This is a genomic window from uncultured Desulfosarcina sp. (assembly GCF_963664155.2).
GTDB lineage: Bacteria > Desulfobacterota > Desulfobacteria > Desulfobacterales > Desulfosarcinaceae > Desulfosarcina.
On the sequence record NZ_CAXXXH010000002.1, the window covers coordinates 171,914 to 287,256 of the forward strand.

General features: G+C 55.5%; 107 protein-coding genes and 3 pseudogenes (1 of these 110 cut by a window edge). 68 read left to right on the forward strand and 42 right to left on the reverse strand.

Features of this window, described 5'->3' with window-relative positions; all coding sequences use genetic code 11:
- The first annotated feature begins 164 nt into the window (after positions 1-164).
- Positions 165-530, forward strand: a complete 366-nt coding sequence (locus tag ACHZBS_RS24995) for a TetR/AcrR family transcriptional regulator (RefSeq protein ID WP_319409263.1) — start codon at positions 165-167, stop codon at positions 528-530.
- A 544-nt stretch (positions 531-1,074) separates the two neighbouring features.
- Here ACHZBS_RS24995 and ACHZBS_RS25000 read toward each other — a convergent pair.
- Complete coding sequence (locus ACHZBS_RS25000; RefSeq protein ID WP_319409264.1) at positions 1,075-2,013, reverse strand: hydroxymethylglutaryl-CoA lyase; 939 nt, start codon at positions 2,011-2,013, stop codon at positions 1,075-1,077.
- Between the two features lie 315 nt (positions 2,014-2,328).
- Here ACHZBS_RS25000 and ACHZBS_RS25005 point away from each other — a divergent pair, with 315 nt between their 5' ends.
- From ACHZBS_RS25005 to ACHZBS_RS25035, 7 genes and pseudogenes are all read left to right on the forward strand, one after another.
- The gene (locus ACHZBS_RS25005; protein WP_319409265.1) at positions 2,329-2,538 is read left to right on the forward strand and encodes a hypothetical protein; all 210 of its coding nucleotides are present in this window, start codon (positions 2,329-2,331) and stop codon (positions 2,536-2,538) included.
- 1 nt (position 2,539) lies between these two features.
- Positions 2,540-4,426, forward strand: coding sequence for a lytic transglycosylase domain-containing protein (locus tag ACHZBS_RS25010; protein ID WP_319409266.1), 1,887 nt, complete (start codon positions 2,540-2,542; stop codon positions 4,424-4,426).
- 170 nt (positions 4,427-4,596) lie between these two features.
- Complete coding sequence (locus ACHZBS_RS25015; RefSeq protein ID WP_319409267.1) at positions 4,597-4,899, forward strand: hypothetical protein; 303 nt, start codon at positions 4,597-4,599, stop codon at positions 4,897-4,899.
- A 192-nt stretch (positions 4,900-5,091) separates the two neighbouring features.
- Positions 5,092-6,645, forward strand: a complete 1,554-nt coding sequence (locus tag ACHZBS_RS25020; RefSeq protein ID WP_319409268.1) for an acyl-CoA carboxylase subunit beta — start codon at positions 5,092-5,094, stop codon at positions 6,643-6,645.
- Between the two features lie 8 nt (positions 6,646-6,653).
- A complete protein-coding gene (locus tag ACHZBS_RS25025; protein WP_319409269.1) occupies positions 6,654-8,660 on the forward strand; it encodes an acetyl-CoA carboxylase biotin carboxylase subunit in 2,007 nt (668 codons plus the stop codon).
- Positions 8,661-9,498: 838 nt separating this feature from the next.
- Positions 9,499-9,654: pseudogene (locus ACHZBS_RS25030) on the forward strand (ketopantoate reductase family protein); the annotation flags it as partial.
- Between the two features lie 33 nt (positions 9,655-9,687).
- On the forward strand, positions 9,688-9,870 hold the full coding sequence (locus ACHZBS_RS25035) for a hypothetical protein (protein ID WP_319409270.1): 183 nt from the start codon (positions 9,688-9,690) through the stop codon (positions 9,868-9,870).
- Here the strand turns inward: ACHZBS_RS25035 and ilvD are convergent.
- From ilvD to ACHZBS_RS25095, 12 genes are all read right to left on the reverse strand, one after another.
- The gene (ilvD, locus tag ACHZBS_RS25040) at positions 9,865-11,697 is read right to left on the reverse strand and encodes a dihydroxy-acid dehydratase (protein WP_319409271.1); all 1,833 of its coding nucleotides are present in this window, start codon (positions 11,695-11,697) and stop codon (positions 9,865-9,867) included. The genes ACHZBS_RS25035 and ilvD overlap by 6 nt on opposite strands.
- Before the next feature lie 41 nt (positions 11,698-11,738).
- On the reverse strand, positions 11,739-12,308 hold the full coding sequence (locus tag ACHZBS_RS25045) for an XRE family transcriptional regulator (protein ID WP_319409272.1): 570 nt from the start codon (positions 12,306-12,308) through the stop codon (positions 11,739-11,741).
- A gap of 34 nt (positions 12,309-12,342) precedes the next feature.
- The gene (locus ACHZBS_RS25050) at positions 12,343-13,620 is read right to left on the reverse strand and encodes a TRAP transporter large permease (protein WP_319409273.1); all 1,278 of its coding nucleotides are present in this window, start codon (positions 13,618-13,620) and stop codon (positions 12,343-12,345) included.
- Positions 13,617-14,108, reverse strand: a complete 492-nt coding sequence (locus ACHZBS_RS25055; RefSeq protein ID WP_319409274.1) for a TRAP transporter small permease — start codon at positions 14,106-14,108, stop codon at positions 13,617-13,619. The genes ACHZBS_RS25050 and ACHZBS_RS25055 overlap by 4 nt, the downstream gene beginning before the upstream one ends.
- 41 nt (positions 14,109-14,149) lie before the next feature.
- Positions 14,150-15,160, reverse strand: a complete 1,011-nt coding sequence (locus tag ACHZBS_RS25060) for a TRAP transporter substrate-binding protein (protein WP_319409275.1) — start codon at positions 15,158-15,160, stop codon at positions 14,150-14,152.
- Positions 15,161-15,369: 209 nt separating this feature from the next.
- The gene (locus ACHZBS_RS25065; RefSeq protein WP_319409276.1) at positions 15,370-16,185 is read right to left on the reverse strand and encodes a carbohydrate ABC transporter permease; all 816 of its coding nucleotides are present in this window, start codon (positions 16,183-16,185) and stop codon (positions 15,370-15,372) included.
- A 16-nt stretch (positions 16,186-16,201) separates the two neighbouring features.
- Positions 16,202-17,080, reverse strand: coding sequence for a sugar ABC transporter permease (locus ACHZBS_RS25070; RefSeq protein WP_319409277.1), 879 nt, complete (start codon positions 17,078-17,080; stop codon positions 16,202-16,204).
- 66 nt (positions 17,081-17,146) lie between these two features.
- Positions 17,147-18,436: an ABC transporter substrate-binding protein gene (locus ACHZBS_RS25075; RefSeq protein WP_319409278.1), complete on the reverse strand. Its 1,290-nt coding sequence runs from the start codon at positions 18,434-18,436 to the stop codon at positions 17,147-17,149.
- A 60-nt stretch (positions 18,437-18,496) separates the two neighbouring features.
- Positions 18,497-19,564 (reverse strand): ABC transporter ATP-binding protein, encoded by a 1,068-nt coding sequence (locus ACHZBS_RS25080; protein ID WP_319409279.1) that lies wholly within the window; start codon positions 19,562-19,564, stop codon positions 18,497-18,499.
- Positions 19,565-19,951: 387 nt separating this feature from the next.
- Complete coding sequence (locus tag ACHZBS_RS25085; protein ID WP_319409280.1) at positions 19,952-21,037, reverse strand: response regulator; 1,086 nt, start codon at positions 21,035-21,037, stop codon at positions 19,952-19,954.
- Positions 21,030-21,491, reverse strand: a complete 462-nt coding sequence (locus tag ACHZBS_RS25090; RefSeq protein WP_319409281.1) for a response regulator — start codon at positions 21,489-21,491, stop codon at positions 21,030-21,032. Before ACHZBS_RS25090 ends, ACHZBS_RS25085 begins: the two co-directional genes overlap by 8 nt.
- On the reverse strand, positions 21,488-22,741 hold the full coding sequence (locus ACHZBS_RS25095; RefSeq protein ID WP_319409282.1) for an ATP-binding protein: 1,254 nt from the start codon (positions 22,739-22,741) through the stop codon (positions 21,488-21,490). The genes ACHZBS_RS25090 and ACHZBS_RS25095 overlap by 4 nt, the downstream gene beginning before the upstream one ends.
- 184 nt (positions 22,742-22,925) lie before the next feature.
- Here ACHZBS_RS25095 and ACHZBS_RS25100 point away from each other — a divergent pair, with 184 nt between their 5' ends.
- Together ACHZBS_RS25100 and ACHZBS_RS25105 are read left to right on the forward strand one after the other, a co-directional pair.
- Positions 22,926-23,153, forward strand: coding sequence for a hypothetical protein (locus tag ACHZBS_RS25100; RefSeq protein ID WP_319409283.1), 228 nt, complete (start codon positions 22,926-22,928; stop codon positions 23,151-23,153).
- Positions 23,084-23,827: a hypothetical protein gene (locus tag ACHZBS_RS25105; protein WP_319409284.1), complete on the forward strand. Its 744-nt coding sequence runs from the start codon at positions 23,084-23,086 to the stop codon at positions 23,825-23,827. Before ACHZBS_RS25100 ends, ACHZBS_RS25105 begins: the two co-directional genes overlap by 70 nt.
- A 282-nt stretch (positions 23,828-24,109) precedes the next feature.
- Here the strand turns inward: ACHZBS_RS25105 and ACHZBS_RS25110 are convergent, their stop codons facing one another.
- Positions 24,110-25,084 carry a pyridoxal-phosphate dependent enzyme gene (locus ACHZBS_RS25110; protein ID WP_319409285.1) on the reverse strand — a complete coding sequence of 325 codons (975 nt, stop codon included), beginning with the start codon at positions 25,082-25,084 and terminating at the stop codon, positions 24,110-24,112.
- Between the two features lie 327 nt (positions 25,085-25,411).
- Here ACHZBS_RS25110 and ACHZBS_RS25115 point away from each other — a divergent pair, with 327 nt between their 5' ends.
- The 10 genes from ACHZBS_RS25115 (at position 25,412) to ACHZBS_RS25160 (ending at position 35,981) form a co-directional block, all read left to right on the forward strand.
- On the forward strand, positions 25,412-25,972 hold the full coding sequence (locus tag ACHZBS_RS25115) for a TetR/AcrR family transcriptional regulator (protein ID WP_319409286.1): 561 nt from the start codon (positions 25,412-25,414) through the stop codon (positions 25,970-25,972).
- Positions 25,973-26,073: 101 nt separating this feature from the next.
- Positions 26,074-27,111 carry a TRAP transporter substrate-binding protein DctP gene (gene dctP / locus ACHZBS_RS25120; protein WP_319409287.1) on the forward strand — a complete coding sequence of 346 codons (1,038 nt, stop codon included), beginning with the start codon at positions 26,074-26,076 and terminating at the stop codon, positions 27,109-27,111.
- Between the two features lie 100 nt (positions 27,112-27,211).
- The gene (locus ACHZBS_RS25125) at positions 27,212-27,748 is read left to right on the forward strand and encodes a TRAP transporter small permease subunit (protein ID WP_319409288.1); all 537 of its coding nucleotides are present in this window, start codon (positions 27,212-27,214) and stop codon (positions 27,746-27,748) included.
- Positions 27,745-29,046, forward strand: coding sequence for a TRAP transporter large permease (locus tag ACHZBS_RS25130; protein WP_319409289.1), 1,302 nt, complete (start codon positions 27,745-27,747; stop codon positions 29,044-29,046). Before ACHZBS_RS25125 ends, ACHZBS_RS25130 begins: the two co-directional genes overlap by 4 nt.
- A 24-nt stretch (positions 29,047-29,070) precedes the next feature.
- A complete protein-coding gene (locus ACHZBS_RS25135; protein ID WP_319409290.1) occupies positions 29,071-29,850 on the forward strand; it encodes an enoyl-CoA hydratase/isomerase family protein in 780 nt (259 codons plus the stop codon).
- Between the two features lie 22 nt (positions 29,851-29,872).
- On the forward strand, positions 29,873-31,486 hold the full coding sequence (locus tag ACHZBS_RS25140; protein WP_319409291.1) for an AMP-binding protein: 1,614 nt from the start codon (positions 29,873-29,875) through the stop codon (positions 31,484-31,486).
- 9 nt (positions 31,487-31,495) lie between these two features.
- Positions 31,496-32,293, forward strand: coding sequence for a TIGR03084 family metal-binding protein (locus tag ACHZBS_RS25145; protein WP_319409292.1), 798 nt, complete (start codon positions 31,496-31,498; stop codon positions 32,291-32,293).
- Between the two features lie 94 nt (positions 32,294-32,387).
- Positions 32,388-33,866 (forward strand): biotin carboxylase N-terminal domain-containing protein, encoded by a 1,479-nt coding sequence (locus tag ACHZBS_RS25150; RefSeq protein ID WP_319409293.1) that lies wholly within the window; start codon positions 32,388-32,390, stop codon positions 33,864-33,866.
- Between the two features lies 1 nt (position 33,867).
- Entirely contained in the window at positions 33,868-34,368 is a 501-nt protein-coding gene (locus ACHZBS_RS25155; protein ID WP_319409294.1) for a biotin/lipoyl-containing protein, read from the forward strand.
- 5 nt (positions 34,369-34,373) lie between these two features.
- The gene (locus tag ACHZBS_RS25160; RefSeq protein WP_319409295.1) at positions 34,374-35,981 is read left to right on the forward strand and encodes a carboxyl transferase domain-containing protein; all 1,608 of its coding nucleotides are present in this window, start codon (positions 34,374-34,376) and stop codon (positions 35,979-35,981) included.
- 67 nt (positions 35,982-36,048) lie between these two features.
- On the opposite strand, the gene ACHZBS_RS25165 is transcribed toward ACHZBS_RS25160, so the two are convergent.
- The 3 genes and pseudogenes from ACHZBS_RS25165 to ACHZBS_RS25175 form a co-directional block, all read right to left on the reverse strand.
- Positions 36,049-36,435 carry a hypothetical protein gene (locus ACHZBS_RS25165; protein WP_319410207.1) on the reverse strand — a complete coding sequence of 129 codons (387 nt, stop codon included), beginning with the start codon at positions 36,433-36,435 and terminating at the stop codon, positions 36,049-36,051.
- Between the two features lie 57 nt (positions 36,436-36,492).
- Positions 36,493-36,705 (reverse strand): annotated as a pseudogene (locus ACHZBS_RS25170) (GIY-YIG nuclease family protein); the annotation flags it as partial.
- Positions 36,702-36,977, reverse strand: coding sequence for an HU family DNA-binding protein (locus ACHZBS_RS25175; protein WP_319410197.1), 276 nt, complete (start codon positions 36,975-36,977; stop codon positions 36,702-36,704). The pseudogene ACHZBS_RS25170 and the gene ACHZBS_RS25175, both read right to left, overlap by 4 nt.
- 427 nt (positions 36,978-37,404) lie before the next feature.
- Between ACHZBS_RS25175 and ACHZBS_RS25180 the strand changes: the two genes are divergently transcribed.
- Positions 37,405-38,196 (forward strand): SDR family oxidoreductase, encoded by a 792-nt coding sequence (locus ACHZBS_RS25180; RefSeq protein ID WP_319409296.1) that lies wholly within the window; start codon positions 37,405-37,407, stop codon positions 38,194-38,196.
- 120 nt (positions 38,197-38,316) lie between these two features.
- Here ACHZBS_RS25180 and ACHZBS_RS25185 read toward each other — a convergent pair whose 3' ends face one another.
- Positions 38,317-38,598: a hypothetical protein gene (locus ACHZBS_RS25185; protein ID WP_319409297.1), complete on the reverse strand. Its 282-nt coding sequence runs from the start codon at positions 38,596-38,598 to the stop codon at positions 38,317-38,319.
- Between the two features lie 1,041 nt (positions 38,599-39,639).
- On the reverse strand, positions 39,640-39,996 hold the full coding sequence (locus ACHZBS_RS25190) for a hypothetical protein (RefSeq protein ID WP_319409299.1): 357 nt from the start codon (positions 39,994-39,996) through the stop codon (positions 39,640-39,642).
- 78 nt (positions 39,997-40,074) lie between these two features.
- Between ACHZBS_RS25190 and ACHZBS_RS25195 the strand changes: the two genes are divergently transcribed.
- The 3 genes from ACHZBS_RS25195 (at position 40,075) to ACHZBS_RS25205 (ending at position 41,748) form a co-directional block, all read left to right on the forward strand.
- Positions 40,075-40,404: a hypothetical protein gene (locus tag ACHZBS_RS25195; protein WP_319409300.1), complete on the forward strand. Its 330-nt coding sequence runs from the start codon at positions 40,075-40,077 to the stop codon at positions 40,402-40,404.
- Positions 40,405-40,477: 73 nt separating this feature from the next.
- Complete coding sequence (locus tag ACHZBS_RS25200; protein WP_319409301.1) at positions 40,478-40,657, forward strand: hypothetical protein; 180 nt, start codon at positions 40,478-40,480, stop codon at positions 40,655-40,657.
- Positions 40,658-40,848: 191 nt separating this feature from the next.
- Positions 40,849-41,748, forward strand: a complete 900-nt coding sequence (locus ACHZBS_RS25205) for a dihydrodipicolinate synthase family protein (RefSeq protein WP_319409302.1) — start codon at positions 40,849-40,851, stop codon at positions 41,746-41,748.
- A gap of 148 nt (positions 41,749-41,896) precedes the next feature.
- Here ACHZBS_RS25205 and ACHZBS_RS25210 read toward each other — a convergent pair whose 3' ends face one another.
- Together ACHZBS_RS25210 and ACHZBS_RS25215 are read right to left on the reverse strand one after the other, a co-directional pair.
- Positions 41,897-42,625 (reverse strand): DUF4197 domain-containing protein, encoded by a 729-nt coding sequence (locus ACHZBS_RS25210; RefSeq protein ID WP_319409303.1) that lies wholly within the window; start codon positions 42,623-42,625, stop codon positions 41,897-41,899.
- Positions 42,626-42,885: 260 nt separating this feature from the next.
- Complete coding sequence (locus ACHZBS_RS25215) at positions 42,886-44,076, reverse strand: histone H1-like repetitive region-containing protein (protein ID WP_319409304.1); 1,191 nt, start codon at positions 44,074-44,076, stop codon at positions 42,886-42,888.
- Positions 44,077-44,143: 67 nt separating this feature from the next.
- Between ACHZBS_RS25215 and ACHZBS_RS25220 the strand changes: the two genes are divergently transcribed.
- The 10 genes from ACHZBS_RS25220 (at position 44,144) to ACHZBS_RS25265 (ending at position 53,811) form a co-directional block, all read left to right on the forward strand.
- The gene (locus tag ACHZBS_RS25220; protein WP_319409305.1) at positions 44,144-44,377 is read left to right on the forward strand and encodes a hypothetical protein; all 234 of its coding nucleotides are present in this window, start codon (positions 44,144-44,146) and stop codon (positions 44,375-44,377) included.
- Positions 44,378-44,475: 98 nt separating this feature from the next.
- Complete coding sequence (larE, locus tag ACHZBS_RS25225; protein WP_319409306.1) at positions 44,476-45,321, forward strand: ATP-dependent sacrificial sulfur transferase LarE; 846 nt, start codon at positions 44,476-44,478, stop codon at positions 45,319-45,321.
- A gap of 79 nt (positions 45,322-45,400) precedes the next feature.
- Positions 45,401-45,877 carry a GNAT family N-acetyltransferase gene (locus ACHZBS_RS25230; RefSeq protein WP_319409307.1) on the forward strand — a complete coding sequence of 159 codons (477 nt, stop codon included), beginning with the start codon at positions 45,401-45,403 and terminating at the stop codon, positions 45,875-45,877.
- 44 nt (positions 45,878-45,921) lie between these two features.
- Positions 45,922-47,157 (forward strand): lipoprotein-releasing ABC transporter permease subunit, encoded by a 1,236-nt coding sequence (locus ACHZBS_RS25235; RefSeq protein ID WP_319409308.1) that lies wholly within the window; start codon positions 45,922-45,924, stop codon positions 47,155-47,157.
- Between the two features lie 95 nt (positions 47,158-47,252).
- The gene (locus ACHZBS_RS25240) at positions 47,253-47,957 is read left to right on the forward strand and encodes a DUF6901 family protein (RefSeq protein ID WP_319409309.1); all 705 of its coding nucleotides are present in this window, start codon (positions 47,253-47,255) and stop codon (positions 47,955-47,957) included.
- On the forward strand, positions 47,950-48,474 hold the full coding sequence (locus tag ACHZBS_RS25245; protein ID WP_319409310.1) for an NlpC/P60 family protein: 525 nt from the start codon (positions 47,950-47,952) through the stop codon (positions 48,472-48,474). The genes ACHZBS_RS25240 and ACHZBS_RS25245 overlap by 8 nt, the downstream gene beginning before the upstream one ends.
- Before the next feature lie 406 nt (positions 48,475-48,880).
- A complete protein-coding gene (locus ACHZBS_RS25250; RefSeq protein ID WP_319409311.1) occupies positions 48,881-50,239 on the forward strand; it encodes a DEAD/DEAH box helicase in 1,359 nt (452 codons plus the stop codon).
- Positions 50,236-50,535, forward strand: a complete 300-nt coding sequence (locus ACHZBS_RS25255; RefSeq protein ID WP_319409312.1) for a hypothetical protein — start codon at positions 50,236-50,238, stop codon at positions 50,533-50,535. Before ACHZBS_RS25250 ends, ACHZBS_RS25255 begins: the two co-directional genes overlap by 4 nt.
- A 58-nt stretch (positions 50,536-50,593) precedes the next feature.
- The gene (locus ACHZBS_RS25260) at positions 50,594-51,742 is read left to right on the forward strand and encodes a THUMP domain-containing protein (RefSeq protein ID WP_319409313.1); all 1,149 of its coding nucleotides are present in this window, start codon (positions 50,594-50,596) and stop codon (positions 51,740-51,742) included.
- Positions 51,743-51,903: 161 nt separating this feature from the next.
- On the forward strand, positions 51,904-53,811 hold the full coding sequence (locus ACHZBS_RS25265; protein WP_319409314.1) for an ATP-binding cassette domain-containing protein: 1,908 nt from the start codon (positions 51,904-51,906) through the stop codon (positions 53,809-53,811).
- Here the strand turns inward: ACHZBS_RS25265 and thiL are convergent.
- The gene (gene thiL, locus ACHZBS_RS25270) at positions 53,799-54,776 is read right to left on the reverse strand and encodes a thiamine-phosphate kinase (protein ID WP_319409315.1); all 978 of its coding nucleotides are present in this window, start codon (positions 54,774-54,776) and stop codon (positions 53,799-53,801) included. The two genes, ACHZBS_RS25265 and thiL, sit on opposite strands and share 13 nt — an antisense overlap.
- Positions 54,763-56,793: a PAS domain S-box protein gene (locus tag ACHZBS_RS25275; protein ID WP_319409316.1), complete on the reverse strand. Its 2,031-nt coding sequence runs from the start codon at positions 56,791-56,793 to the stop codon at positions 54,763-54,765. Before ACHZBS_RS25275 ends, thiL begins: the two co-directional genes overlap by 14 nt.
- A gap of 433 nt (positions 56,794-57,226) precedes the next feature.
- On the opposite strand from ACHZBS_RS25275, the gene ACHZBS_RS25280 reads away from it, so the two are divergent.
- The 3 genes from ACHZBS_RS25280 (at position 57,227) to ACHZBS_RS25290 (ending at position 60,097) form a co-directional block, all read left to right on the forward strand.
- Positions 57,227-57,859 (forward strand): hypothetical protein, encoded by a 633-nt coding sequence (locus tag ACHZBS_RS25280; protein ID WP_319409317.1) that lies wholly within the window; start codon positions 57,227-57,229, stop codon positions 57,857-57,859.
- Positions 57,860-58,239: 380 nt separating this feature from the next.
- Positions 58,240-58,560, forward strand: a complete 321-nt coding sequence (locus ACHZBS_RS25285; RefSeq protein ID WP_319409318.1) for a hypothetical protein — start codon at positions 58,240-58,242, stop codon at positions 58,558-58,560.
- 88 nt (positions 58,561-58,648) lie between these two features.
- Positions 58,649-60,097 (forward strand): radical SAM/SPASM domain-containing protein, encoded by a 1,449-nt coding sequence (locus ACHZBS_RS25290; RefSeq protein WP_319409319.1) that lies wholly within the window; start codon positions 58,649-58,651, stop codon positions 60,095-60,097.
- 410 nt (positions 60,098-60,507) lie between these two features.
- On the opposite strand, the gene ACHZBS_RS25295 is transcribed toward ACHZBS_RS25290, so the two are convergent.
- Entirely contained in the window at positions 60,508-61,023 is a 516-nt protein-coding gene (locus ACHZBS_RS25295; RefSeq protein WP_319409320.1) for a transposase, read from the reverse strand.
- Between the two features lie 3 nt (positions 61,024-61,026).
- Positions 61,027-61,344: pseudogene (locus ACHZBS_RS25300) on the reverse strand (transposase); the annotation flags it as partial.
- A gap of 385 nt (positions 61,345-61,729) precedes the next feature.
- On the opposite strand from ACHZBS_RS25300, the gene ACHZBS_RS25305 reads away from it, so the two are divergent.
- From ACHZBS_RS25305 to ACHZBS_RS25340, 8 genes are all read left to right on the forward strand, one after another.
- A complete protein-coding gene (locus ACHZBS_RS25305; RefSeq protein ID WP_319409322.1) occupies positions 61,730-62,851 on the forward strand; it encodes a hypothetical protein in 1,122 nt (373 codons plus the stop codon).
- Positions 62,852-62,943: 92 nt separating this feature from the next.
- The gene (locus ACHZBS_RS25310) at positions 62,944-63,339 is read left to right on the forward strand and encodes a hypothetical protein (RefSeq protein ID WP_319409323.1); all 396 of its coding nucleotides are present in this window, start codon (positions 62,944-62,946) and stop codon (positions 63,337-63,339) included.
- Positions 63,340-63,394: 55 nt separating this feature from the next.
- Positions 63,395-63,997 carry a YiiX/YebB-like N1pC/P60 family cysteine hydrolase gene (locus tag ACHZBS_RS25315; RefSeq protein WP_319409324.1) on the forward strand — a complete coding sequence of 201 codons (603 nt, stop codon included), beginning with the start codon at positions 63,395-63,397 and terminating at the stop codon, positions 63,995-63,997.
- 305 nt (positions 63,998-64,302) lie between these two features.
- On the forward strand, positions 64,303-65,007 hold the full coding sequence (locus ACHZBS_RS25320) for an FCD domain-containing protein (RefSeq protein ID WP_319409325.1): 705 nt from the start codon (positions 64,303-64,305) through the stop codon (positions 65,005-65,007).
- Between the two features lie 321 nt (positions 65,008-65,328).
- Entirely contained in the window at positions 65,329-65,847 is a 519-nt protein-coding gene (locus ACHZBS_RS25325; RefSeq protein ID WP_319409326.1) for a gamma carbonic anhydrase family protein, read from the forward strand.
- Between the two features lie 107 nt (positions 65,848-65,954).
- On the forward strand, positions 65,955-67,727 hold the full coding sequence (locus tag ACHZBS_RS25330; protein WP_319409327.1) for a PAS domain S-box protein: 1,773 nt from the start codon (positions 65,955-65,957) through the stop codon (positions 67,725-67,727).
- A 219-nt stretch (positions 67,728-67,946) separates the two neighbouring features.
- Positions 67,947-71,231: an MMPL family transporter gene (locus ACHZBS_RS25335; RefSeq protein ID WP_319409328.1), complete on the forward strand. Its 3,285-nt coding sequence runs from the start codon at positions 67,947-67,949 to the stop codon at positions 71,229-71,231.
- A gap of 420 nt (positions 71,232-71,651) precedes the next feature.
- Positions 71,652-71,840 carry a hypothetical protein gene (locus ACHZBS_RS25340; RefSeq protein WP_319409329.1) on the forward strand — a complete coding sequence of 63 codons (189 nt, stop codon included), beginning with the start codon at positions 71,652-71,654 and terminating at the stop codon, positions 71,838-71,840.
- A 93-nt stretch (positions 71,841-71,933) separates the two neighbouring features.
- Here ACHZBS_RS25340 and ACHZBS_RS25345 read toward each other — a convergent pair whose 3' ends face one another.
- Positions 71,934-72,734 carry an alpha/beta fold hydrolase gene (locus tag ACHZBS_RS25345; RefSeq protein WP_319409330.1) on the reverse strand — a complete coding sequence of 267 codons (801 nt, stop codon included), beginning with the start codon at positions 72,732-72,734 and terminating at the stop codon, positions 71,934-71,936.
- A gap of 107 nt (positions 72,735-72,841) precedes the next feature.
- On the opposite strand from ACHZBS_RS25345, the gene ACHZBS_RS25350 reads away from it, so the two are divergent.
- The 18 genes from ACHZBS_RS25350 (at position 72,842) to ACHZBS_RS25435 (ending at position 94,114) form a co-directional block, all read left to right on the forward strand.
- Positions 72,842-73,447 (forward strand): metallophosphoesterase, encoded by a 606-nt coding sequence (locus ACHZBS_RS25350; protein WP_319409331.1) that lies wholly within the window; start codon positions 72,842-72,844, stop codon positions 73,445-73,447.
- Positions 73,440-74,513, forward strand: coding sequence for an Lrp/AsnC ligand binding domain-containing protein (locus tag ACHZBS_RS25355; protein WP_319409332.1), 1,074 nt, complete (start codon positions 73,440-73,442; stop codon positions 74,511-74,513). Before ACHZBS_RS25350 ends, ACHZBS_RS25355 begins: the two co-directional genes overlap by 8 nt.
- A gap of 438 nt (positions 74,514-74,951) precedes the next feature.
- On the forward strand, positions 74,952-75,728 hold the full coding sequence (locus ACHZBS_RS25360) for an IclR family transcriptional regulator (protein WP_319409333.1): 777 nt from the start codon (positions 74,952-74,954) through the stop codon (positions 75,726-75,728).
- A gap of 51 nt (positions 75,729-75,779) precedes the next feature.
- Positions 75,780-76,631: a 3-methyl-2-oxobutanoate hydroxymethyltransferase gene (panB, locus tag ACHZBS_RS25365; RefSeq protein WP_319409334.1), complete on the forward strand. Its 852-nt coding sequence runs from the start codon at positions 75,780-75,782 to the stop codon at positions 76,629-76,631.
- A gap of 51 nt (positions 76,632-76,682) precedes the next feature.
- Entirely contained in the window at positions 76,683-77,633 is a 951-nt protein-coding gene (locus ACHZBS_RS25370) for a hypothetical protein (protein WP_319409335.1), read from the forward strand.
- A 48-nt stretch (positions 77,634-77,681) separates the two neighbouring features.
- Positions 77,682-78,854 (forward strand): pyridoxal phosphate-dependent aminotransferase, encoded by a 1,173-nt coding sequence (locus tag ACHZBS_RS25375; RefSeq protein ID WP_319409336.1) that lies wholly within the window; start codon positions 77,682-77,684, stop codon positions 78,852-78,854.
- 160 nt (positions 78,855-79,014) lie between these two features.
- Positions 79,015-80,190 (forward strand): M24 family metallopeptidase, encoded by a 1,176-nt coding sequence (locus ACHZBS_RS25380; RefSeq protein WP_319409337.1) that lies wholly within the window; start codon positions 79,015-79,017, stop codon positions 80,188-80,190.
- 8 nt (positions 80,191-80,198) lie between these two features.
- Positions 80,199-80,930 carry an aspartate/glutamate racemase family protein gene (locus tag ACHZBS_RS25385; RefSeq protein WP_319409338.1) on the forward strand — a complete coding sequence of 244 codons (732 nt, stop codon included), beginning with the start codon at positions 80,199-80,201 and terminating at the stop codon, positions 80,928-80,930.
- 45 nt (positions 80,931-80,975) lie between these two features.
- Positions 80,976-82,196 (forward strand): amidohydrolase, encoded by a 1,221-nt coding sequence (locus ACHZBS_RS25390; protein WP_319409339.1) that lies wholly within the window; start codon positions 80,976-80,978, stop codon positions 82,194-82,196.
- A gap of 60 nt (positions 82,197-82,256) precedes the next feature.
- Positions 82,257-83,306, forward strand: a complete 1,050-nt coding sequence (gene dctP / locus ACHZBS_RS25395; RefSeq protein WP_319409340.1) for a TRAP transporter substrate-binding protein DctP — start codon at positions 82,257-82,259, stop codon at positions 83,304-83,306.
- A gap of 76 nt (positions 83,307-83,382) precedes the next feature.
- A complete protein-coding gene (locus tag ACHZBS_RS25400) occupies positions 83,383-83,967 on the forward strand; it encodes a TRAP transporter small permease (protein ID WP_319409341.1) in 585 nt (194 codons plus the stop codon).
- The gene (locus tag ACHZBS_RS25405) at positions 83,964-85,253 is read left to right on the forward strand and encodes a TRAP transporter large permease (protein WP_319409342.1); all 1,290 of its coding nucleotides are present in this window, start codon (positions 83,964-83,966) and stop codon (positions 85,251-85,253) included. The genes ACHZBS_RS25400 and ACHZBS_RS25405 overlap by 4 nt, the downstream gene beginning before the upstream one ends.
- Positions 85,254-85,295: 42 nt before the next feature.
- On the forward strand, positions 85,296-86,291 hold the full coding sequence (locus ACHZBS_RS25410; RefSeq protein ID WP_319409343.1) for a threonine/serine dehydratase: 996 nt from the start codon (positions 85,296-85,298) through the stop codon (positions 86,289-86,291).
- Entirely contained in the window at positions 86,288-87,274 is a 987-nt protein-coding gene (locus tag ACHZBS_RS25415) for a cyclodeaminase (RefSeq protein ID WP_319409344.1), read from the forward strand. The genes ACHZBS_RS25410 and ACHZBS_RS25415 overlap by 4 nt, the downstream gene beginning before the upstream one ends.
- 14 nt (positions 87,275-87,288) lie before the next feature.
- Complete coding sequence (locus ACHZBS_RS25420) at positions 87,289-88,476, forward strand: Xaa-Pro peptidase family protein (protein ID WP_319409345.1); 1,188 nt, start codon at positions 87,289-87,291, stop codon at positions 88,474-88,476.
- Positions 88,477-88,879: 403 nt separating this feature from the next.
- The gene (locus tag ACHZBS_RS25425; protein ID WP_319409346.1) at positions 88,880-92,278 is read left to right on the forward strand and encodes an AAA family ATPase; all 3,399 of its coding nucleotides are present in this window, start codon (positions 88,880-88,882) and stop codon (positions 92,276-92,278) included.
- An 84-nt stretch (positions 92,279-92,362) separates the two neighbouring features.
- Positions 92,363-93,475, forward strand: a complete 1,113-nt coding sequence (locus ACHZBS_RS25430; RefSeq protein WP_319409347.1) for an alanine--glyoxylate aminotransferase family protein — start codon at positions 92,363-92,365, stop codon at positions 93,473-93,475.
- A gap of 120 nt (positions 93,476-93,595) precedes the next feature.
- On the forward strand, positions 93,596-94,114 hold the full coding sequence (locus ACHZBS_RS25435; RefSeq protein WP_319409348.1) for a PaaI family thioesterase: 519 nt from the start codon (positions 93,596-93,598) through the stop codon (positions 94,112-94,114).
- Here the strand turns inward: ACHZBS_RS25435 and ACHZBS_RS25440 are convergent.
- From ACHZBS_RS25440 to ACHZBS_RS25475, 8 genes are all read right to left on the reverse strand, one after another.
- Entirely contained in the window at positions 94,096-95,196 is a 1,101-nt protein-coding gene (locus tag ACHZBS_RS25440; protein WP_319409349.1) for a patatin-like phospholipase family protein, read from the reverse strand. The genes ACHZBS_RS25435 and ACHZBS_RS25440 overlap by 19 nt on opposite strands.
- Entirely contained in the window at positions 95,193-95,453 is a 261-nt protein-coding gene (locus tag ACHZBS_RS25445) for a hypothetical protein (RefSeq protein WP_319409350.1), read from the reverse strand. The genes ACHZBS_RS25440 and ACHZBS_RS25445 overlap by 4 nt, the downstream gene beginning before the upstream one ends.
- 11 nt (positions 95,454-95,464) lie before the next feature.
- The gene (locus ACHZBS_RS25450) at positions 95,465-95,824 is read right to left on the reverse strand and encodes a Dabb family protein (protein WP_319409351.1); all 360 of its coding nucleotides are present in this window, start codon (positions 95,822-95,824) and stop codon (positions 95,465-95,467) included.
- A gap of 371 nt (positions 95,825-96,195) precedes the next feature.
- Positions 96,196-98,448: a GNAT family N-acetyltransferase gene (locus ACHZBS_RS25455; protein ID WP_319409352.1), complete on the reverse strand. Its 2,253-nt coding sequence runs from the start codon at positions 98,446-98,448 to the stop codon at positions 96,196-96,198.
- A gap of 38 nt (positions 98,449-98,486) precedes the next feature.
- Positions 98,487-99,506, reverse strand: a complete 1,020-nt coding sequence (locus ACHZBS_RS25460; RefSeq protein WP_319409353.1) for a D-alanine--D-alanine ligase — start codon at positions 99,504-99,506, stop codon at positions 98,487-98,489.
- Entirely contained in the window at positions 99,506-100,522 is a 1,017-nt protein-coding gene (locus ACHZBS_RS25465) for a D-alanine--D-alanine ligase (RefSeq protein WP_319409354.1), read from the reverse strand. Before ACHZBS_RS25465 ends, ACHZBS_RS25460 begins: the two co-directional genes overlap by 1 nt.
- Positions 100,482-101,003, reverse strand: a complete 522-nt coding sequence (locus ACHZBS_RS25470; RefSeq protein WP_319409355.1) for a YkgJ family cysteine cluster protein — start codon at positions 101,001-101,003, stop codon at positions 100,482-100,484. Before ACHZBS_RS25470 ends, ACHZBS_RS25465 begins: the two co-directional genes overlap by 41 nt.
- A gap of 91 nt (positions 101,004-101,094) precedes the next feature.
- Entirely contained in the window at positions 101,095-102,405 is a 1,311-nt protein-coding gene (locus tag ACHZBS_RS25475) for a KamA family radical SAM protein (protein ID WP_319409356.1), read from the reverse strand.
- A 513-nt stretch (positions 102,406-102,918) separates the two neighbouring features.
- Here ACHZBS_RS25475 and ACHZBS_RS25480 point away from each other — a divergent pair.
- On the forward strand, positions 102,919-103,737 hold the full coding sequence (locus tag ACHZBS_RS25480; RefSeq protein WP_394708058.1) for an NTP transferase domain-containing protein: 819 nt from the start codon (positions 102,919-102,921) through the stop codon (positions 103,735-103,737).
- Between the two features lie 105 nt (positions 103,738-103,842).
- Here the strand turns inward: ACHZBS_RS25480 and ACHZBS_RS25485 are convergent, their stop codons facing one another.
- From ACHZBS_RS25485 to ACHZBS_RS25500, 4 genes are all read right to left on the reverse strand, one after another.
- Complete coding sequence (locus tag ACHZBS_RS25485) at positions 103,843-104,388, reverse strand: hypothetical protein (RefSeq protein WP_319409357.1); 546 nt, start codon at positions 104,386-104,388, stop codon at positions 103,843-103,845.
- The gene (locus ACHZBS_RS25490; RefSeq protein WP_319409358.1) at positions 104,385-104,945 is read right to left on the reverse strand and encodes a PspA/IM30 family protein; all 561 of its coding nucleotides are present in this window, start codon (positions 104,943-104,945) and stop codon (positions 104,385-104,387) included. The genes ACHZBS_RS25485 and ACHZBS_RS25490 overlap by 4 nt, the downstream gene beginning before the upstream one ends.
- Before the next feature lie 73 nt (positions 104,946-105,018).
- Positions 105,019-105,153, reverse strand: coding sequence for a hypothetical protein (locus tag ACHZBS_RS25495; RefSeq protein WP_319409359.1), 135 nt, complete (start codon positions 105,151-105,153; stop codon positions 105,019-105,021).
- A 94-nt stretch (positions 105,154-105,247) separates the two neighbouring features.
- Positions 105,248-106,672, reverse strand: coding sequence for a VWA domain-containing protein (locus ACHZBS_RS25500; protein WP_319409360.1), 1,425 nt, complete (start codon positions 106,670-106,672; stop codon positions 105,248-105,250).
- A 209-nt stretch (positions 106,673-106,881) separates the two neighbouring features.
- Here ACHZBS_RS25500 and ACHZBS_RS25505 point away from each other — a divergent pair, with 209 nt between their 5' ends.
- From ACHZBS_RS25505 to ACHZBS_RS25515, 3 genes are all read left to right on the forward strand, one after another.
- Positions 106,882-107,580 (forward strand): response regulator transcription factor, encoded by a 699-nt coding sequence (locus tag ACHZBS_RS25505; protein ID WP_319409361.1) that lies wholly within the window; start codon positions 106,882-106,884, stop codon positions 107,578-107,580.
- Complete coding sequence (locus ACHZBS_RS25510) at positions 107,577-109,490, forward strand: HAMP domain-containing sensor histidine kinase (protein WP_319409362.1); 1,914 nt, start codon at positions 107,577-107,579, stop codon at positions 109,488-109,490. The genes ACHZBS_RS25505 and ACHZBS_RS25510 overlap by 4 nt, the downstream gene beginning before the upstream one ends.
- A 172-nt stretch (positions 109,491-109,662) precedes the next feature.
- Positions 109,663-110,262, forward strand: a complete 600-nt coding sequence (locus tag ACHZBS_RS25515; protein ID WP_319409363.1) for a YkgJ family cysteine cluster protein — start codon at positions 109,663-109,665, stop codon at positions 110,260-110,262.
- 109 nt (positions 110,263-110,371) lie between these two features.
- Here the strand turns inward: ACHZBS_RS25515 and ACHZBS_RS25520 are convergent, their stop codons facing one another.
- Genes ACHZBS_RS25520 through ACHZBS_RS25530 form a run of 3 tightly spaced genes read right to left on the reverse strand, consistent with a single transcriptional unit; the run spans position 110,372 to position 113,036 of the window.
- Complete coding sequence (locus tag ACHZBS_RS25520) at positions 110,372-111,583, reverse strand: MFS transporter (RefSeq protein ID WP_319409364.1); 1,212 nt, start codon at positions 111,581-111,583, stop codon at positions 110,372-110,374.
- 46 nt (positions 111,584-111,629) lie between these two features.
- A complete protein-coding gene (locus tag ACHZBS_RS25525) occupies positions 111,630-112,748 on the reverse strand; it encodes an aminotransferase class I/II-fold pyridoxal phosphate-dependent enzyme (RefSeq protein WP_319409365.1) in 1,119 nt (372 codons plus the stop codon).
- A gap of 60 nt (positions 112,749-112,808) precedes the next feature.
- Positions 112,809-113,036 carry a hypothetical protein gene (locus ACHZBS_RS25530; protein WP_319409366.1) on the reverse strand — a complete coding sequence of 76 codons (228 nt, stop codon included), beginning with the start codon at positions 113,034-113,036 and terminating at the stop codon, positions 112,809-112,811.
- Between the two features lie 70 nt (positions 113,037-113,106).
- Between ACHZBS_RS25530 and ACHZBS_RS25535 the strand changes: the two genes are divergently transcribed.
- Positions 113,107-114,549 carry a trimethylamine methyltransferase family protein gene (locus ACHZBS_RS25535; RefSeq protein WP_319409367.1) on the forward strand — a complete coding sequence of 481 codons (1,443 nt, stop codon included), beginning with the start codon at positions 113,107-113,109 and terminating at the stop codon, positions 114,547-114,549.
- Positions 114,550-114,767: 218 nt separating this feature from the next.
- Here ACHZBS_RS25535 and ACHZBS_RS25540 read toward each other — a convergent pair whose 3' ends face one another.
- A protein-coding gene (locus ACHZBS_RS25540) for a hypothetical protein (RefSeq protein ID WP_319409368.1) crosses the window boundary here: on the reverse strand, positions 114,768-115,343 show its 3' portion. It continues 99 nt past the right edge of the window; 576 of the gene's 675 nt are visible here — the last part of the coding sequence; the start codon falls outside the window, past its right edge; it ends in the stop codon at positions 114,768-114,770.

Here is a 115,343-nt window from a genome sequence, read left to right on the forward strand (position 1 = left end):
TCCTTGTGTTCCGTGGTTAAAAAGATAAAGGGTCTGAGTTGGATGGATTGACGTGGTTTGATCCGCAATCCCCTGTTGAAACCTTTTAGTGCGTCCACTAAGTTGATTTTCACCAATGATCATTCCGACGGAAACTGCCTGGATCACATAGCCCGGGGTTAAGGGTGAACAATAAAGTTTTAATTCTTGCGACGGGTATCCGCCCGTTTGCTGGGCAAAGCCATGAGGCGACCACGGCCCTCCATTTCGCCAGAGATGACGGTGTAACCGCCCCCGCCGTTTTTTATCATTCCAAGAACAAGCAAACGGTGTATTCCACCATTCTCGAGGATGCGGCGGACAGGTATCTTAAACGCGCATTGGTGTTAAGCCATGGAACCACGGAATACACTGAATACACAGAAAATTTTTCAATCTCTTCTTCCGTGTCCTCCGCGTGTTCCGTGGTTGAAAAGGATATGGTAAAGGGATGCCCGCAAGAAAGCAAAGTCATGTGCTTAGTTTTTTCTTCAGCGGAATCAGTCCCTTGAAAAATGAAACCACGGAACACACAAAATACACAGAAAGACTTCGTGTCGCAAAAATAAAGCTGCGACAGGTTCGAGGTTGTCGGCAAGGTACCCAATACTAAAGGGTTCATTTCCGAGGTCCAAAAATAGCAATCAGGTGGAAAGGGATTTGTTATCGATATGATTCTCCGCTACCAAAAAACGAATTGAATACTCCCGTGGTTTCAATTATTGTCACTTCCCGCGGTTCGGCGCCAGGTTGTGCCATCGACTTGCCTCTTTTTCCTGATCTCCACTTTTCAAACGATGCTTGTGCGTGGCGGCCGATTCCGATCCTATTTAGCCGAGTTGATGATCGAATACAATGTCGGTGTTGTCGAAGGTTAAGGGGTCAAGTCTGCTTATGACTCTTGCTTGACATCATGTTAACTTCTCCTTTATGTCCTGTCCATTAAGAATCGAATACCCGGACGCCTATAATCATGGGAGGACTCGGGTACGGGGATGATTTTATGCGTTTCAACGTGAAAACACTGCCGGACGGGATGGATTCGTTAATAGCGTATCAAGCCTGCCGCTGGTAGCGTTCACAGCAGACTTCGCCGGTGGAGAACTGACAGGCGGCGCAGGGGTGAGCGTCCGCATCGGGCATGGAACGCCGGGTGTCGATAAGGTAGGGCGTCAGCAACCCTGCCGCCCGGAACAGCTTTTCGAGATCGACACCCACATCCGCGCCTTTTTCCTCCAGGGCGGTCACCACGTCCTCGGTGGCCACATTGCCCGAAGCCCCGGGTGCATAGGGGCAGCCACCCAATCCGCCGGCGCTGGCATCGAAGATGCCGATGCCATAGGACCAGGCCGCCAGCACATTGGCAACGCCCCGGCCGTAGGTATCGTGGAAATGCATGGCAATGTGTTCAACCGGCAGGCGGGGGAGCAGAAGATCGAGAAGCCGCCTGACTTCATCCGGGGTGGCCTTGCCGACGGTATCGGAAATTGATACTTCACTGACGCCCATGTCCATGAGTTCGTCGACGACATTGATGACGGTTTCGGGGGCGATGCGCCCTTCGAAGGCGCACCAGAAGGCGGTGGAAACGTAGCCCCGCACCGGCATCCGCTCACGATGGGCGCCGGCCACCACCGGTGCAAAACGTCTCAGCGAGCCGGCAAGGGAGGTGTTGATGTTTTTTCGGTTGAAGGTCTCGCTTGCCGCCGTGAAGAGGGACACTTTATCGACCCGGGCTTTGATGGCCCGCGCAAGGCCCTGTTCGTTTGGGACCAAGGCCGAATAGACGACTCCTTTCCTGCGGGTGATGCCGTCGAAGACCGCTGCCGCATCGCCCAGTTGGGGAACCCAGCGGGGTGAGACGAAGGCGCTTGCCTCGATTTCACCCACCCCGGTCTCGGAGAGGGCATCGATATAGGCGATCTTCACTCCCGTGGGGATCTGGGCGGTTTCGTTCTGCAGTCCGTCGCGGGGGCCGACTTCTACGATTTTCACGGGCGGACCCTCCTTTTTTGCGTTGAGGCGGCTATTTCCTGGTCGTTTGCTGAAGCACCACGACCAATCCGGGACCCTGCGTTGATTATCTGCGGAATACTCGACCATTTCCAAGGTAGGTCATATTAAGATGAATGTCTACTTCATGTTTAGGGGGCAAGTCTGCTTTACGATCTGGGGGTCGGACCAAACCGGATGAACTGTTATCAAGGACCCGGTCAAGATAACCATTCAAAAAAACCGCAGATGTTGAAAAAATGAAACCACAGAATACACAAAATACACAAAATACACAAAAAAACTTCGTGTCGCAAAATGAAAGTTGCAGCAGGTTCGGGGCCGTCTACCTCCTCCTTCAGTGCCGATGCAGAAAATTATGTAAAAAAGCTTGATTCCAAAATCATCCTCATCTATGGCCGGCAGTCAGCCGAGTTGATGATTGAATACAATGCCGGTGTTGTCGAAGTTGCCGCTGAAATGAGAAATGGTTGGACGTTGAATCGATTTCGTTCAGGAGATGACTGACTTGGTTAAATATATCTGCATCTGGATCCTGGGTATTCTCCTTCCGGCCCTTTTTCCCGGTTCAGGCTACGGCCGACCGATTGAGATGCCGATTACCATCGATTACCCTTTCCTCCGCTCCCTCGTGATCTCCACGGCTTTTACCGACCCCCAGAATACGGCGCTGCTCGTCGATCGGGCCGAGGGATGCCGCAGGGTGGTGGTATCGGAGCCGCAATTTTTCCCGGAGGGCGACTTTGTCCGCCTGGAGACCAAGGTCGACATCCGGCTGGGCGCGCGTTTGGGCAAAAAATGCCGCTTCAGAATCCAATGGGACGGCTATGTCAGCCTTGTGCTGAATCCACGGATCGATCCGGCCCTCTGGCGCCTGGGCTTCTCCGTGGTCGATTCCCAGGTCTATGACAGCCAGCACAAGCCGGCATGGATCGTCGGGCTGATCTGGAAAATGATCCGGGGGAAGGTCTTCGACTACCTGAGCGCGATCACGGTAGATCTGGGGCCCCCGGTCCAGGAATTGAAGGCCCTGCTGTCCGACGTGTTACCGACGCACACATCGGAAACGGTCAAACGCTTCGTCGACGGCCTGCATCCGGGCAGGATCCGGGTGGACCATGACGCCATCCGGATTCCCCTCCTGGCCGAGCTGGAAGAGATCCCGCCGAGCAAGGCCGCCGTCCCCGAGGTGCTGGACCAAGCGGCGCTGAACCGCCTGACCCGCCAGTGGGAGGATTGGGATATCTTCCTGGTCTATCTGCTGACCTCCCTGCGAAGCGCGCCGCTCTCTGCCGAAGACAGAGCCATCCTCTTCACCGCCCTCCTGGAGGCGCGCTACGGCTTCGTCAGGGAACTTGATCCCGATACCCTTACCGATCAATTCGTCCAGGATCAGTTCATCGCCACCTGGACCGCCGTTGCACCCGTCTTCCGGAGCCAGCGGGAACGTGAAACCACCACCGGCAAGCTCCTCGGCTATCTGTCGTTCTTCACGGCCACGGACGCCCTGAAAAGTCTGCAGGCCATCGGCTCCTCCCTGGGACTGGAGATCAGTCGCAACGGACTGATCCGGCTGGCCGGGCTCATGGCCGACGAGCGAACCTTCACGTGGGCCTACGGCGCCGAAGTCGATGCGGACCTGAGAAAGACCTTTGACCTCGGGAATGCGCCGGAGATCCAGGCCGAACCCGCGGAGGAGGCACCATCGGTGGACGGCCTGATCGTTGCGCAGTTCGAGCGTCTGCTTAAGCGCCTGTTGTCAGATATTGTCCCCGTCTGCTGGGCCTCCGGCGAACCATCCGAAGCATCCCTCGAAACGTGGCTCGTTTCCCGGGAGAACGTCGACGCCTACATCCCGGCCGTTCAGAAAATACTGGCCGACGCCGCCCAAAAGGCGTTGCAGCGATCCGATGCCGAGGAACATCAGAGGTTCTTCCGCACGGCCGTTATGGCCACGGCATGGCAGGAGAGCTGCTGGCGCCAGTTCCATGCGCCAAATGGGCAGCTCACCTATCTTCGCTCCTACAACGGCACTTCGGTAGGCCTCATGCAGATCAACGAGCGGGTCTGGCGCGGACTCTACAAGATAGATGCCCTTCGCTGGAACATCCACTACAACGTCGCGGCCGGGTGCGACATCATGAACCTTTATCACACCCGGTATATCCTCAAAAAGCAGGCCATGTTCCTGCGGGACGGCCATCCCGATCCCGAATTGGTTTCGCGGGTCCTCTACGCCATGTACAACGGCGGCCCGGGCGAGCTGAGAAAGTTCCTGGCGCGGCACGGCCAGGGAAATGACTACACCAGCGACGATCTTTTCTGGAAAAAGTACCAGTGGGTCGAGGCCCATGACTGGGACAAGGTTAAGATCTGCCTGTTCGGCGAGGAATAGGCGGTGGGTGGCTTGGTGACTTGGGGTCGCCAAATCGGATGATTGATTGTCATTGAAAGAAACCGGCTGCCGGTCCAGGCCAAAAGACACGCGGAGTGGCTGGTTTGCAGGCTGTGGTCGGCCATGGATGAGAATACGCCGAACCGACGGATGCCTACGAATTGTTTTCGATGATCGAGTCGGTCACCGTGATGGGCGTGTCGCTGTGCATGGATATACCGTCGACCACCGGGTACCAGGAACCACCGATATTGTTCGTTATTGTGGAATCGTCGATGACGATATCGCCCGTGTGGTCATTGGAAACAAAGAAGATGGCCGATCCGTGCCGTGCTTCTCCGGGACATCTGCCCGCCCCGCATTTGCCCGATTGTCTGGTAAATGATGCGGAAGCGCTTGAAAATCAATTGCCGGCCGATCAGGGTGTTCGATGCTCCACCTTCGGGTGGGACGATTCCCAAAAAACGAATTGAAAAGCCCCGTGGTTTCAACTAATGTGGGTGCCCGCGGTTCGGCGCCGATCTGTCCAATCAACTTAGTTCTTCCTTGTGTTTTAGTGGCGGCCGAATCCGATCCGATTACCGGATGGATTGACAGCGATACCCGGGAAATAAAATGCCGATCCGAGCGACGGTGTTTCAACGATCCGGCAGAAAGGAACGCTCATGGTCGAGATCATGCACAGCAACATTCTGGAACTGGCCGAAATGCGCCAGCAGGCCGCCCTGGGGGGCGGCGAGCAGCGCAACGACGATCAGCACCGGCGGGGAAAGCTCACCGCCCGGGAGCGCATCGACCTGTTGCTGGACGACGGCAGCTTCGAGGAACTGGACATGCTCAAGGTGGGGCGCAGCGGCCTGTCCGGCAAAAATGCCGATACCCCCGGAGACGGCGTCATCACCGGCCACGGCCGTATCAACGGCCGTGAAGTCTTCGTTTTCAGCCAGGACTTCACGGTGATCGGCGGCTCCCTGGGCGAAGGCCATTCCCAGAAGATCTGCAAGGTGATGGACCTGGCCGGCCGGGTCGGCTCGCCCATCATCGGCCTCAACGATTCGGGCGGGGCGCGCATCCAGGAGGGGGTCGACGCCCTGGCGGCCTACGGCGAGATCTTCCACCGCAACGTGAACGCCAGCGGCGTGATCCCGCAGATCTCCTGCATCATGGGGCCCTGCGCCGGCGGGGCGGTGTACAGTCCGTCCATCACCGACTTCGTCTTCATGGTGGACGGCACCTCCAACATGTTCGTCACCGGTCCCAACGTGGTCAGGACCGTCATCCACAAGGACATCACCTCCGATGAACTGGGCGGCGCCGGCGTCCACGCCGAGAAAAGCGGCGTGGCCCATTTCGTCTACCCCAACGACATCCTGTGCCTGCGCGGCGTGCGCCAGCTGATCAACTACCTGCCGTCCAACAACCGGCAGAAAGCGCCTTTCCTCGATCTGAACGACCCGCCCGAGCGGACCGATCCGGCCCTGGACTACCTGGTGCCGCCGAATCGCAACCAGGGCTATGACATGAACGTGCTGATCACAAGCATCCTGGATGGCGCGGAGTTTTTTGCCGTGCAGCCCGATTTCGCGCGCAACATCATCTGCGGGTTCGGGCGTCTGGGCGGGCAGACCATCGGGCTGGTGGCCAACCAGCCGGCCGTGCTGGCCGGGGTGCTGGACAACAACGCCTCTTTCAAGGCGGCGCGGTTCGTGCGCTTTTGCGACGCCTTCAATATCCCGCTGATCTGCCTGGTGGATGTTCCCGGCTTCATGCCCGGGCCGGACCAGGAGCACGGCGGCATCATCCGTCACGGCGCCAAGCTGCTGTATGCCTTCACCGAGGCCACCGTGCCGCGCATCACCGTGATCGTGCGCAAGGCTTACGGCGGCGCCTACCTGGTGATGAACTCCAAGCACATCCACTGCGACATCAACTATGCCTGGCCCACTGCGGAAATCGCCGTTCTGGGGCCGCGGGGCGCCTCGGAGGTGATCTACCGCAAGGAGATCGCCTCCGCCGCCGATCCCGAGGCCGTGCTCGGCGAAAAAATGGAGAGCTACCGCAAGCACTACGTGAACCCGTTTCTGGCGGCCAAGCGCGGCTACATCGACGATGTCATCTTCCCCAGCGACACCCGGCACCGGCTGATCCGCACCCTCCAGTTTCTGGAGGGCAAGAAGGGCGACCGGCCCGATCGCAAACACGGCAACATCCCTTTGTGAGGCACCCTATGTTCACGAAAATCCTGATCGCCAATCGCGGCGAAATCGCGGTCCGCATCATGAAAACCTGCCGGCGCATGGGCATCCAGACGGTGGCCGTCTATTCGGAAGCCGATTTCCGCAGCCTGCATGTGGTCAAGGCCGACGAAGCGGTGCCGCTGGGCGGCGCGCGTCCGGCCGAGTCCTATCTGAACAAGGAAAAAATCCTGCAGGTGGCCCTTGATACGGGGTGCCAGGCCATCCACCCGGGGTACGGCTTTTTGTCCGAGAACGCCGATTTCGCCGACATGGTCACGGCGGCCGGCATCGTCTTCATCGGTCCCGCCGGTCCGGTCATCGCCCGCCTGGGCGACAAGATCGCCTCCAAGAAGCTGGCCATCCAAGCGGGCATCCCCACCGTGCCGGGCCATGTCAAGGCCCTGTCGAGCGAGGCCGAGGCCGGAGCGGTGGCGGCCGAGGTCGGGTATCCGATCCTGCTCAAACCGGCGGCCGGCGGCGGCGGCAAGGGCATGCGCACCGTGACCCGCCCCGAGGACCTGGCATCGGCGCTCAGGCTCTGCCGGCAGGAAACCCGCAAGGCCTTCGGCGACGACGCCATCTTCATCGAACGTTATATCGAGGCGCCGCGGCATATCGAGATCCAGGTGATGGCCGACGCCCACGGTCATGCGATCTACCTGGGCGAGCGCGAATGCTCGATCCAGCGCCGCTACCAGAAGATCATCGAGGAATCGCCCTCCGTGGCCCTGGATACCGAGGCCCGGGAGCGCATGGGCCAGATGGCCTGCCGCCTGGCCCTCGAGGCCGGCTATGTCAACGCCGGCACGGTGGAATTCATCTTCGATGCGGACAAGCAGTTCTATTTTCTGGAGATGAACACGCGTCTGCAGGTGGAGCATCCGGTAACGGAAATGGTCACGGGGCTGGACCTGGTGGAACTGCAACTGCGCGTGGCCAACGGCGAGCGCCTGCCACTGAAGCAGGAGGATGTGCGGCTGAAGGGCTGGGCCTTCGAGGCGCGCGTCTGTGCGGAGGACACGGAGCGAAACTTCGTGCCCTCGGTCGGCCTGATCACCCGCTATGCCGAGCCTGCCGGCAACCGCATCCGGGTGGACAGCGGGGTGCGCGCCGGCAGCAGCGTGCAAGTTTTCTACGATTCCATGCTGGCCAAGGTGATCACCTGGGGCGGCGACCGCGAACAGGCGCGCCTGAAAATGGTTGACGCCCTCAACGGGTATCACATCGAAGGCATCAAGACCAATGTGGATTTCGCCAATCGGGTGATCTGCCACCCATCCTTTATCAAAGGCGATCTGTCCACCGGATTCATCGCCCGGCACCTTGCCGATGCGCGCCCCGCGCCGCTGATGCCCGATGCGGACATTCACTTCATGGCCATCGCCGCCACCTTGATCTATCACCTGCGCGAGAACCTGATCCATCACAGCCTGTTGCCCCTGCAGGCCCGGGTGGGCGGCGCGATTCCCGCCAGACGCCGGTTCACCTACGTGACCAAGAGCAACGGCGTGGTGCTCGACATCGAGATTGAGCCCCAGGCCAGCCAAGACCAGTGGCGCGTGCGGGTCAACGATGCCGTATATGATACGATTACGCCCCCCATGGAGTACTATCGCCGCCGCCTGAAGCTGACCATCGGCAATGCCACGCATTATTTCCGTCTGCATTACAGCGGCAATTTCATCGAAGTGGCCTTTTGCGGCATGGTCAAGCCTTTCGAAATCTACACCCCCAAGGAGTGGCACCTGGCGCGGTTCATGCCCCAGCCGGCCATCAAGGCCATGGACAACGTGCTGCGCTGCCCCATGCCCGGGCTGATGGTGGCGATCAATGTCCAGGCCGGCGATCGGGTGTTCAAGGGGCAGGAACTGCTTAGCATCGAGTCCATGAAAATGGAAACAGCGGTGGCTTCGCCGGTGGACGGGGAGGTGGCCGCCGTCCACGTGACCCCCGGTGAAACCGTGGATACGGGATCGGTGCTGGTTTCCTTTAAATAACCAATGAAACCAACCAACCGATTGCATGTCCATCCGTTTTCCGGACGTACGGGGAGGCAGCGGAACGGTGCCGGAAGATCCCGACCGCACCCCCTATATCCGTCAGGCGTGGAATCGCCGGCCGTCAGGATGCCAAGGCGCATAACAAAATCATTTGTTTTTCGGCAGGCCCATGCCGCAAGGGGAAAAAACAGATTGTTATTTTGGTGGGTTACAAGCGTTATCAATCAGAACATAACATACAGTACACTTGAAAACACGTGAATTTCGAAAACAGTATTTGCAACATGTCGACGGAAAAGGACGTGTCCAAGTGTTTTTAGATGCAAATAATACCAGGGAACGCTGTCAATAATGGATAAAAACATTTGCAAAAGTTCCTAAGGTCGCGCGTGATTGCGGGACTATCGATTAACCCTCAAGTAATAAAAAAACCGCTTTCCATCCATCCGAATTCCTTGCTAAAAACTGAGCAAATCCCACCAGCGGGCTTTGCTCAGAAGAAGTGAACGAGCGCGTCAAATCAATTCAATGGGTGCCGATCATCCTGGAGGCCGCTAACATGGTGGCACCGGTTCCACTCAGTCCAGAGGGGGTTTCCCTTTGCTTTGAAAATTTAATCAGCATACGCCGTGCCATGTGCCTCAATTGCACCTATATCGGGGTCTTGTTTCTGCTTTTTGGTCATCCGAGCGTGGTTTTGTGGCCATTTTTATAATGATTCCGTATACAGATTGTCACAGTTGGAATCGAGCGTTGAACAGATAGGGGGAATTACTGCACGCTCCTGGGCGAAGGGATGTAGGCCAATATCAAACGGCATCTCACCATCCACAGGATCAATTTCAAGCGCCGCAGAATCCAATCGTCGAGCCTACAGTCCATTGAAAGAGGCCGTCGGACGGAAATCGATTTTCTCAACGGCTATATCTGCGACCACGGCAAAAAACACCGTGTGCCGACGCCGGTCAATGACGCCGTCAGAAAAATGGTGCACGAGATCGAAGCCGGCAGTAGAAAAATGTCCATGGGCAATCTCGATGCGCTGATGGCTGTAAACGGGCAGTCATCCGCTGAAGGCGGAAAAACGTTCAGACCCGGCTATAAAAACGATCCCGCTCTTTCAAAAACAGGCGCAAAGATATGGCGGCCAGCCAACTTTCCAGATTCATTACGAAAACGTCCCGAATCCGCAGCCAGGCCGTCATGAGGAGGGAATGATCCTCACGGCACCTGTATCCGCCGACCCCGCAAAATAGGCATAGGCTTTCAGGGCGGTTGAAACCGGGCGTTCTCTTTTCGGGATAAAGGCGTTCTTTCCCCGAGACGCTTCACGCTTGCGCCGCTGGCTGAGCGTTTCATCCGATATGCAGAGATGAATACGTCTCTCGGGGATGCTTATTTCGATTTCATCCCCGTTTTGAATCAGGGCGATGGCACCCCCGGAGGCGGCTTCAGGTGAAATGTGGCCCACAGAAAGGCCGGAGGTGCCGCCGGAAAACCGGCCGTCTGTGATGAGTGCGCATTGGACGTCCAGATGCATGGATTTGATATACGAGGTGGGATAGAGCATTTCCTGCATGCCTGGGCCACCCTTGGGCCCTTCATACCGGATCACCACCACGTCACCGGCTTGGATCTGGCCGCCCAGAATGCCGTTGCAGGCGGCATCCTGGGAATCATAAACCCTGGCCGTTCCCTTGAAATTGAAAATGGATGAATCCACGCCGGCCGTTTTGACGATACAGCCCTTTTCAGCAATATTACCATAAAGGACGGCCAATCCCCCGTCGGCATGATATGCATTTTCCACACGCCGGATGCATCCGGAAACCCGGTCCCGATCCAAGGTTTCGTAGGTGTTGTTCTGGGATCCCATAACCAGATTCCGATAACCGCCGGGCGCGGCAGCATAACGGGCCAGAGCCGTTTCTGTGACCGTGTCAGCCATGATGTCGAAATCGTTCAGGACCGCCTTAAGGGAAGGGCCATCAACCCTTTTGACCGTCTTGTCCAGCAGATCGGCGCGATCCAGTTCTCCTAAGATTCCCATGATGCCGCCGGCCCGGTTGACATCTTCCATGTGATAGGAAGAACTCGGGGACACTTTGACCAGACAAGGCACTTTCCGTGACAGGGCATCGATGTCCGCCATGCTGAAATCCACCTGGGCGGCATGGGCCACGGCCAGCAGATGCAATACCGTATTGGTTGAGCCTCCCATGGCGATGTCCAGGGTCATGGCATTGATAAATGCCGGACGGGTGGCAATCGAACGGGGTAAAACAGAGTCATCCCCGTCATCATAGTATTGACGGGTCATTTCCACGATGCGCCGGGCCGCTTCCGTGAAAAGCGCCGTTCGTTGTGCATGCGTCGCCACCACCGTGCCCTGTCCGGGAAGGGCCAGACCCAGGGCCTCGGTGAGACAATTCATGGAATTGGCCGTAAACATGCCGGAACAGCAGCCGCAGGTGGGACACGCAAACTGCTCCACCTCGGAAACGGCATCATCGGTCACGGCGGGGTCCCCGGCCATCACCATGGTGTCGATCAAATCATATTTCCGATCCACCCCGTTGCCCGCTTCCATGGGACCGCCGGAAACAAAAATCGTGGGGATGTTCAAGCGCATCGCCCCCATGAGCATGCCGGGAACGATCTTGTCACAATTCGGGATGCATACGAGCGCGTCCACTTTATGGGCATTGCACATATATTCCACGCTGTCTGCGATGACTTCCCGGGACGGCAGGGAGTAGAGCATGCCGTCATGGCCCATGGCAATGCCGTCATCAATGGCGATGGTATTGAATTCCGCCGCAAAGCATCCGCGTTTTTCGATCTCCTTTTTTACCTGCTGACCCGTTTCATGCAGATGCACATGGCCGGGTACCAGTTGGGTAAAAGAATTGGCAACGGCGATGATGGGTTTGCCGAATTGGGATTCTTTCATGCCGTTGGCGCGCCATAAACTTCTGGCACCGGCCATGCGTCTACCTTGTGTGGTTTGGTTGCTTCGCAGTGATATTGCCATGGGAGACTCTCCTTACCTGCTTTTAAATAGATTTCTTTTTGTTAGCCGATTTCACCGACCACGATGACGAGGCACTCACTTTCTTCTGTGCCGATATTTTGTCCCCGGTGAGGAACCGTTGCGTCAAAATGGATGGTATCTCCTGATTTTAAAATGATAATTTCTTTGCCGTACACGAATTCGACCTCTCCTTTCAAAACCATAAAGAACTCTTCTCCGGGATGGTCGAAAAGATGGGTCACCTTCTTTTTGGCAACCGGGTATTTTACAATAAAGGGATTGATCAGATGCGTTGACTTCAGTTGTGTCAACGAATAGTAGGCAAACCCGATTTTCGATCCTCTCCGGATGATTTGACGACGTTGGTCCTTCAATGTCACGGCATAGTTTCGGGTCTCTTCATCCAGGTCTTCGAAAAAAAGACCGATGGATACGTCCAATCCTTTGGCAATCTTGGAGAGGGTGGCGATAGGGGGAGAGACCTGGCAGTTTTCAATGCGAGACAACAGGCCTTTGGATAGATTAACCTTTTCCCCCAACGCTTCAAGGGTCAGGTTCTTGCTTTTCCGGACCTGTTTGATTTTGTCTGCGATCTGTTTTTCGATCATCATCGTATTTTTCCGATATCAAGCAATGAAAACGATTTCATTTCAGGAAAAGACCGGGGATGAAGGTCGTCACCAATGGGACAAAAGAGACCACCAGAAGATCCAGTATCATGACGAGAACAAAGGGCAGAACGGCTCGGCTCACTTTCTCCATGCTTATTTCGGCAATGGTACAGGAGACGATGAGGCAAATGCCCATGGGCGGGGTCAGCATGCCGATGGCCAGATTCAATACCATCAGTACGCCGAATTGTATCGGGTCGATGCCCAGATGCGGAATCAAAGGCACCAACAGGGGAACGAAAATGATCAGGGCGCTGGCGGTCTCGATGAAGGTTCCGATAATCAGCAGCAAAAGATTGATGATCAGCAGCAGCACCACCGGGTTGTCGGTCAAGGCGACGAAAAAGTGGGTGATCTCCTGGGGTATCTGTTCGAAAGCAAGCACCCAGCCGAAGACCGAGGCATTGGCAATGATGAACATCACCAGGGCGCTGGTCACGGCAGCCTTTTCGAAAATAGACGGAAAATCCTTGATCTTCAATTCCTTATAAATAAAAAACCCCACCAGGACGGCATAGTCGGTGGCGACCACGGCGCTTTCCGTCGCGGTAAAAATACCGCTCATGATGCCGCCGACGATGATGAAGGGCATACCCAGCGCCCATAACGCTTCCTTAAAGGTGTTGATTACCAAGACGGCAGAAAATCCGGCCGCAGGAAGGTATCCCCTTTTACGGGAAATGACGTAGGCCACCCCCATAATGGACAAACCCACCAACAGCCCCACACCGATGCCGCCGAGAAACAGGGCGCCGATGGATGTTGAGGACATGACCCCATAGATGACCATGGGAATGGAGGGGGGGATAATGACGCCGATGGAACCTGAAGCCGCCTGAACGGCAGATGCGAAACCCGGATCATATCCTCTTTTTTTCATTTCCGGAATCATGAGGGTTCCCACGGCAGCGGTATCGGCTGCGGCGGCACCGGAGATGCCCGCAAAGAACATGGAAGCCAGCACCGTGACGTGAGCCAGCCCTCCATGGATGAATCCGACCGACGCACTGGCAAAATTCACCAGCCGGCGGCTGATGCCGCCGTACTCCATGAAGGCCCCCGCCAGCATGAAAAAGGGGACCGCCAACAGCGGAAATGAATCATTGGAAGTAAACATCAATTGAACGATGACCGTCAAGGGCACATGGTAAAAGAAGAACATGGCCAGTGCCGCCGAAACCCCCATGGCAAATGCGATGGGCATGCGCAGAATAAAAAAGAAGAACAGCAGCGCAAAAAACAGGACAGTCATGACGGCTCCTTGGGTTGACCGGCGCCGGCCAGGAGGTGAACCAGCATATAAAAAATAATCAGGGCGGCCGAGACAGGCATCACGAAATAGGGGACATTCATGTGAAACGGCAAGGTGGCAGCGACCCGGACATGGACAAAGGGAAGCATTTTTATGCCGCCTGCCAGCACAGCGACCATATAGCAAATGACCATGCCGTCAACGATACGACCGACCCATAACTGGGTCCTGGCGGGCATCCGGTCAAAGACCACCGCGATACCGATATGACTCCCTCGGTAAGTGGCCATGGCGGCCCCTAAAAAAGAGACCCACACCAATAAAAACCGGGACAGCTCTTCGGACCAACTCAAGGCGCTGTTGAATCCATATCGCCACAAGACGCCGGCCGAGGTCGTGATGATCATTCCGATAAGCAGCGCCATCACAACCCCTGAAACCAGACGGTCCAACCCTTTTGCCACCGTCACCCAAGAAACCGATTTCATTTGACTTGACCCCGAAAAATCGAAAGGTGCATCCGTCGGTATTATTGCACTGCCTGAATTTCCTCTACGATTCCCTTCCATTCGGGATTTTTTTGGTAGGCTTCCGCATAAACCGATTTGATCATCTTCTGGAAAGGCGCCCGGTCCAGGTCGTTGATCTGCATTCCCTTGCTTTTGAGTCGGTCCAGCACCTCGGTAACACCGTCATTGTTGACCTTTCGTTCATAAGCGGACGCCTCGCGGGCAGCCTCCACTAAAATCTGTTGGACGTCCGGAGAAAAGCCTTTCATGAGCGCTTCGTTCATCATAATAACATTCCCGGCATAAGAATGGCCGGTCAGGGAATAATACTTCTGGACCTCATAGATTTTAAAGGCATCGATCACCCAGGGCGGGTTTTCCTGTGCATCAATGGTTCCCTGCTGCAATGCCGTGTAGACATCTCCCCACCCCATTGGAATAGGATTGGCGCCCAACGCCTTGAAGGTTTCAATATAGACCGGGCTCTGCATGACCCGAATCTTGATGCCTTTCAGATCCGATGGCGTGACAATGGGACGCAGGTTATTCGATACGTTCCTGAAGCCCCGCTCACCAAAGGCCAGCCCGGCGATGTTTACGTTGGCCAAGGACTGTAAAAAACGATCGCCGATGGGACCGTCCAGGACGTGATACGCATGTTCTTTGCTCTTGAAAAGAAAAGGCATATCCAAAATACCGAACATGGGGACAAAGGTTGAAATGGGGCCGCAGGTAATCGTGGCAAGGCCGATGGTGCCCATCTGGACCATGTTGATCAAGTCCGATTCTTTACCGCCGAGTTGTTTGTTCGGGTAAATCCGTATCTCAACGGCGCCGTCGGTCCTTTTTTCAACCAATTCCTTAAACTTTACCGATTGAATCTGGAAAATATCCGACTCTGCACAAACATGGGCCAGTTTGATGGTGGTTTTCGCTTGAGCAAAACCCGGCAGACTCACCATAACGATAAACAATAGAACACTCACGGATACTGCGATGCCTGAAAAATCGAACATTCTGAATCTCGCCATGATTTCTCCTTTTCCTTCACAGTTGCCAATCAGTAAACATCATTGCCGACCAATCCATAACTTACGGGCTTGCGCCCGTTCAAAACGAATTTTTATAACTACGAAGCCAGAAAAATGTCAATAAATAAGTTGCATATCACGAAACACAATCACCAACCACCGGCTATGCGGGTGGTCGGTGATTTATTCAGGGAGTACTGGCAGACGTATCATTTGATACCGGCACGCATGAAGCTTTCGACAAACTGGCGTTGGAACAGCAGAAAGCCGACCAGAAGGGGGGCGACTGACATCAGGGTGCCGGCGGAGACGATGGCGAAGTTGACGCCGTTTTCCGGCGAGCCGAAGATGGAAAGGCCCACGGTGATGGGCCGGGTGTTCAGGGAGTTGGTAATCACCAGGGGCCACAAAAAGTTGTTCCAGTGCCAGCTGACCGACACCAGGCCGTAGGCCAGGTAGACCGACTTGGACAGCGGCACGTAGACCTTCATCAGGATGGTCAGCGGACCGGCCCCCTCCACCCGGGCGGCCTCGGCCAGGGCGATGGGTACCTGCTTGAAGTTCTGGCGCAGCAAAAACACCCCGAACGCCGAGGCGATATAGGGCAGAGAAATGGCCGGGATGGTGTCCACCAGATTCAACGCCGTCATGGTCTGGTAGTTGACCACCAGGAGTTGGTCGGGCATGACCATGAGCTGCACCAGGATCAGGGAGAAAGCGATGTCACGGCCCTTCCACTCGTAGCAGGCAAAGGAATAGGCGGCCAGGGTGCACAGCACGAATTGCAGCACCGTGGTCATGGTTGTGTAGATGATGGTGTTGAGAAAATAGCGCGCAAAGGGCGCCGTGTGCCAGGCCTCGGTAAAGTTGGCCAGGGTCAGCGGAGCGGTCAGGTCGAAGCGTACGGCGAAATGCGGGGGGTGAAAGGCGGCCCAGAAGGCGTAGAGCAGGGGTGCGGCCCAGATCAGGCCCAGCAGCCAGGCGGCAGCGGTTTCCAAGCGGCGTCCGAAAGAGGAAGAGTCCATAGGTTATGATCCGCGCCTACTGGTAGTGGGTCCGGCGTTCCAGCACCTTGAACTGGACCAGCGCCAGCGTCATTAGAATGGCCATGATCACCACCGTGAGTACCGCTGCATAGGATGTGTCCCAGAATTCGAAGGCGGTCTGGAACAGGTAGTAGAGCAGCAGTTCGGTGGCGTTATTCGGCCCGCCCTTGGTTAGAATAAAGATATGGTCGATGATGCGAAAGGTGTTGATCAGGGCGTTGAAGACCACGAATACCGTCGTGGGCATCAGGAGCGGGAAGGTCACGCGCCGGAAAAAGTAAAAACGCCCCGCCCCCTCGATGCGGCCGGCCTCGATGACATCCTTGGGCAGGCCCTGAAGAGCCGCCAGATAGAAGATCATGAAAAAGCCGGCATCCTTCCACACGGCGATGACCATCAGGCAGATAAGGGCCGTATTCGGGTCGCCCAGCCAGTTGTGCCCCGAATACCCTAATGCTTTCAAAATGTTGTCAAACAGACCGATTCCCGGCGTGTAGAAGAAAAGCCAGATGTTGGCGATGGCGATCATGGGCAGGATTGTGGGGGTAAAGTAGGCTACTCTGACAAAGGCCCGGCCGAGCATCTGACGGTTGACCCAGACGGCCATGACCATGGCCAGGGATATGGTCACCGGGATCGTGCCAAAGGCGTAGATCAGGTTGTTCTTCAACGCCTGCCAGAAAATCGGGTCATCTACAAGGTAGCGGTAGTTTTCCAGGCCGACGAATGTGGCGGCCTGGTTGCCGCGCGGCGTGTTAAAAAGGCTCAGAAAGCACGAACGCACGATAGGATAGTGCGTAAAGAGGATGAAGAAGAGTGCCGCTGGCGTAAACAGCAGCCACCCATACACCTGCCGGGCGATTTTAGGGTTCATGGCGATCGTCGGGCCGGCGGGGCCACGGGTAACGGTAGCCCCGTGGCCTCGTCCGGCGGCAAAAGATTATCGATAGCGTCCAAGGATGCGATCGGCGCCCTTCTGGGCCTGGTCCAGTGCATCCTTCGGGGTGGCATCGCCGGAAAGCACTGACTGAATGGCGTCATCCAGGAATTTTTTCACCCGGGCGGTCTCGTGGGTGGAAAATTCGGCCACCGCATATTGGAACTGGTCGCGGGCCACCGTGGCGGCTGGAAAGTCGGACACGTATTTTTTGAGCAGCTCGGTTTCATAGGCTGCCGGGCTGGTGGCGACATAGCCGGTCCCGATGGACCACTTGGCGGTGTTGATCGGTGCGGTCATGAACCTGACGAATTTCAGCACGGCGGCCTGCTCTTCGGGGGTGGTGTTCTTGAAAATGTAGAAATTGCCGCCACCCGTGGGGCTGCCGGGGCGTTTTTTAGCCGGCAGCATGGCCACGCCAAAGTCGAACGTCGCGTTGTCGCGTACCGGTGTGAGGTTGCCGGTGGTGTGCCACATCATGGCGGTGCTGCCTCCCAGGAACTGTTGGCGCAGAGTGCCCCAGTCGGTGCTGCCCTTGGCCATGATTTCGTGCTTGTAGGCCATGTCGTGCCAGAACTGCAGCCCGGCGACCACGTCCGGATGATTGAAGTAGACCTCGTTGCCAGCCTTGTTCATCAGTTCCATGCCGTTTTCAATGGCCAGGCACTGGAACATCCAATAGGGATAACCGGTGGATGGGATGCTCAGGCCCCAGCGGGTGACCTGGCCGTTGGCGTCGCGTTTAACAAGCTTTTTACCCATGGATACCAGCTCATCCCAGGTGGCCGGCGGTTTGTCCGGATCGAGGCCCGCCTCACGGAAGGCGTCCTTGTTGTAGTACATCACAATAGTCGAGCGCTGAAAGGGAATGCCATACGTCTTGCCTCCGGACATGCTGTTGGCCATCAGCGCCGGATAGAAGCTTTTGATCCAGGCGCGTTCTTCGTCGGTCTTGACCACATCCTCCCAGGGCATGATCACGTCGGCGTCGAGCAGATCGAAGATGTCGATGGAAAAAAGCACTGACATCTGGACCTTTTCACCGGCCTTGATGGCCGCCATGCATTTGGTGCGCGTGTCATCGTAATTACCGTAATAGACCGCCTTGACCTTGATGTCTGGGTTTTGCGCTTCGAATTCGGATATCAACCCGTTGATCAGTTCATACGGTTTGCCCCCCACGGCAATGGGGTAGTACATGGTCATGTCGATCTGGCCGGCCACGGCCACGCCAAAGGTCAGCATCACTATTGCTGCGGCTGTCATTGCCATACCACATTTGAATTTGTTCACGGCCCACCTCCTTATGCGTAAGTCATCCGTTGGTGCCAAAAAACCTGCCGGCAGGGCAGGTCAGAATACCGGGTTGGCAGCCGGCGCGTCGGCCAGCCGTGTTTCAGTCCGGGCATCGAACAGACACAGGGATTTCGGATCCCAATTCAAAAAGACCCTTGCACCGGCGGCCATTTCGCTCAGGCCGCGCGTCCGTACGATGAGTTCATGGCCGTTGATTTCACACGAGATAAAGGTGTCCGATCCAAGATACTCCTTGCCGGTGACCACAGCCGGGTGGCCTTTGTCTGAAAGGCGTGCATTTTCCGGGCGAATGCCCATCTTGAAACGGCTGCCGTCCAGTTCCGGGTAGAGCACCGGTCCCTCCGGTACCAGGGCGGCGCCGTGGGCCGTGGAGCACATGGGCAGGATGTTCATCGGCGGCGTGCCGATAAAGCGGGCGACGAAAATGTTGACCGGCCTTTCGTAAAAGCTTTCGGGGATATCGTCCTGGACGATCCGGCCTTCGCACATGAGTACGATGCGGTCGGCCATGGTCATGGCTTCCACCTGGTCATGGGTAACGTAAACCATGCTGATGCCCAGACGACGCTGCAGGCGGCAAATCTCCCGCCGCATTGAATTGCGCAGCTTTGCGTCTAGGTTCGACAACGGTTCGTCCATCAGGGTGACCGGTTTTTCGGCAATAATGGCCCGGCCCAAGGCCACGCGCTGCTGCATGCCGCCGGACAGTTCGCCGGGCTTGGCGTCGAGGCGGTTGGCCAGCCCCAGCAGATCGATGACCTTAGCCAGCCGTTTGTCGATTTCCGCGGAGGGGACTTTGCGCACCTTGAGTCCGAAGATAATGTTCTCCCTCACCGACAGGTGGGGAAACAGGGCGTAGGACTGAAATACCATGGAGATGTTGCGCTGATCGGGCGGCAGGTGCGTGACCTCGGCCCCGGCGATACGGATTGAACCGGACATCACCGGCTCCAGACCGGCTATCATGCGCAACAGCGTCGTTTTGCCGCACCCCGAAGGGCCCAGGATTACCAGCAGTTGTCCTTCAGCCACATCGAAAGTGGCATCCTTAACCGCCTGAACCTTTCCGTAGCGCTTGCAAACGTTTTGAACTTCTATCTGCATCGTTCCCACCCAGTCCAAACTTGCTGCTGCATACCCGATTTCTCTTGCGACGATGCCGCCAGTTGCAGACAGGAACTTCAACCGCCACCATGTAAAATACTCAAGGTAGTAAAAATTAACATGAGGTTATTCGGATTGCAACTGAGAATAGGTCAATAAAATTTGCCTGCGGCAGTCATACATAAGTGATACCATCCTTTATGCCGACCTTCCTGATTGCCAAATTATTTCCTTACGGGCAACCACTCTTCGAGAAATCAAGAAATTCGGAATGCAAACGGCATCAACGCAGCGTTTCCTTCCGAAAAAGGTGTACAGGCGGATTTTTGAGTCTTTAAACGATGTTTTGAGGTCGAAAAGGGCGGTTTATGGAATATTGAATGTCCCCTAACTACCGGAGTGTGTCCCTTTTGGTGGTCCCGGTTTAACAAAATCGCCATAAAGTTTTTGAGCACATTGCGGACAAATGCCGTGGGTGAACTGGGCGTCCGAATGGTCGCGGATATAGGTTTCGATTTGATTCCAATACCCCTTATCGTCGCGGATTTTTTTGCAGGACGCGCAGATGGGGATCAGGCCGCTCAGGATTTTGACATCCGCCAGCGCCTTTTTCAGTTCCTTGAGCAGTTTTTCCTGTTCCGCTTCCGCGCGTTTCCGTTCCGTGATGTCCTTGGCAATGCCCTGGGTACCGATAAAGGTCCTGACGTTCGTTGGCTTGTTGCTATAGAGTCGATAGATTCCCTGGGCGCGGACCAGGAATATGCGTTCGAGTTCGGATGAGATGGGGCCGTTGCCGCCTGTCAGGAAGCGAATTTCCAGATCGTCGGCGTCACGATTGACCCGTCTTTTATCATTGATGCGCTGCGCGGCCTTGGCCCGGTCATCCGGATGAACCAGTTCCAGTATGTTCCGGGATAACAAATCGCCGGGCCAGTATCCGTAAGGGATGACGGCATCGCTGATGAAAGTGATGCGGCCTTGAGCATCCAGCCGGTAAATGATATCCGGAACGCTCTTTAGGATGGAGTCGAGCCGTTCCTCCGACTCCTTCAGGGCTGCTTCTGCCTGTCGTTTCTCTTCCAACAGCTGCTGCTGTTGAAGCACCCGCCGGACGACGGTGGGCAGCAATTCAAGAAAGCCCCCGCTGACATCCTTGACGATATAGTCCCTGGCACCGAGTTTCATGGCTTCAACGGCAAGGCGTTCGTCGCCGTGTCCGGTGATCATGACCACCGGTGCCGTCGATTGCCGTGCGGCCAGCTTCCGCAGAACATCGAGACCTTCAAGGACGGGCATGGACTGATCCACCATCAGCAATGCATAAGCGCCGGCGTCATACATGTCCAATCCTTTTTGGCCGTCATGAGCGATGTTCACGGCATAGCCGGCACGATTCAGGGTCTTTTGAATCAGGCGGGCGGCACCGGGATCGTCCTCCATACACAGAATGCGGATCGCTTCGGATTTATTCATGGCTGTACGACCCTTCCCTGGGAATGACCACCACCGAAAGAAACAACCCAAGCTTGCGGATCGCTTCGCTGAATTCATTGTAATCAACGGGTTTGGTGATATATACATTGCACCCCAGGTCGTAGCATCGGCTGATCTCCCGCGGATCGTCGGTGGTGGTGAGAATGATGACCGGGATCCGTCTCGTGGACTCCTCTGCCTTCATGCGGCGAAGGACCTGATACCCGTCCATCACCGGCAGGTTGAGATCCAGCAGCACCAGCAGATTTTCTGGTATCGGGTTCCCGGAATAGGTGCCCTCGCCAAAAAGATAGTCCATCGCCTGACTGCCATCTTCAAACTTGACGATGGGATTGTGGATGTTGGCGCGGCGCAGGTTTTTTTCGACCAGGCGCGCATGCCCCGGGTCGTCCTCCACCAGCAGGATGGTAACGCTTTTTGTGATACTGTTCATTGCTGGACCTCGTCGGTTGAAAGAGGAATGGGGATGGTAAAGGAGAACGTGCTTCCTTCATCGAGTTTGGAACGACATTGGATGTGGCCGCCATGGCGGTTGACCAGGGCCTGGGTGTAGGCCAGGCCCATGCCTTCGCCTGGAATATCCGTCCTGCCGACCCGTCGAAAGGGCATGAAAACCTTGTCCATATCTTCCGGGGCGATACCTCGGCCGTTGTCCCTGACGTGAAAAGTAACCTGATCCAGTCCATTTTCGCTGGTGATTTCGATTCTGCCTTCACGGCCGGGAACCGAGTACAAGACGGCATTGTTGAGCAGATTGCCCAGGATTTGCTGCATGGCTATCCGGTCGGCTTCGATGACGGGCAGCGGGCCGATGTCGATTTTAATCTTTTTCTCGGCAAGCTGATGCGCCAGGGTGTTCAGGGTTTCCTTCACTTTCTTTCTCATGTCGATGGATTCCGGTTTGAGTTCGGTGCGGCCCAGCCGCGAAAGGTGCAGAAGGGCGTTGATCAGACTGTCCATGCGGTTGGTGGAGGAGCCAATAAAGTCGAGCGCTTCGGTTATGTCCAGGCGGGCATTGGAGACAGCGGCCTGCAACGGGCCGTCCAGATTGGGGATATGGGCCTGCAAAACGGGCTGGATGACTTCCAACGCGCTGTGCAGTTCAGCGGAAAAGCCTTTCAGGTTGATCAGCGGGGCGCGCAGATCATGGGAAACGATATAGGCGAAATTTTTGATCTCCTCGTTGCGCTGTTCCAACCTTTTGGCATTCAACGCCAGGCGCTCCTCGGTCCGCCTGTGCTGCTCGATTTCCAGTTCCAGTTCGCGGTTGGCATTCGCCAGCTGCGCGGTTCGCTTCACCACCCGAATTTCCATTTGATCATGCGCACTTTTCAACTGGCGTTGGGTTGCGGCGATCCGTTGGCTCAGTTCCGCCACGACGATGGCGATGACCATCAGCATTAAGAACCGAATATAATCATTAGCGGTGGTTGCCTGGGGGCGCAGAAGCTGATGGCTGGTCAGGAGAAAGGCAACCAGAAAAACGGCAACCCAGAGTCCTTTTCTTTGCCACCAGATGCATGCGAGGATGATAGGCATGTAGTAAAAGTGGGATATGATCGTGCCGATGCCAAGAACCGCATGGAAATAGTAGGTCAGGACACAGGCAACGAGAGTGCAAAAAGCGATCAGTACCAGTTTGAAGGTGTCGGTGGAATATTTCTGGAAAGGAAATTGAAACATGGGGATCGCTTTGGAAACCCGCTGCTGGTGAAAGATGTTTTTGAATACTAAATTGAGAGATATTAGGCAACCTGTGGCCAGCAGATTTGTGAAAAATAGGCACTTTTGCCTATAAAAGAATAAGAGAAGAACGCCCCTAACATATAAATTTTAAAAGTTTTAACCGATTTGCTATGTCATTTCCATGCCCAGACAATCGCGCATAGATGCTCCCGGAGCCCTGCACCATATTATTGTGCGTGGCATCGAACGCCGGAAGATATTCCTGGATGGTCAGGATCGGCACAATTTTCTCGATCGGCTGGGTGCCACGGTTGAAGGCATCGAAACCATCTGTTACACATGGGCCCTGATTCCCAACCATTTTCATCTGTTGCTGCGCGGACCGGCATCGTCCCCATCGCCACCTTGATGCGGCGGCTTCTGACCGGCCATGCCGTCAGCTTCAACCGCCGTCACAAGCGTCATGGCCATCTTTTCCAGAATCGGTACAAATCGATTCTGTGCCAGGAAGACCCCTATAGGCTCGAACTGGTGCGTTACATCCGCTTGAATCCGCTGAGAGCCAAACGGGTTGCGGATATAGGGGCGCTGGAAAAATACCCGTTTTGCGGGCATAGAGTATTTATGGGCAAACAAGCCCGGCAGTGGCAGGATATCGCAACGGTGCTGGCCTGTTTCGGTAAAACGGTTGGATCGGCACGGAGAAGTTTTCGCTCCTTTGTCAGCAAAGGCGTTGACGAGGGCCGGCGCTGGAATCCGATCGGTGGGGGATTGATTCGCAGTGCGGGCGGATGTGCTGATGTCAACGCGCTGAAAAAGGCAAACGTCCACGTTAAAAGCGATGAGCGCATTTTAGGCGATGGGGCTTTCGTGGAAACGATCCTGGCCGAAAGCCGGGAACACTATGAACGTCAATACGCCCTGAAAGCTAAGGGAATTGATTGGGCGATGTGGCTACCCGCGTGGCCACGTTGCGTGGCATGGACGTCGAGCAGATTTGGCAGCCCGGGAAATCCAGATCCCAGGTGGAGACGCGGTGCCTGCTGTGTTTTTGGGCATTCCGGGAGTTCGGAAAATGCCTGACGGCCATCTCCCGGAGACTTGGCGTTTCAACGCCGGCGGTGAGCAAAGCGGTTGCCCGCGGGGCTGGAATCGCTGAGCGAAATGGGTATAATCTATTACGAAGTTAATAAGTAAAGGGCGTGCCTGATAATTCCCTACCGTTTTTTTGAACCCCTGGGGGACCTTTTCATCGCCGGCCCCACCCGGACCAACGTGATGGATTTTCCGGTATTGCTGATTGAAAAATGATGTTTTCATAGGATGATCCGCAGGAACGCCTCGTAAGAGTCGCTCTGTACCGAGCTAATAGAACAAACCGGCATTTCCGCCAGTATGGATGAACAAGACGCTACCGCCCTCAAGCGTCCCATGGGTTGCAAAATGGAGTAATGCAGCGGCAGCTTTTCCGGTGTACACCTGGTCCAGAAGAATGCCCTCCATGGCCGCAAACCGTTTTACCGCCGTCCTGCCTTCTTCGGAGGGGGTTGCATACCCCGGGCCGACGAATTTATCATCGACTACAATTTTTGTCTCGTCGAATTGAATGCCGAGCATACGAGCAGTGGATCGGGCAAGTTCCCGGACCCGTTCAGACTGGGCATCGGCTTTCAAAGATGCCCCCACACCTATAATGCAGGTATCGTAGGTGCTGATACATTGCCCCAATACCAGTCCCGCCTGTGTACCTGCCGAGCTGGTGGAATGGATGATGTGAGAAAAATGAACGCCTGAACGATATGAAAAGTCGAGGATTTCATGAAACGCGCGGACATATCCCAGCGCTCCAATGGCATCGCTTCCTCCCGGATGCAGTTCATACACGGATTTTCCTTGTTTTTTCAGCGAGTCCACCAGATGGCTGCAGGCATCTGCCAATACGCTTTCCCCTTGAGGCTCGTAATGAAGTGTGGTGCCGCATTGGTTGAAAAAGGCCTGGCTTGCAGGATTCTGTTCGGATTCGGTGCCGGCTATAACGACATGGAGAGCAAGTCCGCAGGCACTTGCTGCTGCGGCAGCATTTCTGCTGAAACTGGTGGCTTTCATCGTGACGAGGGTGTCTGCTTTGTGAACAAGCGCATCTCCAATGAGATAGTCGAGTTTCCGGGTCTTGTTTCCTCCCAGTGCAAATCCTGTCAGATCGTCCCTCAAAATAAAAATGTTGAGTCCCAGATGGGATGAAAGCCGGGGGAGCTTATGGATTATCACAGGTGTCTGGAGGAGATCCGCCCGGGGGTATTTATCCAGCAGGTTGGTTGTTGAATCGTTGTATTTATGCATTCATATCCTTTCGGCGCTTACAGCGCCAGTATGTCATGAATGGTTATCCCTTCATGCGCCGGCTTAATCCCACTTGCCAAAATATGTGGTTCTTTGCAAGCAAGGATTCCCTTGGCAGGGCCTGCTTCAAGGGCGAACCTACAATTATCACCGGATCCGTCTGTTATCCTGAGGAATAAACGCGGTTCGGTAAATCTTACCCATTCAATAATTAAAAATAATTCTTGACACCCGATCATACATCTGCCTATCAATGTGTACTACCGACCGACCGGTAGGGTAATGTAATTTAACGAACCTAAATATTTAAAAAAAATAATAAAAAATATGAAAGAAAAAATAAAAAAGTCCGCGATTAAGCTGTTCTATAAAAAAGGCTATTTTGCCACCAGCATGAGCACCATCGCCAGGGCCACGGGAATTCGAAAGTCCAGCATTTATCATCACTACTCCACGAAGGAGGATATCCTGCTGGATATTTTCAGAACGTCCATGAATGATCTTCAGGATGCGCTGCGAAACCGTCTGGACGCGGCGACGGGAGCACGGGAAAGAATGCAGGCAGCCATATACTGCCATATCATTTTTCACATTGAACGACAGAAGGAGGCGATTATCGCCGATAGTGAACTGAGAGGATTGACAGCTAGAAATTACAAGGAAATCATTCAGATGCGTGATGATTATGAAAAGAGGATCCAGCGGGTGCTTGAAGAAGGGGTCGCCGAAGGTATTTTCGTCGACCTGGATATAAAAGTTATTTCGTACGCCATTCTATCGATGTGCACAGCGGTCTGTACCTGGTTCAACAAGTCAGGGCGCCTTTCCAAAGAAGAGGTCGCCGACATTTTTTCCGTTTTTATTCTGAAGGGATTAGCCAGGTCCTGAAAATTAGCCATTCCAGGAGAGAAAACCCTGAGAGGAGGTGAAGGCGAGAGGAATATGGATTGACATTCATAACCAACCACAAGACGCATAAGGAGAGAAAAATGGCAAAACTGTTGGGGTATAAAAAAACGATCGCTTTTGTATCCATTGTGGGGTGTATGTTCGTTTTGACCTTTATGGCAGGCGAGGCCCAGTGTAAATCCTACAAATGGAAAATCAGCCAGGGCATTGCCGAAGACCATCCTGCTTCTGCCCGGTGTAAGCAGTTTGCCCAACTTGTTGGTGAGAAATCGGGAGGAAAGATCAACCTGTCCTACTTCCCATCCGGAGCTCTGGGCGACTGGATGGAGCAAATCGAAGCCAATCGAATGGGTACCCTGGAGATCGGACTCAACGCCGGTTCCACCTCCTATGATCCACGAACCAACCTGATGTTCATGCCTTATCTCTTCTCCACCTGGGACGAAGCACGCGCCGCGATCGGTTCCAAAGGGTGGCTCACCCCCATTTTTGATGATCTCTATTCCCAGATCGGCCTCAAAGTGTTGGGCATCTATTTGAATGCCTGGGACGGGATGGCCTACACCAAACGCGTTGACAAGGTTGCCAAGGTGCCCGAAGACTATTCCGGTATAAAAATGCGGGTGCCGCCAATCCGGATTTTTGAAGTCTATATCCCAACGCTGGGTTTCATTTCAACGCCTATCGCTTACTCCGAGACATTTACCGCGCTTCAGACCGGCATCGTCGATGCCCGCTCCGCATGCCCGGCGGTCGAGGCGTATGTCATGCGCGATGCGCTTTCCTACTGGGTGGCGACCCGGGACTGCTTCGAGTATTGGTTTTTGACGATGAACAAAAAACTCTGGGACTCTCTATCCGATGAAGACAAGGCGATACTCAGCAGTGCGGCAGACAAGGTCATGAGCGACCAGGCGCTTGCCGCTGAAAAAGATGAAAATGAGTTCAAGCAGAAACTGGTTGATGCGGGTGTCAAGGTATATGAGGTGAATGATCAGGAATGGCAAGCGGGTGCAAAAATGGTTCGCGCCAAGGCGTGGCCGGTCATTCAGGAAGAACTTTTAGGGTCCGTGCTGATGGAAAAAGTCAAGGCCCATGCTACCAAAATTCCCGAATAATGGAAATCCGCGAGAATAAGGTGAAATCTGCAGTCAGGGTTTAAATCCAGAGGGTCGGGGAATACCGGCCCTCGCTTTCGGATAAAGATTGGAACCCATCATGTCATTGAAGACGATCAATCGGGTTTTTACAGTCACCGACCATTTTATCGATAAGGGTGCTTCTGCACTGATCATCATTGGCGGCGTATTGGTTGCACTGACGGTCGTTTTGCAAGTTGTCCTGCGTTATATCTTTAAGGTCCCGCTTTTCGGCTTGGAGGAATTCTCACGACTGATCGCCGTGTGGGTATACTTTCTGGGTGCGATTTTTGGAACGAAGTGGGACTCCCATGTACAGGGCGACGTGGCCGGACGGCTATTCAGAACGGGTCGTTCAAGGGCGGTAATTAAGGCCCTCGCCTGGATAATAAGCCTTTTGGTCTGTTTTCTGTTTCTTTATCACTCCGCCACCTACAGCATATGGCTCTATGGAACCGGAGAAAGGACAACCGGTTTGTGGTGGCCGAGAATATACAGCGTCGGCAGCATGCTCTTCGGCGCTTTCTTTATGACCATCTATAGCATTGCCAATGTGATCAAATATTCCGGCGCAGCCATCAGCGGACAAAAGTCCACTCCGGGAGGTACACCATGACAGTTGTCGTCGCCGTAATGGCTCTGGTCGTCGTGATCATGCTGTTGGGAGTTCCGGTGGGCTTTTCATTCGGTCTGGGGGGATTTATCATTCTGGCGATCACCGGGCTTGACCCGCGGTTCGCCATCCCGGCGGCTTTTCGCAACCTGGAATCCTATACGCTGCTTGCCCTTCCGCTTTTCATCATGGCAGGAGGGCTGATGCGGGATGCCGATATATCCAGGCGCCTTATTGCCTTTACCATGTCTTTTCTGGGGAGGATCAAGGGGGGGTTGGGAATGGTGTGCGTGGTGTCGTGTACCATCTTCGGCGCCATCTCGGGATCGGCTTCAGCCGCTATCGCCGCCATCGGATCGGTGATGATACCGGAAATGGTGGAGCAGGGATACTCACGTGGCTACGCTACCGGGCTGGTTGCCGCCTCTTCCATGCTGGCCCTGCTCATTCCGCCGAGCATTCCCATGATTGTTTTTGCCATGACGGCTCAGATATCCATTCTCGCCGCCTTCTTAAGCACATTGATACCGGGTGTTTTAATGATGACGGCCTATTGCATCATCAACCTGATTATGAGCCGGCACATGAAATCATTGAAGGTCGCCCCGAAAAAAGCCTTTCCTGAAGTGGTAGGGGAGATCGGGCGCTCCACCCGACATGCCAGTTTCGCCCTCTTCATGCCGGTGCTTGTCCTGGGGGGGATTTACGGCGGTGTCTTTACTCCTACCGAAGCGGCCGGAATGTCGGCGGTTTATGCGGTGTTTGTGGGCTTTTTCATATACAAGAAGATGACCCTTGCCGGGATGACCAACAATATCAAAAACTCCATGGTGACATCCGGTGTGGTGATGATCCTGCTGTTTTTCATCCTGATGGTGAGCAGGATCATGGTGACCTATCAGGTCCCGCAGCAGCTTACTCAATTCATTTTCAGTTTTACGACCAACAAGTGGCTGGTTCTGCTGATGCTTAACGTCATCCTCCTCTTGATGGGCATGCTGGTGGACGATGTGTCCGGAAACATTCTGTCCGCCGCCATTTTACTTCCCATTGCAACATCGGTAGGAATCGATCCGATTCATTTTGCAGCCATATCCGTGACCAACCTGTCCCTGGGGAACATCACGCCTCCCTGTGCGCCCATGCTGTATCTGGCAGGTTTGATAGGCGGAAATCTGCCGTTGAATGAATATGTGAAACCGGCCTCCTATTTTATGATCTTCGGAGCGGTGCCCGTCATCCTGGCAGTCACCTATGTTCCTGAATTTGCATTGGTTCTGGTAAATATTTTCTTAAGATAAGAGAAAATGGAAAGGAATCGTTCCTTGGAAGAAAATGCCGTCATTTATGAAAAAAGAGAAAAAGTGGGGGTCATCACATTTAATCGACCCCACCGCCTCAATGCGATCAATGAAGCCCTCTTGAAAGGATTTATCCACCAGCTGCTGACCGCTCAGAAAGATCCCGGGGTTCAATCGGTGATAGTGACCGGTGCCGGCCGGGCATTTTGCGCGGGTGAAGATCTGAAGGAAACGTCGTCGGGTAAGAGCTTCAAACAGTGGACGATAGAAGTGGACGCGTTGCAGGATGTTCAGCGGGTTATCCTCGGACTGGGGAAGCCTTTGATCGCTGCCATTAATGGGTATGCCGTCGGTGGGGGCCTGGAGTTTGCGCTGAGTTGCGACATACGGATCGCCGCCGAAGGTGCCACGTTTGGTTTTCCCGAAACAAGCGTCGGACTTACGGTCACTACGGCCGGAACCAAACTGATCACCCAAATCGTGGGTCTTGGGAAAGCCAAGGAATTGATTCTCACCGGCCGATTCGTGGACGCCAAGGAGGCGCTTGATATCGGGTTGGTGAACCAGGTGGTGACTGCCGAAGCGCTCCTCGATCAGGCGATGGATATGTGCCGGTCCATAAATAAACGTTCGTCGTTGGCGGTAAAATTGTCACGCATTGCCATTGACCAGGGCATGCACGCCAGTTTCGAACAGATACTGGAACTTGAAGCCTCTCATCTGCTGACCTGCATCAATTCAAATGAACAGCAGGCGCTGGTGGAAAAAAAATTGAAAACCATGCAAGCGGGAAAAGTTGAATAAAGATCCCGGCGAGGTGATATCGATGCTCAAAGGCCAAACATACGAAGAGGTCTGCCAGAATTTCAGGTGGAATCTACCTGAAACCTACAATATCGGTGTGGACGTTTGCGATAAATGGGCCAACGGCAGCAAACGATTGGCCCTGATATACGTCGGCCCGGATGATAAAGAGCAACGGTTTTCTTTTCAGGACCTCAAGGCCCTGTCAAACAAGCTGGCGAACGCCTTGAGGACCAATGGGACCGAAGCAGGTGACCGTGTGGGGATTTTGCTCCCCCAATGTCCGGAAACGCTGATTTCTCATATCGCCGTGTACAAGCTGGGCTGTATCGCCTTGCCCTTGTTGACGCTGTTTGGACCCATGGCCATCGAGTACCGGCTTCAGGACAGCGCCGCCAGGGTGGTGATTACGAACAGCGAGAATCTATCAAAAATAATGGAGATTCGAGATCGGCTGCCCGATCTGAAGCTGATTATGGTTGTAGGCGATGACACGGGCGACGGCACAATGAACTTCTGGAAAGGCCTGTCGCATGGTAAGGACGATTTCGATCCGGTGGTTACCCGGCCCGATGATCCGGCCTTGATCATATACACCTCAGGCACCACTGGACAACCAAAAGGGACGCTGCATGCCCATCGGCTGCTTCTTGGGATCATGCCGGGGTTTGAATTTTACCACAACCTTTTTCCCCAACCTGGAGACCTGATGTATACGCCGCTGGATTGGGCGTATATCGGCGGATCCTACGATGCCCTGTTCCCCACCTTGCACCACGGTGTACCTGTGCTGGCCTTCAGGCCTCCCAAGTTCGATCCTGAAAAAGCCTTCGCCATGATGGAAAAATATGCGGTACGCAATCTCATGGTCGTACCCACGGTCCTGAGAATCATGATGAACAGTGTCAAGAATGTCAAGGATCGATACCAGGTCGGCCTGCGATCGATCACCGCCGGTGGTGAAACCCTGGGAGAAGAGCTATACCAGTGGAGCAGGGAAGAGTTGGGCGTGGAACTCAACGAGCAATATGGCCAGACCGAGTGCGATCTGGTGATCGGGTTTTGTTGCCGGGTGATGCCGATTGTTCATGGAGCAATCGGAAAAGCGGTTCCCGGCCATCATGTGGAAATCCTCAATCCTGCGGGTGAGATCTCCGCCACCAATGAAGTGGGAGAAATCTGTGTAAAACGACCAGACCCGGTTATGTTTCTTAATTATTGGAACAATCCGGAAGGCACGGCAGAAAAATTTTCAGGCCAGTGGATGAAAACCGGAGACCTCGGCCGCAAAGATGAGAACGGTTACTTCTGGTTTACCGGCAGAGCCGACGATCTCATTGAAAGCGGTGGCTATAGAATCGGTCCGGGAGAGATCGAGGAGTGTCTAATGAAACATGAGGCCGTGGCCCTGGTCTGTGTGTTGGGCGTGCCGGACCCGGTTAGAGGACAGATCGTTAAGGCCTTCATTGTTCCCAAGGCGGGATTCACTCCTGACGAGGCGCTGGAGGAAAGCATCCGCAACCATGTTAAGGGAAAGCTCGAGGCACATGCCTATCCCCGGGCCATACAATTTCTCGAAGAGATGCCCATGACCAAGACCGGAAAAATCCTCAAAAACAAACTCAAAGCGATGTAGTGGGTTCCGATGGAAAAGATCTGTACCGACCTGAAAGCCCAGTACCAGGAACTCGATGATGCCGTCTCGGATTTGAATAAGGAAAAATGGTATCTTCAGACCCCATTTTACCATTGGACCATTTTTGACCAGGTCGCCCATATTGCCTTTTTCGACCGTGAGGCGCTGCTCGCCATTGAAAGTCCCGGCCGTTTTAAGCAGAGTGCCCACCAGGTGATGCAAATTCTGTTATCCGATGGGGATTGGCCGCCCAAGACCAACCCCTTGTTGGGAGCCGAGCATCCAAAGGGGCTGATATCCCTCTGGCGAAAGACGCGATCGGATTTGCTGGACCGGCTGCGACGGATGAACGCCAAAGACCGAATCATCTGGTATGGACCGGATATGAGCGCCCGGTCTTTTGCCACCGCCCGGCTCATGGAAACCTGGGCGCATACCCAGGATATCTGCGACACCCTCCGGCTGATAAGGAAAAATACCGACAGGCTGCGCCATGTCGCCCATATCGGCGTTACCACGTTTTCCTGGAGTTTTAAAATCAGGAAGCTGTCTCCTCCTTCGATCAAGCCCCGCGTAGAACTGACCGGGCCTTCAGGAGAACTCTGGGTGTGGGGTGAATCGCATGCATCGGAGAAGGTTCGCGGCAGTGCGGAAGAATTCTGTCTGGTGGTGACCCAAAGGCGCAACCTGGCGGATACCCGTCTTCAATGCGAGGGGGACCATGTCAAACAATGGCTTGCGTTGGCTCAGGCGTTTGCCGGCATTCCGCAGGATCCACCTGCTCCGGGAGAACGGGTACCGTGTTGACAACCTGCCGGCAAAGCATTTTGGCCCAATGGACAAGGTTGTGGAAGTATAAAGCCAATCATTGCCTGCGTTTGTTTCACCCAATGGATTTTTCATGAATATGATCAAGAAAGTGATGATTGCCAATCGTGGAGAGATCGCCTGCAGGATCCTGCGAACCCTGGATCGCATGGGCATCGCTTCGGTGATGGTCTACCACGCGCTGGATGCGGGGTCGCCTGCCGTTGCGGCGGCCTCCGAGATTGTGGAAATAGACGGCTCCACGCCTGTAGCCGCTTATCTGGACATGGATCAGATTATCGCCGCCTGCAAAGCGACCAGTGCCGATGCCGTTCATCCCGGCTATGGTTTCCTGGCGGAAAATGCCCAATTCGCCAAACGGCTGGCGCACGAAGGGATTAAATTTATCGGCCCTTCTCCGGAAAACCTCCAACTGATGGGAAACAAGGTCAAGGCGCGATCTTTTTGTGTTGACAACGGTTTTCCGCTGGCGCCCTCGGTGGCCGGGGTGAGCCCTGGCGAAGATTTTGCCGAACAGGTCAGAAAAATCGGCTTTCCGCTGTTGATCAAAGCGGCTGCCGGAGGCGGGGGGAAGGGGATGCAGATTGTGCGGGATCCCGGCGATCTCGGATCGGCCATTCAGATGGCAAAGACGGCGGCCCGGCGCGCCTTCGGTGATGATTCGGTATATGCGGAACGTTATGAGGAAAAACCGCGCCATATCGAGGTGCAGGTGCTGGCCGATGCGTTCGGCAAGGTCGTTCACCTGGGTGAGCGGGAGTGTTCCGTGCAACGACGATTTCAAAAGATTATCGAAGAAAGCCCTGCACCGCTGCTGGAACCCGATTTGCGTGAGCGCATCTGCGCCACGGCCGTCGAAATCGCTATCCGGGCGGGTTATCGCAATGCGGGCACGGTTGAATTTCTTCTGGCGCCGGACGGCGACTTCTTCTTTCTGGAAATGAACACCCGGATCCAGGTGGAACACCCGGTGACCGAAATGGTGACGGGTATGGATCTGGTGGAGATGCAGATCCGCATGGCCCAAGGCGAACCGTTGCCGTTCAATCAGGATCAAATCCAGACGAGCGGACATGCCATTGAATTGCGAATTTATGCCGAAGACCCGCAAAATGATTTTTTGCCCACTACCGGGCAGTTGCTGTCCTATTCCCTGCCGGTCGGAAGCAAGGTAAGGGTGGATGATGGATTTATCCAGGGAATGAAGGTAACGTCGGCTTTCGATCCCATGCTGGCCAAATTGATCGTTCATGACAGAACACGAAATGAAGCCATCGACCGGGCCTGCAAGGCAATCGCCGACACCCTGATCCTGGGCATTACCACCAATGTTGATTTCCTTGCCAGAATCATCGCCCATCCCGCTTTTGCCGCCGGTCAGATTCATACCGGCTTCATCACCCAACACAGAGACGATCTGAACCCCCCGGCATTGACAAAGGAGCAACGCAACCTTCTGTTGGCTGCAACCGCCCTTGGCAGTCGCGAGTTTATGAACCCTGAATTCGATGTGATGGAACCCTATGCCAGCATTGGGAATTGGAGGAATTGACATGCACCGCATCATCGAACTGATAGATGAAGCCGATGACGTCACCGTTTACGGACGTTCCTCCAGGCATCTGGTTCAGATCAATGATGCCGACCCCCAGCCCGCCGTTTTGGCTGTCACGGATTCAGGCGATCATATTATCCAGCTTGGTGAACAACGCACCCGGGTAAATATTCAATTTAAAGGGGAAATGGCCTATATCCGGGCATTCGGGCAAACGGTTGAATTGAAAATTGTAAATCCGGTCGAGCAGGCCGGTCAGTCACTAAAAGGCGGCAGTAACACGGCGAGAGCCCCCATGCCCGGTGTGGTCGTTGACATTCATGTGGGCGAAGGGGAGCAGATCCTCAAGGGGCAGTCCATGATGACCATCGAGAGCATGAAAATCCTGACAGCCATCCAGGCTCCAAGAAATGGTAAAGTGGGCAGGATTCACTTCGCACCGGGTCAGCCTTTTGAAAAGGGTGCTACCCTGGTAACCTTAAGCCCGCCGGAGGAATAGCGTCAATGCGCCGTATTCAATCCGCCATCGATCCCCTGTCATCAACGTACCGGTCCTACGAACGGCAAAATCGCCTCCTTCGGGCCAGACTGCACGAATGTCAGCACAAGGCCCGTCACCAGCGCCCTGAGCGGGATGTGGAACGCCTGAGAAAGCAAAACAAATTGCTGGTGCATGAACGCATCGATCTGCTTTTGGATAAAGGCACCCCGTTTCTGGAGCTTTCACCCCTGGCGGCCAACAAGGCCTACGACGGTAATGTCCCCGGTGCCGGGCTCGTCTCCGGAATCGGCATCGTAAACGGACGGGAAGTGCTGGTGATGGCCAGCGACAGTTCTATCAAAGGAGGGGCCTGGTTCCCGCTCACCGTGAAGAAAATGGTCCGTACGACCGATATCGCCGTCGAGAATCATCTGCCCATGGTTCACCTCGTCGATGCGGCCGGCGCATTTTTACCCTTTCAGTCCGACCTGTTTGCGGACCGGCATATGGCCGGGCGCCTCTTTCGCAATCAGTGCGTGCTGAGTGCACAGGGGGTCAGGCAGGTCGCCCTGGTGCTTGGTCACAGCACAGCCGGTGGCGCCTATGTGCCCACCCTGTGCGATTATTCCATCATGGTGCGTGGCGCCGGCGGCGTGTTTTTGGGCGGGCCGCCTTTAGTAAAAGCCGCTACCGGAGAAGATGTGTCCGCCGATGAACTGGGCGGTGCGGATGTGCACAGCACCGTCAGCGGCACCGCCGATTACGCCGTTGACAACGAGCAGGAAGGCATTGAACTGGTACGTGAAATCGTTGGGACCTTCCCCCGGCCGGCCAAGGCCGCGGTTGATCGTCGTGAGTCCGAGGAGCCCTATTATGATCCGGAGGAGCTATACGGCATTATCCCCGATGATATCAAAAAACAGTTTAACATGGTTGAAGTGATCGCACGCATCGTGGATGGCAGCCGTTTCCATGAATTCAAGCCCCAATACGGTGCCACGGCCGTTTGCGGCTTTGCCTATCTTTACGGGTGGAAAGTGGGGATGATCGGCAACAACGGGGTCCTGTTTTCCGACAGTGCCAATAAATGCACGCAGTTCATGCAGATATGCAATCGGGACCGGGTTCCGATTATCTTTCTACAAAATATTACCGGATTCATGGTGGGGAAGGAATATGAACATGGGGGCATTACGAAAAATGGCGCCAAGATGTTGATGGTGCAATCCAATCTGGATGTGCCAAAGCTTACCGTGATGACAAACGGCAGTTTCGGTGCCGGCAACTATGCCATGTGCGGACGTGCTTTCGATGCACGGTTTCTGTTTTCATGGCCGAATTCCCAAATTTCCGTCATGGGCATGGAACAGGCGGCCAAAACCCTTTCCCAATTACGTATCCGATCGTTGGAACGTCAGGGGAAAAAATTGTCCGATGAAGAGGTGCAGCTGATATATGAGGGAATTAAACAGGATTACATGGAAAAAAGTGGTGCCTACCACTCCACGTCGGAACTGTGGGATGACGGTATTATTGATCCCGCCCATACCCGAAAAGTTTTGGGAATAGCGCTATCCGCATCCTTAAATCGAGAATTCAAGGAAACACCCTTTGGTGTGCTGCGAATCTGAATGATAGCGGAGACGCTCTCAGTTATCGAAAATCCCATGACTGCCTAAATGCGTGCTCGTTTTGTGATTACCCCTTCTTGTATACCCCGCGTTCTCCGGTGGTGATGAGACCCCGCTTTTTCAGCCTGAAGGTGATGTTGTGAATTTTGCGTTGATCGAATTTCGTGGCTTTCATCAATTCAGCGGTATCGATTCCCTTGGCGGATTTCTGGATGATGTCATAGACAATCTGGCTGGCGGGAATCCTTTTGATTTTTTCAACCGCGCCATCCCGAACGACCACCTTTTTTCTGGTCGGGGCTCTTTTGACTTTACGTGCTTTCGATGAATCCGGTTGGTCGAATTTTCCAATTGCGGTTACGATGTTTGCAAGGCTGTCGGTAATCTGCTGAATGCTTTTGACGACCGATTGAAGTTCATTTTGAATGTCTTGCACAACCTGGATATTTTTCATTTTTGGAGATGCCTTCCCCTTTGCGAGTTCAGTGAGCTTCCTGTCAGCCGGTGTCTTTTTAATGCGATGTTCGAGTTTGAGGGCATCGCTTTTGGTCATTGCTAAACGGGTCCCCAAAAGCTCGACAGGTGTTCGGGACCTCGTGTATTTAGCTCCTTTTCCAAGATTATGGGCGTCCAACCGCTTTTTCAAATTGTTGGTGATTCCGCAATACAGGGACCTGTCGGAGCAACGAACCAGATAAACGACCCAATTCTTGTCCGGTGTCAACGATCCACTCTTTCCTTCAACTCCTTGCCCGCTTTAAAAAAAGGCAGCTTTTTGGGAGCAATCTTAACCTTTGCACCGGTTTTGGGGTTCCTGCCCGTGTAAGATTTATATTCTTTGACAAAAAAGGAGCACAATCCCCTGATTTCGACTCTGTCCCCCTTAGCCAGTGCATTGGCCATTTCGTTGAAAAAAATGTTGACGACCTTTTCAGCCTCTGGTTTGGAAAGGCCGTTGGAATCTTTCAGTGCCTGGACTAATTCGAGCTTGTTCATACGTTCAAATCTCCTTAAATGAAGGATCTGACCAAAACTGTTCGATTGTTGACTGGCTCTGGACCCATCGATTGCCCATAAAGGACCTGCGCCACCCACCGATATAACCGTGGGGCTTTCCGTGTTTGGTCCCGATCCCCCTGATAGCATCGATCTGGGCAGATCGGCTTTATAGAAACCGTTCAACTTCAGCCTGATTTAGTAACGGGAAAGAGAAAACTTTTAAAATAATAATTACACTGAAAAAATATGTCAATAAATTAATTGTTTATCGATGGATCTTCCGGCGGAGGGAGTCCGCTCCGGTTGAAACGAAGGATCGCAATGAAGTCGGGAACAGGTCCGATCCTTCGATTCCCGGCATGAAATTGGCGAGAGTGGACACCCGCCCAATCATGTTTACCTTCGATGACAAAGGAGGTGGAAAATGAATTTTGGAATTAATGGGAAAATTGCCCTGGTAACTGCCGCGAGCCGGGGATTGGGACGAGGGTGTGCGGAACAGCTGGCCGCTGAGGGATGTCGGGTAGCGATCTGCTCTCGTGACGGTGTTTCTGTCAAACAGGCAGCCAAAGAGATTTCAACTAAAACCGGAACGGAAGTGTTGGGGGTGGCTGCCGATATGAGCAAGGCTGATGATATCAACCGCCTGCTTGAGGACGTTCGTCAATCGCTGGGAGAACCGGAGATACTGGTGACCAACGCCGGTGGGCCGCCGCCGGGAACTTACGCCAGTACCGCTCTTGAGGAATACGAAAAGGCCCTCAACCTGACCCTGATGAGTGCCGTGCACCTGATTCGTGGTATTACGCCGGCCATGAAAAGCAACGGCTGGGGCCGGATCATCGCCATCACCTCCATTTCGGTCAAACAGCCCATCGGCACGCTGTTGTTGTCCAATATGGCGCGGGCCGGGCTGACGGGTTTTTTGAAAACAATTGCAACGGAACTGGCACCCGATGGTATAACCGTCAATGCATTGCTTCCGGGCACCCATAAAACATCGCGAATTGAACAGCTGGCGAAATTCCGAGCCGGCCAGGAGAGTAAATCGCCTGAGGATATCATCCAGGAGATGATGGCGGCCAACCCCAGCCACACCATCGGCGACCCGTCTGATTTCGGGGCTGCCGCTGCCTTTCTGGCCAGCGTCCAGGCGCGGTACATTACGGGCCAGAATATATTGGTTGATGGAGGGAACTACGGTGGGCTGCTTTAACAAGGGCTGTGGGATAAAAATGGCGTGGGTTCGGGTTGCTGCGCCATACGCGGGGTGAAACGAAAAAGTCCGGACAACTGCTTCGGATCGATGCCGCTGTTGCGTTTTTCCCGGAGTGAACTACTGGGCGCTGAGGGTTTCCTGGAGGGTTTCAGTCAGCTTGCAGAGTTCTCTTTGCATGTCGAGGAGCTTCCCCTGCATCAGCGTTCCGAGGACGGCCATGCGTCCCTGGCGGTTGCCGGATTTGTCCAGTATCCTGTCGATCTCCGCCTGGTAAATCTGTAAGTGCGGTCGACGCTCAAGAAGCCGTTCTCGCTCCGCAAGCGCCTTCTGCAAGTATTCATTGGCCCGGGTGCACCGCCGGCGGGGCGCATGTTGGTCTTTATTGAAATGATCTTGCATACGTTCTCCAGAACACGTTGCTGTCTTCAGCAGCTGCCTTGTACACCTTGTGGCTGCATAATAGACATGGCAATGTACCTTTCTACTCGGATTCCCGTCGGTTTCAATGATCGTTTTCTGATAAAGCAAACCCCAGGCCAGAACCGCGAATGGTTAAAATCATCCCGATTGCCGGTATGTTATTAATTTCCGAGCCTTATCGAGAGCACCTTGTTGTTTAAAAAAGTACATAATATTGTTTGCTATTATCGTATAATTATATGTCAAAAATTACCCAAAAAATTTGGCGGTATGAATAGGGGTACTTAGAGCCGGTTTTGAGATGAATTCTCGTTAAACGGAAAGATATCCCATGAGCCTGGACAATGCGGTGGTCTGGCTGTCGAACAGGTCCAGATGGGAACCGTCGGTCTTAAGCATAAATTTAGGTCCAAGGGCTGAATCAAAAAGCCTGGCTGCTTGGGAGAAGGGAATATAGTCATCTTCAACACTGTGGATGATTACCGTGGGTGCAGTAATATCAGTATGATGGTCGCGTCTTTTTTCATTTCCGGAGAACTGATAATATTTTTCGAATTCATTGAGGCGGTGGTTTATTGGTCGTGAAGCCCGGAATATGACAGGGAGGGGGGCCGCCATTTCCAATAGAATACCGCAAAAACATGGCAAAGTCATCCAGATTGATGCGGATCAGATACAGCGGCAACCTTTCTTTATACCAAGGATTACTTTTCAGGTGTTGAGGTGGTGACGCGGTGGTGACTGCCTGTCTACTTTTCAAAATCGCGAGAACAGCCTTTGAAGACGACATAATCTTCTGAAGGCTGCATCCGATTAAAAAATGGGGTAAGCGGATTCCCGTCCGTCCCCCTCATTCTTTTTACCCCAAGGGAAAGCCGATGCGATCCAGAGCCCTTGTTTTCAAGGATTAACAGTAAAAGTGATACGGTTTCATCCTTTCCTCCATGGCCCTGAATCGCTCCGGCGTTTGCAGCGTGAGGATAAACTGAGCGATTGCTGACGCTATCTGCCCCCCCAGACCTATATCTTGAACCGGGCCACCATGCTGTTCAGTTCGTCGGCGAGGATACTTAAATCCTTGGCGCTCATATTGATCTGAGAACTGCTATTGGACATTTCAGCCGATTCCTGGTTGACATCCAGAATATCTTTGGCGATTCCGGCTGAAACTGCTGAACTTTGGGACAAGTTCTCGTTGACCTCCTGGATTCCGGAAGAGGCCTGGCCGATATTGCCGGCAATCTCCTTGGTGGCGGCCAATTGTTCCTCCGTGGCGGAGGCGATGGTCGCCACAATATTATTCACATCGTTGATCACCCGTGTGATCTGACCGATCTCGTCGACGGTATCAATCAATGCTTTGGCGCATTTGTGCACGCCACCAATACCTTACTCATGGAACCCTTTCCTATTGGATTGCTTGCAGCTTTGATGATTCTATGGACTATTCCAGTCATGGCAGGGGAACCTGCCATCATCAAGCCGGACCCATTACGGTCTGACCACTATCAGATCACCGATTCAAAGGGGAACCATACCGGGACACTGAAACGGGACATGATGGACAGCAGACGGATTCTAATCACCAATCCTCAAGGGGAGCCCAACGGATATATCAAGCCCAGCATCCTGCCCACCAGCTTCAAACGCTATGACACGTTCACCCCATCGGGGGAGCCTGCCGGGAGCATCCGTCAAGACGTTCTCAGAAAAGACCGCTATCGGTATCAGGGGAAAACTATTAAGAAGGATACCCTCAGACAAGATCGATGGGTGGTCGAATAGATCGTTTCCCGCTTTCAGGCAGCCAAAACAGAAACCGGCCCCTCAATCCCTGAAAAGGGGGTGCAGGGGGTCCATGGGTGTGGTATATGAAATTATTTTTACCGCCCCCGGATCAGATCCCTTTACCAACCCCGGCATTTTGAAAGGTGGTAAAATGGGTGGTAAAATGAGAAAATGGGGTCAAATAATAGGTAACCACTTTTGCATGCAAACGCTTGCTGGACGGGGCTTTATAGCGATTCAGGGCACATAAATTGTCTTCGGAATATCAGCTATATGCCTGCGGTAAAATTTTTCGCATGCCTTGATCTCGACCCAAAATCCTCGTTTCTGGATGGACACCAAATAAATGGAGGATGACAAGTATCAAAGCCGCTGAACATGGGCAAAATAATGCATAGTCCGCCGGGCCAGAATTCTTTTCATCGTCAAGGGGGGAAGGGGATGCATCTTAAAGGTATATATCCCATCGTTCCGACACCGTTTCTGGATCAAGGGGAGATCGACTACTCCAGTATCGAACGGCTGGTCGAATTTATGGCTCAAAAAAAAGTGCATGGTCTGGCCATCCTGGGTGCCCTGGGTGAAGGTCACAAGCTGACCGGCCAGGAACGCACAGAAGTGATTGCCAAATACCGTGCGCTGCTTCCAAAGGGGATGGGGCTGGTTGTCGGGGTGCGGGCGCCGGCTACGGATCCGGCGATGGAAATGGTGCACAATGCGCGGGATCTGGGGGCGGATGCGATCCTGCTCGGCCCCCACACCGTTCAAAAAGATGCACCGCTGATCGAATACTACCAACAGGTCTCCGATGCCGCGCAGATCCCCTGCATCATTCACGACTATCCTGCCGTGACCGGCATTACGATGTCCGTGGGACTTATCAGCCGTATTTTCGAGAGTTCTCCCAACATCGGTTATATCAAGCTTGAAGATCCTCCCACCGGGACGAAAATGCAGGCCCTGAGCAAAACAGCCGGAGCCGGGTTGAAGGTTTTCGGCGCTCTGGGCGGCATGTATGCCCTTGAGGAGTTGGAACTGGGGGCCGTAGGGGTAATGACCGGATTTGTCTATGCCGAACTGCTGGTTCAATTGTTCGAAATGGCCCAGAATCGGCAATGGAAACCGGCCGCCGACCTCTTTTACGATTTCCTGCCGCTGAACCGGTGGGAATTTCAACCCGGCATCGGCGTGTCGCTTCGCAAGCAGGTTTTAAAACGGTTAGGCGTTTTTTCGACCGCCAAAGTCAGGCATCCCGGCCCGGATGCCGACCCCACGACCCTTTCGCAGTTGTTCCGGATTGTCGAACACCTCCGGGCGAAAGGTTACCCGTTGGCCCTGTGACGCTGACCGGCCCCTATCCGATGGCATGGCGCAGGGCTAAAAAACCGATGAGATGCGTAAAGACTGATTCTTTCCAGATGGCGAAAATGGGCAAGCTTTTTCACATCGGATGGAAAATGAATGAAAGAAGGAAAAGCCGTTGCAGAGGCTACCGAAAGACTTTTTTCAGCAACTCGGTGACGCGGGCCGCGGGATCGTTTCTGATTTTGGCTTCCTCCTCAGCCAGCCGGAAAAACAGTCCGTCGATCGATTTTTCGGTGACATAAGCGTCAAGGTCGACCGCGTAGTCACTGACAAAAGGAAGCGTTTGAATTTTTTCGGTTAAGGATTGGTAGTAACGGGTGACCCCGACACTGTTCATGGATTGGCCGATGATCGGTTTAAACAGGGCCTGTAATTTTTCCGATGTTTTGTTCTTAAAGTAAACGGTCGCCTCGTTGTCCGCACCCTTGAGAATTTTGTCCGCGTCCGCAAAGGTCATCGACTTGATGGCATCAACGAACAATGCCTTTGCCTCCGGCGCTGCTTTTTCCGCCGCACGATTCATACTCAGTTCAAACGCATCCAGCTCTGACTCAAACCCGGTGGCGCGTAAAATTTTATCGAATTTTTGGAAGGATTGAGGCAGGGGGATTTTCAGCTGCGGATTACCATAGTAGCCATTCAATTGTGAAAGCGCCTGAACCGTGTTGCCGGTGCCGATTTGCAGTGCCTCCTTCAAGCCGTCGACGATTTCATTTTGAGATACACCCGAACTCCCGCCGATGACTTCCTGCACCTTTTTAAAAATACTTCCAAAATCGGCATATCCGGATGAAAAGGGGATCAAGAGACAGGTGAGTAGGCAACCACCTGCAATAGCGATTTTTTTATTCATCGTTGGCTCCTTTCGGGTGACACCCCTTCAGGCAGGACGGTGGGCGTCAACAATGAAATGACGGTTACGCCGGGACGGGTGCTGCGCCCGGGGCCTGAACGCTTTTCAATTGACCGTTCAGGCTGTAAATTAAAATCTTACGGTCAAGCCAGTTATTAAAACAGGAAAGGATTGAAACCTGGCTGACAGTCTAAAAAAATAAGGGGAACCGCCGGCACTTGTCGGGCGGTCCCCCTATGGATGACAAATTGGAAAATCGATCAGTGCTGTTCAGCGCCGGGTTCAGGGGGCGTTTCGGATTTCTCGGTTGCCTCAGGCGTATCTTCCGCCTGTTCGGCCGCAACCGATTCCGACTCAGCCTCGGTTGCCGCCAGTTCAGCGGCAGCCTGCTCTTCCAGGGCTTTAATCGTTGCTTCATGGGCGGCGATTTTCTGGGCGACCAGTTCCTCCTGAGCCTTGTCCGTGGTCAATTTTCCAGCTGATCTGAGAAATCCGATGGCTGCCTTCAGATCGTCGATGGTTCCTCTGCTGGCGGCTACATCTGCTTTGTAGGTGAGAATCAACCGGTCAATGTTGTCGAGGCGCTGGTAGGCCACTTTGCGAAGGGCGCTGGAGGAACCGTATTCGAGGGCCGTTTTCAATGTGGCCTTGATTCCTTCGAAATCCGGTATCCCGGGCACGTCCAAAAGTGCGTCTGCCTTGTCAATGTAATACTGGAATACCAGCGGGTAGACCTCGCTGGAGCGGTAAACCAATTGAATGTTTTCAGGGGCAGAGACGCCGGGCAGGGTGATGAGCAGCTTTTTTCCCATGGGGGCGAATTTACCTTTCCAGATTTCCAGTGCGCCCTGATTTTCTGCCAGATAATACTTGAAGGCGTTGGAGGCACTGGCGCCGATCACCAGCAGAATGAGGAATGCCAAACCGGCAGCGAAGATCTTCATGGTGTTGTCAACAGGGTCGGATGGCTTTTTGGCTGTCGCCTGGGCAGGCGGCGGTTCGTAAGAAACCGATACGTCCGATTTCCGGGTGGCGGCTTTCTTGATTGCTTCCGCCTTTTCAGCAGCGGCCTTTTCAGCAGCGGCCTTTTCAGCGGCGGCCTTTTCAGCAGCGGCCTTCTCGGCAGCGGCCTTCTCGGCAGCGGCCTTTTCAGCGGCGGCCTTTTCAGCAGCGGCCTTCTCGGCAGCGGCCTTCTCGGCAGCGGCCTTTTCAGCAGCGGCCTTCTCGGCAGCGGCCTTTTCAGCGGCGGCCTTTTCGGCAGCGGCCTTTTCAGCGGCGGCCTTTTCGGCGGCGGCCTTTTCGGCGGCGGCCTTTTGCGTAGCGTCTATTAAATCCTTCTCACTGTAAGTGTTGGCGAGAAGCCCTTTAATGCGTTTGGCATCTTTGGCTTCAAAACCGGATAGAAATTCTGGTGCAGTGAATGTAGGTGTGGGGACCATTTTCTTTGGCACGGTGTAAAGAACTTTCGGGGCGACTCTATCAAATTTCTTCTTCAGAAGGTCCTTCACCGAAACAGGCTTGGATTTTGGCGCTGCCTTTTTGGCCGGTCTGGGTGCCGGTTTTGACTTGGCTGCCGGTTTCGGCTTAGCTGGTGAAGCTTTCTGGGCAGGCGTTTTTTTTGTCGGGTTCGCCGCAGGTGCGGCTTTTTTCGGCGCACGCGTCTTCTTGGAAGTGGATTTGATAAGACTCTTTTTCCCCATGAAAAACCCCTTTGAATTTGTATTTGGATTGGCCTATAGTAAAACGGTGTGACAACCAACGCTTATAATGGATTGCATAATGATTGTAAATAATTTTTTAGGAACCTGGCGGATCGAAAACCACCCGTCAATGCCGGGGAAAAAGTGATTATGGCGGCATTGCTTCAGGAAAAGAAAAACCGGTTGAGGAGGCATCTTCAAACCTTCGACCGCCTGGCCGTGGCGCTTTCCGGCGGGGTGGACAGCGCCCTGCTGCTGGCCGAAGCCCATGCTGTGCTCGGCAGATGGGTCATCGCTGTCACGGCGAGATCGCCCATCCATCCGGACCAGGATGTTGATGATGCGGCAACGATTGCCGCCGGCCTGGGTGTGCCCCATTTTATTGTCGATTCCGGAGAAATGGGACGGGCTGATTTTCTTGCCAATACCCCTGAGCGGTGCTACATCTGCAAAAAAAATGTTTTCGGGCATTTGCTGACGCTGATCAGGGAAAAAGGGTTTAAACACCTGGCCCACGGGGCCAATGCCGATGACCGCGGCGACTATCGTCCCGGGATGAGAGCTGCCCGTGAACTCGGCGTGGCAGCTCCGTTGATGGATGCGGGGTTAACCAAGGATGATATCCGGCGAATGGCCAAGGACCGGGGACTGTTCGTCTGGGACAAGCCGGCCATGGCATGCCTTGCCACCCGGTTTCCCTATGGCACCCCCCTCGATGCCGGCAAAATCGAAATGGTCAGGTATGCTGAACAGGTGCTCGCCGGTATAGGGCTTGTCGGTTGCCGTGTCCGCCACCATGGGGCTGTCGCCCGGATCGAAGTGCCCTTGGATCGGCTGCCGGCGCTGGTGGCTGATCCCTTAAGAGGCCGGATTATCGAACAATTTCGAAAGATCGGGTTTCTGCATATCACCGTGGATCTGGAAGGATATGTGCCCGGCAGTATGAACCGGGTTCTCGACAATGATGACCATGGCCACATCACACCCAATAGCTGAGGCAACTCCGGTGATGCAAAAAACAATGTGGGAAAAGAAATTTTTTGCAACGTCGGGGGCAACCCCGTGAAAGCGAACAATGACCGATCTTCTAGTAAAACTTTATGATTTGCCCGACCAGAGACCGCAGTTGGCGGCGATGGCCGAGAAGGACATTTTTGTGCAGCGGGCCATGGCCAGTGAAAAAAAACTGGTGGTCGGATGGGTGCAAAACCGGTTTGGGGAGGGGTGGGCCGCCGAGTGCGATGTGGCCTTTGCCCGGCAACCGATTGCCTGCATGATTGCCGTTTCCGGGGGGCAATTGGCGGGGTTTGCCTGCCACGACAGCACTTGCCGCAATTTTTTCGGTCCCATCGGCATCGATCCCGCTTCGCGCCAGAAGGGCATCGGCCGCGCCGTGCTGCTGGCTACCTTGCATGCCATGGCCCATGCCGGCTATGCTTATGCCATCATCGGGGGTGCCGGACCGATGGCCTTTTTTGAAAAGTGCGTGGGGGCCTTTCCCATAGCCGGATCGACGCCGGGTATCTACCGGCCAACCATAAAAAAATTATAAAGCGTCAGCGTCAACCGTCTCTTGTGCTTATCAGGAAACCCTTTATGTCCTTTACTTGGTTCGTCGGTACCCGCTATCTCAGGGCCCCGCAAAAACAGGCCTTCATATCACTGATCACTTTTCTGGCCACCGCGGGCATCGCCGTAGGGGTAATGGCCCTGATCGTCGTCATCGCCGTGATGACCGGTTTTGAATCGGAACTGCAAAACCGAATTCTGGGCATCGAATCTCACGTGCTGGTGATGCGGTACGGGGAATCGGTTGCAGACATTGAATCGACGGTGGCGAAGATTGAATCCATCGACGGGGTTCTATCGGCGACGCCATTTATCTATACCCAGGTGATGCTGCGAAGCCCCCATGGTGTGACCGGCGCCGTGTTGAAAGCCCTCGATCCATCCCGTCCGGGCCCGCCCATTTATGTCGGAAAAGACATTCCCCTTACCGATGCGCTTTCTGATGCCGCCCCTGACGCCCCTGCCGGAAAGGGACCCGGCCTGGTCATCGGGCGGGTGACCGCCGAGCGGTTGAAAGTCGCAGTCGGCGATCCCGTCTATCTCATATCTCCCCTGGGAAAAGGAGGGGCCGCCAACCAGATGCCCACGGTGGAGCGTTTTTCCGTGGCCGGCATTTTTGAAACAGGGATGAACGAATATGACGGCGCCATGTCCTTTGTCCGGCTGGATGTCGCTCAGCGCATGCTCCAGATGCCGGGGCAGGCCAGCGGCCTCGAGGTGCGGATTGCCGATATTTACCAGGCCAAACAGATCGCCGAGGCCATCGTTGCCCGTATCGGCTTTCCGTTCTGGGCGCGGGACTGGATGCAGATGAACCGCAACCTGTTTTCCATGCTGCGGCTTCAAAAGACCGTGATGTTCATTATTTTGACGCTCATCGTGCTCGTGGCCGCGTTCAACATTGCCAGTGCCCTGATCATGATGGTGATGGAAAAGACAAGGGATATCGCCATTTTAAAGACGATCGGGGCCACCAACCGGCATATCCGGCGGATTTTTGTGTTCAAGGGGTTGGTGATCGGTTGCCTGGGAACGGCCATCGGCGGTGTGCTGGGATTTATCCTGTGCAGTATCTTAAAAAAGTACCCGTTCATTAAACTGCCCGGGGATGTCTACTTTCTCACTACGCTGCCGGTCAGTCTGCAATTTTTTGATGTCCTGACCATCGGCCTGTCCACGGTGGTGATCTGCTTTCTGGCCACCTTATACCCGGCGGCCAGTGCATCGGCTCTCGATCCGGTAGAGGGGATCCGCTATGGTTGAGCTTCTGTTCATTGGCGCAAATCTTGCTTCGATTCCAGTGGTATAAATGGCGGCAGCCATAGCCTGTGTTCAACACCCTTGATAGAGAGACGCCCATGAATGAAAATGCATACTGGTTCACCTATACCATCGAACTGGAGGACGGGCAGAGCACCCGTTTTCACATCACCCTGGATCCGGTGACCCTGACCATGATGCCGGCGTCATCCGAGCCCTATCCGCCGTGGACCCAACTCTCTTACCAACAGTGCCGTTGCTGCCCCCTGTCACCCACAACGAACCTGTACTGCCCCATCGCCGTGAATATCACGGAGTTGGTGGACCGGTTTAAGGATATCCTTTCCCATAAAAACTGCATGGTCGTCTGTGAAACCGTCGACCGAACCTATTCCAAAAAAACTTCGGCTATGGAGGGGCTGACCTCGGTGTTCGGCATCGTCATGGCCACCAGCAACTGCCCGGTGATGAATTTCCTTAAACCCATGGCCCGCTTTCACCTGCCCTTTTCTTCCGTTGAAGAGACTACGGTCCGAAGCACCTCGCTGTTCCTGCTGAGTCAATATTTCGAATATAAGAAGGGACGGGTAAACAGTTTTGATTTCGATAGACTTGAAAAAAGCTACGCCCGGGTGCAGTTGGTCAACGAGGGGCTTTTGGAGCGCATCCGCAGCCTGGGAAACCGGGATGCGGATAAAAATGCCATCATCACCCTGCACTCCATATCCCAGTTTCTCTCCATGGAGATGGATTTCAGCCTGACTACCATCGCCCACCTGTTTGAAAGGGGAGCGGATGCCTGAGGCCGTCACCCGCTGCAATTACTTCCATCGCTTCCTGACCCGCGGGAAAATGGGAGGCCTGTTGCTGATTCTGCTGACGTTGATTACTACCGGATGCGCCACCCCATCAGCCCCCGGCCCTGAACCGGTGCTTTCGACGTCTGGCGGTTCAGGAACGGCTCAGATGCTGCGGACCGAGATCCAGTCCTGGCTGGGAACCCCCCACCGGATGGGCGGCCTGAGCCGCCGGGGCATCGATTGCTCGGGGCTGGTGGTCGTTTTGTATGAAGACCTGTTTGACATGCGGCTGCCCAGAACCACAACGGCCCTCATGCACAAGGGGCGGCGGGTGGAAAGACACGACCTGACCGCCGGCGATCTTGTCTTTTTTAAACCTGCCACCAAATTTCACCACGTGGGTATTTATCTGGGCCAGGGTGAGTTCGTCCACACCTCCACCCGTTACGGGGTGATGCTTTCCCGGATAAACGACGACTTCTGGCGCCAATGCTACCTGACCAGTCGCCGGTTGCTGTAGATCGACTGGCCAATAACCCTTGCAATTAACGGCCGATATTCGTATATTAATGCGGGCCTTGATCTCGGGCCCGATTTTATTGGGTGAACGGTCGAAGGCGCCCGCCAACGGGCCAACCTGCCGTTTAGAGAATGGAAAGGATTTTTAGGTTAGCCGAATTTTGATAGGAAAACTGATTAAAGCCATAAGGGGCCGGCTATTCGACAGCGATCGCCCCAAAACTGCGCAACCGTCTGAAAAGAATAGCTCGCCGACACCCGCTGCACCATCGGAACTCAGTCCCGGACCGAATAAAAAGCGTTTTTCCCTACCAAAGCCGGAATGCACGGAATCAACGCGCAAACCCGATATTGATGCTTCATCACGGGAAAAGCCGAACGAGCCGGCCGCCGAGTGGCATCCGGGTTTGTTTCAGGTTCCCGAAAAAGCGGGAATGACCCGGTTCCACGACCTGGGTCTTCCCGACCCGGTCATGCACGCCATTGCCGATACCGGGTTTCAATACTGCACCCCCATCCAGGCGGAGATCATGCCTTCTACGCTGAAAGGCCGGGATGCCTTCGGCCGGGCCCAGACCGGCACCGGCAAGACCGCCGCTTTTCTCATCACCGTGCTTACACGGATGTGGGTTAATCCCATAAAGGGCAAACGGCCCGCCGGTACACCCCGGGTGCTGATCATCGCGCCGACACGCGAACTGGTGCTGCAGATCGCCGACGAAGCCAATCTCCTGTCCGCCTATTGTCCCTTTTCCATCGTCAGCGTCTTCGGGGGAATGGACTATGAAAAGCAGCGGAGAAAGCTGCATGGCAAGGCCGTGGATATCATCGTGGCCACCCCGGGTCGCCTGCTGGATTTCAAGCGCCGCAAGGATCTGGACTTAAGTCGGGTGGAGATGCTGATTCTCGACGAAGCAGACCGCATGCTCGACATGGGATTTATTCCCGATGTCCGACAGATTGTCTACAGCACCCCGCATAAAGACAAGCGTCAGACTCTTTTTTTCAGCGCCACGCTCACCCCGGATGTCACCCGGCTGAGTGCCAGCTGGACGCGGGATCCGCTTTCCGTCGAGATCGAACCGGAACAGGTGGCCGTGGACACGGTGGAGCAGTTGGTCTACATTATTACCACCGACGAAAAGTTTGCCCTGACCTACAATATCATCACCCGGCAGAATCTGGACCGCGTACTGGTCTTCTGCAACCGACGGGATGAAACCCGGCGGCTGGCGGAAATGCTGGACCGCTATCGAATCAACTGTGCCGTTTTGTCCGGCGAGGTCCCTCAGAATAAGCGGATCCGCACGCTGGAACAGTTCAAGGCCGGCAAGATCCGCGTGCTGGTGGCCACGGATGTAGCCGGCCGGGGCATCCATATCGAGGGCATGGACTACGTCATCAACTTCACCCTGCCCCATGATGCCGAAGACTACGTTCACCGCATCGGCCGTACCGGTCGGGCCGGAGCAGCCGGTACCTCGATCAGTTTTGCCTGTGAGGAGGACTCTTTTTACCTGCCGGCTATCGAGGAGTTCATCGGCCGGTCGCTGCATTGCATCCCACCGGAAGAGGGCTGGCTGGAGCTGCCTCCGACGCCGCGTCGACGCCGGGCCAAACCCGCCCCCGGCTCCGGCGCAGCAGTTCAGGGAAGGCGGCGGCAGCGACCGCGCCAGGGCGACGGGGCCAAACGACAGTATCGCAAACGCAGCGGCCGCCCCAACCGCTCAGGAACCGGAAAACCCAGAAGGACACCTCCTGCATGACCCCGCGGAACTGCATGATCAATGTAATGGCCGATCTCATCGGTTTGGACGATACCTACAAAAGCGACCGGCTCAACGATCCCGCAGTATGGGATCGTTTTATGGACGAGCTGTTCAAGCGCATGGACGCGATCGAGGACGAAGACATCCGGAATACGTTGAACAGCATCGACAGCGAGGATTTCCAATGCTGGATCGACGATCCCGGTTTCTGGTCGGCCATCGAAAAGGAGATCGTCCGGCGTCTTAACGTGGTGAAAACCCTCCTCCCATCCCAGAATCAGGGGCATTGTTGACCGCCATCACCGGTCGCAAAGATCTGTTTCGATGACCGGCCCCGCAGGTGACCCATCCATGATAGACGATCAGACCCATAACGCTTATTTTGCCCAGATTGCCGATGGCTTGGAATCGATCGGAGCTGAGGAGCTGACTGAACTGGGTGCGATCGATACCCGGCCGGTCCGGCGCGGGATCCATTTCATGGCGGATCGTTCGTCGCTTTACCGCATCAATTACTGCGCCCGATTGATTACCCGCGTCCTCGCACCGATACAATCCTTCGCCTGCCCGGATGCCGCAGCCATATACCGGGCGGCCCAACGCATCGACTGGACACGTTTTTTCAGCCTGGATCAGACCTTTGCCGTTTTTGCCAGCACTGCCGGCAGTACCGTACCCCATTCGCAGTTTGCCGGGCTGAAACTCAAGGATGCGGTGGCCGATCAGTTCCGTGACGCATTCGGGAGGCGGCCGAACGTCGATCCGCGAACGCCCGACCTGTGGATCAACCTCCATGTGGAAAAGGATCGGGGGACCATCAGCATCGACACTTCCGGCGGCAGCCTACATCGTCGGGGATACCGGACCCGCAGTGGCGACGCCCCCATGCAGGAGACGGTGGCCGCCGCCATGGTGCGCCTGTCCGGATGGGACGGTCGGGTGCCTCTGGCGGATCCCATGTGCGGCTCGGGCACCCTGATCATCGAAGCGGCGATGGCTTATTGCCGAATTCCCGCCGGCCATCTTCGCCATCGCTTTGGTTTTCAGCAGCTTCCCGAATTCGACCCCCGGATATGGAAAACGGTCAAGGGCGAGGCGGACAGCCGGATTCGGAAACTGCAGGACCGCCTGATTTACGCCAGCGACATCGATTCCCAGGCCGTTTCGGCGACCCGCACCAACTGCAAGATGGTCCCCCATGCACGCACGATTAATGTTTTGCGTATGGATTTCAGGCAGATCGAAGGGCTGGAGGACCGGATCATCCTGTGCAATCCGCCTTACGGCATCCGCATGAAAGGGCAGGACAGCCAGGACACGATGGACGATTTCTACCGGGAACTGGGCGACTTCTTAAAGCAACGCTGCAAAGGATCGGAAGCGTACCTCTATTTTGGCGACCGCGAGATGATCAAGCGGATCGGGTTGAAACCCGCCTGGAAAAAACCGTTGAAAAACGGCGGTCTGGACGGGCGGCTGGTCAAGTATGAACTCTATTGATTGATACACTTTTTTGAACGTCGAACATCGAATGATGAAGTCGCTTCGTTCCGCCAGTTTAAAAATGGCGGAATGCCTTATTTAAAATTCGACGTTGGACGGTCGACGTTTGACGTTCATCGTCTTGGGGCAAAGCAAACGTTTGTGAAAAAGGGATAACGATGGCACTGATTACCCTTCGCGATATTAGCATGAGCTTCGGCACTGAGCCATTGCTGGACGGAGTGAACCTGACGGTGGCCTCCGGCGAGCGGATCTGCCTGCTGGGCAGAAACGGTGTGGGTAAGACCACGCTTATGGGCATCATCGGCGGCCGCCTGGAACCGGATCGCGGAGAGGTGATGCGATCCCAGGACCTTACGGTGAGCGGTCTGGCCCAGGGCGTTCCCGCAGACCTTCACGGGACGGTATTCGACGTCATCTGTCAAGGAATGGGCCCGCGGGGAGAGCGGCTGGCCGCGTATCGCCGCCTGTGCGATCTGAACGAATCGGGCGACGGACCGGCCGAGGACACCCCGAAACAGTTGATGGAGCTGCAGCAGACCATCGACAGTGAAGACGGCTGGCAGATCCAGCAGCAGGCGGAGCGCATCATTTCTGAGATGAACCTGGCGGTGGATGGTGAGGTGAGCAACTTTTCCGCCGGCATGAAGCGGCAGGTCCTGTTGGCCGCGGCGCTGGTGGTGCGGCCGGATATTCTGCTGCTGGATGAACCCACCAACCACCTGGACATGGCGGCCATCGACTGGCTGGAGTCGTTTCTGCTCAAGTGGAACGGCACGCTGATTCTGATCACCCATGATCGGATGATGATCCGCCGCCTGGCCACCCGCATCGTGGAGATCGACCGGGGGGAGCTGAATTCCTGGGACTGTGATTATGACACCTATGAACAGCGCAGCCAGGAACGCCTGGAGGCCGAAGAGAAGGGAAACCAGCGGTTCGATAAGAAGCTGTCCGCCGAGGAGACGTGGATCCGGCAGGGCATCAAGGCGCGTCGAACCCGCAACGAAGGGCGGGTGCGGGCGCTGGAAAAGCTTCGCGAGCTTCGCCGCATCCGGCGGGACCGCACCGGAAGCGTGCGCATGGCCCTGGATGAAGCCGAACGAAGCGGAAAAACGGTTGTCGAGGCCACGGATCTGACCTTTGCCTATGGGGATCGGACCATCGTCAAGGAATTTTCCTGCACCATCATGCGGGGTGACCGCATCGGTATCCTGGGCAATAACGGTGCCGGCAAATCCACCCTGATCCGTTTGCTGTTGGGTGAGCTGTCACCCCAGCAAGGCCGGATCAAACGCGGCACCAACCTGGAGGTGGTTTACTTCGATCAGTTGCGGGGGCAGTTGGATGAGAACAAGACCGTTCAGGAAAATGTCTCTCCGGAGGGTGACATGATGGACGTTGGCGGAAAAAATCGCCATGTCATCGGTTATCTGAAAGACTTTCTTTTTTCTCCCCAGCGAGCTCGAACCCCGGTATGGGTGCTTTCAGGTGGTGAGAAAAACCGCCTGCTGCTGGCCAAACTTTTTGCCCGGCCGGCCAATGTTCTGGTGCTGGACGAACCCACCAACGACCTGGATGTGGAAACCCTTGAATTATTGGAAGAACTGCTTCTGAGCTACAGCGGCACGGTGCTGCTGGTCAGCCACGACCGGACATTTATCAACAATGTGGTTACCAGTACGCTGGTATTCGAAGGGCCCGGCCGGATTGAAGGATACGCCGGTGGATACGATGACTGGCTGGTCCAGCGGCCGGTGGAAATCGCCCCACGGTCTGAAAAGCCGTTGCCGGGCCGGGCTAAGAAAACCGCCTCGCCCCCGGTGATTGCCCGAAAAAAAATCGGCTACATGGAAAAACGCGAGCTGTCATCCCTGCCCGGCCGGATCGAATCATTGGAAGCCCGCCAGCAGGAAATTTTTCGGATCATGTCCGCCCCGGACTTTTACCGGCAGAACGGTGAATCCATCACGACCGTGAAACAGGAACTGGCGCAACTGGAGCGCGAACTGGAAAATGCTTTCGCCCGCTGGGAAAGCTTGGAGTCGTTGGCTCAGGAGAAATGATTGTATCCGCCGGAAAGAGGAATCCGTTTTCCGTCGGGAAAGGAAAGCATGCGGTTTGACTCCGCTTCGGTAACCCATCCGATCGCCATCACCTGAAGCCCCTTTTTTTCAAGAAGTTGCTTGTTTTCCGGTGAAATGGAAAAAAGCAGTTCGAAATCCTCACCGCCCGACAATGCAAAATCAAGCGGGTCCTTTCCGGTCAGACTGGCGGCCAGGCGTACCGACGGATCGATGGGGATGTCCGCCACCGCAATCTCGGCACCGGTGCCGCTTTGATCGCAGATATGGTTCACCTCGGCGGCCAGGCCGTCGCTGATGTCGACCATGGCCCGGGCCACGGGAGCAATTCCCGGTGAGACGTCCAGCCGACAAACGGGGGCCAGGTGTTTTTCCTTCAAATAGGGGGGCGGTTCCAGGCCCGCAGCCAGCAGGGCCAAACCGGCGGCGGACCCACCCAGGGGTCCGGTGACGCACAACAGTTCACCGGGGCGGGCGTGGCTTCTCAGGCGCAGGTTTTCGGGTGACACCCGACCCAGCAGGGTGATGCTGATGGTAGCCGCCTCACCGTGGGTCGTATCACCGCCGGCAAGCACCACGCCGTAGCGCCGGCAGGCTTCGGCCATTCCCTTGTAAAGCGATTCCACCCAGCCGACCTCGGTGTCCGGTGCCAGGGCCAGGGAGACAAACATGAACGTAGGGGTACCGCCCATGGCGGCAATGTCGCTGACATTGCAGGCCACGGACTTGATGCCGATCTGCAAGGGTGTGGCCCAGTCTCGTCTGAAGTGGCTGTTCTCCACCAGCATGTCCGTGGTAACCAGCAGATAATCGCCATCCGGGAACGATCCGCCGATGACGGCCGCATCGTCGCCAATGCCGGCCACCAGGTCGGGATGATTGACCTGGGATTGCCGGGCCAGTCGGTCGATCAGGGCAAACTCGCCGCCGATATCATGGATTTTCATTTTGCGCGCTTCCCAGCAGTTCCCGGACTTTTTTTGACAGCGAGGCGAGGCGGAAGGGCTTCTGAATAAACCCGTTGCATCGCAGCATGAGTTTGCGGGCACCTTCTCCGTCCTGACTGTATCCGCTGGACAGCAGCACGGGGACGGACGGGTCTATTTCTTTAATGCGGCGGATCGTGTCATCGACAGCAGGTCCGGGCATGATCATGTCCACAATCACCAGTTTGACCTTTCCGGCCTGCTCCTGGAAACGGGCGATTGCCTCTTGGCTGTTGCCGGCGGTGATGACCGTATATCCGAGAAGGACCAGCATGTCGCGACCCATATCGAGAAAGTCCTGTTCGTCATCCACGATCATTATGGTCTCGGACCCTTTTCCCGTCATGGCGTCGACGAGGCCGGCAGTTTTGTCGGCGCGGTCTGACATCGGCAGCAGCACGTTGAATTGGGATCCCAGGCCCGGTTCACTGAAGACTTCGATATACCCTTTGTGGTTTTTGACGATACCGTAAGTGGAAGCCAGACCCAGTCCGGTACCCTGACCCTGTGCCTTGGTTGTAAAAAAAGGTTCGAAGATCTGCTTCTGGGTCTCCTGATCCATTCCGTGGCCGGTGTCCCGCACCGATAACATGGCATAGCGGCCTGGAATAATTTCGTATTCCCGTTTTTCTTTGGCACTGAGGACGGTGACATGAGTTTCGATGGCTAACTGCCCTCCCGTGGGCATGGCATGCACGGCATTGATAATCAGGTTCAGCAACACCTGCTCAATCTGGGTGCGGTCGCCGCTGACGCTGGGGGTATCCGGACTGAGGCGGGTTTCAATGGTGATCTGGTGATGGGCCTGGCCGAACATTTCAAGGGTATCTTCAACCAGGCGATTCAGGTTGATCTCGCATAGTTCCGTCTGCCCGCCCCGGGCGTATCCAAGCAGCTGGCCGGAAAGTTTGGCACCCCGCTGTAAAATCTGGCTGATGATGGACAGGCGCTTCTGATGGGGGCTTTGAGGAGAAAGCTGGTGACGGATGATTTCCACGTTGCCTTGAATGCCCGCCAGCATATTATTGAAGTCATGGGCGATGCCGCCGGCCAGGGTGCCCACTGCCTCCATTTTCTGGCTCTGGATCAGCTGGCGCTCCGTTTTTTTGCGGTGGGTGATGTCTCTCACGGTGACCACCCGATACGGCCGGCCTGCCAATTCCCCTGAACGGGAACGCAATTCTGCGGGAAACGTCCGGCCAGTGGCTGATCGGGCTGTGATTTCGTAGATCTGGTCATCGTCGGAAGCTAATTTTCGTTGAACCTGCTCCTGGTCATCGGTTGAAACAAAATGGCGGATGATGTCCATGCCGATCAACTCTTTCCGAGGACACTCAACCAGGTCGGCAAAGGCATCGTTGAACTCGATTAAAATGCCGTTGTCGTGAAACAGGATCCCCTCGGTGGAGGCTTTGGACAACTGCCGGTACCGGTCACGGCTTTCCTCCAGCGCCTGCTGGATTTTTTTTCGTTCGGCCACCTCTTTTTCCAGCCGTTCATTGGCTTCCTGCAGGCGCGTGTTCTGTTCCTGGATCGTAGCGGTCAACCGAAGCCTGGTTTCTTCCAATACCGATTCGAAAGCTTTTCGATCGGTGATGTCGTTGCCGACGCATAAGATCTCCGTGACCTTGCCGGTTTCATCCCGGAACGCCCGGTTGGACCAGACCACCCAGACACGATCACCGTCTTTGCGGCGGTTTTCGTTGATCTGGTGAGAATAGTCTTCGGGACTGCGCAATAAATGGTCGATCATTGTCTCTAGATCATTGCCGGCTGTATCCTTTTTCGGGATGATGGTCCCCACGGCGGGTTTTCCCAGAATCTCCGCCTCCCCGTAGCCGAAAAAATCCAATCCGAAAGGGTTGAGAGAAAGTACGCGTCCCCTGGCATCTATGCGCAAGACGATGCAGTTGGCATCAGCCAGGGAGACTGAACCGGTGTCCGGGGGCTGGAAAGGAGGTGATTTATCCGATGTCATGGGCAGCGATGACTTTGATAAAAAATATGGCATGTTGGACGTCAAACAGATCCTAACCTGTTTTCGGTCGCCTTCGCAAGAACTTTAGGATGGATAACCAGGCTGGTTAGGATAATATTGCGAAGATTTCAGCTCATTGAATAGCCCTTCCAAGGATGAATGCGGGTTGTTGGCGGCCGATGGTTTAATTCCAAGCGGCGGGATTCATCTGTTTGAAGACAGGTCCGATGCCCGCCGGTGTCGTCCCCATGACCAGTGTTGTGGCTGCTTTTGTGTTGCGGCTCTGCATCGGTTTCTTGCCTTGTAACCGCTGTTCATATTTGCTAAAGATTTGAGGTAAGCAGGATAATGCGCTTTTCTTCCTCAACTTGGATCGGGGAACCGTTGTTCTAAACTTCTGGTCGGATAATCCGATGAGACAACGGAGGTCCGTATGCCATCAGATCGCTTCATTACCAGACAGGCTTCCGAACGGTTGGACAGCAGGGTCGCGCCGTCCGGCCAGGATCCACCGCCGGATGATGCCGGGCCCCAGGGCCGTGGACTTCGGCGTCATCTGCAAATTGTCTTCAATACCGCCGTTGCTCTTTTCTGCATGGCGGTATTTTTTTATGGATCGTTGCGTCTATCTGTGCATATCCATTCCCTGGATAGACGGCTGACAAAAGCGGCGGTTGACGCTGCGCCGGTCGAAACCTCGCCGGTCTTCATACCGGCGGTGCTCAAGGACCCGCCGATTCTGCCCGGCGGCAGAATTACTGCGCCACTTCCCCACACCATCACCGATCGCACCTTAACCGTTTCGGGGTACACGACCAACCTGCCGGTCGATATGCCCTTTGTCTGGCTGATCGTGGACGTGCCTTCCATCGGCCGTTGCTGGCCCATGAAGCCAATGATCCAGCCCAACGGAACCTTCCCGGCCACCATCTACGAGGGCGGCCCCACCATGGAATACACAGTGTCCCTCTACGCCGTGGGATACGGGCTCAATAAAACCATCGAACAATGGTTTTGTGATGGCACCTTCGGTGGCCTGTCGATGATCCCGCAGGTTACCGGCTGAATTCGGTGCGGTTGTCGTTGAATGGAGCGTGAAAGGTCGATGATGGAAATGAACATTAATCGGGTTGGTTTTGAATTGGTAGTCCAGTGTGGGAATATCCATAAAATCAAAAGTGGAAAATTCTTTAACTCATTTTCCACTTTTGGCACTTAATACGCCAATACATGGAAAATTTTCAATGTATTGCCACTGTTCGATAAAGCGGATGATGAATAAGATTTTACTATTAACTTTTGTAAACCTGAGTTTTGCTTTTCGTTTTTTTACTCGCAATTTATATGGGATGTTGCTCTTATCTGTTATTCTTTATTGGCAGGCACCAAATATCTTTGGTGTCTTTGGTCCACGTACAGAATTCGATGCAAAAGGGGAGGTTGCAAATGTCAAAAGCGCAATTAGACAGGGAAGAATACGAAAAGTTTTTTACCGATGTATACCAAGCAATGTCCGAAAAAACTCAAGAGAAAGTGACGTTGTCAATGATTCTGAAACGCAACAATGTCGAGTTTGATTTGCCTGCGGCTTTAATGGAGAAAATCAAACCTGCTCTTGAGATGGATTTGAATGCTCCTATTGAGGAAAGGATACCTCCTTGTGGTGCATGCGGATTCTGTGCAATCTGCGTTGTCTGTGCTGAAGCAAATGCTATATCCGGCCTTGGCGCGCTAGTAGGGACAATGGGATTGATTCCAGATGATTAATACCACTAAAGTCCAATAATTTGTTTAATAGCAACTGTTAGTTGTATATTTCTGGAAAAGGCCGTGGGCTGTTATCAGGAAATAAACTATGTCTGAAACTATCTCAGCAATAGATTCTTATCCCCGTTTGACTCAGGGTGCCTATTTGCTGGTATATGATGACCATGGGTTTGTCAAATCCAAGCTCAATGACATATCTTTTCGAGTTTCTCCAAAAACAATCGAACTATTAAAAGTCTGCGGTGGGCAACATTCTATAAAGAAGATAATCGAAATGGCTGTTGATACAACAGTAGCTGAAGATGATGCCAACTTACTTTTGGCAATTCTCGAAATAAACCAACTTATCAGAAATCGAGTGCTTGTCCTAGAGACAAAAAAAGGTATTTACGAAGTTCCCTTGATCTCCAGCCAGGGTGTTTACTATCCGGAGGCAATGCATGTTGAGTTGACGACGCTATGCAATTTGCATTGCCACTTCTGTTATCGCAGTGCCGGGCGCAACAATATTGAGACCCGGTTGCCTACAAGTCAGTTATTGGATATTTTAAGTTGCCTTTCAAAGAAAGGTTTGCGGGTGGTTGAGCTTACAGGTGGAGAGCCATTACTACATTCGGACCTTAATAAAATTCTCGATTTTTGCGGTAATACATTTCAACAAATTTCTATCCTAACCAATGGAACGCTCATTAATCAAGATCTGGTGAATTCGGCACTACCAATCAAAGATAAGATTGCATTTAACATTAGTCTTGAAAGCCACAGGGTTGAAGAACATGACAAGCGCACCGGAGTGCATGGAAGTTTTTCACGCACACTCGACGGGATCCGCCAGCTATCAAAATATAATTTTTTAGTGCGTGTTGCAATGGCAGTTGATGGAAACAACTGGGAAGATGTTGAACCTACATTACTTCTGGCAAGGCAACTAGGTGCCAAGGCTTTCACTTATTCGGCTATCCTACCCTTTGGAAGGGCGAGTGGTAGACTGGAATTCTTGGATCTGGATGCCAGTCTCGTAGTTGAGAAGGAGAAGTATCTGTTAAATAAATACAAAGACTTTTTCCATATTTTAAATGAGTCACAGCAACAAAGGATGAAACAACCAGGGGGTTGCGGAGCAGGGCACAGAACATATGCGATGGATCCGGCAGGAAATATACGCCCCTGCGTTACTTTTGATGATCAATTGGGTGTAATTGGTTCTTTGGCAAATCAAACTCCTGAAGCAGTATTTAGTAATGAAACAACTGAATTCTTTTCCAAGATTAAGACACCAAATCAAAAAACATGTGGCTCATGTAAGTTCTTATATTTCTGTCAGAATTGCGTTTTACGTGCATTGACTGCTTCTCGCACTTTGGCACCAAACGAGTGTAATTGGTTAAAACAACCATCCGTTCAAAAATTGGTTGAGTTAATATATCCAGGGGAAAAGGAGGGAAAAGAGATCAAGGGTCGCCCATTAAAGGGCGTGTCGACAGAGAAAACGCCTCACCATGGGAACTGTAAAGCCCCGTTTTCTGGTGCACACTAAGCATTACCAGCTACTACGACCTCTGTTTTTAGCATGAACCGCATCCGGGATTTCAAACGATGGATCGCGTGGTCTGTGACCCGCATCAGTCACCCATTTGGTTCAAGGCAAAGTACCGATGCTGCCGGTTATGCCCCTGGCCCATGTGGACCCCAGATATTCCTCGGTACCATATCGACTCCAATTATTTTTGTCACAGATCAGTGGTTTTAAACCAGCCCCGTGATGGCTGTCGATATAGGCGGATCAACAATAGAAACAAGCGGTGGGTGCAGGCAGTCTCCAATCAGACCAGATGGTTATTTTGCCAGTCCCCGGACCGGTTCACTGCCGCACCCGAACTTATTACTAAAACAGTTTTACTGAATCGAAGGGAACTTGATCACGGATCATAGAGTACGTTGCCTTTGTCAGTTTGTTCGCCAAAGCCTTCGTGGCCAGCGTCCGGTTGCTCTTTGACATCTTACGCTGAAAGAAACGTTGAGCCTGCGGATTGCTTCTGGCCGCATGATGCGCCGCCTCGACATACGCTCGTGCCAGATAGCGGTTGCCGTTTTCTTGTTGTTAGCCCCTTTCTTTTTGTCGTTGGAGATTCTCTTGCTTTCCACACAACGGCAATAGGATGAATAGTTGCCGGCTTTTTTGAATCTGCGGATGTCGCCGACTTCAAGCATGATGGTTAACCCGAGGATCTGGCCGATTTCAGGTGTGGTCAGCAGCATCCGGTATTCATCTTTCAGCGATACTTTCGCAGTGACCGCTGACTCGATCTCGTTGACGACGCTGCCTATGTGGCGGATCGTGGACATCTCTTTCTTGGCCAGGAGTAGCAAGTACGGGTCATCGAATTGGCGTTCGACCAAGTCGTCTCTGAACTCCTTGATGGAACTGCCGGGATAGTTCAAACCCCGCTGTCTGGTAATCATGCTCTAACGGCTGAGGATCTGCGTGGTGCGCTTGCGAACGAACATCAGCCGCCTTCTGAGCATGTCCCGTATGGGCCGATCTTCCTTCGGGTAGATGTAACCCTGTGCCAAAAGACCCAGCCGCAGGAGATGCGCTAACCAGTAAGCGTCCCATTTATCGTCAGTGTATTTTAGCCCGGTGTACGGTTGAATTGCTGACGGATTTGCCAGGAGCACTTTGAAGCCGGCATCCTGAAGACCGTCAACCAGCCAATACCAGTTGTAAGTGGACTCGACCACAACGCCTTCAAGCGTTTTACGAAAAGGCGATAATGCCCCAAGAACATGTTTGGTGTTGTTTTCATGCCTTTTGCCTTAGAGTCTTTTGTCCTTTGAGTTGATAACTCCAATGTAGTTATTGCTTGAATGAAGATCGATACCGGCGTAAGTTTGCATGAGACACCTCCTAAATCCATTAGCGTTTTCGGGAAAAAACGCTGGCATCATAGCAGGTCATTTCTGCTATGTTCAGGGGGGTGTCTCTTTCTCAGCAACTCGTTATAAGCCCTTTAATGATTATCAGACCAAACCAACTAATTGACATAATAAGATAAAATGGGAGGTAAGCGGGGCATCAATCAATTTATAAGCAACATAATTTTCCATGATCTGCGTGGGCTTTTAACAACATTCGTTTAAAGAATTTACGTCTTTATGGAGGTAGCTCGTGCTTGAAGAGGCAGCGTTGATCAAACAATTAAGGGAAGAGGCCGGGGACGTCAAAGGCTGTTTCACCACCTATTCGATGCAGGCGCTGGTTTTCAGCTCGCTGGTGCTGACGGCCATCTTCGGAACAATGGAAAAATTCCCCCTGATTGTGTTGTCCGGTATCCCCGTGATCATTTTGTTGATGATCATCTGCAGGGTCGGAATATACAAATATCCAACCGCGAATCGGCTGTATGGGTACGAGCTCCACCTGGCGCGATCCAGGCATTTCGATGAATTGAAGGACAAGCAGGGAAACATTATCTGGAAAGATGAATACCGGAGGGTCCCCTGGGAGGAAGCGCAGCGTGCCTGGCGGGTTGTGCAGACCTGCCTGTTTCGTAAAATTTACGAAACACCGGAGACCAACTCGATTTCCCGTATTTTTCATTCAACCTGCATTTTCCGGTGGGTCAACTATTTCTGGCCATTTGCCTACAAATTGAAAAAGAAATTAAAAAAAGAAATCGAAAAAATCAATCAGCAGGAGCAAGGGACGCATAACAATAAATATGCGTGGTTCCTCCTGAAGGAAATCACGTCCGTTCCCCTATCCATTTTCGATGACAGTACAAATATAACACACGAGCAGAATGACATGAAGAAAACTGGCGAAAAGGTCGTGAGCATCTATCATGCAGGAACCTATCTCAAGAATATTCTGAGCATGATCCTGATCATGCAATATATTCTGCTTCTACCTTTGGTCATCGCCATCTTCATGCCTCCCCGTGGCGTAACCGGCCCTGCTTTTTTAACGTCCAAAGAAATCACTGTGCTTACGTCGGTCCTGGTCGTCATGCTGGTTCTGATCGCACTCAGGTATTTCAGGGTCAGTCGGCGCAGAACCATCCTTGAGGAGGAACTCTTGTCGATCCATTCCTGCGCAATCGTGTGGCAGGTTGTGATAATGGCTCATTTTCGCGCCTTGGGGCGTGAGCCCTGCCTGTTTCACAACTACACCAGGGAGCTGACGAAAGCCGCGCTGGAGTTCTCCAAGGACGTCCTTGATCGAACCATGTTCATGGGCACGTTGGCCGAAGGACCGGAATGCGATCTTCAGACCCGGCCGGCAGAATAGGGGCCGGAGGGACCTTCTTGTAATAATCGGCGTGCTCTTTTTAAAGCATTCTTCCTGGATGATCATTCTCTTTAACACAAGGAGATCATGACATGCTCGACATCGCGAAGACCATTCTTGAAGTTGGCAAGGGGCTCTTTGGACTCCGAAGCGACTTTGGCAAAACAAGGCGTGATCGCAGAGAGAGGCTCGCCGCCTATTTCAGCGATCTTGCCGCGCTGGTTGAGTCAGTATGCGCGTCACTCCGGGAAAAAAAGTATCCGCATGGAAGTTGCGCTCAACTGCAGACGCTTGCTTCTATGATGAAGAAAACCGTAAAGGGCATCGTCCCAGATCAGGACGCGCAAGAATTTCAAGACAAGCTCATGCACGTCTGGGAGATAGAGCAGTTGTTCGGGAAACTTCAGACAATGCCAGGGGCGAAGGCGAAAAAGGAACTCACGAAGCTGCCGGTTATTTCCGCGCTGTCGCGGCGCATCTTCGTGTAGTTTAGCCAGCAGGGGGGGATGACTATACACCAGGTTGCCAAGGAGGGCTGACCACATGGATTCAAACGTATACCGGCTGAAGAAGGCATTTCTTACCGTCTTTGGGGACATAAAGGTATTTTCAGGCCCGCTCTGGTTCGTCTATCAGCCCAAGTCTTTTCGAATAAAGGGCGCCGAGACCAGGCACATTTCCTCTATTGTCGAGCCAGGCGATGTCATTATGCGTGCTTACATAAACTATCTTGACGGATTTTTCATTCCCAAGGGAACGAGCAAGTGCAGTCACAGCGCGCTGTATGTTGGCGATGGCAAAGTGGTCCATTCGATTGCAGAAGGTGCTCAAGAGATCGACTTGATCGATTTTTGTCGCACCGACCGTATAGTTATCCTGCGTCCTGATCAGGGAAAAGCCTGGGCGGTCCAACACGCTAAAAATTGCGCGAACAAAGCCATCCCCTACGATTTTGATTTTACTCCGGGACCCAATAAGTACTACTGTCACGAACTCACCGCTTCCTGTTTTCCGGATATAGATATTCATCAGTTAAGCAGGAAAGTTCTTGGGTTCATTAACTCACCGGTAGCTTACCTTGCAGATTCGTTCTACACCAATCCCAACTTTCAGCATGTCTATGAAACAAACGGCAGGGACGGATAGCCCATCGTTTCAACGATCAAAACCGGTTCAGCCCCTTTCGCGTGGAACTTTTTGATGAATGGACGGATAAGTAGAGGGACCTCACTGATTTTGAGGTTATACCCGTTTATGATTCACCCACCAAGTCCGCCGAATAAGCTCATCGGGACAGCCGCGGGAGGTCAGTGACCGTCTTGGAAAATAGTACAAACAGGCGGTTGACTTCGGGACGGTTTAACGTATGAGAAGATGTACTGGCAATAACAATCAAGAATGGGGATCCGATGCAATACGGTTGTCGATGAGGATTTATGCAAAGGGAAAAGATGGATACAAAAGCCGTAAGTTACCGTGTATTTAAATTCCAGGAGATTGCCGACAGGATCGAAAACCGGATCACCGAAGGAAGCCTATTACCGGGAGAACGATTGCCGTCGGAAAGAAAGTTGGTTGCCGAATTACAAGTAAGCCGGTCCTCGGTGAGAGAAGCATTTCGAATTCTTGTGCAGAAGGATCTTGTTGAGATTCGTCGGGGTGCAAGGGGTGGGGCATTTGTGAAACCTCCTTCCTGCAAACAGACTTCGGGACCAGCGGAGGACCTGCTGCAATTTGATCGGCTATCATTGGACCAGATTGCTGAATTCCGTGACCAGATAGAAAGTGGTGTGGTCGTCTTGGCCGTTGCCAGGCTCAACTCGGATGATCTGCGTATGCTTAACTATCGCCTCGAGACGGTGCGATCCTATCTGGCAAAAGGCAGTGGCTGGGTTGATGAATTTATCGAAGCGGATAAAGCCGTCCACCTTTGTATCGCAAAAATCGCCGGAAACCCGCTATTCTCCCAGGCATTGAAGGCTACCCTGGGCCTCAAGCGATATTTTTTTCGTTTCCTGGACCTGGCTCCATGCTTGATGGAGAAAGACTTTCAGGATCTGTCTGCTATCGTTCGAGCGATGGAGAATCATCAACCCGAAGCGGCAGCCAGAATAACCCGGGCACATATCTCGCGGTTTAACGAATTAACGGCTTGAGCCACAACAAACGATCGTCTATAAAGCGGCCAAGAAACTGCATCGGATCTAAACATCCAATTTCCCGACAAATATGGAAGGTCATGGTTTCATGATCGTCGGCTTGCTGCCTGCGTTTCCCAGGATGGTTTTCTTTTCCTGCCTTGGCAAGACCGGTCCATGGGGATGACAATAAATCTGAGATTTCGACTTTTTACGATTCCATCAGGCTTCGATGCCGCTATCACACTGTCTGCATCCTGTTTGCGGAATGCCGCGATTTGACCAACATTCCGTAGGTTGGTTGTTGACTAACTCACTGTATTTACAGTATCCAGAACCATGGCTATCATTATCGAATATAACGGAATTGTCCCCACCATCGGAAAAAATGTGTTTATCGCACCCACCGCTGTCGTGATCGGTGACGTAACCATCGGTGACGGTGCCAGCATCTGGTTCAATGCGGTGCTGCGGGGAGACATGGCATCCATACGCATTGGCGCCAACAGTAACATCCAGGACAACTGCACGGTTCACACCGACTTCGGCAAACCAGCCGTCATCGGGGACCATGTGACCGTGGGACACAACGCGGTGGTCCACGGATGCACCATCGATGCCGGCAGTCTGGTGGGCATCGGTGCGATTGTGCTCAATGATGCCCATGTGATGGAACAGACCGTGGTTGCCGCCGGTGCGGTGGTCCGGGAAGGTGCGCGCGTCGGCCCCCGGCAGCTGGTGGCCGGCACACCGGCCACGGTGAAAAAGGAACTGGCCAACCTGCCCATGGACCGGTTTAAGCGGTCGGTTGACCAATATCTGAAGCTTTCCGGCACCTACCTGGATCAAAACATCTGACACGCGTTGTCTGTAGCGGAGCCCGTTTCAATTTTTGCGGTCGAAGACAGAACATCACGGATTTACCCGGGGGGAATCTATCTCGCTCTCAAGGTTGAGGATGTTTCATGGCACCTTCACCGTCTTTGCCGGACGATCATGCAGCGCGGATCTGTACCATCTTCGAGCATTCCTTTCAGTTCATCGGACTGCTGTCGCCGGAAGGTGTTCTTCTGGAGGCCAGTCCGTCCGCCCTTCGCCAGGCAAGGGTTTCTGTCGAAGCGGTTATCGGAAAGCCTTTCTGGCAGACTCCCTGGTGGGCCCATTCTGAAGAGGAACAGGGGCGTCTCAAGTCGGCCATCATCCAGGCCGGCAACGGTGAATTTGTCCGCTTCGAAACCACCCATCCCGCTTCCGACGGTACACTGGATCCCATCGATTTTTCTCTTACCCCCATCCGCGACGATTCCGGCCGCGTCGTTTATGTGCTGTCGGAGGGCAGGAAAATCAACTCCCTGAAGGCAGCCCTGGTCAAGGCAGCGGAAAACGAGCAGCGATTTCGTGAACTGGCGGCGATGCTGCCGGAAATCGTCTATGAGATGGATGCTGCCGGGCGCTTTACTTTCGTCAATCAGGAGGGATTCGAACTGTTCGGGTACTCCCAGGCCGATTTCGAAGCTGGAGCCAACGCCCTTGATATGATCGTGCCCGAAGACCGGCAGCGGGCCATTGCGAACATTGCCCGGGCTCTTTCCGGCCAAGGGGTCTATCACAGCGAATATACCTGCCTTCGCAAAGACGGAACCACCTTCCCGGGACTTTTTTACTCCACCGTCAAATACCACGATGAGCAGCCCGTGGGGGTGCTGGGGATCATTATCGACAACTCTCACCAGAAAGCGCTGGAGAGAACGCTTCGTGAATGGGAAACCCGCTATCGGATCGCCACCGAGGCCGGGTTGACCGGTGTCTGGGACCACGATTTTCAAACCGGGGAAATGGTGATTGACGCCAATCTGAAAAACCTTCTGGGGTTCGAAGAGGATGAAATTACCCGCTGGGACGCTTGGAAGCGATTGGTTCATCCGGAGGATGTTCCCCGATTCATGGAGCACTCCCGGGCCTACGTCAAAGGGCTGGTCGATCGATTCGAAGTCCAGGGCCGGGTTCTGGACAAGCATGATCGGGTGCGATGGGTTCTGGTTCGGGGAATTGCCGAGCGGGATGCTTCAGGATGGGTGAGGCGAATGATCGGCAGTGCCACCGACATTACCCGCCTCCGCCAGGTAGAAATCGAATTGGAAAAAGCCAGGGATGACCTGGAAGCCCGCGTTAAATCGCGCACCCGTGAACTCAGCGAAGCCAACAAGACCCTGCGAACCGTTGTCCGGGAAAAGATCAAGACGGCCCGGGCGCTGAAGCAGCGTGAAGCCGAACTGGAGTCGAAAACGGCAAAACTGGAAGACTTGAACACCGCACTGAGATTTCTGCTGAAGAAACTGGACCGGGAGAAGACCGAAGTAGAGGCGAAGATGATGGCCGATCTCAGGGATCTGGTGTATCCCTATCTGAAAAAACTGATCGCCAAATCCCGGGAACGAGAGATTCTGGCCCTGGCTACCATACTGGACAACCATCTGAAATCCATCGTTTCCCCTTTTTGCCGCCACCTGACATCTCCGACCATCAATCTGACTCCCGCTGAACTCAACGTTGCCCATATGGTCAAGGCCGGCAACAGCACCCGACAGATTGCCAATACCCTTAATGTTACTTACAAGACCATAGAGACCCACCGGGTCAACATCCGTAAAAAACTGGGGCTGACCCGCAAGGGATCCAATCTGCGTACCTGCCTGATGGCCATGGAAAAACCCCTAACAGGGATACGGGAAGTATAAGTGCTATTACAGGCTTGTTACCCCTTGCCGGCTGGTATATAAGTAACAGATACGGGAGAACAAGCCTATGGCACCTCCGAATCCTCCTGTACCCTGATCCGGTAAAGGGGCGTTTTGTTCCAACGCCCCTTTACTTCTTCTTCCCGTCTTCGATGCGCCCTTGTAATCTGGCTTCACCCGGTGCCGGTAGGCCTGCACCCGATTACCCTGATATGTTCAATGTATGGATGCCGTGAATCGGATCAATCCGCCGAGGCAATGATGTCCGGAATTGCCGCTCAAAAACCTATCCTTGATCGATGGTTGGCGTGGATTGCCAGACAACCGTGTCGAGCACTGATCCTGGTTCTGGTCTTTACGGTTCTGGCAGGGCTTAAAATCCCCATGCTGACGTTTTCGACTTCTATCCGGGATCTGATCGTAAACAACTCGCTGGAACGGCAACGTTACGACGCATTCAAAGCCCTGTTCGGCACTGACGAGATCATCCATGTGGTGGTTAAAGGGGACGATATTTTTGCCCCTTCATTTTTTACCCGGCTTCGCTATCTCTCCGACGCCTTCAACCAGATCCCGGGAGTCAGTCGGGTGATCAGTCTGCCCCAGATCAAAGAGGCGGTGGATCCCCAGGACCAGTGGCCGCTGGAACGGTTTGCCCAAATGACGGCGCCGGTGTCGATTTTTCAAAGGAACCTGATCTCACCGGATCGCCGGGTTTCGGGCATCACTCTGATTTTGGACGATCATGCAGACCAGGCAGCGGTGACCCGCGCCGTCGACTTGGCGCTGATCCGGCTCGATGAGGGCTATTCCGGCTACCAGATGGGCATGCCATCGGTCTCCATTGCGTTGGCCCGCTATGCACAGCAGGATTTTGTGCATTTACCTTTTTACACGATTTTGATTATTGCGGCGATATTGCTCTTGATGTTTAAAAGTGTTGTCGAGATGGCGCTGCCCCTTCTCTGTGTGGCTGTGGCAGACATCTGGACATTGGGTGCCATGGCCTGGTGCGGAATTTCGCTGAATATGCTCACCGTGGTGGTGCCCGTTCTCCTGATTGCCGTTGGCACCGCTTACTGCCTGTATATATTCTGCGAGTTCAGAAGCTGCTCCTTTGCATGCGAAGATGCCCGGGAAGCGCTGCAGAAAACCTATTCCCGGACGGCCTTTCCTACCCTTATCGCCGTATGCACCACCATCGCCGGTATCGGTTCGCTCATGGTGACTCCCATCGGGGCCGTCCGACAGTTCAGTGGATTCGCCTGCCTGGGGATATTGGCCATGTTGGCGGCGGTATTGACGTTTTACCCGTGCCTGCTGGTGGTAGCGTGGCCGACCATTCGCCGCCGGAGGCCGAATAGCATCAACCGGTTGTTTCCTCCGGTACTTGTGGATAAACTGGTCACTTTGATCACTGGCCGCCGACGGACCGTTTTTTTCGTACTGGCCATTTTTTCCATGCTCGCCGTAGTCGGCATTCTGCGCATCCGGGTGGAAACCAACCCGCTATCTTACTTCAGAAGCAACACCCCTATCAGCCTGCAATTTCACGATATTTACCGACATCTGTCCGGCAGTTTCCCGCTTCATCTGGAGATTCGTGCCAACGGGGAGGACTTCTTTTTGTCAATGACGGGACTCAAGCTCCTTGCCGACCACCAGCGGTTTCTGGAAACGGTGCCGGGGGTGGACAAGACGCTTGCGTTGGCCGACTACCTGATGCTGGTGAACTATGTGACCAACCGGTTCGATCCGGATTATTACGCGCTTCCCCAGACCGATTTCGAAATGCGGATGCTGGTGAACAACTTTAAAAGCCTGTTGGGTCGAGATATTCTGGCACGTTATGTCAGCGCAGATTTCGCGACAGCCAACATCACCATGCTGACCCGGTTGTCCAGCGCCAGGGCGTTCATGGAGACGGAGAAAATGATCCGGGCCTACTATAGCCGTTACCAAAACGGGGAAACTACCTGCCATGTGACCGGGCTCGGAATGATCATGTCCCTGGGCAGCCATCATCTGGTGGTCGGTCAGGTGTGGAGCCTGTTAATCACCCTGGGCATTATTTATGCCCTGATCCACCTGATGTTCCTTTCCGTACGAATAGGGGCCATTGCCATGATGGCCAATCTGTTTCCGATCCTGGTCAGTTTTGGAGCTATGGGGTGGCTGGGGATCGATCTGTCCATGGGAACCTGCCTGATTGCCAGTATTGTGGTGGGTTTGTCCGTAGACGATACCATACACTACCTGGCCCGCTACAAACGGGCCTATAAACTGGAAATGGACCCGACTGCCGCCATGCGCACCACCCTGACCCAGGTGGGGTGGCCCATCGTCACTACCAGCATGGCCATCAGCGCCGGATTTTCCATTCTGATGCTCTCCATCTTCACGCCCACTGCCGTGTTCGGCCTGTTAATGGTGCTGGCCATGGCATCGGCGATGTCCGGCGGCCTGTTGATTCTGCCGGCCCTGCTCTCGAAGGTTTCCCCCATTACCCTGGAAGAGGTTTTCCAGATCCGCATCGGCGGGGACCGGTTGCAGCAGATGGTTCCGCTGTTAAAGGGGATGACCCGATTTCAGGTCCATCGCATTCTCAGGGCCGGGAAGATACGCCGTATCGATGCCGGCAATCATCTTTTTGGCCAGGGAGACGTGGCTGACTGCATGTACGTGGTGATTTCCGGCGTGTTCGATGCCGTCATGACCGAATCCGAATCGACCGATGAGGGGGACCCCCGGGATGATGTGCCCAAGCGGGTGAATCGCCTCCACGTGGGTGATATCATCGGTGAAATGGGGCTGATGAGCTCCGGTTACCGTTGTGTGGCTGTCATTGCGGTCGTTTCCGGCGAGGTGCTGGCGCTCAATCGGGAACATCTGGCACGCATCCGCCGCATCTATCCGCGGACCGCAAGCCGGTTCTTTGCCAACCTGTCCACCATTCTTTCCGAGAAACTGATCCAGGCCGACCATTGCCTGTCGAACGAATGCAAACTGGATGATGATACCGGCCTGCTGAACCGTGAAGCATTTCTCGACTGTCTTGAAAAGGAGATCGACCGGGCACGGCGTTTCGGTGATAGCATGGTTGTTGGCCTGCTGGACGTCTGCGATCGTGATGGCGCCTTTGCCACCCATCCCCTGGCGGTGGAGCATTTCATCTGCCAGGCCGCCAGGGTCCTTTCGGCTAATTTCAGAAAGATCGATATGTTAGGCCGTTTTGACGCAAATACGCTTGTGGTCCTGCTGGCCCGCACAACATCGGCGCACTCTCGTGAAATCTGTGACCGTCTAAAAGCCGCTTTCAGAAGCCAGATCCCGACTGCTTCAGAAATCAACACCACCATTTCCTGTCGATTTATCGATCTGGATTTTCGGCATTGCGATGATGCCTCCGGGGACATTTTTGATATGGTTTGTGCGATCCGTTCGGTCCGGAATCAAAAAGTGGGTGACCTTCTGTATGCGTCTTCCCTTGAAGTCTCCAATTAAATGACTACCCGATTACCAGGTTTTTTATGATATCGATGTGAACGATCGATCAAAACTCTCCTTGACAGCTCCCGAAAACCCCCTTAAAATTACTAAACAATCGACTGATATTAACAATCGTCCGCTGATACCGCCTCACCGCAGACGCTTTCAACACCCCGCTGATCGTCTCAAGCCATGCCTGCTGACCGATGACCGTCGATGATGGCTCATACAAGGATGTCGATAATGAAAAAGATAATAAAATTGTGCCTAAACGGCTCCCGGAAGGGTGCCCTTTCTTCCGGGAGAGGATCATCGGAAAGGGAACCGTCCCGCTTCTTCCTGCCGGGTGTATTACTGTGAAAATGAGCCTTGCGCGACCGGTAGCGGGGCGAGGGAGATATCCTCATGCAACTCCTCAAATCAAGGAGGCACACCATGAAATTTTCCGACATTTTCGTCCCACGCTGGCAAAATTCCAACCACGACGTGCGCAAACGGGCGGTGGAACGGCTCAAGGACATCAAGCTGCTGGAGCAGATTGCCGAAAAAGATGAGGATCCAGGCGTCAGCCAGGCGGCCATGATTCGGCTGGAGAGCATCCAGGTGAAAGAAACCGTGGTGTGATAGGAAGCTGTGCGAAAGATCGGGTCCGGGTGGAAAAGGGGACACCCGGACCTGAGAACCAGAATTGCGGTGCGTTTTTTTCCCCCATTACGTTCAGGAAAGCTTTCCCGCCAGGCTGGAAATCGCCTCAAGGTATCTGTCGAGGCCGCGCATGAAGATGTCGTTGTGGTTGGCTCCGGGAATTTTTACCAGGACTTTGTCCCCGGCGCCGCTGGCCTTGTACAATGCCTGGCCATCGCTAAAGGGGATAATATGATCAAACTCGGCATGAATAATTACGGTCGGTTTGACAAACCCGCGAATTTTGTCCACGTTGGCAAACCCCCTGGACTCGTCAAACCCGATACGATCCGGGTCCACGCCTAACAACCGCAGCAGCGGTCCTGCCCATGCAAATCCGCTTTCGATCACCAGCCCGTCTATCCGGTCGCTGCAGGCAGCGGCCAACTCCAGGGCTGAAGCGCTTCCCAGAGATCTCCCCATAACCATCAGCGGACCGATAAATCCGTTTTTCGTTTTCCACGTGTCGACAAAATCAAAGATTGGATGGCAGTCGGCCATCATGGCGGAGACGGTCGGGCTGCCGCCGGAACAGCCGTAGCCCCGGTAGTCCACGGCCATGAAATTGATTCCCAGTCGATTGAACATCGGGCCGATATCGTCGTAATCGGCAACGATCTCGCCATTGCCGTGAAAAAAGAGAATGGTGGGGCCTTTGGCATGGGCCATGTGAAAACGGGCGCCGACATGAACGTCCCCTTCCACCGGAATCAGTATCTCCTTAAACCGACCACCGCCATTCACAGGGCCGGGTGTTTTGCGCGGATGGAAGAGAAACATCAGTACGTCGGGGCTGTCCAAGGCGCTATAATCCGTGTGTGTTTTCCGGGGCATGTATCCTCCTGGCCGATGATGGGATAACAGTCAGTGCGATCAATATGCACAATACGATGATGCTGCGTCAAGGGGCGTTTACAACCTACCCTGAAAAGGGTAAATAGATGCCCATGAAGATTCTCGGTATTTCTGATATAGTAGTCCCCGAGTTGTCCGAACGGTTTGACACCCGACCCTTCGACGGCGTTGAACTGGTCCTGAGCTGCGGCGATTTGCCGCCGGAATATCTTTCATCCATTCGGGAACAGCTGGATGTGCCGCTCTACTACGTGCGGGGCAACCACGATATCCGCTACCAGAACGCTCCCCCGGTGGGTTGCCTGAACATTCACCGACGGCGGGTCACATTCAGGGGGCTTCGGATTATGGGCCTTGAGGGATCGCGCTGGTACAACGGCGGACCGATCCAGTACCGGGACTATCAGATGCGCCAGATGATCTGGCGCATGTTGCCGCGGCTGTGGTTTACCGGCGGCGTGGATATGGTGGTCACCCACGCGCCGCCCAGGCATATTCATGATGCGGAAGATCGATGTCACCGGGGTTTCGACAGCTTTTTAAAGCTCATCAGCCGATTCAAACCGCGGTATTTTATCCATGGCCACATTCACGCCCATTTCACCGATCCGTCCAAACGGGTGACTCTGGTGGGCGACACCCGTGTCATCAACACTTTTGCCTTCCATCTTCTGGAGGTGGATCATGAGTAGCCTGGCAGACCTGATCAAAAAACTGTGGCGCGGCAACCGGAACAGCGAGGCCAAATGCTTCCGGGAGAACCAGGAATGCGAAGGCGCCTTCGACCACATCGACCGAGGCGTCTGCACCGTTCCCATGGATCAGATCGTCGGCAGTGTGGGGCGGTACCACGACTTTGACAGCCAGTTCAAGCTCAAGGGGCATGTGCCGCCGGACCGGTTCATCAGCGTCAAGAAGGCCATGCGGGAAGGCAAATCCCTGCCGCCGGTTAAATTGTACAAGATCAAGGATGAATACTACGTTCTGGACGGGAATCACCGTATTGCCGCCGCCAAGGAGTTCGGCCGGTCTGACATTATGGCTAAAATCGTCGAATTCATTCCTTCCAGCAATACCTTGGAGAACATCATTTACCGGGAAAAGAGCGAGTTCATGGAGCAGACCGGGTTGACCCACCCGATCGATATTACCGAAGTGGGCCAGTTCCCCTACCTGCTCGAACAGGTGGAAGACCATCGGGCATTTCTCGCCGGAGGGGAAAAACCCGGGGCGACACTCAAACAGGCCGCCGAAGACTGGTACCATACGATTTACCTGCCGATGATCGGTATCATCGGAAAAGGAAAACTGCTGGATTCCTTTCCCGGCCGCACCCTCGACGACCTTTACGCCTACATCTCGTTTCACCAGTGGGAGAAGGGGCGCGCTAGACACTACGGCATTGGCATCGACAAACTCATTCCCAGAGACGTGGAGGCATTCAGAGAGAAGATGGCCAAGATGAATAAAGAAGAATACCCGGAAATGCTGCGCAGCATTACGGCGTTTATTACCATGAATGTGGAAGCCAAGGGGGAATTAAAGGTCGTGGAAAAACTTTTCGCCCTACCCGAAGTCAAAGAGGTTCACTCTATTCACGGAAGTATCGACATCCTCGTAAAAATTGTCCTGACCCGGGACCTGCTCTCCTCAGATGCCGAAGTCATCGGCCAGTTCGTCCACGAGCATGTAAGACAGATCGGCGGCATCATTTCCACCCAGACATTGATTCCGGGGACGTCGAAAATAAAGAATTAGGATTGATACGGCTGCTGCCTCGCGGATAACCCCTCGGTGCCGATGATTGTCCGGGCCGGCAGCAACAGTGTCCACGAAGCGTCCCCGTTGTATTTCCCCAGATCGACCCCGAACATAAGATACGGCGCCCTGAGGCCGTCAAGCAGGGTGTTTCCCAGACCCTGGCGGACGGCGGGCCAGTTTCCCGGGTCTGCGAGAAGTTCGCAGGGTAGACCCTTTCCTCCCAGTGCTTGCAGACCTTTTCCTCTTCGTTTCCTCCATCCACTATCCTTTCCGAAAACCGTCGACGTATTTTGTAAAAAACCTTGACAAGGTGAACCCGTATCCGTAAGGTAAGGCGTCACACATTGAGAGACGACGTCACGCATAGAGAGACATCTATCCCGACGCGCATTCCAGGGCGGATCAGCCCATTCATTTCGGCAGGAGAGGTGACTGATGCCAACAAAAGGGGAAAAATACTATTTTGTTTCGTCACTGGCCAAGGGTCTGCGTGTTTTGGAGCTGCTAGCCGAAAAGGGCGACATGTCCTCCTCCCGTATGGCCGGTTACTTGGAAACCAGCAGAGCTGCCAGCCACCGGTTTTTAGCGACCCTGCGAGATCTGGGTTATGTCGAGAAGACCGGAGAGGGACAGTTCCGGCTGACCTTTAAAGTCGTCGAACTGGGCATGAGAAAGCTGGACGGCTTCGAGATCCGCCACAGCGTGCATCCCTTTCTGCAGGAAATGGCTCTGGCCTGCGGCGAAACGGTCAATCTGGGCCATTGGGACGGAACCGCAATCGTCCATCTGGACAAGATCAACAGTACGGAAGTTTTAAGACTGGACGTCGGGTTGGGGGCACTGGCGCCGGCGTATTGCACCGGTCTGGGCAAAGCCGTGCTTGCCTTTCTGCCCGAACGCGAACTCGAAGACTATCTCCAATCGGTGGAGTGGGTGGCGATGTCACCTAAAACAATTACGAGCCCGGAGAAGTTAAAAGCAGACATCGAAAAAATCAGGCAACGCGGCTATGCCATTGACGACGAAGAACTGAGCCTGGGACTGCGCTGCGTGGCCGCACCGGTGTTTGACCACACGGGTCGTCCGACTTATGCCATGAGCGTCTCCGGTCCCACCCAGCGGATGTCCAAAAAAAAGATCGACGTCATTCAAGAGACGCTTCTGCCGCTGTGCCGCAGAATATCGCGGCTGATCGGTGCCCCTGAAAATTGAAAAATCCAACTCGGTTGATGAGAAATCGAATCTAAAGGAGGAAAACAATCCATGAGCAAGAAGAAGATGACGCGTTTCGACCTGCTGAAATTAAAGCAGGAGGGTCAACAGGCAGTCTGGATTACCGCCTATGACTACTGGACGGCCTCATTCGCCGAGCAGGCCGGAATGGACATGATCCTGGTGGGCGACTCTTTGGGAATGTGCATTTACGGGTACAGCGGAACGGTTCCGGTGACCATGGATCAGTGCATCTGGCACAGCGAAGCGGTTCGGCGCGGCGCCCCCCACACATTTATTATCGGTGACATGCCGTTTCTCTCCTATCAGGTCAGCGTGGAAGAAGCCGTGCGCAATGCAGGGCGGTTCCACAAAGAGGCCGGGGTGGACGCCATTAAACTGGAAGGCGGCGTCCGCGTTTGCCCCCAGATCCAGGCCATTGCCGACGGAGGGATGCTGGTCATGGGACATATCGGGCTCACGCCTCAGAGTTCCGGCCAGCAGGGCGGTTTCAAGGCCCAGGGACGGACGGCTGAAGCCGCCAAAGAAGTTATCGAGGATGCCATCGCTATCCAGGCCGCCGGCGCATTTGCGCTGCTGGTGGAAGCCGTGCCGCCTGAAGTCTGCGGCATTATCCGTCAGCGGCTGAGCATCCCGGTATACAGCATCGGTGCCGGGTGGGAAGCCGACGGACAATTGATGATCTGCAGCGACGTTCTGGGAATTTTCCAGGCGTTCACCCCGAAATTCGTTAAAAAATATGAAAATTTCGGAGAAAAAACCGTAACCGCTTTCAAGCAGTATGCTCAGGAGGCCCGCAACGGACAGTTCCCCAAAGAAGAACACGCCTACAAAATGGTGGATGGAGAACTGCCGAAGCTCAAGAAACTGTTAGATCAATAACCGACAGCCGGTAACCGGAAATTTTACTATTAAGAACTGATGGAGGAAAAAATGTCTGATGTGTTGAAAACGATTCGTGATTTCATGGAAAAAGAAGGTATCCCCGGCCGGGACGCCCATGCGCTGCCCACGTCGGCCAAATCCTTTCCCGATGGTGCCAACTATCGGATCGAAATTGCCGGCGTGGAGAGAGCATCCACGATGGAGGCCATGATCGACGAAGCTCACAAACGCAATGTGACCATCCATCGGTGCATTGCCGCCGTGGGTGGATCCACCTACTGTGATTTCCAGGAACTCAAGGACATGGCCCGGATGGCCCGCGATGAAAAGATCGAGATGATCATGACCGTGGGGCACCGCAAAGGCTGGGATGCCGGATCCAAGGAGATCTCCACCCCGGAAGGCGGGATGCAGGGATTCCGTTTGAGAGGATCGGACAATATTTCCTACCACATTGCCGATATCATGCGCAACATCGAGTCCGGCCACCGGGGTTTTCTGGTTTACGACGAAGGCGTGCTGTTCATCCTGAACAAGATGCGCGCCGAAGGACTGATTCCGGCCGAGACCATCTTCAAATTCTCCGTTTTCGGCGGATACTGCAGCGCCGCCGGTGCCAAAGTCATCGAATCCATGGGCGCCAACTCCATGAATCCCATATCGGATGTATCCCTGCCGATTCTGGGCTCCATCCGCCAGGCGGCCAATCTGCCATTGGATGTGTACGTGATTATCGTCGACTCCTTCGGCGGCATGTTCAGGGCATACGAGGCGCCCGAAATCGCTCGCGTGGCCTCGCCATGCTACTTCAAGTTCGAACCGGGAACCTCTGAAGGCGACATCTACAAGCCCTGGATACAGGAAGCCTGGCACGCCAATCTCATTCGGGAGAAAGTCAAGATCGCCTCCATCGTCATGGAACTCATGCACAGGCATGCGCCGGATCTGAAAACGTCCGCAAAGGGACCGGCCGACCTCGTTCTCCCGGTGGTTGCATAACCGTCAACCGTGCTTTCCTGCCGGTGAGACATCATAAGGAAACCGTATATGACAACGCCAAACTATCTGTCCGACCGAACTCATGCTGTCGAATGGTCGGGCATCCGCATCATGTTTGCCCTGGCCGAGGAGGTCCCCGGGGTCGTCAACCTGGGCATCGGCCAGCCCGATTTCGACACCCCTGCCTTTATCCGCAACGCCGCCAAGCAGGCCCTGGACGACGGGTACACCCGCTATCCGCCGGCCAAAGGGTTCGCCGACCTGCGCCGGGTGATCGCCCAAAAAGTAAAAGCGGAAAACGGCATCGATGCCGACCCCGACCGTGAAGTCTACGTCGCCGTGGGGGCCATGCAGGTCATTTTCAATACCTGCCTGCACCTGCTCAACCCGGGAGACGAAGTGATCGTGATGGACCCGGGCTACGACTACTACTCGCAGATTCGTCTTTTTGGCGGCGTTCCCGTGCCTGTTGCCACCCATGAATCCAACCGGTTCAAGGTGGACCCGGCCGATATCCGGGCCGCCATCACCGATAAGACCAAGCTGATGATCATCAACACCCCGTCCAATCCCACCGGGGCGATCTTCGACGAGGCGATCCTCAGATCCATTGCCGATATGGCTATTGAGCATGACATATGGGTCCTTTCGGACGAACCCTACGAGCACATCCTGTTTGACGGACACCGGCACATCAGCATCGGAGCATTAGAAGGTATGGCGGAAAGGACTATCTCCGCCTTCACGCTCTCTAAATCCTATGCCATGACCGGCTGGCGGGTAGGCTACACCGTGGCCCCCAAGGCGATCATCGACGAAATGGAAAAGCTCATGGAGCACATGGTGTCCGGGGTGACCGCCGTGGCCCAGCGGGCCGCCCTGGCCGCCATTTCCGCCCCTCAGGATTGTGTGCGCGAGATGGTTGCCACCTATGCGAAGCGACGTGAACTGGTGTACGAAGGGCTCAATGCCATTGACGGGGTCAGTTGCATCAAACCGGAATCGACGTTTTACGCCTTCCCGAACATCTCCTCTACCGATCTTTCTTCCTGGGATTTTGCCAAATATCTGGTCAAGGAACACAAGGTGGCCGTGGTTCCGGGCAGTATTTTCGGCAAGGCCGGGGAGGGCTTTGTGCGTCTCTCTTTTGCCGTGAGCATGGAGCAGTTGAAAGAAGGCATCGCCCGCATCGGGCGAGGTGTGGCGGCCCTGCGGTCCTGAACCGGGATAGCGGGCTCACTCCCCGCGGTTTAAAGCTGCGAGGAATCTTCGACCGTAAAGAATTCTGTCTATTTTTTTGGTTCGCTCGCTAACCCCGCCGCAAGCGACGGGGAATGCGCTCGCTGTTGCGGTTCAATTTTTTTGTCGAGAGGTGAGGACAATGAGCTTGTTTTCGAAAGCAGAATACCTTGAGCGAATCCGCAAGACTAAAATGCGGATGACAGAAATCGGGATCGATGTGCTGATATCATCGGATCCGGCCAACATGAACTACCTGACCGGGTACGACGGCTGGTCGTTTTATGTACCCCAGTGTGTCGTGGTCAGCCTGGACGCCGATATTCCGTTGTGGATCGGACGGAGAATGGACGTGGCCGGAGCGCGGCACACCACCTTTCTGCCTGATTCTCAAATCATCGGATACCCGGAAAACTACATTCAGACCCTGGCGCGGCATCCGATGAATTTCGTGGGAGATGTGATTGCCGAGCGCGGCTGGGGCGGCAAGACCGTCGGCGTGGAAATGGATGCCTACTACTTCTCCGCCCGTGGCTATGCCGAACTGCAAAAACATCTGCCCGATGCGCGCTTTGCCAACGCCGACCTGCTGGTCAACTGGATCCGCCTGATCAAGTCGGATGCGGAGATCGACCTGATGCGCCAGGCCGGGCAGATCGCCAACCGGGTGATGACGACCGCCATCGATCGTCTCGAACCGGGCGTGCGCGAGTGTGATGCCGTGGCCGCCGTTTACCAGGCGCAGATGTCGGGAACCGATGCGTTCGGCGGAGATTATCCGGCCATCGTACCCATGATGCCCACCGGGGAGAAAACCTCGGCCCCCCATCTGACCTGGACCGATGCCCCCTATGAAAGTGAGCAGATGGTCAACCTGGAGCTGGCCGCCTGCCGGCACCGATACCACTGCCCCATCGCGCGTACGGCCTATCTGGGCAAAAACCCGCCGGCCAAACTGGTTGAACTGGCCGCCCGCACCGTGGAAGGCCTCAATCTCACCCTGGCGGCCATCAAACCGGGCATGCGCGCCGAAGCGGTGGAGCTGGTCTGGCGCAAGCACATCGCCAAGGCCGGGTTGGAGAAGGAATCCCGCATCGGCTACGCCATGGGGCTCAATTACCCGCCGGACTGGGGAGAGCATACCGCCAGCCTGCGCCCCGGCGACCAGACGATTCTCGAACCCAACATGACCTTTCACATGATTCTGGGCATGTGGATGGACAATTACGGGTTCGAGTGCAGTGAATCGTTCCGCGTCAGCGAGGACGGCTGCGAAACCTTCGCCGATGTGCCCCGCAAACTGTTTGTCAAGGGATAAGCGAACCCATGATCCATCACGCCAGAAAAGGGCAGGCCAGCAGTGGAGAGGGCATCGGCATCCTCCTTTTGGATACGTCGGTGCCCTTCATCCCCGGGGATGTAGCCAATGCCACCACTTATGACTTTCCCGTTCGTTTCCGCAAAATCGAAGGATTTACGGTGGCGCGGGCCATCGGCAAGGACCCGACGATTTACGACGCGCTGAAAACCGCCGCCCGGGAACTGGTCGACCAGGGGGTGCGGGCCGTGACCGGCGACTGCGGGTTTATGGCCCTGCACCAGCAACGCCTGGCCCGGGAACTTGCTGTCCCGGTGTTTCTGTCCAGCCTGCTGCAGATTCCCTTTATGCTCTCCATTCTGGGTGAGGAGAGCAAGGTCGGCGTTCTCACGGCCGACGGCCGCAGCCTGGGCGAAACGCTGCTGGCCGCCGTGGGGGTGACCGATGCCGACCGTCTCGTTGTCGAGGGGCTGGAAGCCCAGCCACACTTCCACCGGTTTGCCATCCAGGAAACGGGTACGCTGGACCCGGACAAAGTGGCTGCCGAAGTGGTGGCAGCCGGCCGGCAGTGTATGGCACGGGATAAAGCGGTCAAGGCCCTGCTGCTGGAGTGCAGTCTGCTGCCCCCTTATGCCGCAGCGCTGCAGGCGGCCGTTCAGGTGCCGGTGTTCGATTATATCACCATGATCAATTTCGTATTCTCGGCAGTGGTTAAACAGCCCTATGTCGGTTTTATGTGAAACCGGAAACCAGCTCAGACAACAACAAGCCAGCAGGATATGCCCATGCAGATTTTTGACCCGATCGAACCTTACCGGGATGAACTGATCGCCCTGCGGCGCGACTTCCACCAGCACCCCGAGCTGGGCTTTGAAGAGCACCGTACGGCGGAGGTCGTCGAAGCTTATTTAAAAGATTTGGGATTGCCCACTCGTCGGATGGCGGGAACCGGGGTGGTGGCCCTTCTGGATGGATCCCATCCCGGTCCGGTGCTGATGCTCCGGGCGGATATGGACGCCCTGCCGGTTGCCGAAGAAAATGATGTCGACTACCGGTCCAGAAACCCGGGGGTGATGCATGCCTGCGGCCACGACGCCCATATGGCCATGCTGCTGGTCGCCGCCAAGGTGTTGTCGCACAACCGGGACGCCATCACGGGAACCATCAAATTCGTGTTTCAGCCCAACGAAGAGGTCGCCGGCGCCCTGCGCATGATCGAAGAAGGGGTCCTTGAAAATCCTGCGGTGGATGCGGTGATGGGCCTGCATGTCTGGACGCCGGTGGCCTCGGGCAGGATCGGCATCACCGCCGGCCCGGTCATGGGCGGGCTGGACGTCTTTAAAATGACCATTTTCGGCAAAGGCGGACATACCGGCATACCCGAGGACGCCATCGATCCCGTGATTGCCGCGGCCAACCTGATTCAGACAGTGCAGATGATCCAGACCCGGGAGATCAGCAACCTTAAGTCGACCGTCATTATGTTCGGCAAGATTTCGGGGGGCACCAAGAGCAACGTCATCCCGGACAAGATCGACCTGGAGGGCTCCATCCGTTTTCTTTACAAAGGGGGGCCCGACAGCATCGAGCAGCCGACCGAACGGTTCCGGCGCGTGGCCGAGCAGGTCTGCCGGACCCATCGCTGCACCTGCCGGATCGACATCGTCCATGAGAACATCCCGCTGATCAACGATCCCGGCATGGCAGCGCTGGCCCGCCGCACCGCCGAAGAGGTATTCGAAGATAAAAACGCCATCATCGACAACCTCACCATCGCCAGCGAGGACTTCTCGGAGTTCAGCGAGCGCGTACCCGGTGTGTTCATGTTTCTCGGTGCCGGCAACGAGAAGAAGGGCACCACCGTCTCCCATCACCATCCACGCTTCAACATCGATGAAGATGTGCTTTTAAACGGAGTCGCCATGCATGTCCACGGCGCCTTGAATTTTTTGACCCTGCCCGCCAATGGAAAAGGAGGTGATCGCCAGACACTGACCCGACCCTGAAATGGAATCCCAATAACCCCCGGCTTGCCTCGTCGAGCTGCAGATGAAAGGAATCGGACCATGAAAAAAAGCATTGTGCTGTTTACCGCCCTTTTTGTTCTCACCCTTTTTGGTACCGCCTTGGCCGCCAGTTACACCGGTCCGGCAATCAAGGCCAAACTGGCCTCGGAAGAGATTGAAGGCGACTTCATGACCGTCTGGGCCAGGAACTTTTCCGACCACATGAAAAAATGGTCAGGCGGCAAAATCGACATCGAAGTATACCCGTACGGCACGTTGGGAAATACCGGCGACATTAATGAACTGGCCCAGATGGGCGTCGTTCAGTTCGTCTTTTCCGATCATGCCTGGATCAGTTCCTTTGTTCCCCAGGCTCAGGCGCTGGCACTGAACTACATCTTTCCCACCGAAAAGGTGCCCGAGGTGCTCGGCTGGATGGCCGAAAACGGCGAATTCCTGCCGCTGCTGGAAAAAGCCTTCCGTAAAAACGATCTCGTACCGCTGGCGATCATGTTTGAAGGCTGGCAGTGGGTGACCTCCAAAAAGGAGATCAAATCCCTGGAAGACATGCAGGGTCTCAAACTGCGGCTGATGTCCTCCAAACTGCTCGTGGAAGACTACAAGGCGTATGGGGCCAGCCCCACCCCCATGAGCTACGGAGAAGTATACAGCGGATTGCAGATGGGGCTGATCGATGCCCAGGTGAACCCGATGTTCGCCATTTACAGCATGAAGTTCTACGAGGTGCAGTCCCATCTCACCCAGTTGAAAAGCGAACCGTTCATTGGCATTCCGACCGTCAACCAGGCCTTTTTCGACGGCCTGACCAAAGATGCCCAGGATGAGATGCGCAAGTTCTGGATCGAGTCCATCGTCCCCGCCGGCAACTGGATTACCGAACGGAACGCTTCCGATATGGAGAAGATGAAGGCGGCCAAACCGTCGCTCAAATTTCACGTTCTCGACGATGCGACCATTGCCAAATTCAAGGCCAAGGCCGAGACGGTCTACCCGGAATATACCAAAATCGGGGGAGACGGCGCCCAGGCGGTGCTGGACGCCCTGCTGAAAGACATCGCCAACGCCAAAAAAGCGCTCAATGTCAAATAATTAAATAACGGCGCCCTGCCGCGGCCCTCCGGGCCGCCGCAGGGCCTTATTGCTCCAGCAGGGCGAGGTCACATCCATGCAAACAGGCAGTCAACATCCGGTAAAAATCGGCCCGTTGCGAAAGTTCAACCGGGCCGTCGGTAAGGTGGTCAATGCGGTGGAAGTCTCCATCCTGGTTTTTTGCGTGGCGACGCTGGGAATCTTATTGATTACCAACGTGTTTGCCCGCACCTTTTTCCAGAGCATCTACTTTGCCGAGGAGGTCTCCAAGTTTCTGGTGATGCTGATGACCTTCACCGGTGTGAGCTACGGCGTCCGCAAAGCGCGCCACATCCGCATGGGGGCCTTTCTGGATGCCATGCCGCCTAAAATGGAAAAGACCTTTATCATTATTATTTCGCTGATCAGCGCCGTCGTGATGGCGATCATGGCCTGGGCCTCCTGGGAATATCTGCTAAACGCCATGTCCAAGGGGCACATGACCCCTGCCTTGCGGGTTCCCAAGTGGACTTTTTATGTGATCATGCCGATCGGTTTCGGCCTGGCCGGGATCCAGTACATCCGGACGATACTCAAAAACTTCATCGAGAAGGAGCCCTGGCAGTCTCCGGACCAGCAGAGCGAATATGAAGATGAAGAGATCGGAGGGGCGCAGGTATGACACTTTTCGGAATCAGTTTGGCGAGCATGCTGCTGTTCGGGTTTCCTTTCATGGTTACCCTGCTGGGCTCCTTGATTCTTTACCTGTTCGTCTATATGCCGGACTTCGCCCCGAAGATGATCATCACCATGGTGCAACAGGTCATTACCGGGGTGACGCCGCCGGCGCTGGTATGCGTGCCCATGTTCATCCTGTCCGCCAGCATTATCACCTCGGGCGAATCCTCCATCCGCCTGATCCGGATGTTGAAGGTTTTCGTCGGCCATCTGCCCGGCGGCCTGCCCATCACCACCAATGCCAGCTGTACGCTTTTCGGCGCCGTCTCGGGGTCCACCCAGGCCACGGTGGCGGCCATCGGCGGGACCATGCGTCCCATGCTGCTGGAGGCGGGGTACAGCAGCCCGTTTACCCTGGGGCTGATCATCAATGCCAGCGACATCGCCTTCCTGATCCCGCCCTCCATCGGGTTTATCGTTTACGGGGTGGCCACCAGCACCTCCATCGGAATGCTCTTTCTGGCCGGTATTTTTCCCGGTCTGCTGATTCTGGTGATGTTTTCCATCTATTGCTACATCTACTCCAAGGTAAAAAAGATTCCGACCCTTCCCCGAGCCAGTTGGTCCGAGCGAATGACCGCGGTCAAGGACGGGCTGCCGGTCATGGGATTTCCCGTGATCATCGTGGGCGGCATCTATGCCGGCTTCTTCAGCCCCACGGAGGCAGCGGCGGCGGCGGTTCTCTACGCACTGATCCTGGAAACGATCATCTATAAGAGCCTGACCTTCGAACGCATCGTGGATGCGTTTCTGCAGACCGGCGTCATTACCGGTGTGGTTTTCATCCTGGTCGGCGCCGGACAGGCCTTTTCCTTCCTGATCGGTTTCCTGCAGATTCCGGCCAAGCTGCTGCCCCCGCTCTTCGGAACCGATCCGTCGATGCTGTGGGTCATCGGCATCGTCGTGGTGGTTTATTTTGTGGCCTGCATGTTTGTGGACCCCATCGTGGCCATCTTCATCCTCAGTCCGGTGTTTCAACCCTATGTGGTCGGCGCCGGGGTCGATCCCATTCTGCTGGGCACCCTCGTGACGCTGCAGGCGGCCATCGGCTCGGCCACGCCGCCCTTCGGCTGCGACATCTTCACGGCGCAGCTGATCTTCAGGCGTCCCTATCTCGAGGTGATCGGCCATGCCCTGCCGTTCCTGCTGATATTGATCCTGGCGACGATCATCCTGATCGCCTTTCCCCAGATTGCGCTCTTTCTGCCGAATCTGGCCATGGGTGGCTGACGGGCATCACTGCAGCGACGCGCTTTTTCAAAAGGATTTACCATGAAACAAATGCCCACCCTGCTGGATGTATACCAGGCCCGCTGTCGCATCGGGTCCATGGTCAGGGAAACCCCGTTGATCCTGGCGCCTGAGCTGGCCGGTCAAAGCGGCGCCCAAAGCGTCCATTTTAAATTGGAAAACCGGCAGCACACCGGTGCCTTCAAAGTCCGGGGGGCGGCCAATAAAATTCTCAGTCTCGGCCATGACGCCAGGCAGCGGGGTGTGATCACTTTTTCGACGGGCAATCACGGCAAGGCCGTGGCCTTTGTGGCCGGCCGGGCCGGTATCCCTGCGACGGTCTGCCTTTCCGAGCATGTGCCGGCCTACCGGGTGGAGATGATCCGACAACTCGGCGCGCAGGTGTCCGTGAAAGGCCGTTCCCAGGACGAAGCCGAACAGAACTACCGGGAATTGATGCAGGACCGGGGGCTTATCCCCGTGGTTCCCTTCGATGACCCGCTGATCATCGCCGGTCAGGGCACCATCGCCCTGGAGATCCTGCGCGAACTGCCGGAGACGCAGGTGCTGATGATCCCGCTGTCCGGCGGCGGCCTGCTGGCAGGCATGGCCATGGCGGCCAGATCGATCAACCCCGACATTCATATCGTGGGGCTATCCATTGAACGTTCTCCGGCCATGGTCGAGAGCCTGAAAGCCGGCAAGCCGGTGCAGGTGGAAGAAAAACCCTCCCTTGCCGACTCGCTGCTGGGCGGGATCGGCTTCGAGAACCACTACACCCTGCCGATGGTTGAAAAATACGTGGACGAGCATTTGCTGGTGGGCGAGGAGGAAATCAAGGCCGGCATGTTCCATCTTTTCGACACCCACCGGATCATTGCCGAAGGCGCCGCCGCCGTTGGCGTGGGGGCTATGCTGAGCGGCAGGATCGATGTAAAAGGCAAGCGTGTCGTCTCCATCGTTTCCGGGGGCACAGTCGATACCGCAGCTTATCTGCAGATCCTTCGGGAGCGCTTGGAAAGGAAAACCCATCCATGATTCGCATACTCAATGAAAAAGAGATCAAAAGCATTGTCTCGCTGGACCTCTCGGTGATCGCGGCCATCGAGACCGGATTCAGCGAATTGGACAAAGGCAATGCCCTGGTTCCCCCGATTATGATGATTCCGGTGCCGGAAAAAAATGGGGAAGTGGACATCAAAAGCGCCTACATCAAAGGCTACGACCAAATGGCCGTCAAAGTCGCCTCCGGCTTTTTTGAAAACCACCGGTTGGGCTTGCCTTCCCAGAGCGGCCTGATGCTGGTGGTCAGCGCCGAGACCGGATTTCTCCAGGGCGTGCTGCTGGACAACGGTTACCTGACCCAGGTGCGCACCGGTGCCGCCGGAGCGGTGGCCGCCAAGTTCCTGGCTCCGCAAACCGTCGATAGTGTCGGGGTGATCGGTTCAGGGGTGCAGGCCCGCTTTCAGATGGCGGCCCTGATGCTGGTGCGACCCTTTTCGACCATCCGCATGTTCAGCCTGGATCCAGACGATGCCAGGGATCGCTATGTGCGGGACATGTGGCAGCAGTTGAATGTTCGGGTGATCAACGCACCCAGCATCGAAGCGGTGGTTAAGGAAAGTGCCATCGTGGTCACCACCACGCCCGCCCGCCAGGGTTTCATCAAAGCCGCATGGCTTCATCCCGGCCTGCACATCACGGCCATGGGCAGCGACACGGAAGGGAAACAGGAACTGGAAGCCGATGTGCTGGCCCGTGCGGACCTGGTGGCCTGCGATCTCAAAGCCCAGAGCATGCGCTTGGGAGAACTGCGCAGCGCCGTGGCGCAGAATCGGATGACGGCGGATTCACCGGTGGCTGAACTGGGAGCGATCATTAATGGCCGCACCCCCGGACGCAGCGACGGCCGCCAGATTACCGTCTGCGACCTGACCGGAGTGGGCGTGCAGGACACCATGATCGCCATCAACACCCTGAAAATCGCTGCTGAGAGAAATATCGGTTTAACCGTTTCATGACGCCCGGAGTGTCGATGATGCAAAAACAGATGATCTTTTCCAGAGACGAGTACGACCGACGGATTCGGCGGGTCAAGGAAATCATGGACCGGCGCGGCATGGAACTGCTGCTGGTGACCGATCCGGCCAACATGAACTATCTCACCGGTTATGACGGGTGGTCCTTCTATGTCCATCAGGGAGTGATTCTCTCCCTGGCGTTCGACCATCCCTTGTGGTTCGGCCGGCAGCAGGACGCCAACGGCGCCCGGCTGACCACCTGGCTGCCCGATGCGTGCATTTTCGGCTACCCGGATGAATACGTGCAGTCGCGCTACACCCACACCATGCGCTACGTGGCCCAGCTGCTGCGCGATCAGGGTCTGGCGGAAAAACGCCTGGGGCTGGAGATGGACGGCTACTGGTTCAGTGCCCGGATGTACCTGACCCTCCAGGAGGAACTGAACCGGGCTGTGCTGATGGATGCCACCAATCTGGTCAACTGGGTCAAAAGCGTCAAGTCCGAACCGGAGATCGCCTACATGCGGCAGGCGGCGCGGATCTGCGAAAAGGTCATGCAGACCGCCATCGACGCCATTGCCCCCGGTGTCCGGGAAAAGGATGCGGCCGCCATGGTGTCGGCGGCGCAGATTGCCGGGACCGATGAATTCGGCGGTGCGCCGCCGGCTATTTTTCCGATCATGCCTTCGGCGGAGCGGACCTCCACCGCCCACCTGACCTACGATCCGGACCGCCAATACCGCCTGGGCGACGTGGTGCTGCTGGAGCTGTGCGGCGCCCGGCACCGCTATCATGCGCCGCTCGCCCGCACGGTTTTCCTCGGGGACCCTCCCGACGATCTTATCAAAACCGCCGACGGCGTGGTGACCGGCCTGCAGGAGACACTCCAATTTATCGGCCCGGGCACGACGGCCGAGGAGGTGGAGGCGCGCTGGCGGGCGGCTATCGCGCACACCGGCGTGGTCAAACCCTCCCGGGTCGGCTACTCTTATGGCCTGAATTATGTGCCCGACTGGGGAGAACATACGGTAAGTCTGCGTCCCGGTGATAAAACCGTGCTGAAACCGGGCATGGCCATCCACTTCATGCCGGGTATCTGGCTGGACACCTACGGCTTTGAATGCAGCGAACCGGTGCTGATTACCGACAACGGGTGCGAAAAATTCATTGAATTTCCCCAGCAGCTGTTCGTCAAGCACTGATTCCCATTCTCACCACCCGCATACCTGCCGGCATCGGTGCACGTGGTGTTCCACCCAGACCGCAGGCGGTCGTTCCCGGCGATCTGCCTTCCGTCCCCCCTGTCCTAACCGCGCAGCTTTTCCGCGGGGCGTTGCCATCTGACTCTCCCCGGCATTTACGGCGCCATATCAAAGTTTTGATTGATTCCGACGGCGTCCACGATTTAAGCTGAACGCGGTCGGGTTGATGCCGCAATCCTTCACCCGTCAGGATATCCGCGAAGACGGAAAAATCCCTTTAACGATGCTGACAGCCTGCTTTCCCAGTAAAAATGAGCCTGCCCATGCGTTTTCATGATGGTTCAGGCGTCAGCGGGTCTGCCGACGACCGATTATTACCGTTCAATCATACCGGAGGGCTTCCATGAATTGTCCCAACTGTATGGCCGCTGTGGATCCGGGTGCGAAGTTTTGCCGCCAGTGCGGCAGCCGTATTGGCATTGAATGTCCGGCGTGTGGTGTGTCCAATCCGTCAGGCAGCAAGTATTGCGGCCAGTGCGGCAGCCGGATGACGGATATGATGAAAGCATCGCCGGCGGGCAGCGGCCGTATCGCCGATGTTCCGGAACCCCCTGTGGTATGTCATGGCGAACGGCGGCATGTGACGATCCTGTTTACGGATCTGACCGGTTACACGGCCTTGTCCGAGAGACACGATCCGGAGGACGTCCAGGCGATGATGGCCGCCGTCCAATCCAAGGTGGTGGCCATCATACTAAAATACCACGGACATGTGGAGCGGGTGATCGGTGACGGCATCCTGGCTGTTTTCGGGCTGCCCACCTCCCACGAAGACGATCCGGTGCGGGCCATCAAGGCGGCCCGGGAAATTCACCAGACCATTGGCGCCCTGCAGCCGTTCCAATCCATGGGTGAATCCGAGCCGATCAGCATGCATACCGGGATCAATACCGGCCTGGTCGTTACCGCCAACCCCCACCCCATGGACGGGGCGTACGAGTTGTCCGGCGATGCCGTCAACCTGGCATCGCGCCTTTCGGATATGGCCGAACCCAACACCATCCTGGTCGGTCCCGAGACCTATCGCCAGGCATCGGGGATATTTGATTTCGCGGTGCGGCCGCCGGAGGCGGTGAAAGGAAAAACGGATGAGATCCAAGCCTTTGCGGTGCTTCGGGTAAAGGACCGCCCGGTGACGGTTCGCAGAAAGACAGGCCTGCAGGCCCGTCTGGTGGGCCGCCGGCTGGAACTGTCCCAGCTTCGGGAAACCATGACCCGATTGAAGCAGGGCTGCGGGTCCATCTGCGCCATCATCGGGGAAGCCGGCACCGGCAAGAGCCGCCTGCTCTATGAATTTGAAACCGAGTTCGCCGCCGATGAGCAGAACTGGATCACTGGTTTCGCCTACGCCCATACTCAACCCATTCCCTATTATCCGCTGCTCGACCTGGTGCGCCGCTGGCTCAATCCCAAGGAAATTGCCACTAGTGATGACCTTAAAACCCTCATCATCGATCGCGTGGGCGCCAAGCTGGGACCGGATGCCGAGGAGATCCCCATTATCCAGGGACTTCTCGGGCTCGATGTACCCGAAACCGAAGGCATGAGTCCGGAAATCTGGCAGAAACGGCTGACCGGCGCCGTCACGCGTCTCATGTCCGCCATCGCCGCTGAAAAGCCGACGGTCTTCTGTCTCGAGGATCTTCACTGGGCCGATACCGCCAGTCTCGACCTGCTCCGGGCGATGCTCGCCGAATTCGGTTCCCCATCCATTCTGCTGTGCACCTACCGCCCCCAGTTCAGCCTGTTCACCAGCGGTCAGTCCGAAGCCTTGGGGACCATCTATCGGGAAATCCGGTTGAGCGAGCTTTCCCCGTCGGAAGCCAAGGACATGATGGAATCGCTGTTAAGCGGCGGCGTGCTTCCGCTGGACCTGGTCCGGCTGATTCGCGATCGTGCCGAGGGTAATCCGTTTTACCTCGAAGAGATGGTCAACGCCCTGATCGATGCGGGGGCACTGATTTACCATCAGGACCAGTGGCAGTTGAAACGCGCCTTTCTGGAAACCGATGTTCCCTCCACGATCCACGGTGTCATCGCCTCGCGTCTGGACCAGCTCAGCCTTAAGGCCAGGCGCGTGCTCCAGGAGGCTTCGGTTGCCGGCCGGGCCTTCCTGTACGATATCCTCAAGCGCATATCGGTATACAGCGAAGGGATCGAGGATGGGCTCAACGAACTGGAGCGCAGCGGCCTGGTACGTACCCGAGCCCTGCACCCTGAAATGGAATTCATGTTCAAACACGCGTTGATCCAGGAAGTCGGCTACAGCAGCCTGCTGCACAAGGAACGGCAACAGGTTCACGAACGCATCGCCCTGGTGATGGAGCAGATTTTTTCGGACCGGCTGTATGAATTCTACGAAACCCTGGCCCTCCACTTCAAACAGGGATTGTCGACCGCCAAGGCGGTCAAATACCTGATCCGGTCCGGTACCAAAGCACTGCGGCGCTGCGCGCTGGAGGAATCGGATCAATACTTCAGGGAAGCCCTGACCCTTCTGGAAACGTGGAAATCCCAGTCCAATGAAGAAAATGCCCTGATGCTGGACGTGATCAATGAGTGGGCCTTTGTATTCTATTTCCGCGGCCGCAACCGGGAACTGCTGGCGCTTTTTCAAAAATATCAGCCGCTGCTCGATAATCTCGGGGACCCCTCACGGGAGGGCATGTACTGGGCCTGGCACGGATGTGCCCTGTGGCACCGTCACCGATTCATGGAGGCCTATGACTGCCTGTCCCGGGCCATCGCACTGGGTAAACAGGCTGACGACAACCGTTTGCTGGCCTACGCCAACACCTGGATGAGCTTTCCGTGCATCGAGTTGGGCAAGATCGATGAGGCCATTGCCTGCAGCCAGGCGGCACAACGGCTATACGAAGAAGGGCGGGTAAAAGATCCCTACGTATTTTTCCACGCCCTTGCCGGCAAAGGGTATGCCTTCTGGCACCGCGGCGATCGGCAGGCCACCTATGATATCGGTACCCGGCTTCTGGAGTTCGGCAGGCACCAGACCAATATCCGCAGCCTGGTCATGGGCCATTGCTGCCATGGCTGGAGTTACTTGATTTCAGGGGACATGGCCCGGGCCGCGGTGGACTTCGAGGAGGCCGTGCGCATTTCCGCCGATCCCTGGTATGCCCAGTTTCCGATTCTGGCCTTGTGCTACGGACGTATCAGCAGCGGTCAATCCGGCTCCGCATTGAACCTGCTCAATCAGCTGATGGCCTTCAGCGATGCCCATGGTGCCGAATTCGTCGGCGAACCGGCCCGGTTCTTTCACCGCATGATATCCGTTCAAGAAGGTGATGTGGAGGAAGGCATCGCCCGCATGGAACAGCTTCTTGAAAAATGGAGAGGGCAGGGGTGTCGGCTGCGCTATCTGACCTGCGGGTTCGTCATGGCGTGTGTCTATACGCAGTTGCACCATTTGACGGAACCATCGTCCGGCGTGGAAGGAGCCGACCGGTCAAACCATTTTCTCCAAAAAGCCCTGGACTGGTACCGGAGCTGTACCGACACGGCAAAAGAGTTGGGAGCCGGGGCCATGCACGGCCGCACCCTTTTAGAACTGGGCAGCCTTTTCCAGACGATGGGCAGCCATGACGAGGCATCGGACGCCTATCGGAAAAGCGCCGCATTGTTTGAGCAGAGCGATGCGGGCATATACCTTCAGCACGCCAGAGAGAAGATGGAGAAACTGAAGAAACGCGGTTTGGGACAACCTTTTAAACCGGCAGATTGAAATAAAATATTTCAGCAACCCCAATCAGGCGGGCAGGCAGGATGCCCCCGCCTCGACAACCTCATTGAAAGGATCAAATCGGCTATGGAAAATTTACTCGACGGCATCGAAGATATTCTCTTGATGGGGCCCGGTCCCTCCTGCGTGCATGACAAGGTATACGAGGCGCTGGGGAGAAAGAGCATCGGGCATCTCGATCCCTACTTTATCCGCATCATGGATGCCATCAAGGCCGATCTTCGCACCCTGCTCAACACCGAAAACACGCTGACGATCCCCATGTCCGGTACCGGGTCTTCCGGGATGGAGGCCTGTTTTGTCAATCTCGTCGAAAGAGATGACCCCGTACTGGTACTGATCAATGGGGTCTTCGGCATGCGCATGCAGGACGTGGCCCAACGGTTAGGAGCCACGGTCGACACCCTGGAGTTCGAATGGGGCACGCCGGTGGTGGTCGATGCAGTTAGAAAGAAGATCGCTCAAAAACATTACAAGATCGTCGCCGTGGTCCATGCAGAGACTTCAACGGGAGTGAAAAACCCTGTGGCGGAGATCGGTGCGCTGCTGAAGGGGTCCGACACGATTTACCTGGTGGATGCCGTCACCAGCCTCGGCGGCATGGAGATAGACATGGATGCGTGGGGCATCGATGCCATCTACAGCGGTACGCAGAAATGCCTTTCCTGTCCGCCCGGATTGGCACCGCTTTCCTTCTCGAATAAGGCGGTCGCCGCGTTGGAAAACCGTAAAACCAAGGTGCCCAACTGGTACCTGGATCTTTCCCTGATCATGAAATACTGGAAAGGCGCCACCCGCGCCTATCACCATACGGCTCCCATCAACATGCACTACGGCCTGTATCAGGCGCTCCAGCTGATCCTGGAGGAGGGACTTGACAACGTCTACCAGCGCCACCTGCATTTTCACCATGAACTGGTAAAAGGCCTCGAGGCGCTGGGACTGTCGATGCTGGTGGCGCCGGCCAGCCGCCTCCCCATGCTCAACTCCGTCAAGGTTCCGGACGGGGTCGATGAGGCCGCTGTGCGCCGCACCCTGCTCAGGGAATACAAAATTGAAATCGGGGCCGGACTGGGTCCCCTGGCCGGAAAAATCTGGCGCATCGGGCTCATGGGGCATACAGCCAGACAGGAGAATGTCACCCGTTTGTTGACGGCCCTGAAAGCAAATCTCTTCTGACCATTTTGGAAAACAAGAATTTGATATCAACACGTTACCATAGATGCGTATGTCCTTTCAGGAGGAGATTTCTTGGTTGCAATTGATTTTGAAGTTTAATCTCGACGGAGACGTGTTGCCATGATCATTGACCCAGAGATCCTGAAGCCCATTCCCAACAGTGCAGACCAGACCTGCTTCGGTTGTGGTGCCCGAAATCCTCACGGCCTGCAGATGAAATTTTCTACGGATGGTAATCGTCTATATTCATTCATGCAAGTGCCCCCAGCCATGACGGGTTGGGATCAAACCGTGCACGGCGGTGTTCTGTCAACTATGTTGGATGAGATCATGGGATGGAGCGTCATCTATCTTCTCAAGAAAATCGGCATGACCCAATCCATGACGGTGGAATTTATCAAAGCAGTCAATGTGGCTGAGCCCCTGACGATCGTCGGCGGTATGCAGGAGAAGCAATCCGAGCGGTTGGCGCTGATGGAGGGATCGATTTTCAACGCGGAAGAGACCTTATGTGCAAGAGCTACCGGCCAGTTCACCACCATGCAACCCAAAGCGGCGCTTCGCCTCGGCCTGGTCGGAGAAGACTATATGAAGACGTTTGGGCCGATATTGACTTTCGATTATTTCTTCAGTGATTGAGCATGTTTCTCAAACGGTTGCACCCGCTTGCGGATATTGCCGGACGTCACCGCCTCCATGAAGTCCTCGGCCAGGATCTTTCCGGCATCGGCCACGGTCTGCCAGCAGGCGAAACGATGTTCGTCGTCACCGGCATAGCGGTAGAAATCTTTCCGATCGGTTATCTTGCCATTGGGAAGGCGGGAGATGAAGTTTTCAGAGGGGGCAACCATCAGCACATCGGCCATGTTGTCGGCAGACGGCCGGCGCCAGGAGAGGTGTTTGTCGAACCAGCCGGGAACGATGCGGCGGGAAAAGTGGGGGTATAAAACGATGCCCTCGCCGTTTAGCCCGAAGGGCACGTCCAGGTGATAGTCCGCGGCCCCGCCATCCCGGTAGACGCCAGCCGGCGCACCGGCAATATGGCGAACCCCGTCCATGACATAGGGAATCGATCCGGATGCCAGCAGGGCCTGGTTGAGATTGGCCGGCGAGAGCGCTGAACCGGCACCCGGCCATTGGCCCATCGACGCAAACGGCGGTGGGGTTCGCGGATCTGAAAAGAGGGTCTGCCGGAAAAACCACCTGAGACTGCGCCGGGTCAGCGTGTTGGCCATTACCGCCGCAGCCAGGCCCAGGCCCAGCAGAAGTCGCTGTTCACTGGCGATCAGATGGCGGCTGCGTACGGCCACCAAGCTGAGCCGGTTGAACGGATGGCCCAGTGCTTCCCGGGGGCCATCGGGCCCCAGCGTATAGTCGATGATGGACCGACTTTTCCGGGAGATTTCACGGGGTGTCGGCCGGTGATCGTAGACCTGGTGAATGTAGGCCTCTTCCATGCGGTCGATGGCTGCTACCGGGTCCGCACACGAATCGGCGGCAAAGCGCCAGCTGCCGATGGACGAGCCCAGCAGATACAAGGGTTGCCGGCGTCCCCGGAACCAGCTGCCGAACAGCACCCGGTCTAGATGACCCAGGATCAGCCATTTCGGCCCGCCCGCGGCCCCGGCCATCACCTTGACATCGTCAGGGCCGAGCCCCCGTGACCGAATGGTCTTCAAGGCCCGTTTGCCGGCAAGAAAAACCAACGTCTCACCACTCACGGGGTTGCACTTTCCCTGACGATTCGAATTCGGTGCGTCTCCTGAAGGGTCTGCCAGACGCGCTTCATGATTTCCCCACCGGTTTCCGGATCATCCCCGATATTCCGGCTGATATAGACATCGAAGGCATACTGCAGATAAGGCAGGCTTTTTTCGTCCATGTGGGCGATGAGCGCCCTTTCTTTCAACGACATGCCGGACAGGATGTCAGCCACGATCCGGTCCAGGTCCAGGTTGTCACGGTTGTTTGGCTTCATCAGGGATGCCGTCATGAGGGCTGAAACAGGTTTCTGGATTTCCATGGATCGATGTCGGCGTCGAATTGTTGATGGTAGGGGGCATTCTCATAGTCCACGGCGGCAAGGTGCGCACACATACCGCCCAGCTTTTTGACTACCACCTGATGCTCGGGGTGGGTCTGATAGTGCTTCAGGGTATCCAGGTTGGCAAATACCGACACCAGCGCAAAATCGTATGACCGGTCGGAACGGACAATATCCCGACCGAAATCGTAGCTCTGGATTTCGTGGATGCGGTCGGGCAGGCGTTCCAGCAGGGAGGATAGTTCATCGATGTCCTCCGGGGTAACCTCGGGTTTGAATTTCATCATCACGACATGGGTAATCATGGTTGACTCCTCTTCTGCGGGGTTGCCCGGGGGCCAACCCGATGGATGGATTCGGTTGTTCAGGATCGGACCATAACACAGGTGGGACGGAAGCTGAATGAAATTTTGGTTTCCGGCAGAAGGAAGACAACGGCGAATAACCAATGTTGGACAGGGAACTGCGGAATGTCGAAGGAAGGCATTTCCATATTGGGAGAACCCATCGAAATCGATAACGGATCGCATTGATGTAGATTTCGACCCGGAAAGGGCCCTCTTCGATCACCTGAAGCTAAAATCAATGACCCTGCCTGCTACCTTCTAAATTGGATATTGGAAGTTCTGCGGTTCACCTTTCCCTTGGGCTCTTGACGCCTCGACCCCTTCTTTAGCTATATCAGTGATTTGCAATAAATGGCCTTGCCGTCGCCCACGGCATAGAAGTCTTTGAGCACGGTCTCCAGGCGGTATCCGCAACTTTCATAAAAGGCGCGTGTGCTGGCGTACTGCACCCGCTGGGAAGTGTCCACGTAGATCCGGCTGCCGCCGGCCGCCTTGATGCGGCGTTCGGCTTCCACCAGCAGCCGACGCCCCAGTCCACGGCCCTGGAAGTCCGGATGAACGGCGATCCAATAGAGGTCATAGCTGGAAGTGGTGCAGGGGATGGGGCCGAAGCAGGCATAACCGGCCAGCCGTCCGTAGTGGTCGGCCATGATAAAATGATACCCGCTGGATTCCCCCTTCTCCAGGCGTTCCAGCACCAGTTCCTCCGCCACAGCCACTTCCTCCGGATGAAAGAACCCGGTGATGTCCACCAGGCGGCGGACGCGCCGGCCGTCCTCGGGAGTGATCGACTCCCGGAAAGTCACCCCGTGAACGCGGTGGTTGGAGACGTGGCGGCCGTCGGCCCACTGGGCGGCGCCATCAACCAAACCCTTAAAGAACGCCAGTGCATTTTTCCCTAACGTCTGCGTGCGGTATCCGCCCTCCTGAATGACCACCGCCGGAAGTCCCAGGGCACCGATCATCCGACCGTTTTCGGCAAAATCTTTCACCGTCAGCGACCACGTACCCGTCGGGTCCCCCTTGGCCGGGTCCAGGCCCAGGCCGATGATCAGGAACTGGGGCTGGAACTCTTCTATCCGGCGCAGGGCACGCGCCAGTGATTTGCGGTAGCGCTCGCCGTCGACTGTTTCGGGAAGAGGAATGTTGAGGTTGAACCCTTCTCCATCACCATCGCCGCGCTCCTCCTCGAATCCACAGAAATAGGGGTAGGCGAACCGGGGGTGGCCGTGAATGGAGACCGTGAGCACATCGCTGCGGCGGTAGAAGATGTCCTGGCCACCGTTGCCATGGTGGTAGTCCACGTCAAGAATGGCTACCTTGCCATGGGCGCACAGGTACTGGGCGGCGATGGCATTATTGTTGAAATAGCAGAATCCGCCGAAGGACCGGCGCTCGGCGTGGTGGCCGGGGGGGCGGATCAGGGCGTAAGCGATTCGCCGGCCGTCGAGGATTTCACGGGCGGCGGTCAGCGCGCAGTCCACGCTGCGACGGGCGGCCAGATAGGCGTTGGCGTTGATCGGCGTGAAGGTGTCGATACAGTAATAACCGGAAAGCACCGACGGTTCCTTGGGGGGCCGGGTCTTGTTGCGAATGGGGAATATATAGGGATACAGGGATTTGCCGGCGGGGACTTCGGCGCAGGCCCGTTTGAGATAACCCACGAAATCCGCATCGTGAACCGCGTGAAGGTGCTTGTCCGGAAAAGGACGGGGTTTGATGGCGGTGAACAGGCCGCTGGGTTCGATGACCTTTAAAATGCTTTTCACCCGCACCGGGGATTCCACGTAGCCCCGCTCATTCACATGGTGAATATCGTGCCGGTCGTTGACGATCAGCGCGATCTGTTCTTCCGAACGGCTTTCAACGGCAGTAATGATCGCCGCCGGTTTGACATAGCGAAAATCACGCAGGGCGATGGGGTCTTCCCGGAAACTCGTCACCACCTTTTCCACATAGTCCGGCGGACAATACTCCGCATATTTGCGCTCCAGCACGGCCCGCACCACCTGCCGGGCAAAGGCTTTTTTCAGCGGTTTGCCGGTTCCCAGGCTGTCGTAGACCAGGTGGGGCATGCCGGTATCCCCGGGCTTTACGGGGGATTCGTAGCCGGTATTGATGATCGGCCGAGCCCCATAGCGCTCGTAAAAGCGCAGGCGGGAGCGGTTCTGTTTGAGTTCCGCCGGATCGGGGCAGGCATTGGCATCATCAGGGAGACACTCGAAAAAAAGGCCTTCCACCTTCAGTGCCGTGGCTTCGCGCCGGATGCGGTCGTACAGGGCGCCCCCAATCCCGCCGCCGGCCCGGCCCGACGCCGTGGCGATCCAGTCCAGATAGGCGAAGTGCAGTTCCGGTTCGTGCAGCAGCATGGCGAACCCGCGTACCTTGGCCTTGATGCTTTCGGCCACGAAGAGGATGGTGCGAAAACGCTGCTTAAACGGGTTGCGCAGCTTCTCGGCGATGTGGTCGATCTCTTTTTCGTCCACGGCGCTGAACTGGCTGCGCAGGATCTCCTGCACCTGGCTCAGGGTGCTTTTGTTCACCGGCAGGATATTGTCATAGATGCGTCGAATGCGGAGCATGCGGCTGGTTCCTTCGTAGGGTCATTGATGATGGGTACTCACCTATCGGTGCCGGCCTTGTCCGGCAGCAGTCCATCGTCGACGATGCGGCCGATGGCATCGGCATAGGCGATGCCTGCCCGTTCCAGTGCGGCGGCAAATCCGGCATCGGGGGAGAGGCACGGGTTGGCGTTGATCTCCAGGACCCACGGATTGCCTGCAGGGTCGACCCGGAAGTCGACGCGGGCATAGCCCATGAGGTTGAAACGGTGCCAGCATTGCAGGGCAAGGGCTTCAAGGCGTTCCAGCAGGCCGGTATCCGTCGCATCGAAATTGAACCGACGGGGCGTGTGGTGATATTCGAAGGCGTCCTCATCCCACTTGGCCCGGTAATCCACTATACGGGGCATTGCGTCGGTGTATCCCTCAAAAATGATCTCCGCCGGCGGGAGTACTTCCGGTCCGCGGGGACCGTCCAACACCGACAGGTTGAATTCCCGGCCGGCGATAAACCGTTCGGCAAAACAGGCGCCCCCCAACAGCGGCGCCCGTGACCGGAGCAGTGAGAAAACGGTTGCAGGATCGGATTGCCTGACAATGCTCTGTTCGTCCAGGCCGATGGATGCGTGCTCCCAGACCGATTTGATGATCCATGTGTCCCCGCCGGCATCGCTTCCGTGCACGCAGGCGTCACGGCCGGGCCAGGGGCCGATCCACGACGGAGTGGGGATGCCGGCAGAGGCCAGCCACCCTTTGGACATCACCTTGCCGGAGGTGAGCATCATGGCCTCCGCCCGGGCACCGGTATAGGGCATGGCCATGGCGTCCAGGCAGAAGGGCAGCAGATGGATGAGGCGTCCCTGGCCGCCGATGGATTCCACCAGATTGAACACCAGGTCGACACGCCGACGGCGCAGTTCCGCCTCCACGGCCAGCAGATTCAGGCTGCAGGCGATGCGGCAGGACGAATGACCCAGCTGCTCCAGTGCCCGGGCCACAGCCTCTGCTTGGGCGAAGACGTCCCGGGCATCGGGTGCATCGGCATCGGTGATGGTGTCGTGAACGATGGCCACATGCATCAGGCGTCTCCGCGGAGACGGTCCGCCCGGGGAATCCGGGTGGCGGCCGAGTCGATGATCCAGCCGATCAGCTCCCGATAGGGAACTCCCAGATGGTTGCAGATGATCGGCAGGTCCGAATGCTCGGGGTGGATGCCGGCCAGGGGGTTGACCTCGATGAACAGCGGATGGCCTTTTTCGTCGCAGCGCAGATCCAGTCTTCCCGCATCCCGGCAGCCCAGGGCCCGCCAGGCGGCCAGGGCCACCGACTCGGCCTCGGCCACGACCGGGTCGTCGGTCGGACGCACCAACCGGTAAAGGACGCGTGATTCGCATTCTTCCTTGTTGACATAGGAGTAGACACCCTGTTCGGCCGTGTCCAGCAGGTGCACCTCGATGGTGCCCAGTGCCCTTGCCTTTTCCCCGGTGCCCACGATGCCCGTCGTGAACTCGCGGCCGGGCAGGAAGGGCTCGACGATCACCGGCTGCCGGAAGGTATCGATCAACCGTCCGCAGGCGGCTTCGAGGTCTGATTTTTGGCGGACGATGGATTGCGGGGTGACGCCCTTTCCCGTTCCCTCTGCTACGGGTTTTACGAAATAGGGCGGTGCAAAGCCCACCGACCGGGCCTCTCCGGGGGTTTCGACCACGCTGAAATCGGCCGTGGGTACACCGGCGTCCCGGATGACCCGTTTGGTCATGCCCTTGTGCAGGCTGAGGCTCATGACCAGCGGGTCTGAAAAGGTATAGGGAATCCGATACATGTCCAGAAGCGCCGGCACCTGGGCTTCGCGGCCGATGCCGTGCATGCCTTCGGCGATGTTGAACACCAGATCCCAGCGCCGGCCCCCGACCAGGGCGGCAGCCAGTTGGCGGCTGTGGCCGATGCGTTCGGTGCGGTGCCCCAGTGACTGGATCGTCGATTCGATGGCGGTGATGGTGTCATCGCGGTCGAACTCGGCCGTCTCTTCTTCCGAAAAACCTTCCGCCAGGTATTCAGAGCGAAGGTCGTATGTCAGTCCGATTGTCATTGCCATCGGTGATTACCTCCTCGTAGAGCTGGCGGTGCCATTGCCGCGCCAGTTCCACAGACGTGTGAATGGCCTCGAAAACCGATTCGCCGGCCAGCAGGAGATGCCTCGGGCAATCCGTATCCGGCTCGTTGTCGATGTGGTCGGCCGTATAGGTAAACGGGTGCAGCCGGCATAACAGGGGGCGCACCTCCAGGGCCAGACGGCACCCGTGAACGCCCAGAAAGATGCAGTCTCCATTGGATTGGCGCTTCAGGATCCGTCGACTGCCGTCACTGCCAAAAACATGCTGCCGCCACACCGGATCGTCGTCCTGGTCCATATAGGACGGGTTATCCGTGCGGGTCCATTCCATAAATTGAAGTTCGCCGGTGACGGCGCCGATGCGCCGCATATCACCGGGGGTGATGTAAATTTCTCTGCCCTGGCAGCAGGTCTTCCCCTGCAGGGCACACCGGGCGCACAGCGTTTGCTGCATGGCCAGCATGGGTTCCTCCTTGGAACCGGTCCAAAAAACATCGGGGACGCGTTCCCCGTAAAGGGTGCGTTCCCCGATCGGTTACGTTCTGTTTATAATATTAAATGGGTGAGATATCGTAGGCTTCAGGATACCGGTATAGTCGGTTTTCGTAATTTCTCAGTACCAGGGCATCATCCTCACGACCCACCACATAATCGGGCATCAACGGGATCTTACCCCCACCGCCGGGGGCGTCAACCACGTAAGTGGGAATGGCATAGCCCGTGGTGAATCCGCGAAGACCGCGGATGATTTCAAGCCCCTTTTCGATGGGGGTCCGGAAGTGGGCCGATCCGGTAATGGGGTCGCACTGGTACAGGTAATAGGGGCGAACACGCATCTTGAGCAGATTGTGCACCAGGCTGCGCATGGTTTCCACGCTGTCGTTGACGCCCTTGAGCAGCACCGTCTGGGACCCTAAAGGGATTCCCGAATCAGCCAGCATGGTGCAGGCACGCAGGGCTTCGGGCGTGCATTCGTCCGGGTGGGTAAAGTGCAGGCTCATCCACAACGGGTGATACTGGCGCAGCATGCGAACCAGGCGCGGGGTGATCCGCTGGGGCAGCACCGCCGGCACTTTTGTGCCGATGCGAACGATCTCAACGTGGGAGATCTGGCGCAGCCTCGACAAAACCCAGGAGAGCTTCTCTTCGCCAAGCATCAGCGGGTCGCCGCCGGAAATCAATACATCGCGGATGGACGGCGTCCGTTCGATATAGGCGAAGGCCCGTTCCAGCCGGTTGCGGCTGGGATGGATGCCGCCATGACCCACCACCCGGGACCGCGTGCAATAGCGGCAGTAGGTTGAACAAAAGTCGGACAACAGCAACAGCACCCGGTCCGGGTAACGGTGAACCAGGCCGGGGACCGGGCTCATGCCATCTTCACCCAGCGGGTCGTCGGCCTCACCGGCCGTGCGAACCGTTTCGTGAACGGTGGGAATGACCGTGCGCCGAATGGGCTGGTTCGGGTCATCCCGGGAAACCAGGCTCATGTAGTACGGAGTGATCCCTAGCGGCAGCACCGTTTCCGTAACGGTGAACGCCGCCCGTTCGTCGTCGGACAGGGAAATCATCGATTCCAGTTGGGAAAGGCTGCGGATGCGATGGCTGGTCTGCCACTGCCAGTCGTTCCACAGCTTGGTGGGAATACTCGGAAAATGTCGCTTGCGGAACGATCTTACAGCCGGGTTGAGGATTCCGGCGCGTTGGGTGGGAAACCGGACAAGCCGTCCGGTAGGTTTGGGCGTGGAGATGGAAGAGGCGGCTTCCAGACATGGGCTAGGTTCGGGAGGTTCGTCGTCGCCTTCCTGACCTGCCTGTGTCGGTGAAACGATCAACTGTTCGTTCCTTTTTATGGTGGCCTGCATTTTGTCTGTTTTCCTTTTTTAGAAAAGGTTGTCTGTATCCCGGCCCTGAAATGACAGAAGCCGACGCTTCGGCCCAACTTTTACAGGAGCGTTTCCGCGCGAATATATGTATTTTCGATTTAAATGCAAGAGAAAAAGAAAGTCTTATCAAAAAATATTTTTAATTAAAAATACAATAAGTTAAGAAATATTCAGACTTTCTGGGGACACAATTGATGCTTATTCAGATGGACAATTCACCCTTCCGGGTGGTCTGCAGAGATGGTAAATGTCAAATATACACTATTAATACAGATAAATACAAAAGTTATGCGTGTGTACGCGAAGAAAACGCCGTTTGCTCAAAAGCCGGCCACGGTCAATGAGATAAACAATAAAACCGATTGTGATTGTGCTGGGTGGTTCTGAAAACTTTGGACAGTTTACAATGCCTTTAATTCATTCTATAACCGTATATACCTGTTGCCGCAAGGTTTTTTTCGAATTGCCAAAATCACCAGAAAGCGAGACTCTATGACCCTGTCGGATACTGACCTGCCCGTCGCTTCAATTATTATGGCTGCCGGAAGAGGCAGCCGGATGAAAGGGTATGAAGGGAACAAAACCCTGCTGCCCCTGGAACCCGGTACCTCGGTTTTTAACGGACGCCATCCCATTATCATGAACCTGATGGAGAACCTGCCTTCCGGTCCCAAGGCATTGATCGTCAACCATTGCAAGGAGCAGGTGATCAACACCACCCGGCACACCGGTGTTGTCTATTGCGAGCAGCCGGTTCTCAACGGCACCGGTGGCGCGATTCTCGTTACCGGAGATTTCTTGGCCTCGCAGCGCGCTCCGCACGTGATCATTACCATGGGCGATGTGCCGTTTGTAAAGAAAACGACTTACGAAACCCTGGTTGACGGCCTGAGCACCCATGACCTGATGATTCTTGGCTTCTCACCCGATGACAAGAAACAGTATGGGGTGCTGGAAATTAAAAAGGGCCGGGTGAGGAAAATTACCGAGTGGAAATTCTGGAAAGAATATCCGTCGCAACGCCAGGCGATGCTGACGGTCTGCAATTCAGGGATCTACGCGGTGCGTAAAGCGGAGTTGGTTGCCTACCTGCCCATTCTGGCATCCCGACCGCAGATCGTACAGAAACAGGTCAACGGCAGGATGATGGATATTGAAGAGTTCTTTTTCACCGACCTGATCGAAACCATGGTGCAGGACGGCAAACGGGTGGGTTTTCACGTAGTTGATGATGAGTTCGAAACCATGGGGATCGATGATGTGGCCGCCCTGGAAAAGGCCCAGGCCATCTATGCCGGTCTTGCCGGATAAACCGATCCCGCCCTGAACGCGCTTGACGGAAGACCCCGGGCCGATGCCCGGGGTCTGATTCGACGGCCGGACGGTTAACACCCAATGTCCTGCCGCGGACCGCTGTCATCCGGCTTGGTCCAACACCCGCTGTGCCTCACGGCGAGCCAGCTCGAAGGGATCTTCCACTGACCGGTCGGTATTGGAGGGATCCTTTGATGGAATAATGAAAAAGTAGAGTGCCTGCACCAGGAAAAACAGCCAGATGCCGATGGCCCAAGTAAGGGTGGACGCCGGGCCCAGCAGCGCCACCAGTCCAGCACCGCCGGCGACGGTGATGATTTCGGCGGCAACCGCGCGAACCGGTGTTCCGGTAAAGCATATGCCGCTGCGGATCCAGCTGAACACCCCCAGACCCAGAAAGAAAAAACCGGAATAAACCCCGGGCCACAGCGCCGTACCCAATAGCAGCGCCATGGGAAAGCCCATTGCGCTCAGACCGTTTCCGCTCCATCGGGTCAGCAGGACGGCGTAGAAAAAAAGATCCGCCCACAGCGACAGTTTGAAGGCCATTGCCCAGCCGATGAGCCCGGTTAACGACCATGCAGCGGGGATGACGGCCAGGGCACTGATCAGGCCATAGACGAGGGTGGTTCGCACGGACCGTTTCATGGGGTGCCTCCTTTTTGCAGCGCGTCTTTGCGCGTGAGCAGTTCCAGTTCGATTTCCTCATCAACGGGTTCTGTCGAATAAACGATTCCCGCGTTGCGATCGGACGCCGTCTCGAAAAGGTGGTCAGTGGCCTGGAAGCAACAGGCGTCGGCCTTGGCGTTGAGGGTTTCATACTGGAGCCGTTGATGCGAAAGGGTTTCCGTCAGTTGGGTTTTCTCCAGGCTCATCGCATCGATTTGTTCTTTCAAATGGCCGGCGGCGGTTTCAAGGGCACGGCGCCTGCGGATCAGCATTCGGGCGATATCGTCCTTCTCTTTTTGCAGTGCCAGGGTGAGATCCCGCTCCAGCTTGTCCACCTCCTCGGCGTGCCGGGCGATCTGGCCGGTCAGGCGGCCAATGCGTCGTGTCAATGCGTTGACCTGCTGTTCCTTGTGCCCGAGGCTGGTTTCCATCTCTCGCAGGTACTGCTTGAGCAGCAATCCTTTATCTTCCAGTTGATCCATCACGCCGTGGACATCGGCTTTGCACAGTCTCACCATGCGGGTCATGATTCCCATAAGAGAACTCCTTTTCTTTAAGGGGGTAGCGGTTTGGACTGTAGGCTGAAAGGTTAAACCCACTGTCATTCACCTAAGCCTTCGGTGGTCTTAAAACGGCCCTTTCGGGGTCGACATCGCCATCGCTATCGGGAACGAAATCAATGCCATGGCCGTGTTTGTCGATTTCGACTGCGATCCCGATTTCGATAGCGATGGATTCTTCCAATATATAACCTTCTTAGGTCAGCGACATTGGGTATACCGGTTGCCAGTATTGAGAAAACCCCTCCAGCCTTCATCCTTCAGCCTGTGAACCTGTTTTACTTTTTATCCCGTCTCAGCTGGTAACCGTCATACTGCAGGGACTTTGAGACCCGCTTCTTCTTTTCGGCTACGGCTGCCGGTGCGCCGGCGAATGTCTCATCCACGCGCTGGCGTAGGGCCTGCACATCCGTATCCAGGTTCTGGGCAACTTTGCCGGAGCCGACGACGGTGTTGATAGCTTCCTGCTTTTCCTCGTATTCATGGATGCGCGCCTGGGCACGGGTCCTGTCCCCGTCGCGAATATCGGCCGCCACCGCTTCCTTCAAACGGCTGAATTCCTCCTGTACGACCTGATCCGCCCATGCATCCTTTTTGATACTGGCCAGCACCGCCGTCGGATCCTGCACGCAGGCAACGGTCAGCGGCCGGGCGGTGTCCACCGTCCGCGATTCGCCATGATGCCGATACTGAACCTGCACTCGGCCCATAACGATCTCTTTTTCCTGGGCCGTGGGCACGTGGAAGGTCAGGAAAAGGGTTCTGTTCTGGCCGGAAAGCAGATTGCCCGGATGGATCACCGCCGTGCCGTTTTCGTAGCTGATGGGGTACCCGCCGGCAGCGACCAGACGAACCCCGGGTTCCAGGGGAATTTGAATGTTCACATCGGCCGCGGCCACATGGCGGGTGGCCTGAAATTCGGTTTCAAACACCTGGGCGAACACCTGGGGATCTTCGAGAAAATGATAGTGGCCGGCGCCATGGTCGGCGATGGCGGTCATCAGCATTTCATTGAAATCCAATCCGACACCGACGGTGCTGATGGAAAAGCGGTTTTCCACGGCCGCGGATGCCATGCGTCCCAATGCATCCGGATCGGTGATGCCCTGGTTGGCCAGTCCGTCGGAGATGAGAATGACCTTGCGGTTGCGTTCGGCAGCAGGGGCAGCCATCAGCATGTCGATGCCTCGGCTCAATCCGCCTCCCAGATTGGTGCCACCGCCGGCATGGACCTGATTCACCACCGCCGTCAGCCGCCTCCGGTTGGCTTCATTCAGCGGAACCAGGGCCGATGGGGTCTGTACGCCGTTTGAATAAGTCACCAGGGCCAGCCGATCTTCAGGTTCGAACTGATCCAGCAGACGGATGATCGCCTGACGGGCATCGTTCAGCTTTTGTCCTTCCATGGAACCGCTGCGGTCCAGGACAACCACCAGATCCGTGGCCGGGACGGCTTCGTTGTCAAGAGCCGGCAGTCGGCCGGCGGTCAGGTTCAGGGAAACGGTCACCCGTCCGTCCGCGCCTTTGAGAACCTTATCCTGAACCACTTCAGTGGAAACGCTCAACAGCTTGTCTTCAACAGGAGGGGGTACCGGCACGGGGTGCGGATTGCCCGTGCCCATTGCTCCCATGGCGGCCAGGGCGGCAGAGGTGCCCAGGATCAGGCCCATGATCGCCAGCAGGCTTTTTTTTCTTTTCGACATGATGCTTCTCCTTTTTTTGCGGGTTGGGTTGCTTTCTCTTGGAATTCGTTCGGCCTATAGTTGGGATGATAAGCGAACCAGATGGAAATACAATTCAAACAAATGCAAAACGTTAGGACGCTCTTTTTGCAAAAGTTTTGCTTTGAATCACGTGGACTTTGATGGTAGGGATGGGCAGCAATCATGGCGAACCGGGAAGGGGAGGAACGATGAATCAGCCGAAGGCCCGTATTCTGGTGGTGGAAGACGATCCGGCCATTTTAAAGGGGCTTTGCGATGTGCTGGTGTTCAACGGATACGGTGCCGACGGTGTCGCCGATGGCATCAGAGGCTGTGAATCCGCTTTGAGCGGACAGTATGACCTGGTGCTGCTGGATGTGATGCTGCCCGGCATGGACGGTTTTTCCATCTGCCGTGAGATCCGCGGCAAACGGGCGGCTCAGCCGGTGATCATTCTCACGGCGAAGGGATCCGAAGACGATGTGGTGACCGGCTTTACTGCCGGGGCGGATGACTATGTGAGCAAACCCTTCTCCTTGAGAGAACTGATGGTGCGCGTGGAGGCGGTGCTCAGGAGAAGCGGGAAACCATTGGGAGACGAGCAGATCCGATACGCTGACATTTTGTTTGACGGCCTCAACCTTCAGGCGGTGTATCGGGACCGGTCGGAGGCGTTGACCCGTCGTGAAATGGACATTATCGTCTACCTGTTTCGCCATCGGGACCGCATCGTTTCCAAGGGCGAACTGCTCACCGAGGTGTGGCACTACAAGGACCCGAATGTGGAGACCCGCACCGTGGACATCCATATGCTCAAACTGAGAAAAAAGATTGCTTCGCTGGCCGACGATCAAATTCTGATCCAGACGGTTCGCGGAGAAGGATACCGCCTGGAGCCGGAGCATTGAAACGTCTGCGTCTCTATATGATCATCTTCTGCGTGCTGGTTTCCCTACCGCTGGCCTTTGTGGCCTGGCGGACTTACGGCGCGCTGAATCGGGAAACGCAGGGGCAGGTACGTTTCTTTGCGGAACGGCTGTTGGACGAGATTGAAGCCGAACTGGCCGATCTGGTCCGGCGGGAGGAAAACCGGGCCGTGGACGAATACCGCCACACCCTGGTGCAGGAGAGCGGCACCACCCCGTCACCCTTGGCCCGGTTACCGGTTGAGTCGTTTATCCTGGGATATTTCCAGAATGATCCGGACGGTTCCTTCCAGACCCCGCTGGTGAATGAGGCGCAGGAGGTGTCTGCCGGTCTGACCGAACGGGTAGACCAGCTTCGGGCCATCAACACGATTTTCAACCAGCGTAAATTCGTCGCCCAGTTGCCATCCCCTGCACCCCTTAAGGTTCAACAACCGGCGGCAATGGCAAAAAAAGAGCAATCCTCCTTTGCCGACCGTTTTTTGCGAAGTTCCGAGCGCAAGAAAGCCAAAAGCGTCCTCGGCCAGGAGCAGGCCCGGGTGGAGGAGATCACCGCCGGACAGGCGATGAACCTGGCCCAAAAGGAACCCGGCCTGTCGGCACCCCCAGGCAAAGACGGTGCTTCCGCCGATATGGAAAAGGACGAAGCCGCACCCTCGTCCTATGGCATGCCGGCCTTCCCGGCGGTTCAGTCCACGCCGACAGTCAGACAGCAAACGATGGCGGAAAAGGCACCTGACGAATCCGATAGCAGTCGGTTTCAGGTGGAGGTGGCACCCCTGCAGGCGGTGGCCATCGATGACGGCCGGGTGTTTATTTTTCGTCGGATCGGCATCGGCGGCCAGATCTACCGGCAGGGATTCGTTCTCGAACTCGTGCCCTTTATCGACCATCTGCTGGCCGTGCACTACGATCCGCAGCCCATTGCCCGCTACACGGCCCTGACATTGAATGCGACCGGCCTCAACGCCTCCCGCAACCGTACCGGGGCAGATATCGGCATCGCGGCCGGGGATTGGATTGCCGGCAGAACTTTTCCCGCCCCGTTCGGTTTTCTCACGGCCGAAATGCGCGTGGTGTCGCTGCCGCCGTCGCCGGCCCGGCAGACGCTGACCCTGGTCCTGGTGATTTTGGGTGCGGTGATGGTGGCCGGTCTGGTGACCATCTACCATAGCGCCCGAACCGTTTTGGATCTGTCGGAGAGGCGTTCCCAGTTCGTTTCCGCCGTTACCCATGAACTCAAGACCCCGCTGACCAACATCCGCATGTATATCGAGATGCTCGACCAGGGGATTGCCGCCACGCCGGAGCGGGAGCAGGAGTACCTGGGCATCCTGGCCTCGGAGAGTGCCCGGCTGTCCGGGCTGATCAACAATGTGCTGGAACTGTCCCGCCTGGAAAAACAGACCCGTCGCTTCGACCTCAAGGAAGGGGATTTGGCCGACGTGCTGGCCGATGTACAGTCGGTGATGGCCGAGAGCCTGACCCGGGAGGGATTCGATCTGAAGATCCACGCCGGCCGGTTGCCCATGTTTGCCTACGACCGGGAAGTGCTGGTCCAGGTGCTGATCAATCTCATGGAAAACAGCATCAAGTTCGGCCGCCATCTGCCGGTGAAACGCATCGTCATTGCAGCGGATGCGGTCGACGGTTGGGTCAGGCTGTCGGTGTCCGATACCGGGCCGGGCATTCCCAAGCGATCGTTGAAGCAGGTGTTCGACGATTTTTATCGCGTGGACAACGACCTTACCCGCACCACCGGGGGTACCGGCCTCGGCCTGGCTCTGGTAAAAAAATTCCTTGTGGCCATGGGCGGACGGGTTCAGGCGGAGAACAACGACGGCCCCGGCTGCACCATTACTATCAGCCTGCCGGCCAACCGACAACCTTGATGGTTCCTTAAAATGTCCGATATCTGCGTTATGCTTCATCCCTCGTCATTGCGGCGTACGATGGGTACGCCTCATTTCTCGGGATTTGCACGCCTTGATCTCGAACGTTTTAAGAAACCCTCTGAAATATAGCTTTTCACGATTTTATCAATCGCCCAAGCGGTAAGATTTTATGGAAGAGAAAAAGAAAAGACTGCAGACCCTATACGACGACTTCGAAAGTGACGCTGCGCCCTACAAAACTGAAGCGGTCTGCGGCAGAGGCTGTGCCTTCTGCTGCAGCGATGCGGGCAGCATTCACATCACCACCCTTGAGGGCCTGGTGATCCGTGACCGGGTGAACCGGCTGCCCCGGCCCCGGCAGGTAACCGTTAAAAAGGCCCTGGCCGCAGACATGAAACAGCGTGAACGTAAAAAGCCGTGTGCTTGTCCTTTCCTCATGAAAAACCGGGCCTGCATGATCTATGAGTTGCGTCCCTTTGCCTGCCGCCGGATTTACTCCCTGAAAGTTTGCAGCCGGGACCAGCATCCGGTGATCAACCGGCAGGTCATGGCCATGGGGGACGAGGCCATCCGAGCCTTGCAGCAACTGGACGACAGCGGCTACAGCGGACACCTTTCCTATATCCTCTACATGCTGGACAATCCCGCGTTTATATCCTCCTATCTGGCCGGTGAATACCGCCCCGAATCGGTTATGGCCTTTGGAAAAACCCATGGGATCATCATCAATCGGCTCATGGGGCAGGCCGGTGAAAATTTCAGACCCTGACCGTCAGCATGCGATGGCGTGACTCTATTTTTGTCGATGAAGGATTTGAAGGGTCGAGGATTCGGAAAAATGTGAAGCGCGATATGCCTACGCCCATTCTTGATTACTATTAAATGGTTGACGGCCGGTTTCTACCCACCAGCGATTTCATGCAGACAAGGCCCATTGCCGGTCCGGCGGCCAGCAGGATCAGCAGGTATTGGGGGGGCACCCGGGTCGATATCCACTGCATCAGCGACAGGCTGACCACGGTGATGGAAAATCCGATGCAGTTGACCAGGGTCAGGGCGCTGCCCACCAGTTCCTGAGGCGCGGTGCGGGCCACGATGGTTGAAAATTGGGGTGAATCCCCCACCACCGATATTCCCCAGAGCAGCATGAGACCCAGGAACAGGGCCGGTGGTGCCGCGAAAAAGAGGGGAGATAAAAGACAGCAGATGCCCGAGACCATCAGTTGGATATAAGCTACCCGCGCACTGCCCACGCGCACTGAAACCAGGCCGCCGACGCTGCACCCCATACTGCCGATGCCGATGATCAGGAAGCTCCAGAAAGAGACATTGAGGGAAAAGCCGGGGGCGTTCGACAGATAGGCGCTGAGGAAGAACGGCACAAACGCCCACAGGGTATAAAGCTCCCACATGTGGCCGAAGTAGCCCAGGGCGGCGGCGCGAAGCTCCCGGTGGCGAAACAGGGTGACGACGGCCAGCGGGTTGAACCGGGTTCCGGCAACCAGGTAAGGCCCGTCCGGAATCAGTAGAAACATCAACAGGCCGCCGATCAGGCACACGACTGAAGAGAGAAGGATGACGGCCTGCCAGGGCACCGATGACAGTCCCCCTTTCAGCAGATGCGGAAAGGCCGTGCCCAGCACCAGCGCTCCGATGAGAAATCCCAGGGCGTTGCCCAGCCCTTTTTTATACCACCCGGCGGCGATCTTCATGCCCACCGGGTAGATGCCCGCCAGAAAGAAGCCGGTTATGAATCGAAGCGCCAGCAACCCCGCCAGGTCGGCGCCTGACAGGCCGGTGAGCAGGTTGGCCAGGGCGCCCGCCACCGCGCACAGCAAAAAAACCCGCCGTGGTGAAAAGCGGTCGGAAACGGTGAAAATGGCGAAAATCAGCGTGCCGGCGATAAAACCCAATTGAACGGCGCTGGTTATCCATCCGGCCATGGGCGACAGTGAAGACCACCGCTGCATTAATTCCGCCAGCACCGCATTTCCTGAAAACCAGATGGAGGTCCCGGCGAATTGCGAAAAGACGATGACAGGCATCGTCCAGGCGGGACGATTGACCGCACCGGTCACGACAGGTCGCATCGGCGAGGGTTGCCGCACCCGTTCCACGATGAGAATCCGGCGATGATCATACGGCGTCCAGTGCCTGGTTCAGATCGTCGACCAGCGTCTGCACCGCTTCGATGCCCACGGAGAGGCGCACCAGGTTCTCCTTGACACCGGCCTTCTCGCGGGCTTCGGGGCTCAGTGCCGCATGGGTGTTGGTCATGGGCTGGTTGGCCAGGCTGGTAACGCCGCCCAGGCTGGTGGCCAGCTTGATCTGCTTCAAACGGTCCATCACGCGTTTGGTGCCGTCAAAATCCGACGCCACCTCAAAGCTGAGCATGCCGCCGAAACCGGTCATACGCGTTTTGGCGATGTCGTGGTCCGGATGGGCGGGCAGCCCCGGGTAGTGCACGGCGGCAATTTTGGGATGCGCTGCCAGGAAGCGGGCGACCGCCATGGCATTTTCATTGTGTTTGTGCATGCGAAGCTCAAGGGTCTGCAGCCCGCGAAGGGTGAGGAAGGCGGTCATGGGGTCCATGACCCCGCCGAAGATTTTTCTCAGGTTCCAGATGCGGTCGGAGCAGGGGTTGTTGCAGCAGACGAATCCTGCAGTGACGTCGTGGTGTCCGCCCAGATACTTGGTGCCGCTGTGAATAACACCGTCGACCCCCCATTCCAGCGGGTGCTGGTTGATCGGCGACGCAAAAGTGGCATCCAGAAGCACCAGCGCCCCTTTGGCGTGGGCGGCACTGGCCAGGGTCGGCACATCCACCACGCGGAGCAGGGGATTGGTGGGCGATTCCAGGTACAGCAGCGCCAGTCCCCTGTCGATTTCAGCCAGGATTTCTTCGGTTTTCCAGCAGTTGACATAGGTGACATCCACCCCGAATCCCGGCAGGATCGCATTCATCAGTTCAAACGTACCGCCGTAGATCTCCCGGGTGGTCACGATGCGGTCACCGGCATGCACATGGGACAGAACAACGGTCGTGATGGCGGCCATGCCCGAACTGAATCCCAGGGCGTGGTCGTAGCCCTCCAGGTCGGCCAGGGCCTTTTCGACCTCCACCACCGACGGATTGTCCCATCGGGAGTAGATGTAGCCGCTGTGGTTCTGGACCACATCGATCAGGTCGTCGGAATTGTCGAACTTATAGGTGGCCGTCATGTAGACCGGTGGAATTACGGGTTGACCCTTCATTTTCAGTTTTCCTTTCAGCGCGTGAACGCGCAGGCGTCGATGCGGTTCGAGGGTGGTAAACTAAAGGAATTGTCGCGAAAATTCAACATAGAAAATTGATTTTCCTGGAGATTCTCCCTGTTTTGCTGATTTCCGACAAATCGCCGGTTGGCCAGGGGCGATAATCAGTTTGACTTTTGGATCGAAAACGGGCAGATGGCAAACCTGCGGCAACCTCATCCGGACACCCGGCGTGCCTTTTTGCTGCATCGCGGAAAAAGATTCACTTGCGGGGTGGCCGAGATCCATAAACCGCCTGTTTCAGGCCTTCATGGGATGTCCCCCCGGCAGGGGGTGACACGGAAGGGGAGTTCTGCAGATGACCGACCGTATGCAGGTGTTCACCCGGGACGAAATCAACCTGATCCATGATGCCTCCATGGAAATCCTTTCGGAAACCGGGGTCAAATTCAACTCCGAAGAAGCGCTGGACCTGTTTCGGCAAAGCGGGTTCAAAGTCACCAACCCACGGGTTTATATCACGGAAAAAGAGGTGATGCGCGCCCTGGAGACGGTACCGTCCCGTTTCGTGGTTCACGCCCGAAACCCGCAATATAATGTGGCGATCGGCGAAGATGACTTCGTCTTCCTGCCCACCGCCGGTGCGCCCAATGTCTCCAATGCCGACGGCGTGCGCCGGCCGGCAATCCTGGACGACTATTTCACCTGCTGCAAACTGGTGCAGACGTCCGACCAGCTGGACATGAACGGCTTCCTCACGGTCCAGCCAACGGATATCCCCTCTCAGGTCGCCCATTTGGACATGATGCTTGCCAACCTGACCCTGTGTGACAAGGCCTTTCTGGCAGGCAGCAATTTCCGGCAGGCGGCGCTGGATTCGGTGGAAATGGCCGCAATTGCGTGGGGTGGTCTGGACGAGTTGAAAAAACAGCCGGTGATGCCCGCTATCGTTCATGCAGCCTCGCCGCTCAAGTACAGCCCTGAAATGGCTGAAATCATCATCGATTTAGCTCGCCTCGGCCAGCCGCTGGTTATTACCGACATGGTGCTCGCCGGTACCAGCGGGCCGGTGTCCCTGCCGGGACTGCTGGCCATGGCCAATGCGGAGATCCTGAGCGGAATTGTGCTGTCCCAGCTGGCCGGTCCGGGTACGCCGGTGGTCTATGGATCGGTCTCGGCGCCGTCTGACATGCGCACCGTCTCCTCTGCCGTGGGTGCGCCGGAAGCGGTGGTGCTGGCATCCGCAGTGATCCAGCTGGCACGCCACTACAAAATCCCCTGCCGTACCGGCGGCATGCTCACCAATTCCCATTGCCTGGATTCCCAGGCTGCTGCCGAAGGCACCCTGATGATGAGCACGGCCGTGAGAAACGGCGCCAATTTCATTCTTCACGCCTGCGGCCAACTGGGATCCTACATCTCCATGAGTTTCGAGAAGTGGATCCTCGATGAGGAGGTGTGCCGTACCCTGCGGCGGGTGATCACGGCCATGAACATCAATGTGGATTCCATTGATGTGGCGACCATCAAAAGCCTGGGTAGTGACGGCAACTATCTTACCCATCCCACTACGTTCAAACACTGCAGGAGCCTGTATCAGCCCCATCTGTTTACCCGCGACGACTACCAGAAATGGGAGTCCAAAGGCGCTCGCTGCGTGGCCGATAAAACGGAGCAAATGCTGGCTGACCGGCTGGCCCAATACGAAAAGCCCCCCATCGACCCGGGGATCGAACAGGCGTTGGCGGATTATGTGAGCCGGCAGAGAAAGCGGCTGATGGAGAAAAAGTTTATCTTTTAAAAAAGATGGCCTCGTATAAAGTCGAATTTCCGACGGGTTCGTAAAGAGTTCGAGATCAAGGCTTGCGAATTCCGAGGAATGAGGCGTACTGATCGTACGACGCAGTGACGAGGGATGAAGCGTAACGCAGATATCGGACTTTTTACGAACCCGTCAAAAAAGGAAAAGCACCCCGGCGCGGTTGGCGGGGTGCTTTCGTTGTCGGGGTGGGAAAAGGCCTACAATGAAAACATGTTGTCCAATCGCTCAAGGTCATTGATCACCCGCCAGGCCCCGCCGCCGGACTCGGTTTTGTCTCGCCACTGATCCAACCGCTGCATATAATTTTTGGGATCGCGGATATCGTCCCGAAGTTTAGTGACATTCAGGGCGACGATATGGAACCCTTCCAACTGGAAGGGGACATCCCTCACGTGGCCGCGGGCCAGTTCCTCTTTTAAATCCGAAAAAATCAGGACGTATTTCAGGCCGGATCCCGCTTCGTTCAGGTATTCGACAGCCTGCAGCAGTCCTCCGGAAATGTCCGTGTGGCTGCTGCCTTTTACCGATGATACGAATTCGGCCACCTGCTTCTGAAAGGCGCGTTTTTGTGTGTTGGCAACCGACGGACGCTGGTCAAAGGTGACCTTGGCGACGATGTCCTTTTCGCTGAAGCTACCCGTATCGATGCGAGCCACCGCCATGGTGTCTCCGGGAGACAGGGTGCCCAGCAGATAGTTGATGATGGCCCGGGCCTTGTTCAGTTCCTCGGTATAGGTGCCAGAGGTGTCCACCAGCATGTACACTCCCTTGGA

Bases quoted from the DNA above. Each gene is read 5' to 3' on its own strand.
- ACHZBS_RS25340 (WP_319409329.1), top strand. From the start codon at position 71,652: ATGAAATTTTCCGACATTTTCGTCCCACGCTGGCAAAATTCCAACCAC.
- ACHZBS_RS25355 (WP_319409332.1), top strand. From the start codon at position 73,440: ATGAGTAGCCTGGCAGACCTGATCAAAAAACTGTGGCGCGGCAACCGG.
- ACHZBS_RS25325 (WP_319409326.1), top strand. From the start codon at position 65,329: ATGGCTATCATTATCGAATATAACGGAATTGTCCCCACCATCGGAAAA.
- ACHZBS_RS25020 (WP_319409268.1), top strand. From the start codon at position 5,092: ATGGTCGAGATCATGCACAGCAACATTCTGGAACTGGCCGAAATGCGC.
- ACHZBS_RS25045 (WP_319409272.1), bottom strand. From the start codon at position 12,308: ATGATGATCGAAAAACAGATCGCAGACAAAATCAAACAGGTCCGGAAA.
- ACHZBS_RS25185 (WP_319409297.1), bottom strand. From the start codon at position 38,598: ATGCAAGATCATTTCAATAAAGACCAACATGCGCCCCGCCGGCGGTGC.
- ACHZBS_RS25005 (WP_319409265.1), top strand. From the start codon at position 2,329: ATGAAAGTTGCAGCAGGTTCGGGGCCGTCTACCTCCTCCTTCAGTGCC.
- ACHZBS_RS25145 (WP_319409292.1), top strand. From the start codon at position 31,496: ATGGAAAAGATCTGTACCGACCTGAAAGCCCAGTACCAGGAACTCGAT.
- ACHZBS_RS25260 (WP_319409313.1), top strand. From the start codon at position 50,594: ATGATAGACGATCAGACCCATAACGCTTATTTTGCCCAGATTGCCGAT.
- ACHZBS_RS25165 (WP_319410207.1), bottom strand. From the start codon at position 36,435: ATGAAAAATATCCAGGTTGTGCAAGACATTCAAAATGAACTTCAATCG.
- ACHZBS_RS25130 (WP_319409289.1), top strand. From the start codon at position 27,745: ATGACAGTTGTCGTCGCCGTAATGGCTCTGGTCGTCGTGATCATGCTG.
- ACHZBS_RS25065 (WP_319409276.1), bottom strand. From the start codon at position 16,185: ATGGACTCTTCCTCTTTCGGACGCCGCTTGGAAACCGCTGCCGCCTGG.
- ACHZBS_RS25535 (WP_319409367.1), top strand. From the start codon at position 113,107: ATGACCGACCGTATGCAGGTGTTCACCCGGGACGAAATCAACCTGATC.
- ACHZBS_RS25175 (WP_319410197.1), bottom strand. From the start codon at position 36,977: ATGAACAAGCTCGAATTAGTCCAGGCACTGAAAGATTCCAACGGCCTT.
- ACHZBS_RS25210 (WP_319409303.1), bottom strand. From the start codon at position 42,625: ATGAATAAAAAAATCGCTATTGCAGGTGGTTGCCTACTCACCTGTCTC.
- ACHZBS_RS25050 (WP_319409273.1), bottom strand. From the start codon at position 13,620: ATGACTGTCCTGTTTTTTGCGCTGCTGTTCTTCTTTTTTATTCTGCGC.
- ACHZBS_RS25200 (WP_319409301.1), top strand. From the start codon at position 40,478: ATGGGTGTGGTATATGAAATTATTTTTACCGCCCCCGGATCAGATCCC.
- ACHZBS_RS25515 (WP_319409363.1), top strand. From the start codon at position 109,663: ATGGAAGAGAAAAAGAAAAGACTGCAGACCCTATACGACGACTTCGAA.
- ACHZBS_RS25470 (WP_319409355.1), bottom strand. From the start codon at position 101,003: ATGCTGGCCATGCAGCAAACGCTGTGCGCCCGGTGTGCCCTGCAGGGG.
- ACHZBS_RS25475 (WP_319409356.1), bottom strand. From the start codon at position 102,405: ATGCAGGCCACCATAAAAAGGAACGAACAGTTGATCGTTTCACCGACA.
- ACHZBS_RS25115 (WP_319409286.1), top strand. From the start codon at position 25,412: ATGAAAGAAAAAATAAAAAAGTCCGCGATTAAGCTGTTCTATAAAAAA.
- ACHZBS_RS25265 (WP_319409314.1), top strand. From the start codon at position 51,904: ATGGCACTGATTACCCTTCGCGATATTAGCATGAGCTTCGGCACTGAG.
- ACHZBS_RS25455 (WP_319409352.1), bottom strand. From the start codon at position 98,448: ATGCTCCGCATTCGACGCATCTATGACAATATCCTGCCGGTGAACAAA.
- ACHZBS_RS25420 (WP_319409345.1), top strand. From the start codon at position 87,289: ATGATGCAAAAACAGATGATCTTTTCCAGAGACGAGTACGACCGACGG.
- ACHZBS_RS25240 (WP_319409309.1), top strand. From the start codon at position 47,253: ATGAATGAAAATGCATACTGGTTCACCTATACCATCGAACTGGAGGAC.
- ACHZBS_RS25125 (WP_319409288.1), top strand. From the start codon at position 27,212: ATGTCATTGAAGACGATCAATCGGGTTTTTACAGTCACCGACCATTTT.
- ACHZBS_RS25275 (WP_319409316.1), bottom strand. From the start codon at position 56,793: ATGACATCGGATAAATCACCTCCTTTCCAGCCCCCGGACACCGGTTCA.
- ACHZBS_RS25460 (WP_319409353.1), bottom strand. From the start codon at position 99,506: ATGCATGTGGCCATCGTTCACGACACCATCACCGATGCCGATGCACCC.
- ACHZBS_RS25155 (WP_319409294.1), top strand. From the start codon at position 33,868: ATGCACCGCATCATCGAACTGATAGATGAAGCCGATGACGTCACCGTT.
- ACHZBS_RS25345 (WP_319409330.1), bottom strand. From the start codon at position 72,734: ATGCCCCGGAAAACACACACGGATTATAGCGCCTTGGACAGCCCCGAC.
- dctP (WP_319409287.1), top strand. From the start codon at position 26,074: ATGGCAAAACTGTTGGGGTATAAAAAAACGATCGCTTTTGTATCCATT.
- panB (WP_319409334.1), top strand. From the start codon at position 75,780: ATGAGCAAGAAGAAGATGACGCGTTTCGACCTGCTGAAATTAAAGCAG.
- ACHZBS_RS25410 (WP_319409343.1), top strand. From the start codon at position 85,296: ATGAAACAAATGCCCACCCTGCTGGATGTATACCAGGCCCGCTGTCGC.
- ACHZBS_RS25055 (WP_319409274.1), bottom strand. From the start codon at position 14,108: ATGAAATCGGTTTCTTGGGTGACGGTGGCAAAAGGGTTGGACCGTCTG.
- ACHZBS_RS25315 (WP_319409324.1), top strand. From the start codon at position 63,395: ATGGATTCAAACGTATACCGGCTGAAGAAGGCATTTCTTACCGTCTTT.
- ACHZBS_RS25360 (WP_319409333.1), top strand. From the start codon at position 74,952: ATGCCAACAAAAGGGGAAAAATACTATTTTGTTTCGTCACTGGCCAAG.
- ACHZBS_RS25490 (WP_319409358.1), bottom strand. From the start codon at position 104,945: ATGGGAATCATGACCCGCATGGTGAGACTGTGCAAAGCCGATGTCCAC.
- ACHZBS_RS25500 (WP_319409360.1), bottom strand. From the start codon at position 106,672: ATGTCGAAAAGAAAAAAAAGCCTGCTGGCGATCATGGGCCTGATCCTG.
- thiL (WP_319409315.1), bottom strand. From the start codon at position 54,776: ATGAAAATCCATGATATCGGCGGCGAGTTTGCCCTGATCGACCGACTG.
- ACHZBS_RS25025 (WP_319409269.1), top strand. From the start codon at position 6,654: ATGTTCACGAAAATCCTGATCGCCAATCGCGGCGAAATCGCGGTCCGC.
- ACHZBS_RS25520 (WP_319409364.1), bottom strand. From the start codon at position 111,583: ATGCGACCTGTCGTGACCGGTGCGGTCAATCGTCCCGCCTGGACGATG.
- ACHZBS_RS25235 (WP_319409308.1), top strand. From the start codon at position 45,922: ATGTCCTTTACTTGGTTCGTCGGTACCCGCTATCTCAGGGCCCCGCAA.
- ACHZBS_RS25105 (WP_319409284.1), top strand. From the start codon at position 23,084: ATGGGCCCTGATTCCCAACCATTTTCATCTGTTGCTGCGCGGACCGGC.
- ACHZBS_RS25180 (WP_319409296.1), top strand. From the start codon at position 37,405: ATGAATTTTGGAATTAATGGGAAAATTGCCCTGGTAACTGCCGCGAGC.
- ACHZBS_RS25290 (WP_319409319.1), top strand. From the start codon at position 58,649: ATGTCTGAAACTATCTCAGCAATAGATTCTTATCCCCGTTTGACTCAG.
- ACHZBS_RS25465 (WP_319409354.1), bottom strand. From the start codon at position 100,522: ATGGCAATGACAATCGGACTGACATACGACCTTCGCTCTGAATACCTG.
- ACHZBS_RS25310 (WP_319409323.1), top strand. From the start codon at position 62,944: ATGCTCGACATCGCGAAGACCATTCTTGAAGTTGGCAAGGGGCTCTTT.
- ACHZBS_RS25070 (WP_319409277.1), bottom strand. From the start codon at position 17,080: ATGAACCCTAAAATCGCCCGGCAGGTGTATGGGTGGCTGCTGTTTACG.
- ACHZBS_RS25280 (WP_319409317.1), top strand. From the start codon at position 57,227: ATGCCATCAGATCGCTTCATTACCAGACAGGCTTCCGAACGGTTGGAC.
- ACHZBS_RS25435 (WP_319409348.1), top strand. From the start codon at position 93,596: ATGATCATTGACCCAGAGATCCTGAAGCCCATTCCCAACAGTGCAGAC.
- ACHZBS_RS25375 (WP_319409336.1), top strand. From the start codon at position 77,682: ATGACAACGCCAAACTATCTGTCCGACCGAACTCATGCTGTCGAATGG.
- ACHZBS_RS25450 (WP_319409351.1), bottom strand. From the start codon at position 95,824: ATGATTACCCATGTCGTGATGATGAAATTCAAACCCGAGGTTACCCCG.
- ACHZBS_RS25320 (WP_319409325.1), top strand. From the start codon at position 64,303: ATGGATACAAAAGCCGTAAGTTACCGTGTATTTAAATTCCAGGAGATT.
- ACHZBS_RS25295 (WP_319409320.1), bottom strand. From the start codon at position 61,023: ATGATTACCAGACAGCGGGGTTTGAACTATCCCGGCAGTTCCATCAAG.
- ACHZBS_RS25205 (WP_319409302.1), top strand. From the start codon at position 40,849: ATGCATCTTAAAGGTATATATCCCATCGTTCCGACACCGTTTCTGGAT.
- ACHZBS_RS25150 (WP_319409293.1), top strand. From the start codon at position 32,388: ATGAATATGATCAAGAAAGTGATGATTGCCAATCGTGGAGAGATCGCC.
- ACHZBS_RS25080 (WP_319409279.1), bottom strand. From the start codon at position 19,564: ATGCAGATAGAAGTTCAAAACGTTTGCAAGCGCTACGGAAAGGTTCAG.
- ACHZBS_RS25370 (WP_319409335.1), top strand. From the start codon at position 76,683: ATGTCTGATGTGTTGAAAACGATTCGTGATTTCATGGAAAAAGAAGGT.
- ACHZBS_RS25285 (WP_319409318.1), top strand. From the start codon at position 58,240: ATGTCAAAAGCGCAATTAGACAGGGAAGAATACGAAAAGTTTTTTACC.
- ACHZBS_RS25230 (WP_319409307.1), top strand. From the start codon at position 45,401: ATGACCGATCTTCTAGTAAAACTTTATGATTTGCCCGACCAGAGACCG.
- ACHZBS_RS25160 (WP_319409295.1), top strand. From the start codon at position 34,374: ATGCGCCGTATTCAATCCGCCATCGATCCCCTGTCATCAACGTACCGG.
- dctP (WP_319409340.1), top strand. From the start codon at position 82,257: ATGAAAAAAAGCATTGTGCTGTTTACCGCCCTTTTTGTTCTCACCCTT.
- ACHZBS_RS25400 (WP_319409341.1), top strand. From the start codon at position 83,383: ATGCAAACAGGCAGTCAACATCCGGTAAAAATCGGCCCGTTGCGAAAG.
- ACHZBS_RS25350 (WP_319409331.1), top strand. From the start codon at position 72,842: ATGCCCATGAAGATTCTCGGTATTTCTGATATAGTAGTCCCCGAGTTG.
- ACHZBS_RS25140 (WP_319409291.1), top strand. From the start codon at position 29,873: ATGCTCAAAGGCCAAACATACGAAGAGGTCTGCCAGAATTTCAGGTGG.
- ACHZBS_RS25525 (WP_319409365.1), bottom strand. From the start codon at position 112,748: ATGAAGGGTCAACCCGTAATTCCACCGGTCTACATGACGGCCACCTAT.
- ACHZBS_RS25335 (WP_319409328.1), top strand. From the start codon at position 67,947: ATGTATGGATGCCGTGAATCGGATCAATCCGCCGAGGCAATGATGTCC.
- ACHZBS_RS25505 (WP_319409361.1), top strand. From the start codon at position 106,882: ATGAATCAGCCGAAGGCCCGTATTCTGGTGGTGGAAGACGATCCGGCC.
- ACHZBS_RS25060 (WP_319409275.1), bottom strand. From the start codon at position 15,160: ATGGCGAGATTCAGAATGTTCGATTTTTCAGGCATCGCAGTATCCGTG.
- ACHZBS_RS25405 (WP_319409342.1), top strand. From the start codon at position 83,964: ATGACACTTTTCGGAATCAGTTTGGCGAGCATGCTGCTGTTCGGGTTT.
- ACHZBS_RS25485 (WP_319409357.1), bottom strand. From the start codon at position 104,388: ATGAAACGGTCCGTGCGAACCACCCTCGTCTATGGCCTGATCAGTGCC.
- ACHZBS_RS25255 (WP_319409312.1), top strand. From the start codon at position 50,236: ATGACCCCGCGGAACTGCATGATCAATGTAATGGCCGATCTCATCGGT.
- ACHZBS_RS25480 (WP_394708058.1), top strand. From the start codon at position 102,919: ATGACCCTGTCGGATACTGACCTGCCCGTCGCTTCAATTATTATGGCT.
- ACHZBS_RS25380 (WP_319409337.1), top strand. From the start codon at position 79,015: ATGAGCTTGTTTTCGAAAGCAGAATACCTTGAGCGAATCCGCAAGACT.
- ACHZBS_RS25425 (WP_319409346.1), top strand. From the start codon at position 88,880: ATGAATTGTCCCAACTGTATGGCCGCTGTGGATCCGGGTGCGAAGTTT.
- ACHZBS_RS25415 (WP_319409344.1), top strand. From the start codon at position 86,288: ATGATTCGCATACTCAATGAAAAAGAGATCAAAAGCATTGTCTCGCTG.
- ACHZBS_RS25015 (WP_319409267.1), top strand. From the start codon at position 4,597: ATGATCGAGTCGGTCACCGTGATGGGCGTGTCGCTGTGCATGGATATA.
- ACHZBS_RS25390 (WP_319409339.1), top strand. From the start codon at position 80,976: ATGCAGATTTTTGACCCGATCGAACCTTACCGGGATGAACTGATCGCC.
- ACHZBS_RS25085 (WP_319409280.1), bottom strand. From the start codon at position 21,037: ATGAATAAATCCGAAGCGATCCGCATTCTGTGTATGGAGGACGATCCC.
- ACHZBS_RS25330 (WP_319409327.1), top strand. From the start codon at position 65,955: ATGGCACCTTCACCGTCTTTGCCGGACGATCATGCAGCGCGGATCTGT.
- ACHZBS_RS25245 (WP_319409310.1), top strand. From the start codon at position 47,950: ATGCCTGAGGCCGTCACCCGCTGCAATTACTTCCATCGCTTCCTGACC.
- ACHZBS_RS25035 (WP_319409270.1), top strand. From the start codon at position 9,688: ATGGGCAATCTCGATGCGCTGATGGCTGTAAACGGGCAGTCATCCGCT.
- ACHZBS_RS25100 (WP_319409283.1), top strand. From the start codon at position 22,926: ATGCCCAGACAATCGCGCATAGATGCTCCCGGAGCCCTGCACCATATT.
- ACHZBS_RS25090 (WP_319409281.1), bottom strand. From the start codon at position 21,491: ATGAACAGTATCACAAAAAGCGTTACCATCCTGCTGGTGGAGGACGAC.
- larE (WP_319409306.1), top strand. From the start codon at position 44,476: ATGGCGGCATTGCTTCAGGAAAAGAAAAACCGGTTGAGGAGGCATCTT.
- ACHZBS_RS25385 (WP_319409338.1), top strand. From the start codon at position 80,199: ATGATCCATCACGCCAGAAAAGGGCAGGCCAGCAGTGGAGAGGGCATC.
- ACHZBS_RS25530 (WP_319409366.1), bottom strand. From the start codon at position 113,036: ATGGATCTCGGCCACCCCGCAAGTGAATCTTTTTCCGCGATGCAGCAA.
- ilvD (WP_319409271.1), bottom strand. From the start codon at position 11,697: ATGGCAATATCACTGCGAAGCAACCAAACCACACAAGGTAGACGCATG.
- ACHZBS_RS25430 (WP_319409347.1), top strand. From the start codon at position 92,363: ATGGAAAATTTACTCGACGGCATCGAAGATATTCTCTTGATGGGGCCC.
- ACHZBS_RS25195 (WP_319409300.1), top strand. From the start codon at position 40,075: ATGGCAGGGGAACCTGCCATCATCAAGCCGGACCCATTACGGTCTGAC.
- ACHZBS_RS25445 (WP_319409350.1), bottom strand. From the start codon at position 95,453: ATGAAGCCAAACAACCGTGACAACCTGGACCTGGACCGGATCGTGGCT.
- ACHZBS_RS25095 (WP_319409282.1), bottom strand. From the start codon at position 22,741: ATGTTTCAATTTCCTTTCCAGAAATATTCCACCGACACCTTCAAACTG.
- ACHZBS_RS25110 (WP_319409285.1), bottom strand. From the start codon at position 25,084: ATGCATAAATACAACGATTCAACAACCAACCTGCTGGATAAATACCCC.